This is a genomic window from Streptosporangium sp. NPDC020145 (genome assembly GCF_040631275.1).
In the GTDB taxonomy this organism is placed as follows: domain Bacteria; phylum Actinomycetota; class Actinomycetes; order Streptosporangiales; family Streptosporangiaceae; genus Streptosporangium.
This window is the reverse complement of the sequence record NZ_JBEXZT010000001.1, coordinates 514,905-630,247: the sequence shown is the minus strand read 5'-3', so window position 1 is coordinate 630,247 and position 115,343 is coordinate 514,905. Positions and strand designations below refer to the sequence as shown.

Annotated in this window: 84 protein-coding genes and 2 pseudogenes (2 of these 86 cut by a window edge); 23 read left to right on the top strand and 63 right to left on the bottom strand. The window is 72.1% G+C overall.

All coding sequences use genetic code 11. The features are described from left to right. A protein-coding gene (locus ABZ463_RS02500; protein WP_362772160.1) for an SIS domain-containing protein crosses the window boundary here: on the bottom strand, positions 1-18 show its 5' end (the start). 600 nt of this gene lie to the left of the window's left edge; 18 of the gene's 618 nt are visible here — the first part of the coding sequence; its start codon is at positions 16-18; its stop codon lies off the left edge, out of view. A gap of 180 nt (positions 19-198) precedes the next feature. Between ABZ463_RS02500 and ABZ463_RS02495 the strand changes: the two genes are divergently transcribed. The 3 genes from ABZ463_RS02495 to ABZ463_RS02485 all read left to right on the top strand — a co-directional run bounded on the left by ABZ463_RS02495 (position 199) and on the right by ABZ463_RS02485 (position 2,267). Then, on the top strand, positions 199-585 hold the full coding sequence (locus ABZ463_RS02495) for a hypothetical protein (protein ID WP_362772158.1): 387 nt from the start codon (positions 199-201) through the stop codon (positions 583-585). A 201-nt stretch (positions 586-786) separates the two neighbouring features. Further along, the gene (locus ABZ463_RS02490) at positions 787-1,626 is read left to right on the top strand and encodes a metallophosphoesterase (RefSeq protein WP_362772156.1); all 840 of its coding nucleotides are present in this window, start codon (positions 787-789) and stop codon (positions 1,624-1,626) included. Beyond that, entirely contained in the window at positions 1,623-2,267 is a 645-nt protein-coding gene (locus ABZ463_RS02485; RefSeq protein ID WP_362772154.1) for a 4'-phosphopantetheinyl transferase superfamily protein, read from the top strand. Before ABZ463_RS02490 ends, ABZ463_RS02485 begins: the two co-directional genes overlap by 4 nt. A 69-nt stretch (positions 2,268-2,336) precedes the next feature. On the opposite strand, the gene ABZ463_RS02480 is transcribed toward ABZ463_RS02485, so the two are convergent. The 9 genes from ABZ463_RS02480 to ABZ463_RS02440 form a co-directional block, all read right to left on the bottom strand. Then, positions 2,337-3,005 carry a response regulator gene (locus ABZ463_RS02480; protein ID WP_352012611.1) on the bottom strand — a complete coding sequence of 223 codons (669 nt, stop codon included), beginning with the start codon at positions 3,003-3,005 and terminating at the stop codon, positions 2,337-2,339. Further along, positions 3,002-5,542, bottom strand: a complete 2,541-nt coding sequence (locus tag ABZ463_RS02475) for a sensor histidine kinase KdpD (protein WP_362772152.1) — start codon at positions 5,540-5,542, stop codon at positions 3,002-3,004. Before ABZ463_RS02475 ends, ABZ463_RS02480 begins: the two co-directional genes overlap by 4 nt. 33 nt (positions 5,543-5,575) lie before the next feature. Further along, positions 5,576-6,424, bottom strand: coding sequence for a potassium-transporting ATPase subunit C (locus ABZ463_RS02470; RefSeq protein WP_362772150.1), 849 nt, complete (start codon positions 6,422-6,424; stop codon positions 5,576-5,578). Continuing rightward, positions 6,425-8,578 (bottom strand): potassium-transporting ATPase subunit KdpB, encoded by a 2,154-nt coding sequence (gene kdpB, locus ABZ463_RS02465; RefSeq protein ID WP_362772148.1) that lies wholly within the window; start codon positions 8,576-8,578, stop codon positions 6,425-6,427. A gap of 2 nt (positions 8,579-8,580) precedes the next feature. Beyond that, positions 8,581-10,242, bottom strand: coding sequence for a potassium-transporting ATPase subunit KdpA (kdpA, locus tag ABZ463_RS02460; protein ID WP_352012615.1), 1,662 nt, complete (start codon positions 10,240-10,242; stop codon positions 8,581-8,583). Then, positions 10,242-10,331, bottom strand: a complete 90-nt coding sequence (locus ABZ463_RS02455; protein ID WP_352012616.1) for a K(+)-transporting ATPase subunit F — start codon at positions 10,329-10,331, stop codon at positions 10,242-10,244. Before ABZ463_RS02455 ends, kdpA begins: the two co-directional genes overlap by 1 nt. Positions 10,332-10,544: 213 nt before the next feature. Further along, positions 10,545-11,255 carry a response regulator transcription factor gene (locus ABZ463_RS02450; protein WP_352012617.1) on the bottom strand — a complete coding sequence of 237 codons (711 nt, stop codon included), beginning with the start codon at positions 11,253-11,255 and terminating at the stop codon, positions 10,545-10,547. Beyond that, positions 11,252-12,364, bottom strand: a complete 1,113-nt coding sequence (locus ABZ463_RS02445) for a sensor histidine kinase (RefSeq protein ID WP_362772145.1) — start codon at positions 12,362-12,364, stop codon at positions 11,252-11,254. Before ABZ463_RS02445 ends, ABZ463_RS02450 begins: the two co-directional genes overlap by 4 nt. 10 nt (positions 12,365-12,374) lie before the next feature. Further along, the gene (locus ABZ463_RS02440) at positions 12,375-12,881 is read right to left on the bottom strand and encodes a hypothetical protein (protein WP_362772143.1); all 507 of its coding nucleotides are present in this window, start codon (positions 12,879-12,881) and stop codon (positions 12,375-12,377) included. A gap of 308 nt (positions 12,882-13,189) precedes the next feature. Here ABZ463_RS02440 and ABZ463_RS02435 point away from each other — a divergent pair, with 308 nt between their 5' ends. Both ABZ463_RS02435 and ABZ463_RS02430 read left to right on the top strand, forming a co-directional pair. Further along, complete coding sequence (locus tag ABZ463_RS02435) at positions 13,190-15,010, top strand: ABC transporter ATP-binding protein (protein WP_352012620.1); 1,821 nt, start codon at positions 13,190-13,192, stop codon at positions 15,008-15,010. After that, positions 15,007-16,890, top strand: coding sequence for an ABC transporter ATP-binding protein (locus tag ABZ463_RS02430; RefSeq protein ID WP_362772141.1), 1,884 nt, complete (start codon positions 15,007-15,009; stop codon positions 16,888-16,890). The genes ABZ463_RS02435 and ABZ463_RS02430 overlap by 4 nt, the downstream gene beginning before the upstream one ends. Positions 16,891-16,970: 80 nt before the next feature. On the opposite strand, the gene ABZ463_RS02425 is transcribed toward ABZ463_RS02430, so the two are convergent. The 3 genes from ABZ463_RS02425 to ABZ463_RS02415 all read right to left on the bottom strand — a co-directional run bounded on the left by ABZ463_RS02425 (position 16,971) and on the right by ABZ463_RS02415 (position 22,709). Further along, the gene (locus ABZ463_RS02425) at positions 16,971-20,444 is read right to left on the bottom strand and encodes a M28 family peptidase (protein WP_362772139.1); all 3,474 of its coding nucleotides are present in this window, start codon (positions 20,442-20,444) and stop codon (positions 16,971-16,973) included. A 710-nt stretch (positions 20,445-21,154) separates the two neighbouring features. Further along, positions 21,155-21,502 (bottom strand): hypothetical protein, encoded by a 348-nt coding sequence (locus tag ABZ463_RS02420; RefSeq protein ID WP_362772137.1) that lies wholly within the window; start codon positions 21,500-21,502, stop codon positions 21,155-21,157. Positions 21,503-21,746: 244 nt separating this feature from the next. Continuing rightward, positions 21,747-22,709 carry a LysR family transcriptional regulator gene (locus ABZ463_RS02415; RefSeq protein WP_352012624.1) on the bottom strand — a complete coding sequence of 321 codons (963 nt, stop codon included), beginning with the start codon at positions 22,707-22,709 and terminating at the stop codon, positions 21,747-21,749. 462 nt (positions 22,710-23,171) lie between these two features. On the opposite strand from ABZ463_RS02415, the gene ABZ463_RS02410 reads away from it, so the two are divergent. Both ABZ463_RS02410 and ABZ463_RS02405 read left to right on the top strand, forming a co-directional pair. Continuing rightward, the gene (locus ABZ463_RS02410) at positions 23,172-23,831 is read left to right on the top strand and encodes a restriction endonuclease (RefSeq protein ID WP_362772135.1); all 660 of its coding nucleotides are present in this window, start codon (positions 23,172-23,174) and stop codon (positions 23,829-23,831) included. Between the two features lie 177 nt (positions 23,832-24,008). After that, positions 24,009-24,635: a response regulator transcription factor gene (locus tag ABZ463_RS02405; protein WP_352012626.1), complete on the top strand. Its 627-nt coding sequence runs from the start codon at positions 24,009-24,011 to the stop codon at positions 24,633-24,635. Positions 24,636-24,983: 348 nt separating this feature from the next. On the opposite strand, the gene ABZ463_RS02400 is transcribed toward ABZ463_RS02405, so the two are convergent. After that, positions 24,984-26,330, bottom strand: coding sequence for an ATP-binding protein (locus ABZ463_RS02400; RefSeq protein ID WP_362772132.1), 1,347 nt, complete (start codon positions 26,328-26,330; stop codon positions 24,984-24,986). A gap of 207 nt (positions 26,331-26,537) precedes the next feature. Beyond that, positions 26,538-28,097 carry a 4-hydroxyphenylacetate 3-hydroxylase N-terminal domain-containing protein gene (locus ABZ463_RS02395; protein ID WP_362772130.1) on the bottom strand — a complete coding sequence of 520 codons (1,560 nt, stop codon included), beginning with the start codon at positions 28,095-28,097 and terminating at the stop codon, positions 26,538-26,540. A 592-nt stretch (positions 28,098-28,689) separates the two neighbouring features. Between ABZ463_RS02395 and ABZ463_RS02390 the strand changes: the two genes are divergently transcribed. Then, positions 28,690-29,100, top strand: a complete 411-nt coding sequence (locus tag ABZ463_RS02390) for an SgcJ/EcaC family oxidoreductase (RefSeq protein WP_352012629.1) — start codon at positions 28,690-28,692, stop codon at positions 29,098-29,100. 60 nt (positions 29,101-29,160) lie between these two features. Here the strand turns inward: ABZ463_RS02390 and ABZ463_RS02385 are convergent, their stop codons facing one another. The 6 genes from ABZ463_RS02385 to ABZ463_RS02360 all read right to left on the bottom strand — a co-directional run bounded on the left by ABZ463_RS02385 (position 29,161) and on the right by ABZ463_RS02360 (position 36,162). Then, positions 29,161-30,420 (bottom strand): dihydrolipoamide acetyltransferase family protein, encoded by a 1,260-nt coding sequence (locus ABZ463_RS02385; protein WP_362772128.1) that lies wholly within the window; start codon positions 30,418-30,420, stop codon positions 29,161-29,163. Further along, positions 30,417-31,394 (bottom strand): alpha-ketoacid dehydrogenase subunit beta, encoded by a 978-nt coding sequence (locus ABZ463_RS02380; RefSeq protein WP_362772126.1) that lies wholly within the window; start codon positions 31,392-31,394, stop codon positions 30,417-30,419. Before ABZ463_RS02380 ends, ABZ463_RS02385 begins: the two co-directional genes overlap by 4 nt. A gap of 27 nt (positions 31,395-31,421) precedes the next feature. Then, positions 31,422-32,471, bottom strand: a complete 1,050-nt coding sequence (gene pdhA, locus ABZ463_RS02375) for a pyruvate dehydrogenase (acetyl-transferring) E1 component subunit alpha (protein WP_362772218.1) — start codon at positions 32,469-32,471, stop codon at positions 31,422-31,424. Positions 32,472-32,711: 240 nt separating this feature from the next. Then, positions 32,712-32,927: an MbtH family protein gene (locus ABZ463_RS02370; RefSeq protein ID WP_352012632.1), complete on the bottom strand. Its 216-nt coding sequence runs from the start codon at positions 32,925-32,927 to the stop codon at positions 32,712-32,714. 60 nt (positions 32,928-32,987) lie between these two features. Then, positions 32,988-34,742, bottom strand: a complete 1,755-nt coding sequence (locus ABZ463_RS02365; protein WP_362772124.1) for a non-ribosomal peptide synthetase — start codon at positions 34,740-34,742, stop codon at positions 32,988-32,990. Positions 34,743-35,010: 268 nt separating this feature from the next. Continuing rightward, positions 35,011-36,162 (bottom strand): carotenoid oxygenase family protein, encoded by a 1,152-nt coding sequence (locus tag ABZ463_RS02360; RefSeq protein ID WP_362772122.1) that lies wholly within the window; start codon positions 36,160-36,162, stop codon positions 35,011-35,013. A gap of 84 nt (positions 36,163-36,246) precedes the next feature. Here ABZ463_RS02360 and ABZ463_RS02355 point away from each other — a divergent pair, with 84 nt between their 5' ends. Further along, positions 36,247-36,942: a TetR/AcrR family transcriptional regulator gene (locus tag ABZ463_RS02355; RefSeq protein WP_352012635.1), complete on the top strand. Its 696-nt coding sequence runs from the start codon at positions 36,247-36,249 to the stop codon at positions 36,940-36,942. 33 nt (positions 36,943-36,975) lie between these two features. Here ABZ463_RS02355 and ABZ463_RS02350 read toward each other — a convergent pair whose 3' ends face one another. Together ABZ463_RS02350 and ABZ463_RS02345 are read right to left on the bottom strand one after the other, a co-directional pair. Further along, positions 36,976-38,517, bottom strand: a complete 1,542-nt coding sequence (locus ABZ463_RS02350; protein ID WP_362772216.1) for an acyl-CoA carboxylase subunit beta — start codon at positions 38,515-38,517, stop codon at positions 36,976-36,978. A gap of 101 nt (positions 38,518-38,618) precedes the next feature. Beyond that, positions 38,619-39,728 carry an NAD-dependent epimerase/dehydratase family protein gene (locus ABZ463_RS02345; protein ID WP_362772120.1) on the bottom strand — a complete coding sequence of 370 codons (1,110 nt, stop codon included), beginning with the start codon at positions 39,726-39,728 and terminating at the stop codon, positions 38,619-38,621. Between the two features lie 254 nt (positions 39,729-39,982). Between ABZ463_RS02345 and ABZ463_RS02340 the strand changes: the two genes are divergently transcribed. Further along, complete coding sequence (locus ABZ463_RS02340) at positions 39,983-40,504, top strand: hypothetical protein (RefSeq protein WP_352012637.1); 522 nt, start codon at positions 39,983-39,985, stop codon at positions 40,502-40,504. A 94-nt stretch (positions 40,505-40,598) separates the two neighbouring features. On the opposite strand, the gene ABZ463_RS02335 is transcribed toward ABZ463_RS02340, so the two are convergent. The 3 genes from ABZ463_RS02335 to ABZ463_RS02325 are packed head-to-tail and all read right to left on the bottom strand — an operon-like array spanning position 40,599 to position 43,924. Next, positions 40,599-41,648 carry a carboxymuconolactone decarboxylase family protein gene (locus ABZ463_RS02335; RefSeq protein ID WP_362772118.1) on the bottom strand — a complete coding sequence of 350 codons (1,050 nt, stop codon included), beginning with the start codon at positions 41,646-41,648 and terminating at the stop codon, positions 40,599-40,601. 54 nt (positions 41,649-41,702) lie between these two features. Then, positions 41,703-43,358, bottom strand: coding sequence for a GMC family oxidoreductase (locus tag ABZ463_RS02330; RefSeq protein WP_352012639.1), 1,656 nt, complete (start codon positions 43,356-43,358; stop codon positions 41,703-41,705). Continuing rightward, entirely contained in the window at positions 43,355-43,924 is a 570-nt protein-coding gene (locus tag ABZ463_RS02325; RefSeq protein ID WP_352012640.1) for a DUF5987 family protein, read from the bottom strand. Before ABZ463_RS02325 ends, ABZ463_RS02330 begins: the two co-directional genes overlap by 4 nt. A 571-nt stretch (positions 43,925-44,495) precedes the next feature. Between ABZ463_RS02325 and ABZ463_RS02320 the strand changes: the two genes are divergently transcribed. Further along, positions 44,496-45,221: an AraC family transcriptional regulator gene (locus ABZ463_RS02320; protein WP_362772115.1), complete on the top strand. Its 726-nt coding sequence runs from the start codon at positions 44,496-44,498 to the stop codon at positions 45,219-45,221. An 84-nt stretch (positions 45,222-45,305) separates the two neighbouring features. Here ABZ463_RS02320 and ABZ463_RS02315 read toward each other — a convergent pair whose 3' ends face one another. The 10 genes from ABZ463_RS02315 to ABZ463_RS02270 form a co-directional block, all read right to left on the bottom strand. Further along, positions 45,306-46,712, bottom strand: a complete 1,407-nt coding sequence (locus ABZ463_RS02315; RefSeq protein ID WP_362772113.1) for a cytochrome P450 — start codon at positions 46,710-46,712, stop codon at positions 45,306-45,308. Beyond that, positions 46,709-47,287: a flavin reductase family protein gene (locus ABZ463_RS02310; protein WP_352012643.1), complete on the bottom strand. Its 579-nt coding sequence runs from the start codon at positions 47,285-47,287 to the stop codon at positions 46,709-46,711. Before ABZ463_RS02310 ends, ABZ463_RS02315 begins: the two co-directional genes overlap by 4 nt. A gap of 24 nt (positions 47,288-47,311) precedes the next feature. Beyond that, entirely contained in the window at positions 47,312-47,749 is a 438-nt protein-coding gene (locus tag ABZ463_RS02305; RefSeq protein WP_362772111.1) for an acyl-CoA thioesterase, read from the bottom strand. Then, complete coding sequence (locus ABZ463_RS02300; RefSeq protein WP_362772109.1) at positions 47,749-53,589, bottom strand: type I polyketide synthase; 5,841 nt, start codon at positions 53,587-53,589, stop codon at positions 47,749-47,751. Before ABZ463_RS02300 ends, ABZ463_RS02305 begins: the two co-directional genes overlap by 1 nt. Continuing rightward, a complete protein-coding gene (locus ABZ463_RS02295) occupies positions 53,586-54,569 on the bottom strand; it encodes an enediyne biosynthesis protein (protein WP_352012646.1) in 984 nt (327 codons plus the stop codon). The genes ABZ463_RS02300 and ABZ463_RS02295 overlap by 4 nt, the downstream gene beginning before the upstream one ends. Further along, a complete protein-coding gene (locus ABZ463_RS02290) occupies positions 54,566-56,533 on the bottom strand; it encodes a CRTAC1 family protein (RefSeq protein WP_362772107.1) in 1,968 nt (655 codons plus the stop codon). Before ABZ463_RS02290 ends, ABZ463_RS02295 begins: the two co-directional genes overlap by 4 nt. Before the next feature lie 3 nt (positions 56,534-56,536). After that, positions 56,537-57,559, bottom strand: coding sequence for a DUF1702 family protein (locus tag ABZ463_RS02285; protein ID WP_352012648.1), 1,023 nt, complete (start codon positions 57,557-57,559; stop codon positions 56,537-56,539). A gap of 178 nt (positions 57,560-57,737) precedes the next feature. Beyond that, a complete protein-coding gene (locus ABZ463_RS02280) occupies positions 57,738-58,718 on the bottom strand; it encodes a DUF1702 family protein (RefSeq protein ID WP_352012649.1) in 981 nt (326 codons plus the stop codon). Positions 58,719-58,905: 187 nt separating this feature from the next. Beyond that, the gene (locus ABZ463_RS02275) at positions 58,906-59,703 is read right to left on the bottom strand and encodes a TIGR03084 family metal-binding protein (RefSeq protein WP_362772104.1); all 798 of its coding nucleotides are present in this window, start codon (positions 59,701-59,703) and stop codon (positions 58,906-58,908) included. A gap of 149 nt (positions 59,704-59,852) precedes the next feature. After that, positions 59,853-63,824, bottom strand: coding sequence for a hypothetical protein (locus ABZ463_RS02270; RefSeq protein ID WP_362772102.1), 3,972 nt, complete (start codon positions 63,822-63,824; stop codon positions 59,853-59,855). 595 nt (positions 63,825-64,419) lie between these two features. On the opposite strand from ABZ463_RS02270, the pseudogene ABZ463_RS02265 reads away from it, so the two are divergent. Further along, positions 64,420-65,400, top strand: a pseudogene (locus ABZ463_RS02265) (RNA polymerase sigma factor); the annotation flags it as partial. Positions 65,401-65,412: 12 nt separating this feature from the next. Here the strand turns inward: ABZ463_RS02265 and ABZ463_RS02260 are convergent. The 8 genes from ABZ463_RS02260 to ABZ463_RS02225 all read right to left on the bottom strand — a co-directional run bounded on the left by ABZ463_RS02260 (position 65,413) and on the right by ABZ463_RS02225 (position 74,319). Then, positions 65,413-66,651 (bottom strand): cytochrome P450, encoded by a 1,239-nt coding sequence (locus tag ABZ463_RS02260; protein WP_362772100.1) that lies wholly within the window; start codon positions 66,649-66,651, stop codon positions 65,413-65,415. Between the two features lie 63 nt (positions 66,652-66,714). Continuing rightward, positions 66,715-68,109 carry an FAD-dependent oxidoreductase gene (locus tag ABZ463_RS02255; RefSeq protein ID WP_352012653.1) on the bottom strand — a complete coding sequence of 465 codons (1,395 nt, stop codon included), beginning with the start codon at positions 68,107-68,109 and terminating at the stop codon, positions 66,715-66,717. Next, the gene (locus ABZ463_RS02250) at positions 68,099-68,329 is read right to left on the bottom strand and encodes a ferredoxin (RefSeq protein WP_352012654.1); all 231 of its coding nucleotides are present in this window, start codon (positions 68,327-68,329) and stop codon (positions 68,099-68,101) included. Before ABZ463_RS02250 ends, ABZ463_RS02255 begins: the two co-directional genes overlap by 11 nt. Positions 68,330-68,495: 166 nt before the next feature. After that, a complete protein-coding gene (locus tag ABZ463_RS02245; RefSeq protein ID WP_362772097.1) occupies positions 68,496-69,617 on the bottom strand; it encodes a serine hydrolase domain-containing protein in 1,122 nt (373 codons plus the stop codon). After that, the gene (locus ABZ463_RS02240; protein ID WP_352012656.1) at positions 69,617-71,005 is read right to left on the bottom strand and encodes an amino acid permease; all 1,389 of its coding nucleotides are present in this window, start codon (positions 71,003-71,005) and stop codon (positions 69,617-69,619) included. The genes ABZ463_RS02245 and ABZ463_RS02240 overlap by 1 nt, the downstream gene beginning before the upstream one ends. Before the next feature lie 301 nt (positions 71,006-71,306). Then, positions 71,307-72,152, bottom strand: a complete 846-nt coding sequence (locus tag ABZ463_RS02235; protein ID WP_362772095.1) for an enoyl-CoA hydratase/isomerase family protein — start codon at positions 72,150-72,152, stop codon at positions 71,307-71,309. Continuing rightward, positions 72,149-73,663 carry an AMP-binding protein gene (locus tag ABZ463_RS02230; RefSeq protein WP_362772093.1) on the bottom strand — a complete coding sequence of 505 codons (1,515 nt, stop codon included), beginning with the start codon at positions 73,661-73,663 and terminating at the stop codon, positions 72,149-72,151. The genes ABZ463_RS02235 and ABZ463_RS02230 overlap by 4 nt, the downstream gene beginning before the upstream one ends. Continuing rightward, positions 73,660-74,319, bottom strand: coding sequence for a TetR/AcrR family transcriptional regulator (locus ABZ463_RS02225; protein WP_362772091.1), 660 nt, complete (start codon positions 74,317-74,319; stop codon positions 73,660-73,662). Before ABZ463_RS02225 ends, ABZ463_RS02230 begins: the two co-directional genes overlap by 4 nt. Positions 74,320-74,425: 106 nt before the next feature. On the opposite strand from ABZ463_RS02225, the pseudogene ABZ463_RS02220 reads away from it, so the two are divergent. Beyond that, positions 74,426-74,641 (top strand): annotated as a pseudogene (locus tag ABZ463_RS02220) (helix-turn-helix transcriptional regulator); the annotation flags it as partial. 55 nt (positions 74,642-74,696) lie between these two features. Here the strand turns inward: ABZ463_RS02220 and ABZ463_RS02215 are convergent. Continuing rightward, entirely contained in the window at positions 74,697-75,299 is a 603-nt protein-coding gene (locus ABZ463_RS02215) for a DUF4142 domain-containing protein (protein WP_362772089.1), read from the bottom strand. A 556-nt stretch (positions 75,300-75,855) separates the two neighbouring features. Here ABZ463_RS02215 and ABZ463_RS02210 point away from each other — a divergent pair. The 3 genes from ABZ463_RS02210 to ABZ463_RS02200 all read left to right on the top strand — a co-directional run bounded on the left by ABZ463_RS02210 (position 75,856) and on the right by ABZ463_RS02200 (position 78,768). Continuing rightward, positions 75,856-76,704 carry a protein phosphatase 2C domain-containing protein gene (locus tag ABZ463_RS02210; protein ID WP_362772087.1) on the top strand — a complete coding sequence of 283 codons (849 nt, stop codon included), beginning with the start codon at positions 75,856-75,858 and terminating at the stop codon, positions 76,702-76,704. A 105-nt stretch (positions 76,705-76,809) separates the two neighbouring features. Next, on the top strand, positions 76,810-77,871 hold the full coding sequence (locus tag ABZ463_RS02205) for an LLM class flavin-dependent oxidoreductase (RefSeq protein ID WP_362772085.1): 1,062 nt from the start codon (positions 76,810-76,812) through the stop codon (positions 77,869-77,871). A gap of 51 nt (positions 77,872-77,922) precedes the next feature. After that, entirely contained in the window at positions 77,923-78,768 is an 846-nt protein-coding gene (locus ABZ463_RS02200) for an MBL fold metallo-hydrolase (protein WP_362772083.1), read from the top strand. On the opposite strand, the gene ABZ463_RS02195 is transcribed toward ABZ463_RS02200, so the two are convergent. Next, complete coding sequence (locus tag ABZ463_RS02195) at positions 78,702-79,109, bottom strand: hypothetical protein (protein ID WP_362772081.1); 408 nt, start codon at positions 79,107-79,109, stop codon at positions 78,702-78,704. The genes ABZ463_RS02200 and ABZ463_RS02195 overlap by 67 nt on opposite strands. Before the next feature lie 197 nt (positions 79,110-79,306). On the opposite strand from ABZ463_RS02195, the gene ABZ463_RS02190 reads away from it, so the two are divergent. Further along, positions 79,307-80,737 carry an amino acid permease gene (locus tag ABZ463_RS02190; RefSeq protein WP_362772079.1) on the top strand — a complete coding sequence of 477 codons (1,431 nt, stop codon included), beginning with the start codon at positions 79,307-79,309 and terminating at the stop codon, positions 80,735-80,737. A gap of 5 nt (positions 80,738-80,742) precedes the next feature. Here ABZ463_RS02190 and ABZ463_RS02185 read toward each other — a convergent pair whose 3' ends face one another. The 10 genes from ABZ463_RS02185 to ABZ463_RS02140 all read right to left on the bottom strand — a co-directional run bounded on the left by ABZ463_RS02185 (position 80,743) and on the right by ABZ463_RS02140 (position 92,364). Beyond that, on the bottom strand, positions 80,743-82,587 hold the full coding sequence (locus ABZ463_RS02185; RefSeq protein WP_362772077.1) for an FUSC family protein: 1,845 nt from the start codon (positions 82,585-82,587) through the stop codon (positions 80,743-80,745). A gap of 59 nt (positions 82,588-82,646) precedes the next feature. Continuing rightward, entirely contained in the window at positions 82,647-84,749 is a 2,103-nt protein-coding gene (locus ABZ463_RS02180) for a xanthine dehydrogenase family protein molybdopterin-binding subunit (protein ID WP_362772075.1), read from the bottom strand. Then, on the bottom strand, positions 84,746-85,732 hold the full coding sequence (locus ABZ463_RS02175; protein WP_362772073.1) for a xanthine dehydrogenase family protein subunit M: 987 nt from the start codon (positions 85,730-85,732) through the stop codon (positions 84,746-84,748). Before ABZ463_RS02175 ends, ABZ463_RS02180 begins: the two co-directional genes overlap by 4 nt. After that, positions 85,729-86,238, bottom strand: coding sequence for a 2Fe-2S iron-sulfur cluster-binding protein (locus ABZ463_RS02170; protein WP_352012714.1), 510 nt, complete (start codon positions 86,236-86,238; stop codon positions 85,729-85,731). The genes ABZ463_RS02175 and ABZ463_RS02170 overlap by 4 nt, the downstream gene beginning before the upstream one ends. Positions 86,239-86,358: 120 nt before the next feature. Next, positions 86,359-87,492 carry a 4-carboxymuconolactone decarboxylase gene (pcaC, locus tag ABZ463_RS02165; RefSeq protein ID WP_362772071.1) on the bottom strand — a complete coding sequence of 378 codons (1,134 nt, stop codon included), beginning with the start codon at positions 87,490-87,492 and terminating at the stop codon, positions 86,359-86,361. Continuing rightward, a complete protein-coding gene (locus tag ABZ463_RS02160; RefSeq protein ID WP_362772069.1) occupies positions 87,489-88,811 on the bottom strand; it encodes a lyase family protein in 1,323 nt (440 codons plus the stop codon). The genes pcaC and ABZ463_RS02160 overlap by 4 nt, the downstream gene beginning before the upstream one ends. Beyond that, the gene (pcaG, locus tag ABZ463_RS02155; RefSeq protein WP_362772067.1) at positions 88,801-89,304 is read right to left on the bottom strand and encodes a protocatechuate 3,4-dioxygenase subunit alpha; all 504 of its coding nucleotides are present in this window, start codon (positions 89,302-89,304) and stop codon (positions 88,801-88,803) included. The genes ABZ463_RS02160 and pcaG overlap by 11 nt, the downstream gene beginning before the upstream one ends. Continuing rightward, on the bottom strand, positions 89,301-89,972 hold the full coding sequence (pcaH, locus tag ABZ463_RS02150; RefSeq protein ID WP_352012672.1) for a protocatechuate 3,4-dioxygenase subunit beta: 672 nt from the start codon (positions 89,970-89,972) through the stop codon (positions 89,301-89,303). The genes pcaG and pcaH overlap by 4 nt, the downstream gene beginning before the upstream one ends. Next, positions 89,969-91,156, bottom strand: a complete 1,188-nt coding sequence (locus ABZ463_RS02145) for a thiolase family protein (protein WP_362772065.1) — start codon at positions 91,154-91,156, stop codon at positions 89,969-89,971. Before ABZ463_RS02145 ends, pcaH begins: the two co-directional genes overlap by 4 nt. Continuing rightward, positions 91,153-92,364, bottom strand: a complete 1,212-nt coding sequence (locus ABZ463_RS02140; protein WP_362772063.1) for a 4-hydroxybenzoate 3-monooxygenase — start codon at positions 92,362-92,364, stop codon at positions 91,153-91,155. The genes ABZ463_RS02145 and ABZ463_RS02140 overlap by 4 nt, the downstream gene beginning before the upstream one ends. A 155-nt stretch (positions 92,365-92,519) precedes the next feature. On the opposite strand from ABZ463_RS02140, the gene ABZ463_RS02135 reads away from it, so the two are divergent. Further along, positions 92,520-93,251, top strand: a complete 732-nt coding sequence (locus ABZ463_RS02135; protein ID WP_352012675.1) for an IclR family transcriptional regulator — start codon at positions 92,520-92,522, stop codon at positions 93,249-93,251. A 26-nt stretch (positions 93,252-93,277) separates the two neighbouring features. Here ABZ463_RS02135 and ABZ463_RS02130 read toward each other — a convergent pair whose 3' ends face one another. After that, positions 93,278-95,503: a SpoIIE family protein phosphatase gene (locus tag ABZ463_RS02130; RefSeq protein ID WP_362772060.1), complete on the bottom strand. Its 2,226-nt coding sequence runs from the start codon at positions 95,501-95,503 to the stop codon at positions 93,278-93,280. A 367-nt stretch (positions 95,504-95,870) separates the two neighbouring features. Here ABZ463_RS02130 and ABZ463_RS02125 point away from each other — a divergent pair, with 367 nt between their 5' ends. After that, positions 95,871-97,163, top strand: coding sequence for a cytochrome P450 (locus ABZ463_RS02125; protein ID WP_362772058.1), 1,293 nt, complete (start codon positions 95,871-95,873; stop codon positions 97,161-97,163). On the opposite strand, the gene ABZ463_RS02120 is transcribed toward ABZ463_RS02125, so the two are convergent. The 6 genes from ABZ463_RS02120 to ABZ463_RS02095 form a co-directional block, all read right to left on the bottom strand. Continuing rightward, positions 97,153-98,976 (bottom strand): SelB C-terminal domain-containing protein, encoded by a 1,824-nt coding sequence (locus ABZ463_RS02120; protein ID WP_362772056.1) that lies wholly within the window; start codon positions 98,974-98,976, stop codon positions 97,153-97,155. The two genes, ABZ463_RS02125 and ABZ463_RS02120, sit on opposite strands and share 11 nt — an antisense overlap. Further along, the gene (gene selA / locus ABZ463_RS02115; protein ID WP_362772054.1) at positions 98,976-100,265 is read right to left on the bottom strand and encodes an L-seryl-tRNA(Sec) selenium transferase; all 1,290 of its coding nucleotides are present in this window, start codon (positions 100,263-100,265) and stop codon (positions 98,976-98,978) included. Before selA ends, ABZ463_RS02120 begins: the two co-directional genes overlap by 1 nt. 255 nt (positions 100,266-100,520) lie before the next feature. After that, positions 100,521-101,015 (bottom strand): hypothetical protein, encoded by a 495-nt coding sequence (locus ABZ463_RS02110; RefSeq protein WP_362772052.1) that lies wholly within the window; start codon positions 101,013-101,015, stop codon positions 100,521-100,523. 402 nt (positions 101,016-101,417) lie between these two features. Beyond that, complete coding sequence (locus ABZ463_RS02105; RefSeq protein WP_352012682.1) at positions 101,418-102,083, bottom strand: MarC family protein; 666 nt, start codon at positions 102,081-102,083, stop codon at positions 101,418-101,420. A gap of 28 nt (positions 102,084-102,111) precedes the next feature. Next, positions 102,112-103,389 (bottom strand): arginine deiminase, encoded by a 1,278-nt coding sequence (locus ABZ463_RS02100; RefSeq protein ID WP_352012683.1) that lies wholly within the window; start codon positions 103,387-103,389, stop codon positions 102,112-102,114. A 147-nt stretch (positions 103,390-103,536) separates the two neighbouring features. Then, positions 103,537-104,106, bottom strand: coding sequence for a TetR/AcrR family transcriptional regulator (locus ABZ463_RS02095; protein WP_362772049.1), 570 nt, complete (start codon positions 104,104-104,106; stop codon positions 103,537-103,539). A gap of 84 nt (positions 104,107-104,190) precedes the next feature. Here ABZ463_RS02095 and ABZ463_RS02090 point away from each other — a divergent pair, with 84 nt between their 5' ends. The 4 genes from ABZ463_RS02090 to ABZ463_RS02075 all read left to right on the top strand — a co-directional run. Continuing rightward, positions 104,191-104,589 carry a nuclear transport factor 2 family protein gene (locus ABZ463_RS02090; protein ID WP_352012685.1) on the top strand — a complete coding sequence of 133 codons (399 nt, stop codon included), beginning with the start codon at positions 104,191-104,193 and terminating at the stop codon, positions 104,587-104,589. Further along, on the top strand, positions 104,586-105,593 hold the full coding sequence (locus ABZ463_RS02085; RefSeq protein WP_362772046.1) for an NAD(P)-dependent alcohol dehydrogenase: 1,008 nt from the start codon (positions 104,586-104,588) through the stop codon (positions 105,591-105,593). The genes ABZ463_RS02090 and ABZ463_RS02085 overlap by 4 nt, the downstream gene beginning before the upstream one ends. 738 nt (positions 105,594-106,331) lie before the next feature. Next, on the top strand, positions 106,332-109,793 hold the full coding sequence (locus ABZ463_RS02080) for a LamG-like jellyroll fold domain-containing protein (protein WP_362772044.1): 3,462 nt from the start codon (positions 106,332-106,334) through the stop codon (positions 109,791-109,793). A 22-nt stretch (positions 109,794-109,815) separates the two neighbouring features. Beyond that, on the top strand, positions 109,816-115,343 hold the 5' portion of the coding sequence (locus ABZ463_RS02075) for a polymorphic toxin-type HINT domain-containing protein (RefSeq protein WP_362772042.1). The gene runs 1,360 nt beyond the window's last position; the window shows 5,528 of its 6,888 coding nt (coding positions 1-5,528); it begins with the start codon at positions 109,816-109,818; its stop codon lies off the right edge, out of view.

The window sequence follows — 115,343 nt, the reverse complement described above, 5'->3', positions numbered from 1 at the left end:
GGTCGATGTCACTGGCATGGGTGAACGCTCCGTTGTCCGCGGTAGTCGTCAGGCTACGACGCGTGTCCGAGACGCCGACACCTCCGGCGCTGCAAACCGGGGTAAAGGTCTGATCATGGGCATGCCGCCACCGGCCTCCCGCTCCCGAAGTCACACGTCGCAGATATACCCTATAAATCGGTAGGTAATATTGACATTATGGAGTCGGTCTGGTCGGGTGATGGCGTGGCGGGCGACAAGTCGGCGGTCCGGTGGAAGCGGGTCCGCACCGCGCGTGAGAGAACCACATGTGAGAGAACCGCGCACGGAGGACGGGCGCGGCCGCGGTCGGGCTCGCCCCACGAGGGGACGGGCCGGGGCATCGCCGCGAGACCCACGCCCGCGTGTACGGATCACGAGCACCTGACGGCCCTGGGCGAGGCCGCCGCGGCGGTCATGGAGTCGGCTCCGGGGGTCGCCGCCTGCTGGCTGCGGGCCGCGCTGAACACCTTTCCCCCGGAACAGCGCGGCGGCCGGGAGCACACCCGGCTGCTCGGCCTGCTGGAACGCGCCCTCACCCTCTCCGGGGACCGGCGCCCGCCCTGACCCGCCCGTGCCGTACGGCCGTGGCTCCCCGAACCCACCCTCTTGGTGATCGCGGGGGTTCCGGATATCTTCCTGGCATCGGGGCGGACGGGGACGGAGGCGGCGACGCCGTACGGCGCGGCCGCGTGGGCCCGCCCCGGCGGACGACCCCCGGGCCGCCGTGGCCCGGGAGACCTCTGAACCACCGAGGACGGTGCAAGCATGACCTCGCTGCTGGCCATCAGCGACCTGCACATCGGATACCAGGAGAACCGGAGGATCGTCGAGGGGCTGCGGCCGGACTCCCCCTCCGACTGGCTGCTGGTCGCCGGGGACGTATCCGAGGCGGTCGCCGACGTCGAGTGGGCACTGCGCCTGCTCTCCGAGCGCTTCGCGAAGGTCGTGTGGGCGCCGGGCAACCACGAGCTGTGGACCCATCCCAGCGACCCCGTCCAGCTGCGCGGCGAGGAACGCTACCGGCACCTGGTGAAGGTCTGCCGGAACCTGGGGGTGGTGACCCCCGAGGACCCCTACCCGGTGTGGGAGGGGCCCGGCGGGCCGGTGGCCGTCGCCCCGCTGTTCGTGCTCTACGACTACACCTTCCGGGTGCCCGGCGCGGCGACCGAGGAGGAGGCGCTGGCCCTGGCGTACGAGAAGGGGGTGGTGTGCACCGACGAGATGTTCCTGCACCCCGACCCGTACCCCTCCCGTGCCGCCTGGTGCCGGGCCAGGATCGCCGAGACCGAACGCAGGCTCGCCGGACGCCCCGAGGGCGTGCCCACCGTGCTCGTCAACCACTATCCGCTGGTCCGTGAGCCGACCAGGATCCTGCGGCACCAGGAGTTCGCGATCTGGTGCGGCACCGAGCTGACCGCCGACTGGCACCTGCGTTTCGACGCCGCCGCGGTCGTCTACGGCCATCTGCACATCCCCAGGACGACCTGGCACGACGGCGTGCGCTTCGAGGAGGTCTCCCTCGGCTATCCCCGTGAGTGGCGGCCCCGGCCGACCCCGCCCGGCAGGCCGCGCCTGATCCTGTCCTCCCCCGGGGCGGCCTCGTGATCGACAGGATTCTGCCGTCCTGGGTGGCGAGCGCCGAGGCCTTCGACGACCCGCCCGAGGCCACGCTGTTCCCCGAGGAGGAGGCCGTCATCGCCCGCGCGGTCGGCAAACGGCGGATCGAGTTCACCACCGCGCGCCACTGCGCCAGGCGGGCGCTGGCCGATCTCGGACTGCCGCCCGTGCCGATCCTGCCCGGCGAGCGCGGGGCACCCACGTGGCCCGGCGGGGTGACGGGCGCCATCACCCACTGCGCGGGCTACCGCGCCGCCGCCGTCTCTCTTGAGGCCCTGACCGTCGGCATCGACGCCGAGCCCCACGAGCCGCTCCCCGAGGACGTGCTCAGGGCCGTCTCCTCGGAGGGCGAACGCAAGGAGCTCGAACTGCTCGGCGGGGACGTGCACTGGGACCGGCTGCTGTTCAGCGCCAAGGAGAGCGTCTACAAGGCCTGGTACCCCCTGGCCCGGCGCTGGCTCGGCTTCGAGGAGGCCCACGTCACCTTCGACCCTTCGGGCGTCTTCAGCGCCCGCATCCTCGTCGAGGGCCCGCTGGTCGAGGGGCGCCCGCTGACGGGGTTCGACGGCCGGTGGCTGGTGTCCGGCGGCCTGCTGATGACGGCCATCGCACGCCCCCGCACGGCATGAGCCGCCTTTTCCTGATTTTTCAGGATTACGGTGCTGTCCCGTCGCCCGCCCTTCCAGGACGGGGTTCGTTCAGGGCTGGAAGCGGTAGCCCATGCCGGGTTCGGTGAGCAGGTGGACCGGGCGGGCCGGGTCGGGCTCCAGTTTCCTGCGGATCTGGGCCATGTACTGGCGCAGGTAGTGGGTCTCCCTGACGTAGGCGGCGCCCCAGACCTCGGTCAGCAGCTGGCGCTGGCTGATGAGTTTGCCCGGGTTGCGCAGCAGGATCTCCAGCAACTGCCACTCGGTCGGCGTCAGCCGTACCCCTCCGGAGATCGTCTTGCCCGCCAGGTCGACCACGTGCGCGCCGACCTCGACGCGGGCGAGTTCGGCCTCGTGGACGGTGGTCCTGCGCGTGACGGCCCTGATGCGGGCCAGCAGTTCGTCGATGTTGAACGGCTTGGTGACGTAGTCGTCGGCCCCGGCGTCCAGGGCCTCGACCTTGTCCTGGTTGCCCGCCCGTCCCGACAGCACGATGATCGGCACCTTGGTCCAGCCGCGCAGCCCGTGGATGACGTCGATCCCGTCGATGTCCGGCAGCCCGAGGTCCAGGACGACGAGGTCGGGGTGCCAGTCGGCGGCCTCGCGCAGGGCGGCGCCGCCGCCGTCGGCGACCGCGACCTCGAAGTGCCTGGCCAGGAGGTTGATGCGCAGCGCGCGCAGGATCTGCGGTTCGTCGTCGACGACGAGGACGCGGGTCATGTCCGCTCCTCGGGGGCGATGGGCAGCTTCAGGATCATGGTGAGGCCTCCCCCTGGTGTCTCCTCCGGCGTGAGCGTCCCGCCCATCGCCTCGGCCAGCCCTCTGGAGAGGGCGAGGCCGAGGCCGACACCGGTGTGGTTGTCGCGGTCGCCCAGACGCTGGAAGGGCATGAAGATCCGGTCGTGCGCCTCCCTCGGCACGCCGGGGCCCCGGTCGATGACGCGGACCTCGACGCTGTCGCCGTAGGAGCTGGCGGTGACCAGGACCTTGTGGTCTCCCGGGGTGTAACGCACCGCGTTGGACATCACGTTGACCAGGATCCGCTCGACCAGGGCCGGGTCGGCGACGACCTCGGGCAGGCCGGGCGGGATGTCGCCCTCGACACGCTCGCCGAGCGGCCCGAGGTCGTCGACGGAGCGCGGGACGACCTCCCCCACCGCGACGGGTTCGAGGGCCAGTCCGAGCACCCCCGCCTGCAGGCGGCTCATGTCGAGCAGGTTGGCGACCAGCCGGTCGAGCTTGACCAGCGACTCGTCCGCGGTGGCCAGCAGTTCCCGCCGGTCCGTCTCGCTCCAGTCGATCTCGGTGCTGCGCAGGCTGTCGACCGCGATCCTGGCCGAGGCCAGGGGGGTGCGCAGGTCGTGGCTGACGGCGGCGAGCAGCGCGGTGCGCATCCTGTCGGCCTCGGCCAGCGGCCCGGCCAGGTCCGCCTCACGCCGCAGCCGCTCCTGGCGCAGGGCGACGGCCGCCTCCGCGGCGAAGGCCTCCAGGACCCTGCGGTCGGCCGCGTCGAGCAGCCTGCCGCGCGCGGCGAGCACCAGGTCGCGGTCGATCACCACGTCGGTGTCGGCGGCGCCGGGGGTGGCGCAGGGCGGCCCTCCCGAGGTGGCCGCGATCCGCCACGCCGCGGGCTCGGAGCGGTCGTCGGGGGCGGGCTCGCCGGTGCGTTCGAGCAGCGTGACGGAGGTCAGCCCGAAGGTCTCGCGCAGCCGCGCCAGCAGGGAAGCCAGCGCCGCCTCCCCTCTGAGCACGTGTCCCGCCAGGGTGGACAGCACCTCGGCGTCCGCGCTCGCCCTGGCCGCCTCCCTGGTCCGTCTGGCGGCCAGGTCGACCACCGCGCTGACCATGACGGCGACCAGCACGTAGACGCTGAGCGCGAAGATGTTCTCCGGGTCGGCGATGGTGAACCGGTCGACCGGCGGGGTGAAGTAGTAGTTGAGCAGCATGAACCCGGCGACGGCCGCGGTGACCGCGGGCCACATCCCTCCGGCGAGGGCGACGCAGACCACCATGAGCAGGAATATCAGGATCGCGCTCGACAGCTTCAGGCCGTCCCTGAGCGGGGCGAGCAGCGCGGTGATCGCCGGGATGCCCAGCAGCGCCATGGCCCAGCCCGCGATCCTGCGTCCTCGGGTGAGCGCCGCCCTCGGCCGGTCGCGCCCGGCTCCTCTGCCCACCTCGCCGTGCGTGATCATGTGGACGTCGATGGAGCCGGACATGGCGGTGGTCGTGACCCCGACCCCCCGGGAGAAAAGCTGCGCGAAACGTCCCCTGCGGGAGGCGCCGAGCACGAGCTGGGTGGCGTTGACCCCGCCGGCGAAGTCGAGCAGCGCGCGCGGGACGCTGTCGCCGACCACCTGGTGGTAGGTGCCGCCCAGGCTCTCCACCAGGGCGCGCTGGCGGGCCAGGTGCGCCGGGTCGGTGCCGTTCAGCCCGTCGGAACGGGTGACGTGGACGGCCAGCAGATCGGCGCCCTTGGTCCTGGCGGCGATCCTGGCGGCCCGCCGTACCAGGGTGTCGCCCTCGGGGCCGCCGGTCAGCGCGACCACGACGCGTTCGCGCGCCTCCCAGGTCCCGGCGATGCCGTGTTCGGCGCGGTAGCGGTCGAGCTGGTCGTCGACCTTGCCCGCGACCCACAGCAGCGCCAGCTCCCGCAGCGCGGTGAGGTTGCCGACCCTGAAGTAGTTCGACAGGGCCGCGTCCACCTTCTCCGGAAGGTAGATGTTGCCGTGGGCCATCCTGCGGCGCAGCGCGTCCGGCGCCATGTCCACCAGCTGTACGGCGTCGGCCTGCCGTACCACCTCGTCGGGGACGGTCTCGCGCTGCGGAACGCCGGTGATCTCCTGGACGACGTCGTTGAGCGACTCCAGGTGCTGGATGTTGACGGTGGAGATGACGTCGATCCCCGCGTCCAGGATCTCCTCGACGTCCTGCCAGCGCTTGGCGTTGCGCGAGCCGGGCACGTTGGTGTGCGCCAGCTCGTCGATCAGCACCAGTTTCGGTTTGCGGGCGATGACGGCGTCCACGTCCAGCTCGGTGAAGCTCGCCCCCCGGTGGACCAGGGTCGCGCGGGGGACGGTCTCAAGGCCGTCGAGCAGCGCCGCGGTGCGGGGCCGGTCGTGGGTCTCGACGAGCCCCACGACCACGTCCGTGCCGCGTCCCAGGCGCCGGTGCCCCTCGTCGAGCATCGCGTAGGTCTTGCCGACGCCGGGGGCCGCGCCCAGGTAGATCCGCAGTTTCCCGCGCGCCCCGTTCATCGCCCGCTCATCTCCTCTCGCCTCTTCCTACGATCATCCCCTGTCGAGGGCGAGGTTGAGTTCCAGGACGTCGACCGCCGCCTCGCCCATGAAGCCCAGGGGCCTGCCGGTCGTGTGCTCCCTGATCAGTTCCCTGACCCGCGCCACGCCCAGGCCGCGTTCCCTGGCCACCCGGGGGGCCTGGAGTTCGGCGTAGGCCACGGAGATGTGCGGGTCGAGCCCTGAGCCGCTCGCGGTGACGGCGTCGGCGGGCACGACCGCGACCCCCGTGCCGCGGACCGGGACCGTACGGCCCGCCGACAGGTCCTCCCCCGGCTTGGCGCAGGTGACCCTGACGCCCTGGTAGGCGGTGAGGAACGGCGTGACGGGGCAGGCCTGGTTGGCGCTGACCACCCGCTGGGGGGTGCCGGTCGTGGGGAAGACCTTCAGCACCGCGCCGACCCCGTCCGGCGTGCAGTACGGCCTGGCGCCGCTGACGCCCTCCAGCTCCCCGACCGCCCTGGAGCGGGCGCAGACCCGCGTCAGCAGGGACGGCCTACCGGCGTCACCCGGTACGGGGAGGACGTCCAGGACGTCCTCGGGGCCCAGGTTGCTCGCACCGCTGGCCAGCGGGTCGTAGCCGTCGCCCGCCGCCGAGGGACGGCTCTGGAAGTACTTCCCGACGGGGGTTCCGTCCTTGCCGGTGAAGTTCTGGCCGATCAGCTCGCTGCCGACGTCCTTGCCGTCCTTCTGGACGGGGGATCCGTCGGCCTGGTGGCCGAACACGGCCTGGGCGACTCCGGTGACGAGAAGGGGGTAGGCCAGCCCGAGGAGCAGGGTGAGGACGAGCAGCGCGCGCAGCGCGGCGAGGTGACGGCTGAGCCAGCCGGGCAGGCGTTCCATTTAAGACATCCCTGGAAGGAACTGGATGAGCAGGTCGATGACTTTGATTCCGGCGAACGGCGCGACGACGCCGCCGAGGCCGTAGACGTACAGGTTGCGGCTGAGCAGCCTGGAGGCGCTGGCCGGGCGGTAGCGCACCCCGCGCAGGGCCAGCGGGATGAGCGCGACGATGACGATCGCGTTGAACACCACCGCCGACAGGATCGCCGACTGCGGGCCGGCCAGCCGCATGACGTTGAGCGCGTCCAGGCCCGGGTAGACGGCGGCGAACATCGCCGGGATGATCGCGAAGTACTTGGCGACGTCGTTGGCGATGGAGAAGGTGGTCAGCGCGCCCCGGGTGATGAGCAGCTGCTTGCCGATCTCCACGATCTCGATGAGCTTGGTGGGGTTGGAGTCCAGGTCGACCATGTTCCCGGCCTCCTTGGCGGCGGAGGTGCCGGTGTTCATGGCCACCCCGACGTCGGCCTGGGCGAGGGCGGGGGCGTCGTTGGTGCCGTCGCCGGTCATCGCGACCAGCCGCCCGCCCTGCTGTTCCTTGCGGATCAGCGCGAGTTTGTCCTCCGGGGTGGCCTCGGCCAGGAAGTCGTCGACCCCGGCCTCGTCGGCGATGGCCCTGGCGGTCAGCGGGTTGTCGCCGGTGATCATGACGGTGCGGATGCCCATCCTGCGCATCTCGTCGAACCGTTCGCGCATGCCCTGTTTGACGACGTCCTTGAGGTGGATCACGCCGAGCACCCTGGCGGTGCCACCGGGGCCGCCCGTGATCTCGCCGACGACCAGCGGGGTGCCTCCGGAGGCGGAGACGGCGTCCACGATCGCGCCGACCTCGCCGGTCGGGTGGCCGCCGTGGTCGCGCACCCACTTCATCACCGCGGTCGCCGCGCCCTTGCGGACCTGGCGGCCGTCCACCCCGACCCCGGACATGCGGGTCTGGGCGGTGAAGGGCACCCACTCGGCGTGGGCCAGCTCACCGGGGGCGCGTTCACGCAGGCCGTAGGCCTGTTTGGCGAACACGACGATGGAGCGGCCCTCCGGGGTCTCGTCGGCGAGGCTGGACAGCTGGGCCGCCTCGGCCAGTTCCTCGGCGGAGACGCCGGGCGCCGGGACGAACTCGGCGGCCTGCCGGTTGCCGAGCGTGATGGTGCCGGTCTTGTCCAGCAGCAGCGTGGAGACGTCCCCCGCGGCCTCGACCGCGCGGCCGCTCATGGCCAGCACGTTGCGCTGCACGAGCCGGTCCATGCCCGCGATGCCGATCGCCGACAGCAGGGCGCCGATCGTGGTGGGGATGAGGCAGACCAGCAGGGCCGCGAGCACGATCCCGCTGACGCCGTCGGCGGTCAGGGCGAGCGAGTCGGGGACCCCGGGGTTGACGGCCTTGGAGTAGATGGCCAGGGGCTGCATGGTGACGGTCGCGGTCAGGAAGATGACGGTCAGCGCGGCCAGCAGGATGTTGAGGGCGATCTCGTTGGGGGTCTTCTGCCGGTCGGCGCCCTCGACCAGGGCGATCATCCGGTCGATGAAGCTCTCCCCGGGCTTCTGGGTGATCCGTACGACGATCCGGTCGGAGAGGACCTTGGTGCCGCCGGTGACGGCGGAGCGGTCGCCGCCGGACTCGCGGATGACGGGCGCTGACTCGCCGGTGATGGCCGACTCGTCCACGCTGGCGATGCCCTCGACCACGTCACCGTCGCCGGGGATGATCTCCCCCGCCTCGACGACCACATGGTCGCCCTGCCGCAGTTCGGGCGCGCCGACCTGGTCGTAGGAGGGCTCCTCGGAGCCGGGCCGCCAGTCCCTGAGCCTGCGGGCGACGGTGTCGCGCTTGGCGGCGCGCAGTGTGGCGGCCTGCGCCTTGCCCCGGCCCTCGGCCACGGCCTCGGCGAGGTTGGCGAAGAGCACGGTCAGCCAGAGCCAGACCACGACGGCCCAGGCGAAGAACGAGGGGTCGAGGATCGCGAGGGCGGTGGTGAAGACCGCGCCGACCTCGACGACGAACATGACGGGGTTGCGCCACAGCGTGGCCGGGTTGAGCTTCGTGAACGCGGCGGGAAGGGAGGTGATCAGCTGGGCGGGGTCGAGCAGGCCGCCGCCGACCCGGCTCTCCTTGCGCGGGCTCCCCGGGGCCGGGGCCTGGAGCGTTGGGGTGGACACGTCTACCGGATTCCTTCTGCGAGCGGGCCGAGCGCCAGGGCGGGGAGGAAGGTCAGCGCGACCAGGACGACCGTCACGCCGACGACCATGCCGACGAACTGCGGCCGGTGGGTCGGCAGCGTGCCCGCCGAGACCGGAACCGGGTCCTGGCGGGCCAGGGAGCCGGCCAGGGCCAGCACGAACACGATCGGCAGGAACCGGCCGAACGCCATGCACAGCCCGAGCGCGGTGTCGTACCACGGCGTGCTGACGGTCAGGCCGCCGAAGGCCGAGCCGTTGTTGTTCGAGGCGCTGGTGAAGGCGTAGAGCACCTCCGACAGGCCGTGCGGCCCGCCGTTGAGCATGCTCGCGCGCTGTTCGGACGAGCCCATCGCCAGCGCGGTGCCGACGAGCACCAGGACGGGGGTGACCAGGAAGTACATCGAGGCGAGTTTGATCTCGCGGGCGCCGATCCGCTTGCCCAGGTACTCGGGGGTGCGGCCGACCATCAGCCCGGCGACGAACACCGTGATCACGGCCAGTACCAGCATGCCGTACAGACCGGAGCCGACGCCGCCGGGCGCGACCTCACCCAGCATCATGTTGACCATCGTGACCATGCCGCCGAGCGCGGTGTAGGAGTCGTGGAAGGAGTTGACGGCGCCGGTCGAGGTGAGCGTGGTGGCCGCGGCGAAGGTCGCGGAGTTCGCGACGCCGAAGCGCACCTCCTTGCCCTCGGTCGCGGCACCGACAGCCTGCGGGACGGTGCCGTTGTGGGCCAGTTCCAGGCCGGTCAGCACCGCGACGCTGACGACGGCGAGGGTGGCCATGATCGCGACGATCGCGTATCCCTGCCGCCGGTCGCCGACCAGGCGGCCGAAGGTGCGCGGCAGCGCGAACGGGATCAGCAGGATCGCGAAGATCTCCACCCAGTTCGTCCAGCCGGTGGCGTTCTCGAAGGGGTGGGAGGAGTTGGCGTTGTAGAAACCGCCGCCGTTGGTGCCGAGTTCCTTGATGATCTCCTGGCTGGCGACCGGGCCACCGGTGATCGCCTGGGTGCCGCCGGTCAGGGTGGTCACCTCGTACGGCGCGGCGAGGTTCTGCACCAGGCCGCCCGCGACCAGCACGAGCGCCCCGACGAAGGCGATCGGCAGCAGGATGCGGACCGAGCCGCGTACGAGATCGACCCAGAAGTTGCCCAGTTCCTCGCTCCGGCCGCGGGCGAAGCCGCGGACCAGGGCGATCGCCACGGCCATGCCGACCGCGGCCGAGACGAAGTTCTGCACCGCGAGCCCGGCCATCTGCACCAGGTGTCCCATGGTGGACTCGCCGGAGTAGGCCTGCCAGTTGGTGTTGGTGACGAAGCTGACCGCGGTGTTCCAGGCGACGTGGCCGGTGACCGGGGGCATGCCCAGGCTCAGCGGCAGCCGTTCCTGCAGGCGCTGCAGGCCGTACAGCAGCAGGACCGAGACCGCGGAGAAGGCGAGCACGGCGCGGGCGTAGGCGCTCCAGCGCTGCCCGGCCTCGGGGCGGACCCCGGCCAGCCGGTAGATCACCCGCTCGGCGGCCAGGTGCCCGGGGGCGGTGTAGACGCGGTACATGTAGTCGCCGAGCGGGCGGTGGACCACCGCGAGGGCGACGATCAGGGAGGCGATGAACACGATCCCCGACAGGGCCGGTGACATCAGAAGCGCTCCGGGAACAACAGGGCGGCGACCATGAGGGCCGCCAGCACGACGGCCACGACCAGGCCGATGGCGTTGACGGCGCTCACAGCCGTTCCACCGCCTTGACGACGAGCCCGAGGACCGCGAAGATCGCGATCGTCAGGGCGACGAAGATGACGTCGGCCATCCTCACTCCTTGTTGGCGCATACGTTCCCGGCCGCCGTTTGGCGGCCATGCGACAAGGAAATCGCGGGATTTATGGGTTTTTGCGCGCCTTGATGCGTTCCATACGCCTTCGCACCGTTTATTGACGCGTTCCCTACGCCCCGCCGGTCTCCGGCTCCGCCAGGCCGACGCGGTAGGCGTAGGTGACGGCGTGGACCCGGTCGCGCAGCCGGGCCTTGGCGAACAGGTTGTTGATGTGCGTCTTGACGGTGGCCTCGCCGATGAACAGGACGGCGGCGATCTCGGCGTTCGACAGTCCCCTGGCGATGAGGCGCAGCACCTCCGCCTCACGCGGGGTCAGCCCGTCGGGCAGCGGCCCCCGCCCCCGCCGCTCCTGCCGCTCCCGCTCCGCAGGCCGGGTACGGCCCGGCGGCGGGGACGGCTCCCCCATCACGGCGTTGAGCAGGCGGCGCTGCACGCCAGGGTCGAGCTGGGCGTCGCCGTTGACGACCGCCGCGACGGCCCTGCCGATCTCCTCCGCGCCCGCGCTCTTGGTGAGGAAGCCGCGCGCCCCGGCGCGCAGCGCGGCGAAGACCGACTCGTCGTCCGCGTAGGTGGTCAGCACCACGACCTGGGTCGCGGGGAAGGCGGCACGGATCTCCCGGGTCGCCTCGACCCCGTCCATCCTCGGCATCCGCAGGTCCATCAGCACCACGTCGGGGCGCAGTTCCGCGACCAGCCGCAGCGCCTCCAGCCCGTCCCCGGCCGAGCCGACCACCTCGACGTCCGGCAGCAGGCCGAGCAGCAGGACCAGCCCCTCGCGGACCACGGCCTGGTCGTCGGCCACCAGCACCCGGGCGCTCACGCGGGCACCCGCAGCCGGACCAGGAAGATCCCCTCCCGCTCCCCCGACTCCAGCGTCCCGCCGAGAAGCTCGGCCCGTTCCCGCATGCCCACGATCCCGTATCCTCCCCCGGGCGTCCCCGGGGAGTCCGCCAGGGGGTTGGTGACCTCCAGTTCGCACGAGCCGCCGTGGAAGCCGAGCCGTACGGTCGCCGGGGAGCCGGGCGCGTGCCGGCGCACGTTGGTGACCGCCTCCTGGGCGGTGCGGATCACCGCCAGCTCGGTCTCCGGTGGCAGCCGCCGCTGCCTGCCCGACGTCAGCAGGGCGCACTCCTGCCCGGTCGCGGCGTGGAACTCCTCGGCCAGCCTCCGCAGCGCCTCGGGCAGCGGCGGCTGGTTCTCCCGCAGCGCGGACACGGCCCTTCGTGCCTCCTCAAGCCCGTTCCTGGCCAGGTCACCGGCGCGCTCGACCCGCTCCAGGGCCTCTCCCGGCCGGTCGGCGCGCAGCAGCATCCTGGCCCCCTCCAGGTGCACGATCTGCGCCGACAGGCTGTGGGCGAGGATGTCGTGTATCTCCCTGGCGATACGGGCGCGCTCGGCGAGCACCGCCTCCCGCTCCTGCGCGCTCCTGGCGGCCCTGCGCTCCCTGATCGAGTAGGCGATCATGAAGACCATGCAGAGGCTGAAGGCCAGGCTGAGGTCCCGCTCCAGGGCGCCGGTCACCGCCCCGGCCACCAGCAGCCCGCCCAGCGCGAGCCCTCCGATCGGCAGCGAGCGGGCGAGGGGATACCTGACCGCGGCGGTCCCCACGCCGAAGAGCAGGACCGCGACGGCCGGTCCGTCGACGGCCACCGTCTCCAGCCAGAGCGCGAGCAGCACCGCCAGGCCGAGGGCCACGACCTTGACCGGCACCCCGAGGAGCGGCATGCGCGGCGAGGGCCCGGTCGCCGACGGCAGGATCGCCACGGCGAGGAACCCGGCGACGGCGAAGGCCAGGAGCGTGACCGCGAGCCTCTCCCCCGACAGGCCGAACCCGGCCCCGGCACCCGCCTGCGCGATCAGGAACAACACGATCACCCCGGCCCGCAGGACAACGGGGGCGATCGTGGTGTCCCTGAGTCGCGTCGTCACGCCACGGACGTTACCGATCCCGCCCGGCCGGCTGCGAGGCGGGCACCCACGCCGGTACGGCCTCGCCGAGCATCCGCCCCCTCCTGGCGACCAGGACGGCCTGGGCCGCGACGGTCAGGCCCGCGAAGACGAGGGCGGCGGCCGGCCGGTAGGTGAGGCCGAGCGCGCCGCCCGCGGCGAACAGGGCCAGGCGGGCGGCGAAGGAGACCACCCAGGCCGCCAGGGTCCATGCGGTGCCCCTGGCCCAGGCGACCCCGTCGGCCTCCCGCCACACCCGCACGGTCCAGGCGCGCAGGGCGCCGAAGGCGACGGCCATGACCGCCTCGACGGCGATCACGGCGACGCCGAGGACGGACGGGCTCTCCTCCAGGAGGCCGCCGCCGTACACCCCGGCCACCGTCAGGATGAGGCCGAAGACCAGCAGGCCGCGTCCCGCGGCGGGCCGGGTCCGCATCTGGCGGTAGACGACGAGGGCGAGGACGACGAGGGAGAAGACGGCGATCTGCAGCGAATCCATGTCACCGACGGTAGGGACGGTGGTCCCGGCGCGGATCGGAGCACGGGTGGAGACAGGAGAACTCCACCCGTGGGTGGAGACGCGGGTCGTGTGGCCCCGATGTCAGGGGAGGCCCACTTTCAGGACAGTTGTCGGCGTCTGAACCGTTGCGGACACTCTGATGGTCGCCGCACGCCGGACGGGGGGACCGATCCGGCGGGCGTTCACCGGGGCCCGTGACGCGGAAAACCGTTTGACGGGGGTTTTAGCCTTTACGGGCCCTTCTGCGAGGACAGTGCTGAACCCAGTAAGGAGTGTGCTGCCTGCTGATGCCCCCCGATACCGTCGCCTCAGCGCGAGAATCCGGTACCACCCGTTCCCCTCTCCCCCACCCCCGCCGCGCCAGGATCTCGTCACTGTGGCGGTTGCGGCCCTACCTCCGTCCCTACACGACCCGGCTGATCGTCATCTGGCTGGCCGCCCTGGCCGGGGTCGGGATCGGCATCGTCATCCCGCTGATCGGCAGGGAGGTCATCGACGGCCCCGTCGCCAGCGGTGAGACCGGCGCGCTGCTCCCGCTGTTCCTGCTCGCGCTGGCCCTCGGCGCGGGTGAGGCGCTGCTGGTCCTGCTGCGCAGGTGGATGCTCGGCGAGGCCGTCCTCGGCGTGGAGACCAGCATCCGCGACGACCTCTACGCCCACCTCCAGCGGCTGCCTATGGGCTTCCACGGCTCCTGGCAGTCCGGGCAGCTGTTGTCCCGCGCGACGACCGACCTGTCGGCGATCCGGCGCTTCCTCGGCTTCGGCATGCTCTTCCTCGTCCTGATCAGCGTCCAGATCGTGACGGTCACGGGCCTGCTGCTGAACATGTACTGGCCGCTCGGCCTGCTGGTCGCCGCCTCGGCGTTGCCGATCGCCCTCATCTCGCTGCGTTTCGAGCGGGGGTACGTCGACGCCTCACGCCGGGTCCAGGACCAGCAGGGCGACCTGGCCACCCTGGTCGAGGAGTCCGCGGCGGGCATCCGCACGATCAAGGCCTTCGGGCGGGGGCCGTACGTCGGCGGCGTCTTCGGCGACGCGGCGCTGAAGATCTACCGCACCGCGATGGAGAAGGTGGGCCTGTCCTCCCGCTTCTTCACCTTCCTTGAGGTCGTCCCCAACGTCACCCTCGCCGTGGTGCTGCTGACCGGTGCGCTCGCGGTCGGCACGGGAGCGCTGACCCTGGGCACGATGGTGGCCTTCACCACGCTGATGCTGCAGCTGGTGTGGCCCATCTCCGCGCTCGGCTTCATCCTGGTGATGGGCCAGGAGGCGATGACCGCGGCCGACCGGGTGATGGAGGTCCTGGACACCGAGCCCGCCATCGTCGGCGGCACGGACGCGGTCGAACGGCCCCGCGGGCACCTGCGCTTCGAGGGGGTCGGCTTCACCTTCCCCGGCGCGGACAGGCCGGTGCTGCGCGACGTCTGGCTGGACGTCCGTCCCGGGGAGACGGTGGCGGTCGTCGGCGCGACGGGGTCGGGCAAGACCACGCTGACCTCGCTGGTGCCCCGTCTGCACGACGTCACCGAGGGCCGGGTCACCCTCGACGGACACGACGTGCGGGACCTGTCCCTGACCGCGCTCCGCACCATGGTCGCCACCGCCTTCGAGGAGCCGACGCTGTTCTCGATGAGCGTCAGGGAGAACCTCACACTGGGACGGCACGACGCCACCGAGGAGGAGATGGCGGCGGCCGTCGAGATCGCCCAGGCCGGGTTCGTCCACGACCTGCCGTGGGGGCTGGAGACCAGGATCGGTGAGCAGGGCATGTCGCTGTCCGGTGGCCAGCGTCAGCGCCTGGCCCTGGCCCGCGCCGTGCTGGCCAGGCCGAAGGTCCTCGTCCTCGACGACACCCTCTCCGCCCTGGACGTCGAGACCGAGGCCCTGGTCGAGGAGGCGCTCAGGCGGGTGCTGCGGGACGCGACCGGGATCGTCGTCGCGCACCGCGCCTCGACGGTGCTGCTCGCCGACCGGGTCGCCCTGCTGCTCGACGGCACGATCACCCACGTCGGCCCGCACCACGAGCTGATGGCGACCGTTCCCGAGTACCGCGAGCTGCTGTCGGCGGCCCTCGACGAGCCGCTGGACGAACAGGAGGCGCTGCTGTGAGCGGGACCACGAAGGAGAACCAGAAGACGGAGACGACCGGCGAGAGCCCGGGCTGGCGGGGCGTCGCCGCGGAGAACCAGGACGAGCTGTCCGAGCGGGCCTCCTTCCTGCTGCGCGCCCGGTCGCGACGGCTGCTGGCCGAGCTGCTGCGGCCGTACCGGCGGGAGATCGCGGTGCTCGTCGCGGTCATCGTGGTCTGCAACGGGGCCTCGCTGGCCATCCCGTTCCTGGTCAAGGTGGGCATCGACTCGGGCATCCCGCCGATGACCTCGGGACAGGGACCGGGCACGCTCGTCACGGTGGTCATGGCGGTGCTGGTGGCCGCGGCGCTCCAGGCGGCGACCCGGCAGGTGTTCCTCAGGCGCTCCGGCCGTATCGGCCAGGACGTCCTGCTCGAACTGCGGCGGCGGGTCTTCGCCCACTTCCAGCGGCTTTCGCTGTCCTTCCACGAGGACTACACCTCCGGCCGGGTCGTCTCCCGGCTCACCTCCGACATCGACGCCATCTACGAGATGCTCGAATCCGGCTTCGACGGGCTCGTCACCGCGGTGCTGACACTGACCGGGACCGCCGTCCTGCTGCTCGTCCTCGACGTACGGCTCGGCCTGGTCGCCCTGCTCCCGCTGCCGGTGCTGCTGCTGTTCACCCGCTGGTTCCGGCGGCAGTCGAGCATCGCCTACCGCAGGACACGGGAGACGGTCGCGCTGCTGATCGTCCACTTCGTGGAGTCGATGGCCGGTGTCAGGGCGGTCCAGGCCTTCCGCAGGGAGCCGCGCAACCAGGAGATCTTCGGCCGGCTCAACGTCGACTACCGCGACGCCAACATCCAGGGCATGCGCCTGATCTCGATCTTCGCACCGGTCGTCAAACTGATCGGGAACGTCACGATCGCCGCGATCCTGCTCTACGGCGGGTGGCTGGCGCTCGGCGGCCACGTCACGGTCGGCGTGCTGGCCGCGTTCCTGCTCTACCTGCGTCAGTTCTACGAGCCGATGCAGGAGATCAGCCAGTTCTACAACGCCTTCCAGTCGGCGGGCGCGGCGCTGGAGAAGCTCTCCGGCGTGCTGGAGGAGAGACCCGACGTCGCCGAGCCGCGTGACCCCGTGCCGCTGGTACGGCCACGCGGTGGTGTCCGGTTCGAGGCGGTCGAGTTCTCCTACCTCGACGGGACCCCCGTACTGCCCAGGATGGACCTGACGATTCCCGCCGGGCAGAGTGTGGCGCTGGTCGGCACGACGGGGGCGGGCAAGACCACCCTGGCCAAGCTCGTGGCCAGGTTCTACGACCCGGTCGCCGGGCGTGTGCTGCTGGACGGGGTCGATCTGCGCGACCTGGACGACGAGACGCTGCGCGCGGCGGTGGTCCTGGTGACGCAGGAGAACTTCCTGTTCACCGGGTCGGTCGCGGACAACATCAGGTTCGGCAGGCCGGAGGCGTCCACGGCCGAGGTCGTCGAGGCCGCCAAGGCGGTCGGCGCCCACGGCTTCGTCTCCGCGCTCGCCGACGGCTACGACACCCAGGTCGGCAAGCACGGCGGACGGCTCTCCGCGGGACAGCGGCAACTCGTCGCCTTCGCCAGGGCCTTCCTCGCCGACCCGGCGGTGCTGATCCTCGACGAGGCGACCTCAAGTCTCGACGTACCGGGGGAACGGCTGGTGCAGCGGGCGATGCGCACGATCCTCGCCGACCGGACCGCCCTGATCATCGCGCACCGCCTCTCGACCGTCGAGATCGCCGACCGGGTCCTGGTCATGGAGGGCGGCGAGATCGTCGAGGACGGGCCGCCCGATCGGCTCGTCCGGGACGCGGGCCGGTTCGCGGACCTGCACCGGGCCTGGCGCGAGAGCGTCTCCGACCTGCCGGGCAGGCTTCCCGGATAACGGCGGGGGCGGTGGCCCGGACCCTCACAGGTCCGGGCCACCGCCGGGTGCTCGCTCTCCGGTTTCTTGGGGTGTTCCCGCTAGAAGGAGATGCTCCAGGAGTTGACCACTCCGGTGTCTCCCTGGAAGTAGTCGCCGACCATGAGCGACCAGGTGCCGTTGCCGAGCCCGGAGGGGTTGCTCACGGTGAAGGTGACCGGCCCGTCGTAGGGGGTGCAGGCCTCGTAGCCCTCGTACTTCAGCACCCGGGCGGACCCGTTCGGCTGGTACAGGGTGATGCGCACGTCCTGCGAGCAGGTGTGCTGGATGTCGGCCGTGACGGTGAACGTGCTTTCGGGTTCCCCGTCGAGGGCGACGTCGATGTCGGTGTAGTCCTGGTAGCCGTCGTTGATCTCGAAGGGCGTGTCGTTGGTGAAGGTGCGCCCGCCGCCGGTCCCGCCGACGGTGAGGGTGAAGACGGCCGAGCGGTTGGCGCTCGTCCCGTTGCCGTTGAGGCTGATGGAGTAGGTGCCCGCCGGGGTCGCGGACGAGGTGGTGATGCTGACCGAGGAGCTCTGCCCGCTGGTGATGGTCGCCGGGCTGAAGCTCACGTTCGCGCCGGAGGGCACGCCGCCGGCGTTGAGCGAGACCGACTGGGCGTTGCCCGAGGTGACCTGGGTGCTCAGCGTCGCCGAGGCCGATTCACCGGCCTGGACCGTGGCCGAGGACGGGCTGACCGAGACCGAGAAGTCGTCGGTCGGGGGCGGGGTGTCGCCGCCGACGGCGCCCTTCCAGACCGCGTACGCTGCGGCGTCGGCCGCCCGGTCGAGGATGGTGTCGTTGATGTTGCTGGTGGTGTCACAGGAGGAGTGGTAGCAGGAGTCGTACGCCCTGCCCGACGTACCTCCCCACTTGGTGGCCTGGGCCGAGGTCTTGATGTCGCTGGCACCCGCGGCCACACCGGAGGTGGCGATGCCCGCGTTGCGGAAGGAGGCGTCGTCGGAGCGGTTGGCGCCCTCGACGTTCTCCTCGGTCTGGACGCCGATCTTGGTGTAGAAGGCCTTGAGATCGGCCGCCGCGGCGGTGGCGATGTTGTTGATGAAGTAGCCGCCGTTGGGCGAGCCGACCATGTCGTAGTTGTAGTAGACCTTGATCTTGGAGCGCTCGGCCGAGCTGAGCGAGCCGACGTAGTACTTCGAGCCGAGCAGGCCCTGCTCCTCGTCGGTCCACCAGCCGAACCGCACGTGCTTGGTCATGGTGGGGTTCTTCGCGGCGAGGGTCAGCGCGACCTCAAGCAGGGTGGCGGAGCCCGAGCCGTTGTCGTTGATGCCGGGACCGGCGGAGACGCTGTCGAGGTGGGCGCCGGACATGACGACCTGGTTGGCGTCGCCGCCCGGCCAGTCCGCGATCAGGTTGGGACCCGCGCCGCCGCTGCAGCCGGAGGTGCAGCTCTGCCGGGTCACGGTGTAGCCCGCGGCGCGGAGCTTGTTCTCCACGTAGCTGACCGACTGGGTGTAGCCGGCGCCGGTCGAACGGCGGTTGCCGCCGTTGCTGCTGGCGATGCTCTGGAACTGCTGCAGGTGCGCCTTGACGTTGGCGAGGCTGATGTCCGGTGCCTCACCGCCGCCGGGCGGGCCGCCGCTGACCGTGAGCGAGTACGTCGCGGTCCTGTCGACGTCGGTGCCGTCCGCGGTGACCGTGATCGACGAGGTGCCGTTCGGCGTGTTCGACGAGGTCGTGACGCTCAGCGTCGAGCTCTGGCCCGCGGTGATGGTCGGCGGGCTGAAGGAGGCGCTCGCCCCCGAGGGCAGACCGGAGGCCCGCAGCGTGATGGACTGGGCGCTGCCCGCCGTCACCGTGGTGCCGACGGTCGAGGTCGCCTGCTGGCCCGCCTGGACGCTGCCCGAGGTGGGGTTGAGGGAGACCGAGAAGTCGTTCGGGTTCTGGATGGTGCAGGTGCCCTCACCGGAACCGGCGGAGACGTTGACCGCGCTCCAGGCCGCCCTGACCGCGTTCCACTCGACGCAGCTGTTGGGGAAGAGCTGCTTGGCCGCGGCGACCGTGGCGGCGCGCGCCTTGGCGTGGGTCCACGGCGAGGTCTTGTTGTTGAGCCCGGCCATGAAGATCTGGCCGGCCTTCTGGATGCCGATGCCGGTCAGGTTCGACGATCCGGAGCAGACCGGGCTGGTGGGCTTGCCACCGCCGGGGTTGGTGCCCTCAGCCAGCAGGTAGAACCAGTGGTTCTGCGGACCGGCCGCCGCGTGCACCTCGGTGTTCGGGATCGAGGAGCTGTAGCAGTCCGGGTCACCGTTGGTGCTCGGCTTGTACATGTAGCGGATCGGCCCCTGGCCGACCAGGTTGACCTCCTCGCCGACCTGGTAGTCCGCCGGGTCGTTGGGGTTGTTGGCGTAGCTTTCGAGCAGCGCGCCGAAGATGTCACCGGTCGACTCGTTCAGACCGCCGGCCTCGTTGCCGCTGCCGCCGTCCCCGGAGCCGGAGAACTGGAAGATGGCGTGGCCGAACTCGTGGCCGACGACGTCCATCGGGGTCGCCTGCTGGTTGTTCGACTGGTTGTGGCCGAAGTTGGTGTAGGACCCGTTCCAGTACGCGTTGACGTCGTTGAGCCCGACACGGATCGGGAAGGCGCTGCCCCGGCCGTTGAAGCCGTTGCGGCCCAGCCAGTCCCTGAGCATGTTCCACTCGGTCTGCGCCGCGTAGAGGGCGTCGACGCAGGCGGTCTCAAGGTTGGTGCCGGAGCCGTTGCCCCAGGAGTCGGTGCTCTTGGTGTAGGCCGAGCCGTTCTGGCCGCCACAGGCCAGGCCGCTGCGGGTGGTGTCACGCATGGTGTAGGAACCGGACGACCCCGAGGTCTGGATGGTGACCGGGTTGCCGTTGTAGAAGCTGTTGCCGGTGCCCGCGCGGACCTCGTCGTAGGAGTCCAGCACCGAGCCGGTCAGCGCGTCGACGAAGACGTGCAGCACGCTGGGCGCCTTCTCGGTGGCGCCCCTGACCACGACCTCCCAGGCCAGCTTCGGCTGGGTGCCCGCCGCGTGGACCAGCAGGGTCGGGGCGTCGGCGCTCTCCACCTTGGCGAGCTTGGCGCGGGCGGTGGCCGCCGCCGCCGAGGGCCTGACCCTGGGGGTGACCCCGACCTTGATCTCCGCCCGCTGGCCGGAGGCGACCTGGCCGAGCTGGTCACCCGCCCGGTCGGTGGTCACGATCACGTCGCCGCCGTAGACCGGCAGCCCTCGGTGGGTGCGGGCGTAGGTCAGGTACTGCAGGCCGTACGCGCCGTCGATGGTCTTGGCCAGGGTGAACTTGTCCTGTGCGCTCTTGCGCAGTGTCCCGGACTCCGCGGCCAGCGCCTTGCCCGCGTTCGCGATCGCACGCTCGCGGCCTCTGGCGTTGGGCGGGGTGAACGCCCTGTCGAGTTTCTGCGCCGCTCCCACGGGGGTGGGCTTCGCGTCCACCGCGGGCTTGGCCGCGTAGGCGCCGGGCGCGTTCGCGAACGTGGAAGCCGCCAGCGCCGCTGTCGCCAGTACGGCGACGGCACCTGTTCTGAGCTTGGATCTCACTCTGGATGACTCCTCTCACAAGTCCCCTGGGGGGAAAGGGACCAAGGAGCCGTGGCCGGCCAGGGCTGGACCAAAGGTGCCATTACTACGACATGTCAGGAACCCTCCAGCTGCCCATAGTCCGCCACTATGGGGTGATCAGGCGTTCATCTCTTGACAGGGGGCAGGCGCGTATTCACTGGTCAGCGGACACCCGTTACCCATCGGATGAGCGGCTGAAATCGTCGGTGTCATATGCCGGCCGACGGTCGCACGACCAGGCCGTTCTTGAGTGTCCGCAGGTCATTCCCCATCCCGCGAACATCAGGGGTGGCGCCAAAGACCTCCGGCACAACCGGAGTCAATGTCGTTGTCAGGCCCGGTCATCGCCCACGGGAGAACGACCGGGCCGGTCAGCGCCCCGAGGCCAATGGCCACACGAACCTCCGGGGGGTACGGCGGAGCGGCCGGGATGCGGAGAGACTGCGCCCCGCACCGTGGACACGCTGCGCTGACAACATTATTAAATAGGAAACCTTCCTGTGCAATGAATAACGGCGGCGCGTTTCGGACACACCTTTTCCGTCCGGGCCGACCACCGCAAAGACGGGCGCCGTTTCCCGGACCGGGTTTTCCCCGGGCCGTCCGGGCGGCCTCCACGGAAAGGTTCGCCCGGAGGAAAAGAGAAGAGGGCGGCGCCGCACGGTCGCGGGCCACCCTCTCGAATCCGGCTAACGACAGGTTTCGTATTCCAGCGCCGGAGCGTACATCCAGGCCAGGCGGCCACCGGCCAGGTAGACGGCACGTCTGCCATTGACCTGGTTGGGCTTCATCACATAGGAACTTGGCCCGGTAACGGGGGAATCATCCGCCTTCGGATCCTGATAGACCAGCTCGGCGCCCATGTAACTGACGTACACACTCGACCCGCCATGACCTGTGTTGACCTTGTAGATGTTGACGGTGCAGGGGGCCGCCTGGGCGGGAGTGGCCGATACGGTGGTCAATCCGCTCCCGAGAAGCGCCGCGACGGCGGCGGCCGTCGCGGCGCTTCGGAGCGATGAGCGATAGAGCTTCATTGATCCTCCGGAATCGTGTTCTGAGCCGCTGATCATTGCGGCGTTTCCACGATGTCAGAACATGAGCAGCAGCGGTCTAATCCCATGGTTTGTGGCCTCAAAAGCATCGGCCACATCCTTCTCGGCACGCTCATCCGGAAGATGAAAATCTTTCCCCTTGATATGATACGTCTTCACTTTTCCAATTTTTTCACTCGAACCAGATTTGCCGCATGAACCCCATCAAGACGACCGGCATGGGACACTACGGAAAACGCAGGGGCTGTCCGTGGCGTTCGAGCCAGGCCGCGTAGACGGGGACCTTCAGCGCCTCGCTCCAGTACCTGCGGATCGCACTGCTGATCAGGGAGACCACGTGCTCGGCCAGCGGACCGTGCCGGGTCCAGGCGATGATGTAGCGGAACAACATGGGGGTGCCCACCAGCGGGCGGACCACGATCCCCGGGTGCGGCTGGTAGATCGCCTGGAACATTCCCACACACCTGCCCGCTCTGATCAGGTCGTAGGCCAGGGCGGGGCTGACCGAGAAGTTCAGCCTGGGGGCGAAGCCGTGCTTCCTGCAGGCGTCCCAGAAGTGCTCCCTGTGGCCCACCTCCGCCTGCGGGGGCATCGCCCAGTCGTCGCCGGCCAGGTCGGCCAGGTCGATCTCCTCCTGCCGGGCCAGCGGATGGGACTCCGCGAGCCCGATGAAGATCGGTTCGATCACCGGGATCTCGTACACCACCCCGGGCGGCGGCGTCAGCTCGTAGCCCGGATAGTCACCCAGGACGGCCAGTTCCAGCCTGCCCGTCTCCATGAAGGAGTGCAGGGTGTCCATGCACTCCTCGGTACGGATGGTGAAGTCCACCCCGGGCACCAGGTCGTACATGCAGTTGCTGACGTATCCCGCCAGCGACATCGGCGCACAGCCGACCCGCACGAGAGGTTTCCCCGTACCCCGCTCGACGTAGTGGCGCGCATCCCGTTGCAGGGTGCCGAAGGCGTGCAACAGCGAACTCGACCGCTCCAGCATCCATCCGCCGAGCGCGGTCGGGCGGCTGCCCTCGTGGGCCCGTTCGAACAGCTGGCCGCCGAGCATGCGCTCTATGCGCTGCAGCTGACCGGCCAGCGCGGGCTGGGACAGTCCGAGGGAGGAGGCCGCCTTGGAGATACTGCCGTGCTCGGCGATCGCATGGATGACCCGAAGATGGCGCATTTCCATGTCCATGCGGCGATGATAGGGAGAAACCCTACCATTTTAAATCAAAATCCAATAGCGATTTCACAGGGTTCCAAGACTGTGCGCATCTTTCCGGGTCAAACGAGAGAGCGCTCCCCGGTCCGCCGCCGCCCCGCGCGCCCCGGCGCCCCCCACCGCGCGGTACGGCGGCACCGCCACCTCGCCCCCGGCGGGCCCCCGCCGGGCCGTACCGGGACCCGATCCGGGCGGCGCCCCTCGGGGCCACGGGGCGGCACCCAAATGAAGTTCGCGTTCTCTCCATAAGCCTTATATGGCGAACTATCCGCTCTTTTATGGTTTTTCCCTTTCGTACGGCCTCGCCAACGCGATCGGTCCCCGGGGGGACTTTCTTCCGCGAAAGGGGGAACTCTCCCTCCTCTCATGACCGTTTCTGTCGGAGACGTCGTTCACACTCACTGCTTCGACCCCCTGACGACGGGAGCTGACACGATGGCGGACCGGCGACCGGCCGGAAGAAGACGACCCTCGGGCGCGGGAAAGCGCGGGAAGGGAGGCGAGACCGGTCTCCTGCTCTGGCTCTTCGGCGCCGCGCTGGTGTTCCTGCTGCTCAGGGCGGCCCTGCCCTTCCTGCAGCGGAACTGGCCGTGGTTCGTGGCCGCCGCCGTCGCCGCGCTCGTCCTGGCCACGGCCTTCGCCGTGGCGCGCGCCAGAGTGACGGCCGAGCGGGAGCGCAGGTGGTTCCGGGAGAACTCCGAGCTGGAGCGGGTCGACCGGCTGACGGGGGCGGAGTTCGAGAGGCTCACCGCGGAACTGCTGCGCCGGGACGGCTTCCGTCATGTCAGGCTGCTCGGCGGCGCGGGCGACCGGGGCGTCGACCTGACCGCGATCGGCCCTGGGGGCCGCCCCTTCGCCTTCCAGTGCAAGCGCTACACCGGCAGCGTCGGCGCCCCCCAGGTCCGCGACTTCCTCGGCGCGCTGGCCCACGCCTTCGCCGGGCACACCGGCGTCCTGGTCACCTCCGGCCGCCTCACCCGCCCCGCCCTGACCGAGGCGAACCAGGGCGGGCTGATCCTCGTCGAGCGTGAGCGGCTGGCCGCCTGGCTCGGCGGCGAGGCCCTCCTGCCCGGCCGTACGGCTCGCGGGGGCTGAGCCCTCCCACCGGGGCGTGACTCAGGCGCTGTATGCCTTGGTATATGTCATATTTCTCACTTCGACCGGCGTAATGATCTATGTTAGTCAGGTCGAAAAGTAAGGACATAATGGGATTTTGACGCGTTCATATCACGGCGAGACCACCCCGTTTCCTCGGTGCCGGGAAGGGCAACCATGATCGCGGTTTCAGTGGTCGACGACGACCGGATGCTGCTCGACGGACTGACCGCCTGGTTCTCCGGAGTCCCCGACATACGCCTGGCGGGCACCGCCCGCACGGTCACAGAACTGCTCTCCAGAGGACACGCCCCCGCCGACGTGGTGATCCTCGACCTGCTCCTGGCCGACCGCTCCGACCCGATCGGCAACGTACGCAGGATCGTGGCCACGGGCAGCCGGGTGCTCGTGGTGAGCGTGATCACCTCACCGAGCATGGGCTCCCAGGTCGTCAGGGCCGGGGCCGGTGGATACCTCACCAAGGACCACGACCTGAGCGTGCTGACCTCCGCCGTCCGCGAGGTCGCCACCCGGGGAAGCACGCACTCCCCCGAACTGGCGCTCTGCTGGCTGTCCGACCGCGCCGCCGACCGTCCCGTGCTCTCCCCCCAGGAACGGGCCGTCCTGCTGGCCTACGCGTCGGGGATGACGCTGTCCGCGGCGGCCCGCAGCGCGGGAGTCCAGCCGGGAACCGCCAAGAACTACCTCGACCGGGTCAAGGAGAAGTACCGCAGAGCGGGCAGACCCGCCTACACCAAACTCGACCTCGCCACCCGGGTGAGGGAGGACGGCTGGTTGAGATAGCTGTGTCTCTTTGCTCCGCCTTCGGCGTCGCGGGTTGTGTCTCTTTGCTCCGCCTTCGGCGGCGCGGGCTTGGGCGCTTTCGAGTCGGTGCTTTCCCTCGTCACTCCGTCGCTGCGCTCCTGCGTTCCTCAGTCCAAGCACCGACGCGCCCAAGCCGAAACCCCTCACGCACGACACCGGGAAAGTACAAGGTCAAACCCCTCGCGCATGGCACCGGTACGGCGCTCTTCACTTCTGGCGTCGGAGGCAGCGGGGAAACTCCGTAAGGCGCCTCACAGGCGGGGGGATCCCTTGAGGGTCCTTCTGCGGGCCACTTGGTGGGGGGCACGACGGGGTCGTGACCGCGGGTCAGCCGTGTGCGCCGCGGTCGCTCTGACGACCGGCCCCTCCGGGCCCGGTGGGGGGCCGGGCTCCGTCTCGGTTGACGTGACCGTCGAGGACCGGCCCCGTCCCGCTCCCTGCCGGGTCACCGGGCCAGACCAGTTCGACGCAGGTGCCCTCGCCTTCGGCGGACAGGACGGTGACCTGACCGCCGACCTCCCGCATGCGGCCGGCGACGGAGGAGGCGAGCCCGAATCCCGGGGCTGTGGAGGCCGGGTCGAAGCCTCTCCCCCGGTCCACGACGCGCACGGTCACCCGACGGCCCCGGCCGTCCTCAGGAACGTTCCCGTGCGCGTCCTCGCCGATGACCGTCAGCCAGGCCTCCTTCGTCGCCGAGTGCAGGGCCACGTTGTTGAGCGCCTCCTGGGAGGCGTCCGCGAGAGCGGAGACGACGGCCGCGGGCACCCGCTCGGGCAGGCAGGCCGCGGCGTAGCGGACCCGCAGCCCGAGCCCGGAGGCCCTGGTGATCACCTTGGCCAGGCTGTCCTCCAGGCGGGCGGCCGTTCCGGTGCCCTCGCGCCCGATGAGCAGCCTGACGTACTCCGCGTCGGCGGCGCAGCGCAGCCGTACCTGCTCCTCCCTGTGGTCGAGACCGCCGCGGGCGATGGCCGTCAGGGTGGTGAGCACCGTGTCGTGCAGCCGCCGGTAGTGCGCCAGACGCTCGGCGGAACGCGCCTGGTCGGCGACGTGGCCCGTCTCTGTGGCCAGCCGCCGGTCGGCCAGGTCGTCCAGGCGGTTCGCCTGCGCCCGCAGGTAACGGTGGATGAAGCAGACGATGACCGCGAACCACAGGTAGGAGTTCAGGCGCACTGCGATGTCGATCGGCAACGGGTACCTGCTGCCGAGGTCGCCCGCGTGCGCCACCAGGTAGGCCAGCGCGGGCGGCAGCAGCGCCCACGCCCACGCGAGGGACTCCGCGACCGCCCCGGTCAACGCCCCCGTGGCCATGAGGGCCGACGACGACCAGTTCGCCGGGGCTCGGGAGTCACCGAGGCAGTTGGCGCCTACCGCCGGCAGGAGCCCGCAGGTCACCGCGACGTCCGCGGCCACCGCCCAGCGGGCGAACCAGCCCCGGCGCCGGGTGGTCACGACCAGCGCGGCGTTCCAGGCGACCGCGACGGCCAGCAGGACCACGTTCAGCGCGGCGCTCCGGTAGAGGCGGTCGGCGCTGAAGACTCCCGCGACGGCGGGCACCAGGTAGCTCGCGCGCTGCAGGACCAGCAGCATCACGACGAACCGGTTGACCCGATCCCGTCCCGGCCGGGCCGCGAGGTACTCGGAGTCACGCCAGCCAAGGGAGCATGAGCGCCGCACCCGTTCTCTCCACTCTCCCCGGCGCCGTTCCGGGGTCCGCCGACCGTCACACCCCCCGTCACACCCCCGTGTACTTCCCCGTCAGTCTTCACCGAAGACGCGGCCCGCGCCATGCGGAGGGCGTGGCCACCTCAGGCCGCGCCGCCCGCGGAACGGTGCGAACCCACGGTTGTCCCGGTCCGGGCGTGTCCGGACGGCGCGGCGGGGTCAGCCGTTGAGCAGGTCGTTCCTGGCGTGGCGCAGGTCGTCGAAGGAGGACAGGTCGGGGACGGTCCAGCCGTTCAGGTCGTACTCCCCGAGGCACCGCTCGACGAACGCCTTGTAGTCGTCGATCTGCCCCGACGCGCCCTGCCCGAGCAGCAGCTCGACGCGGGTGCTCTCGTGGTTGCCCGCGTAGTTGAGCTCGTACAGCTCGTGCCGGCCGCCGAACTCGGTGCCGACCGCGTCCCACAGCAGCTTCATGACCTTGACCCGCTCGACGGCGTCCACCCCGTTCGAGCCCCGGACGAATCTGTCCAGGTAGGGACGGATGTCCGGGTTCTTGAAGTCGTCGGCGCTGGAGTTGACGTAGATCAGCCCGCTGGCGACGTCCTTCAGCACGATCTCCCTGATCCTGGGGTAGCCGACCTGCATGAACCACCGGTAGGCCATGCCGTACTGGGGGTTGGGCAGCACCGCGCCGTTGCGCCACGGGACGGGGTTGCGCGCGGCGGCGTCCGACAGCGCCCAGAAGAGGTTCCGCCAGGCCAGGACCTCGCCCATCCTGCTCTGCACGCCCCGGAAGTCCCTGGTGCCGGTGATCTCAAGCGCCTTGGCCAGCAGGCCCGCGATGAACTCCAGTTTCACCGCCAGGCGGGTACAGCCGTGGAAGGTGAAGCGCTCGATGAAGCCGGAGTGCCCGGTGAACAGCTGGACCTTTCCCACGTCGCCGTAGACGAAGACGTTCTCCCAGGGGATGAGGACCTTGTCCAGCACCAGGATGGTGTCGTTCTCGTCGAGGCGCGAGGAGAGCGGGTAGTCGAAGGGACTGCCCATCACCGCCGCGGCGGCGGTGTAGGAGGGGCGGCAGATCAGCTTCATCCCCCGCGCGCCCATCGGCACCGTGGCCACCAGCGCGAACTCCCGTCTCTTGATCGGCAGTCCGTAGTGGGCGATGAAGTTGTAGTGGGTGAGCGCCGAGCCGGTGGCGACCACCTTGGCCCCGCTGACGACCAGGCCCGCGTCGGTCTCCCGCTCCACGTGGACGAAGACGTCGGCGACCTCGTCCGGCGGGCGGCTGCGGTCGACCGGGGGATGGACGATGGCGTGGTTCCAGTAGAGGACCTTCTCCTGCGACTCGGCGTACCACCGGCGCGCGTTGTCGGCGAAGGGCTCGTAGAAGTCGGCGTTCGCGCCGAGCGTGCCGAGGAAGGAGGCCTTGTAGTCGGGGCTGCGGCCCATCCAGCCGTAGCTCATGCGCGCCCACTCGGCGATGGCCCGCTGGTCGGCGACGAGGTCCTCGGCGCTGTGCGGCGTGGTGAAAAACCTGTGGGTGTATCCGCCGCTTCCCGTGTCGGTCGGCGCGGTGAGGACCTCGCGCCTGGCCGGGTCGTGCAGCGCGTCGTAGAGCCGCGCCGTCATCCGGATGGGGTTGCGGAAGGCCGGGTGGGTCGTGGGGTCCTTGACGCGTTCGCCGTACACGTAGATCTCACGGTCGTCGCGCAGGCTCTCGATGTACTCCTCACCGGTCAGCGGGCGGGTCACGGGGCCTGTCTGCTCGTCTCGCACCTCGACTCCTCGGGGAAGTTGTGGGCGGCGCCGCGGAACTCAATGGTGACACCCGGTGGTGGCGATGCCTTTCTCCCAGATTGCGCTGATCACCGCGGTTCTCCCGGACAGCGCAATCCGAGAGATGCGGGGTCCCGGGGCCGGGTGGGACGGTCGGAGGGTGAGCACACCGGAGGCGGTCGCCGCCATCGCCGGTGGATGACAGTGGATGACAGGGGCGTCCGGCTCCGGGCGGTTCCCGACCGTCTCATGGGGACCACCGTTCTCCCGCCTTCCGTGACCGTACGAGCGGCACGCCTCCCGGTTCTCATCCGCTAGTTCCCAGCTGGTTCCCAGGAGGAAATGGTGCTGACCGCCGACGTTCCCGCATCAGGACGGCCGACCGGCCGCGTGTCCGAGTCGCCCCCGGCCCGGCGGGAGGACCCGTCCTGTCCGCCGGGGGACGACAAGGAGACGGAGGGTGTGACCTGGACCCTGGCACGGAGGAGGGCGGCGCGTGCCCGCGCGTGCCCGTCCCCCGCCTGGGAGATTCCGGACGAGGCCGCCTGAGACTTCCCGACGACCATCGGACAGCCAGGAGAAAGGGAGAAACATGACAACGACCAGCCCCTCGGACGCTGACAGGGCCGCCGTGGCGGCCGTCCCCCAGCGCGTCGTCGACGCGTGGGCCGAACACGACGCGGAGGCCTTCGCCGGCGTCTTCACCGAGGACGGGAGCATGATCCTGCCCGGCCTCTACCGCAAGGGCCGTCAGGAGATCCACTCGTTCATGGCGGAGGCGTTCGAGGGCCCGTTCAAGGGCACCCAGGTGACCGGGCGCCCGATCGACATCAGGTTCCTCGGCGAGACGACCGGGGTGCTGATCACGCAGGGCGGCGTGCTGGCTCCGGGTGAGACCGAGGTCTCCCCGGAACGCGCCATCCGGGCCTCCTGGCTGGTCGTCAAGGAGGACGGCCAATGGCGGCTCGCCGCCTACCAGAACAGCCCCGTCAACCCGGCCTGACCCGCTCGCGCGGACGCCGCCCGGCCCCACGGCCGGGCGGCGTCCTCGTGCCGGGGCCGGTCAGGACCAGGCGAGCATCAGGAGCGGATCCTCCAGCATGGCGCCGATCTCGCGGAGCACCGTGGCGCCCAGTTCGCCGTCCACGATCCGGTGGTCGAACGACAGCGCCAGCGTGGCGACCCTGCGTACCGTGACCCGTCCCTCGTGTACCCAGGGCATGTCCCTGATCTGGCCGAGCGCGAGGATCGCCGACTCACCCGGCGGCAGGATCGGGGTTCCGGCGTCCACCCTGAAGACGCCCGTGTTGGTGATCGTGACGGTTCCCCCCGACAGGTCCCCGGGGGTGGTCCCGCCCGCCCGCGCGGTCTCGGTCAGCTCCGTCAGGGCGCGGGCCAGGGCGGGCAGCGACAGGTCGTCGGCTCCCTTGACGTTGGGGACGATCAGCCCGCGTTCCGTGGCGACGGCGACGCCGAGGTTCACCCGCCGCCAGAGCGCGATCTCCTGGGCGGCCTCGTCCCACGAGGAGTTGATCATCGGGTTGCGCCTGACCGCGATCACCAGCGCCCTGGCGACGGGCAGCAGCGGCGAGACCCTGGTCCCGGCGAAGTCGGCCAGCCCGCGCAGCCTCGTGACCAGCTCCGTCATCGCGGTGACGTCAACCTGCAGCCAGGTGGTCACGTGCGGGGCGGTGAACGCCGAGCGCACCATCGCCTCCGCCGTGCGCCTGCGCACCCCCCTGACCGGGATCCGCTCCTGCCCGCCGCCGGGCTCCGGGTCCGGTACGGCCGCCGCCCGCCGGACGTCCTCGTGGGTGACCGATCCTCCCGGGCCGGTCCTGGCGAGGGCGGCCAGGTCGACGCCGAGGTCCTTGGCCAGTCTGCGGACGGTCGGCTCGCCCGCGCCACCGTCTCCGCTCCCTCCGGGCCTTTCGGATCTCCCGGGCCTTTCAGGGGCGGTCCGCCTGCGCGGTCTGCGGCTCGTCGCGCCCGGCATGGCCCCGTACCCGACGAGCACGGGAACCCGCTCCTGCTCCCGAGAGGCGACGGGCGGGGCCACCCGGGGGGCGTCCCCGCCGACGGCCACGGTGATGAGCGCTGTGCCGACCTCGACCGTCGTGCCCTCCTCGACGAGGAGTTCCCCCACGACGCCCGCGAAGGGGCAGGGCAGCTCGACGACGGCCTTGGCCGTCTCGATCTCAAGGATGATCTGGTTGACCCGCACGGGCTCGCCGGGGCGCACGTGCCACCTGACGATCTCCGCCTCGACGAGCCCCTCACCGACGTCGGGGAGCGCGAACCGTCTCAGCTCACTCATGCTCACCAGGCCATGGTCCGGTCGACGGCGTCGAGGACGCGGTCGAGGTCGGGAAGGTAGTGCCGTTCGAGGCGCGAGGGCGGGTAGGGCGTGGAGAAGCCGCCGACCCGCAGCACCGGGGCCCGCAGGTCGTAGAAGCACCGTTCGGTGATCCTCGCCGCCAGCTCCGCGCCGTACCCGCTGAACACCGGGGCCTCGTGCACGACGACGCACCGGCCGGTCCTGCGCACCGAGGACAACACCGTCGCCTCGTCCAGGGGACTGAGCGAGCGGACGTCGACGACCTCGACGGAGCGGCTCCCGTCGGCCTGGGCGGCTTCGAGACAGGTCCGTACGGCCGGGCCGTAGGCCAGCAGCGTCACGTCCCGCCCCGGGCGGGCGACCACGGCCCGGCCGAGGGGCACCGCCCCCGACGGGTCGAGCTCGACCGGCGCCTTGTCCCAGTAGCGCCGTTTCGGCTCGAACAGGATCACCGGGTCGGGGCAGGAGATGGCCTGCTGGATCATCGTGTAGGCGTCGGAGGGGTTGGAGCAGGCGACCACGCGCAGGCCGCCGGTGTGGGTGAAGTACGCCTCGGGGGACTCGCTGTGGTGTTCGGCGGCGCCGATGCCGCCGCCGAACGGGATCCGGACGACGACGGGAAGTTCGAGTGTGCCGAGGGAACGCAACCGCATCTTGGCGAGCTGGGTGGTGATCTGGTTGAAGGCGGGGAACACGAAGCCGTCGAACTGGATCTCGCACACCGGGCGGTAGCCGCGCAGCGCGAGCCCGATGGCCGTGCCGACGATGCCCGACTCGGCCAGGGGCGTGTCGATGACCCTGCTCTCGCCGAAGTCCTTCTGCAGGCCGTCGGTCACCCGGAAGACACCGCCGAGCCTGCCGACGTCCTCCCCCATGACGAGGACCCTGGGGTCGCGTTCCATGGCCTTGCGCAGGCCCTCGTTCATCGCCCGGGACAAAGACAGGGTCTCAACGCCCACCGTCGTGCCTCCCTTCGCGTGTCTCCCTCATCGCGGCGTGTCCTCGAAGGAGGCGAGGTAGGCGGCGAAGGCGGCGCGCTCGTCCTCGACCAGCGGGTGCTCGGCCGCGTAGACGTTGTCCCACAGCTCGTCGAGGTCCGGATCGGGCAGTTCCCGGCACCGGGTGCGCAGGTCCGCCCCGATCCGTTCCGCCTCCGCCTCGACCTCGGCGAGGAAGGCCTCGTCCGCGGCGCCGCAGGCCAGCAGGTAGGTCCTGACCCGTTCGACGGGGTCCTTGAGCAGCCAGGCCTCGGTCTCGGCGCGCGGGCGGTAGCGGCCGGGGTCGTCCGTCGTCGTGTGGGCCCCCATCCGGTAGGTGAACGCCTCGACCAGCGTCGGCCCCTGCCCGCTGCGCGCGTTGTCCAGCGCCCTTGCGGTCACCGCCAGGCAGGCCAGCACGTCGTTGCCGTCCACCCTGACGCCGGGGAAGCCGAAGCCGTCCGCGCGCCGGTGCAGCGGGACGCGTGACTGCCGCTCGGTGGGTTCGGAGATCGCCCACTGGTTGTTCTGGCAGAAGAACACGATCGGCGCGTTCTGCACGGCCGCCCAGGCGAACGCCTCGTTGACGTCGCCCTCGCTGGTCGCGCCGTCGCCGAAGTAGGCGATCACCGCGTCCTCCGCGCCGTCGCGCTGGACGCCCATGGCGTAGCCGGTCGCGTGCAGGACCTGGCTGCCGATGACGATCGTCGGCAGGTGCAGGTTGTGCTCCCTGGGGTCCCACCCGGCGTGGTTGATCCCCCGGAAGGAGCCGAGTTCCCGCACCGGGTCGACGCCCCTGCACCAGGCGACGCCGTGCTCGCGGTAGCTGGGGAAGGCCATGTCCCCGGGATGCAGGGCGCGGGCCGAGCCGACCTGCGCCGCCTCCTGGCCGCGCAGCGAGGGCCAGACGGCCAGCTCTCCCTGCCTGGCCAGGGCCAGGGCCTCCTCGTCGAGTCTCCTGACGATCACCAGGTCCCGGTAGAGGCTCCTGACCTCCCGCGCGGTGAAGACGGCGTCGTAGTCCGGGTGCTCGACCCGCCTGCCGTCCGGGGTGAGCAGCCGGACGGGTTCCTGCGGGGGCGGCGGGGGCGGCGGGGGCGCTGTGACGGTCCCCGGGGGCGTACCGCGCGCGGCGTCGATGGTCACGTGCCACTCCTCGTGCGTTGCGGTGGTCGGGAACCGGCGCGCGGCCGGTTGCCGGTGGTGTCCGTGGGTGCGGGCCCCCGCATGTCCGCGGAACCCGCGAACGGCCGGTGAGGGACCCGTGCGGATCGCGGCGTACGGCCCCGGCCTGGGCGTTCAGCGCGGGGTGTCCAGGTGGGCGGCGAGGTCACGGGGCCGGGTGTCGGTCCAGTGCCGCCTGACGTGGCCGAGGCAGTCCTCACGCCCCGCGGGGCCGTGGGTGACGGCCCATCCCGCGGGCACGGCGGCGAAGACGGGCCACAGGGAGTGCTGGCCCTGTTCGTTGACCAGCACGAGGAAGGTTCCGTCCGGGTTCTCGAAGGGGTTGGCCATCTCGTTCTCCTTCTCCGTTACCGGGCTTCGGACGCGAGGGCTCGAAGAGCTGACAAGCCGTCAGGCGCCGCCGAACCGCGCCGCCAGGCCCGCGACCGTCGGGGTGTCGAACAGGGCGCTGATCGGCAGGTCCTCGCCCAGTTCCGCGTGGATGCGGCTGATGAGCCGCATCGCCAGCAGCGACTGGCCGTCGAGGTCGAAGAAGCTGTCGTCGACGCCGACCCGCGTCACGCCGAGCACCTCGGCGAACAGGGCGCACAGGGTCTCCTCAAGCCGGCCGCTCGGGGCGCGGTAGGCGGGCAGGCCCGTGAAGTCGGGCGCGGGCAGCGCCGCGCGGTCCAGTTTCCCGTTGGGGGTCAGCGGCAGGGTGTCGAGCACGACGAACGCGGCGGGCACCATGTAGTCCGGCAGCGCCCGCGCCGCGTGGGCGCGCAACGCCTCGACGTCGGCGCCACCGGGTCCGGGCACGACGTAGGCGGCCAGTCTTCTCTCTCCGTCCTCGGCCCGTCTGGCGACGACCGCGACGTGGGCGAGCCCGGGGTGTCTCGCCAGGACCGCCTCGATCTCGGCGGGTTCGACCCGGAAACCCCGGATCTTCACCTGGTCGCCCGCGCGGCCGACGAAGTCGAGCTGTCCCCTGGCGGTCAGCCGTACCAGGTCGCCGGTGCGGTACATCCGCTCGCCGGGTCCCGCGAACGGGTCGGCGACGAAGCTCTGCGCGGTCAGGTCGGCCCGGCCCGCGTAACCGCGCGCCAGGCGGGTGCCGCCCACGTACAGCTCGCCGACCGTGCCGGGCGGGACGGGGGTGAGGGCCTCGTCGAGGACGCGCAGCCGTACGTCGTCGAGCGGGCCGCCGACCGGTACGGCGCCCTCCTCGGTGTAGGGGGCGGTCATCGGGCCGTGGGTGACGAACAGCGCCGTCTCCGTGGCGCCGTACATGGCCCTGACCACCGTGTCCGGGCAGGCGTCGAGCACCCGCCGTACGGCCTCGGGCGCGATCACGTCCCCGCCGGTCAGCACCTCGCGCACCCCGGCCAGGCACTTGGGCGCCTCCTCGGCGAGCACCCGGAACAGCCCGGCCGTCAGGTGCAGACCGGTGATCGCCTCCTCGGTCACGAGCCTGCCCAGGGTGGCCACGCCGAGGACGCCGGGGGGCGCGACGACGATCCGGCCGCCGTTCAGCAGCGGCACCCACAGCTCGTAGGTGGAGACGCTGAAGGCGTGCGGCGCGACCATCAGCACCCGTTCGTGCCGCCCGCCCTCCCAGCAGGAGTCGAAGGCCAGCCCGAGGACGCCCCGGTGGGTGACGCCGACGCCCTTCGGCTCTCCCGTCGAGCCCGAGGTGTACATCTGGTAGGCGAGCTGGTCCGGGTGGGAGTCCACGCCCGGGTCGGCCGGGGACTCCCCCGCCGACTCACGGCCTCCGTCGACGACGACGAGCGGGCCGCCCTCCGGCAGGCCGCGCCCGAGGGTCGTCGCGTCGGCGAGCAGGATCGGCGCGCCCGCGTGGTCCATGATCCACTGGATGCGCTCCGGCGGGTGGGAGGTGTGCAGCGGCAGGTAGAACGCCCCGGTCTTGAGCACCGCCAGGATGGCGGCGACCATGTCGGCCGAACGCTCCATCAGCACCGCGACCGGCCTCTCCGGACGGGCTCCCCGTCCGAGCAGCAGGTGCGCGAGCCGGTTGGCCCGTTCGTCCAGCTCCCGGTAGGTCAGGCGGAGGTCGCCGAAGGAGACGGCCGTCGCGTCCGGGGTCAGCGCCGCCTGGGCGGCGAAGCGTCCCTGGACGGAACCCTGGGTGGAAGGGGAAGCCATCGCGTACTCCAATCCGTTCGTTCCGCCTGAGCCCGCCGTGCGGGCCGCCCGCGCGGGCGGGAACCGGGGGCCGGGGGCGGGGCGGATTCGCGGGCACGACGGGCACGGGCGGGCGCCGGCGGCCGGGGCCGTCACCCCCGCCGTGGACGGCCGCCGTCGCGTCCGGTCACGCAGTCAGCGTCACATCCGCCCGCTGTACAGCGCATCTCCCGGATTGCGATGCTCTCCAGCGCTCTCCGGCGCTCTCCGGTGCGGCTCTCCGCCGAGGTCAGGCGGGCAGCCAGGCGGCGCGGCCGTAGGCGGGCGGCGGGCAGGGGACGTGGACGACGGCGTACGGCCCGGCCGCCAGGTCGAGCGCGTCGAGCACCAGCAACCCGCCCTCTCGCCTGGCGTCGTCCCGGACGAAGACGAGGAGCCAGCCGTCGCCCTCAGCCGGCCCCCGGGGCACGAACACGGGGTCCCCGGCGCGCTTCCCCGCGCCGAGCCGGTGTTCCCGGAGGCCGCCGGTCCTCAGGTCGTACCGGACGAGCGCGGCGCCCTCCCGCGGGTCACGGGAGCCGAACACGTGGCGGTGCGCGCGCCCCGTCGCCCGTTCGTCGGCCAGGGCCGTCTCCACCCCCGGTGCCAGCTCCCGTTCCCCGACGGCGCCGGTGACCGGGTCGAGTGTCCAGCGCCACAGCCGCGGCGACCCCTGCGGGCCGGGGGCCCCGTCATAGGCCCGGGGGTGGCGCACGGCGTCGACCACGACCTTCCCGTCCTCCTCGTAGGCGTTCACCGCCCGGGAGACGTGGCAGGGGCCGATCTCGAACCAGCGCGGCTCCGGCGCCCCCTCGCGGGGCAGCAGGCCGACGCGCGCCCTCGCGCCCGGCCGCCAGGAGTACGGCGGGCGGGTCCCGGCCAGGGCGGCGGCGCGGTCGTGGAGGACCGGCGGGTCGAACACGACGACGTGGTGCCCGGTGAGGGCGGCGGCGCTCATGAGGGGCGCGCCGTCGAGGGCGAAGGGCCGGGCGTGGCGGACGGCGCCGCCGGAGTCGGCGACCAGGTGCTCGGCGTGTCCCAGCCCGGGGTAGGAGGCGACGGCGTGCCACCGGCCGGTGGCGGGGTCGCGGACGGGCCTGGCGAGCGAGAGGGGCCCGGGGACCCGGCCGCCGGGGTTCGCGGGCCGTACGGCGGGGGCCAGGGCGGGCACCGGCCCGAAGGGGCTCGCCGGAGGGACGGTCGTGCGGGCGCGGTGCCGGAAGGCCTCTCCCCCGCGCAGGCCGACGCCGGACAGGAGGGTCCTGCCGTCGCCGAGGGGATGCGGGAAGGCCTGCAGGAAGCACCCGTCGAGCCCCTCGGGAAGGGCTCCCTCGACGGGGAGCCGCAACGGTGACGGCACCCAGGTGGGGGCCGGGCCGGACGCGCGAGCTGGGGCGGCCATGAGGCGCCTCCTCCGGGCGGGGTCAGCAATACCATAACGGTGTTGTGCTTAGAAACATATCGGCGTTATGTAATACTTGTCAACATGAGTCCCCGCCGGGCAGACCCCAGGACACGTCCCGCACTGGTCGACATCGCCGCCCGGCTGCTCGCCGAGGAGGGACCGCAGGCCCTGTCGACCCGGCGGCTCGCCACCGAGGCCGACAGCTCGACGATGGCGGTCTACACCCACTTCGGGGGCATGAGCGGGCTGGTGCGGGAGATCGTGCACGAGGGGTTCGCCCGGCTGCAGCGCCATCTCACCCACGTGCGCCAGACCGGTGACCCGGTGGCCGACATGGCGCTGCTCGGCAGGGCCTACCGCCACAACGCGCTGGCCAACCCGCATCTGTACGCGGTGATGTTCGGCGGGGCGTCGCTGGCCGGCTTCTCCCTGACGGAGGAGGACCGCCAGCACGGGCGCTACACGCTGGGCAACGTCGTCAAGTGCGCCACCCGCTGCTTCGAGGCGGGCCGGTTCAGGGCGGAGGACGCCGAACTCGTCGCCCACCAGATGTGGAGCGCGATCCACGGGCTGGTCACCCTGGAGCTCGGCGGCTACCTCATCGCCCCCTACGACGCCGAGCGCTGCTTCGAGGCCCAGCTCACCGCCCTGATGGTCAGCTCGGGGGACGACCTGGACAGCGCGAGGAGATCGGTCGCCCTGTCCGGGGACCGGATGCGGGCCGAGGTCGAGGAGACCGGAGGTCAGGGCCTGTTCCGCGAGGCACCGCCTGCGTGACCGCGGCGGGCGTGAGGCTCCGCGGAACGGAACCTAGAGGGGGATGTTGCCGTGTTTGCGCTGCGGCGGCGTCTGGCGCTTGTTGCGCAGCATGGCCAGGGCGCGCGCGACCGCGGCGCGTGTCTCCGCCGGGTCGATCACGTCGTCGACCAGTCCCCGTTCCGCGGCGTAGTGCGGGTGCATGAGCCGCTCGGAGTACTCGGCGACGAGTTCGGCGGCCAGTTCGGCCGGGTCGGCCGCGGCGGCCAGCTCCTTGCGGAAGATGACGTTGACCGCTCCCTGCGCGCCCATCACGGCGATCTCGTTCGTCGGCCAGGCCAGGGAGAGGTCGCAGCCGATGGAGCGGGAGTCCATCACGATGTAGGCGCCGCCGTACGCCTTGCGCAGGATGACCTGGACGCGGGGCACGGTGGCCTCGCAGTAGGCGTACAGCAGTTTGGCGCCGTGCCTGATGATGCCCGCGTGCTCCTGGTCGGGGCCGGGCAGGAAGCCGGGGACGTCGACCAGTGTCACCAGCGGGATGCCGAAGGCATCGCAGAAGCGGACGAACCTCGCCGCCTTCTGTGACGCCGCGACGTCCAGGACCCCCGCGAGCACCATGGGCTGGTTGCCGACCAGGCCGACCACCTCGCCGTCGACGCGGGCCAGCGCGCACACCACGTTCGGCGCCCAGCCCTCCTGCAGTTCGAGGAACTCGCCGTCGTCGACCAGTTCGGCGACGACCGAGCGGATGTCGTACGGCCTGTTCGGCTCGACGGGCACGATCTCGGCGAACCCGGGCCGGTGGTCGGTCGTGGCCTGGCGCGGCGGCCCGGCGGGCGGCGGCTCCAGGTTGTTGCTCGGCAGCAGGGACAGCAGGTAGCGCACGTCCTCAAGCGCGCTCTCCTCGTCGTCGTGCACGAAGGTGGCCACCCCGGAGCGACCGCCGTGCACCTCGGCGCCGCCCAGTTCGTCGTGGGTGACCCGCCTGCCGCTGACCGCCTCGACGACGTCGGGGCCGGTCAGGTACATCCGCGCGGTCTCGCGGACCATGAAGGTGAAGTCGGCCAGGGCCGGGGAGTAGGCCGCTCCCCCGGCGCAGGGGCCGAGGATCACGCTGATCTGCGGGATCACGCCGGAGGCCTGGACGTTGCGGCGGAAGATGCCGCCGTAGCCGTCCAGGGACATCACCCCCTCCTGGATACGGGCGCCGCCGCTGTCGTTGAGCCCGATGAGGGGCGCTCCGGTGGCGATCGCCAGGTCCATCACCTTGTGGATCTTCGCCGCGTGCGCGTGGCCCAGTGAGCCGCCGAAGATCGTGAAGTCCTGGGCGTAGACGAAGACCCGGCGCCCGTCCACCGTGCCCGAGCCGGCGACCACCCCGTCGGTGTGCGGGCGCCGCTCACCCATCCCCAGGTCGTTCGCCTGGTGGCGGCGGTACATGTCGATCTCGGTGAAGGAGCCCTCGTCGAGCAGCAGGTCGAGCCGCTCCCGCGCCGTCCGTTTGCCCAGCGACCGCTGCCGCTCGACCGCGGCCCGGGAGCCCTCGGCGATCCGGCCGCGCAACCTGCCGTGCCGCTCACGCAGCAGGTCCATCGAGCGCGGCGGCTCGCCGGGCCCGTCCTCCCCTCGCGCGTCGGAGAGGGCGGGCACGTCTTTGACGTCGTCCCGCAGGCCGGTCCGCCTGCCTGCCGGGGTCACGACGCCCTCACCGGCGTCAGGTCCCCGCGCGCCGTGCCCGCCTGCCGGTCCGACAGCGACCCGTTGGCGTGCAGCCAGCGCACGGTCTCGCCGACCGTCTCGGCGACGGGACGCGGGACGACGCCGCCGGTGCTCGCCCCCTCCGCCACCCGTGTCGCGCAGGCGCACACGTAGACGGCGCCGTACTGCGCCGGGATGTGCCAGGGGCACACCCGCTGCGCGAGGTCGGCCAGCAGCCCGGCCGGGAGCATGGCGCGGGCGGGCAGGAAGAGCGTCGGCAGGCGGCGTCCGGTCACCTCGCGCAGCACCTCCACATAGCGCCGGGTCGTCAGGTAGTGGCCGGGCCCGAAGTGCCTGGCCGGGCCGCCGCCGTACGGCGTGAGCAGTTCGGCGTGCAGCGCGGCGGTGTCCCGCACGTCGCCGAGGGGCAGCCCGCCGAGCGGCCAGACCGGCATCAGGCCCCGCAGGACGTCACGGAGCCTGGCGGTCTGGTCGCCGAGCCTGGGGTCGTGCGGGCCGAGCAGGGCCGGCGGGTAGGTGATCACCACCGGGGCGCCCTCCCGCTGGTGGCCCCGGGCCACGGCCTCGGCCGCCGCCTTGCTCGCCATGTACGGCTCGCGGGGCCTGCCGACGGGGGTGTCCTCGCGGACGACCCCGCCGGGGGCGGGGAACAACGCCGCGACGCTGGAGACGTGGATGATCGGGTCGGCTCCCGCCGCGCGCGCGGCCCCGAGCACGACCTCGGCGCCCCGCTCGTTGGTCCGCCGCACACTCGCGCGCCGTCTGCTGTCGAAGGTGTAGACCGCCGCCGCGTGCAGCACGGCGTCCGCCCCCCGCACCGCCCGGCCGACCGCCTCGCCGTCGGTGACGTCTCCGGTCACCACCTCGACGGCGTCCCCGAAGGTGTCCGAGAAGGTGTCCTCGTCGGCGTTCCCGCCCGGCGCCGGGCCGGGCAGGAGAGGGGCCAGGGCGCGGGCGACCCCGGACGGTTCGCGGACGAGCAGGCGGACCCGGTGCCCCGCCCGCAGGAACGCCGCGACCGAATGGGCCCCGACGAATCCGGTGCCGCCTGTCACGCTCACCAGCATCAGAAATACCTCGCTCATGGCGGAATCACTGGGCGTTTCGCAGCAAGCGTGCACGAGTGAAGATCCCATTGTCTTCTCCCATTGTGCTTTCAGCGGACCGGCGTTATCGTCCGCGTAAGGCGAATTCGGCAATCCAGGAGAAGAAGCGGCCGATTCGGCACCGCTACGGTTGACGACGTTGTCGTCGCAACGTCAGAGAAATTGTTCGGCGCGAGAGCGGAGGTTTCCGCATGGCTTCTGAGGCGGCTTCGGCGGGTCGCTTTCCTGGAAGAATGGCAATTGTCAACGGACCCCGGCACAGGACCTGGCTGAACGTCTTCCTCGTGCTCGTCGTCGCCCACTGGGCAGAGCACGTGGCGCAGGCCGTGCAGATCTACGTCCTCGGCTGGCCGGTCCCGCAGGCGCGCGGCGTGCTCGGGCTGCCGTTCCCGTGGCTGGTGACCTCCGAGTGGATGCACTACGGCTACGCGTTGTTCATGCTCATCGGTCTCGTCATGCTCAGGAAGGGGTTCACCGGCCGTTCCCGCACCTGGTGGAACATCTCACTCGGCATCCAGGTCTGGCACCACTTCGAGCACCTGCTGCTGCTCCTGCAGGCGATGACCGGCAACCACCTGATGGGCAGGCCGGTTCCCACGAGTGTCCTGCAGGTCTTCTTTCCCCGGGTCGAGCTGCACCTGTTCTACAACGCCGTCGTCTTCGCCCCGATGGTGGTCGCGATGGTCCTGCACCGCCGTCCGAACGAATCCGAGCGGTCGGCCATGGCGTGTGGCTGCGCGACGGCGCGCACCTGAGGGCCCCCGGAAAAGGAAAGCTTTCTCGAATGTCCGGCCGCGGCGCGTTTCCCGTGCCGCGGCCGGGCGTTTTCCACCGGCCGGGGAAAGGGGTTCACGGACTTTCCCCGCGCGTCCAGCCGCCCACCGTCCTGGCCGCGGCCATGCTCGCCCACCCGGTCAGTTCGACCAGCTCCCGGTCTCCCGTCCCGCGGCTCTCCCTGAAGGCGTCCACGTCGGCCTCGCCGACCCGGTAGGAGGCGAAGGCCGTCAGCAGGGCCAGCCGCCCGGCGGGGCGGTCCTCGGCGGCCAGGTCCGCGACCGCCTCCTCCGCCCACGCCCCGCCGAGCCCGGGGTGGCCGCCGTCCCAGGCCGCCAGCCTGGCCGTCAGCAGGTCACGGACGGGGCCCGGCACCGAACGGCGGCCCGCCGCCTCGATCGCCGAGGCCGCGCGGGCGAAGGCGCCCGCGACGCCCGGCGCGCCCGCCGCCCAGGACAGGTCGCCGGGCAGCGGGGCCATGGGCAGCAGGTCGAGCGAGCCGCCCGGCTCGACGCCCCCACCGGTCGGCCGCATGAGCCGGCCCAGCGTCCGCATGAGGGTGCCGCGTGCCATCCCCGGTGTCCGCGGCGGCAGCGGCGTCTCGTCGAGGAACACGTTGACCATGCGGTTGAGGTAGTGGAAGGTGACCGCGACCCCGACGAGGACCCCGACGGGCTCGGCGGCCTGTTCCCCGGGGAACGGCGTCGCCCGCCCGCGCGTCCCGCTCGCCCTGGCCCACTCCTCGACCGGCGCGAGATCACGCCGCGCGCCGCCCTCCGGGGGGACCAGGCCGCCCAGGGCGGCGCCGTGCACGCCCGCGCAGTAGGGGCAGGCGTTGCCGAGCGAGACGCCGGTCGCGACCGCCTCCCTGACCGCCCGGCCCGGTCCGCCGCCGGTCAGCAGCGTCTCCCGCAGCATCATCCAGCAGGCGGCCAGGATCTCCGGGGCGGGCGAGTGCAGGGCGACCGGCGGCGCCAGCATGCCGAACTCCCGTTCCGAGCGCGTGTACACCTCGGCGACCAGGCCCCGCGCCCGCGCGGGCGGCACCGGGCGGACGTGCCTGACCTGGCGGAGCGAGCCGCGCAGCGGTTTCCTGAGGACCCGCCGCAGGAGTGTCGTTTCCATCGCGCGCTCCCTGAGGTCGGCCGGGCGCGGGCTCACCCGCCCGCGCCCGGGGGGCTACTTGTGCGTCAGGCTGGGCACGAACGGCAGCGCGGCGCGCCTGCCGCTCGTGGCGCCGTCCGGGGAGGGGGCGCCGTAGGTGACCTCGACGCCGCGCTGCCTGGCGGCCCGCACGATGCCCGGGACGGCGCGTTCGGCCAGCGCCGCGATGGTCATCGCCGGGTTGACCGTCAGCGCCCCCGGCACGGCCGAGCCGTCGGTGACGAAGATGCCCGGGTGCCCGCGCAGTTCGTGGCGGTCGTCGAGCGCCGAGGTGCTGGGGTCGTCGCCGATGCGGCAGGAGGCCAGCGGGTGCACGGTGTAGGCGCCGACCACGTCGTTGGTCCACGGCATCACCCTGGACAGCCCGTCGCGCTCCAGGATGTCGCGGACCTCGGCGTCGGCCAGTTCCCAGCCGCGCAGCGTGTTGGCGGTCGGGCGGTACTGGATGGGGCCGCGCCCGAGCATCTGCTGTGAGATCCGTACGGCGTTGCCCGTCGGCGGAGGCGGTCCGAAGACGCCCTCGTTGTCGTCCTCGCTCATCGTGAAGACGGTCAGCCACGACTGCCAGCGCCGTACGATCTCCTTCTTCTCCGCGCCGAACCAGGTCGGGCCGGTGGCGTCGGGCACCTGGGCGAGGATGGTGCCGAAGCCGGGCGGGAAGTAGAGCTGCTCCAGCGAGTAGCGGGAGTACTCGGGCAGCGTGCCGTCCAGGCGGTCCCAGCTCGCCACGCACGGCCCCTTGCCGATCTGGGAGGCCGCGTAGGCCGGGCCGTCTCCGCGGGACAGCCCGAGCAGGTCACGGACCCTGTCCTCGTTGAGGATCGCGGTGTTGAGCCGCTCGCCGTTGCCGGAGAAGTACCTGCCGACCGCGTACGGCATGGCCCCCAGGTCCGGCGCGGAGCGCTGCAGGATCACCGGGGTCGCCCCGGCGCCCGCGGCCAGGATCACGATCTTGGCGTCGATCGTCCCGCTCCCGGTGTGCACCCGGTAGTCCTCGTCGTCGACGATGTCGTAGTGCACCCGGTAGCCGCCGTCGTCGTTCCTGGTCAGGCGCTGCACCTCGTGCATGGGCCGTACCTGGGCGCCGTGCGCCACCGCGGCGGGCAGGTAGTTGAACAGCAGCGACCGTTTGGCGTCGAAGCGGCACCCGGCCATCATCCAGTTGCAGTTGGTGCACCTCTCGCCGTCGATGGCGACCGGCACCGGGTTGGCCGTGCGCCCCGCGTGCGCGCACGCCGCCGCGAACAGGCCGCCCGAGTAGGTGACCGCGTCCCAGTCCTGCCTGGTCACGGGCAGTGCCTCGGCCACCCGGTCGTACCAGGGCTCCAGGGTGTCGCGGGTGACGGCCTTGGGCCACATCCTGCGGCCGATGGCCCCCCTGCGGTCGAAGACGAAGCGGGGGGCGCGGGGCATGGCGGCGAAGTACACGACGCTGCCGCCGCCGACGCAGTTGCCGCCGAGCAGGCTCATGCCGTCGCCGACCACGAAGTCGAAGATCCGCGTGTAGCTCGATCCGAGTTTGAAGTCGTGGTCGAAGTCCTCGCCCTGCAGCCAGGGACCGCGTTCGAGCACCACGACCCGCGCGCCGCCCGCCGCGAGGTGGTAGGCCGTGATCGCGCCGCCGAAGCCGCTGCCGACCACGAGGACGTCCGTCGTCTCGGTCACGGTCATGCGGGGCTCCCCGTTGAGGTCGTCGCCGGGTGGAGGCGGGCCAGTTCGCGGCCGTAGGAGTAGACGGGGAAGCGCCACAGGCCGTCCTCCTGCGGCCCGGAGAAGCCCATCGCCGTCAGCCCCGGGTGACCGGCGGCCAGGGCGTCGAGGGTGTGCATGTGGGCCGCGGTGTCGAAGGCCATGTTGCTGAACAGCGCGACGCTGACCCACACCTCCCGCTCCGGGTGACCGGGGGAGGTCAGTATCCCGACCAGGGCGGTCCGATGCGGGAACGGCAGGGCCACGAACGGCGGCAGCGCCGCGGTCAGGTCGATCCCGTTCTGGTCCGCGTAGGCCCGCGCGTGCTCGTTGAGCAGCCGGGCGAGGTCACCGAGCGCGGGCGCCAGCCCGGCCGCGGGGGTTTCGAGCAGTTCGACGGCGCCCGCGGCGACCGCGCCCCCGCCCGCCGCCGCCCCCGCGACCGCCTCGTCGCCGGGTGAGCGCTTCTCACCGGGGACGATCGTGTCCGCGAAGGCCTCCAGCGTCATGGTCCTGGCCTGTTCTTCGTCTGGGATACCCGGTTGCACCGGCGTTTCCTCCTGTCGGCGAGGGGGTGCGGCGTGGGGGCCGGAAGCCGGCGCGTCGGCCGAACCCTCGTTTCACGGACCGGCCCGGCAGCGGGCACGGGACGTCGAGGCCCTGGCCCGGCACGGCGGGATCTGCGACCAATTGGAACTCACATATCGAATTCAGTTCCGGTCTGATCCATCGTCCGAGCGGCACCCCGTCCGACGCATCTTCTGAATTGCCGTCCTGTCAAGCCTCATTCTTCAGGGTTTTCTGTGGCGCACTAACACCCAATTAACGCCGCTCACAACCTAGAGTAGCAGCTCAGACACGGTGAGCACGCTTCACTAGCACAGTTGACAGCAGTCAGATGTTGATTTAGAAATATTGATGCCGATCTTTTTTATTAGTCGTTCGACTGGCACATACAAGCCCCGGAAGGGGCGAATGAATATGGGAGTCGAACTCTCCGAGACGACCAGCCGACTACAGGCCGACCTTTCCCGTCATTCATATTGATGAATATTCAACACACGGAGAGGAATGATGGAGGAAGTTCTTGAGAAAGCTGTGAGACGAGTTATCGAGACCATGCGTGAGCATCTCGGCGACGAGCTCACCATCGATGACATGGCCCGCACCGCCATGTTCAGCAAATTTCACTTCTCCCGGGTCTTCAGACAGGTAACCGGTATCTCACCTGGGCGTTTCCTGTCGGCGTTGCGGCTGCAGGAGGCCAAACGGCTGCTCCTGTCGACCTCGCTGAGCGTCGCCGACATCAGCATCCAGGTCGGCTACTCAAGCGTCGGCACCTTCAGTTCCCGTTTCAAGAGCTGCGTCGGTCTCGCGCCGACCACCTACCGGCAGCACGGCGGTTTCGCCCCGCTGATCCTCACCAGCGGCAGGAACGACGGTGAGGAGACCCGGCTGACGACCGTCCAGGGCAAGATCTGGGCTCCGACCACGGGTCAGTGCGGCCTCATCTTCGTCGGGCTTTTCCCCACCTGCATCCCACAGGGGCCGCCGGTCCGCTGCACGGTGCTGCGCAGGCCCGGCCCCTACGTGCTTGAGAGGGTGCCCCAGGGCACCTGGCATCTGCTGGCCCACTCCGTCGCCCCGGGAAATGAGAAGATCATCAGCAGTCTGGGCAGGGACCCGTCACTCTACGTCGGGAGCTACGGACCGATCACGGTGCGGCGCGACGTCGTGGTCAAGCCCGCCGACGTACAGCTGCGGCCGATGGGAACCCTCGACCCCCCGGTGCTGCTCGCCCTGCTCGACGTGCGCCTGGTGGCGCTCAACTCGGTGGCGAGCTGACCTCCCGCGCCCATCGGAAACGGCCGCAGCCATGAAGGCCTGCGGCCGTCGCCGTCCCGGGAACCTCCCGCCCAGAAAACCCCCTCACCCGGCCGGGCGCACCGTCATCGGGAGCCCTCCGCGCATCCTGAGCGAGAGCATGGGCTCGGCGACCACCCGGTGGCCGGGAACCCCGGTCAGGCGCAGCTCCCTGGCGACCATCGCGACCACGAAGACCGCCTCCATCATGCCCAGGCTGTTGCCGACGCAGAAGCGGGGACCGGCGCCGAAGGGAATGTAGGCGTACCTCGGCCGGGAGGCGGCTCCCTCGGGGGCGAACCGTTCCGGGTCGAAGCGCTCAGGGTCCCTCCAGAACCCCGGATGCCGGTGCAGCGTGTAGGGGCAGATCAGCACGTCCGCCCCGGCCGGCACGTGGTAGGCGCCGACCAGGTCGTCCCGCTGCGCGCTGCGCGTCAGGATCCACACCGGCGGGTAGAGCCGCATGGCCTCCTCGACCACCATCGTGGTGTACCTCAGCCGGTGCAGGTCCTCGTAGCCGGGCAGCCGGTCACCGAGCACCTCGACCGCCTCGGCGTGCAGCCCGTCCCACACCCCGGGATTGCGGTCCACCAGATGGAAGGTCCACCCCAGGGTGCTGGCCGTCGTCTCGTGCCCGGCGAGCATCAGGGTGATCAGCTCGTCCCTCATCCGCCTGCCGCCGACCCGGGGATCGGCCTCCTGCCCGGTCGAGACGATCAGCCGGGACAGCACGTCGTCCCCCTCGGCCGCGCCGCGCGCCGAACGTTCGGCCACCAGGCGGTCGACGACCCGCTGCAACTGCTCACGCGCCCGGCGGAAGCGCAGCTGCCTGGGCAGCGGAAGCCATGTCGGCACCGCGCCGAGCGTGACCATCTCGAACATCGCCTGGTCCTGCACGGCCTCGAAGGAGTGCGCGACCGAGCCGAAGGCGCCCAGGTCGGCGTCCAGCAGGGTACGGCCGAGCACCCCGAGCGTCAGGGCGGTCACCTCCCCCAGCACGTCGACCGGCTCGCCCTCCCGGTGCGCCCGCAGCCTGCCGACCAGTCCCGCCGCCTCCTCCGCGACGGCACCCGCCTGCTGGGCGATCCGCCGGTGCTGGAAGGCGGGCTGGATCATCCTGCGCTGTTTGCGCCACAGCTCGCCCTCGCTGGTCAGCAGCCCGTCCCCGAGGGCACGGCGCGCCTGGACCAGTCCGATCCCCTTGTGGTAGCCGGCGCTGTTGTCGGCCAGCACGTGCTTGGCGTGGTCGGGGTGGTTGAAGAAGTAGAGCGTCTTCGGCCCGAGGGAGATCCGGACCGCGTCGCCGTACCGCTCGGCGGCCGACGTCATCAGCGAGAGCCGGTCACGGGCCAGTTTCAGGAACAGGCCCATCGCGGCTCTGCGCGGCGGTCCGGGCGGTCTCAGCCGGCCGGGCGCCGGGGACGACGCCCCGCCGCCCGGCACGGCCGCGGCGCCTCCTCCGGTGGGGTTCAAGCTGTCACCTCGCTTCGATCTGGGATGATCCGGCGGAACCTGCCGTGGAAGAACAGCAGGCCGTCCCGGTCGTCCTGCTGTTCCATGGAGAGCACCCGCCCGACGAAGATCGAGTGGTCGCCTCCGTCGTAGGCGCGCCACAGCTCGCACTCGAAGCGCGCGAGTGTGCCCGCGAGCAGCGGGGCGCCGGTGAGCGGCCCGGGAAGCCAGTCGACGGTGTCGAACTGGGCGGCTCCCAGGGGCCGCCACCGGTTGGAGAAGTGCCTGGCCAGGGGCTCCTGGCCGGCGGCCAGGACGGAGACCCCGAAGGTCCCCTCCGCGGCGAGGCAGCCGTGCATGATCGCGCCGCGGTCGACGCAGACCAGCACGAGCGGCGGGTCGAGCGAGACCGAGGTGAAGGAGTTGGCCGTCATGGCGTGCGGACCGCCGCCGCCGACGGTCACCACGGTGACGCCGGTGGCGAACATCCCGAACGCCCTGCGCATCGCCTTGGGGTCCGCCACGGCGCTCGTCCCGGTTTCCGGCTCCGGTCCGGCGGAACCCGTCTCGTGGGACGGCTCAGGATTGACGCTCATACTGATCTCCCCGGTTGGCCGTTCCTAGGACAGGTATGGTTCGAGCGCGCGGGTCAGCGGCTCGGGGACCCTGGCCGGGACGGTCCGGCTGTTCGGGCCGCGCATGCACGCGACCCGCTGCCTGCCCCTGGCGACCAGCGTCTCCCCGCATGGGGCCTCTCCCGGGTCGAGCCGGACGTAGTCGAAGCCGAACTCGATCTGGGTCTGGGCGAGGTCCACCAGGCGCATCCTGATGGACAGCTCGTCGAAGGCCGTGATCTCGGCGAAGAACTCGCAGTCCACCCGCAGCGTGAACAGCTTCAGGTCCTCCTGCAGTTCGCCGAGCACGTCGGGGGCGTGGAGCTTGAGGAACATCTCCCGGCAGCGCCCCTGCCAGCGCAGGTAGTTGACGTAGTAGACGTTGCCGACGAGGTTGGTCTCCTCGAAGCCGACCGTGTGCAGGTACTCGAAGTAGTTGCCCATCACCGCCGCCCCTCGGTGAGGATCGCGAAGACCACCGGCTCCACGGCGTCTCGCAGCGTCGTCACCAGCGTCGCGACCCGCAGGCCGCCGGAGGCGAGGACCGTCCACGCGTCCCGCCGCTCCGAGGTCCAGGTGAGCGGCGCCCCAGGGGGCAGGCCCGCCTTGCGCAGGCACTCGGCGGCGGCCCACACGCGTGTCGCCGCGGCGTCCAGGCTGCCGCCCAGCTCCATCGCGACCAGCTCGGCGAGCCCGAAGTGCGGGCCGAGCAGTCCCCGCCAGTCCTCGACCGTCCGTTCCCGCACGGCCTCGACGTCGCAGCCGGTCGTGCCGACGGCCACGACGCACAGGGTCAGCCCGGCGCCGTGGGAGGCCGAGACCGTCCTGCCGCCGTCCACCTCGGGCCGCCCGTCGGGGCGGTGGCGGACCTCGACGGGACGCCCGAGGGCGCGCCCGGCCGCCACGGTGGTCATGGCCCTGCGCTCCGCCGTGCTCCCGGTCCGTTCCGGCAGGTGGGGCAGGTCGGGCAGGCTCCGCAGGTCGGGGCCGGGCCCAGGGTCAGGCTCGGCGGGGCCGGGTTCGACGACGACGGCGACGGCGGCCCCGGTCAGGTCCTCGACCGTACGCTCCAGGTAGGGGCCGAGCAGCGGCGCGACCCACGGCCCCCGCCCGTCCCCCTTACGTACGGCCCGCAGCCGCAGCCCGTCCCAGCGCTCGACGACCCGGCCCGCGCCGTCCCGCACGGCGATGTCGTAGACGTAGGTGTCGCCGTCGCGCAGCCGTTCGGTCGCGCAGTAGCGCAGCCCGCCCGCCTCGGTCAGCGCGGCGCCGCCCGGCTGGAGGCGTTCGATCCCCGAGGGCAGCAGCGTCGCGTCCGGCACGCAGACCTGGTTGCCGTGCATCAGCGCGTCGCGTACGCCGGGGTCGCCGAGCAGCAGCTCACCGGAGAGGAACCCGGCGAACCAGCCGGTGTCCCCGTCCGCCGCCACGTCGGCGTCGACGTGCCTGGCCGCGGCCCTGTGGTAGCGGCGCAGCCGCTGGAAACGCCCGCCCTGGAACAGGATCTCGCCGTACAGGTCGGCCGCCGGGTCGAGCGGTACCGGGGGCAGCCCCTCGGTGACCTGCTCCGGCGGCCCGTCCTGGGCCGCCTCCCCGTCGAAGCGCAGCCGCGCCCTGAAGTGGTCGGCGTCGAAGCCGGTCTCCGCGCTGCGCACGGCGACCTCGACGGTCTCGTCCCCGGTGACGGCGGCGGCGATCCTGATCGTCGTCGTGCCGTCCGGCGGCACCACGATGGGCCGCAGGAACTCGGCCTGCTCGATCGTCGGCGGCCGCTCCCGGGCCGTGCCGAGGGTCGCCACGGCCACCTGGGTCATCGCCTCCATGCCGAAGACCGCGGGGAAGAGCAGGTTGCCGTCGAGGTGGTGGTCGGCGAGGTAGAGGTCGGTGCCCGCGTTCAGCTCGGTCTCGACGACCAGTTCGACGCCGTGGTAGCGGACCAGCGGCCTGCCGACGAAGCGCAGCAGCGGCAGCGGGGGCAGGTCGTGGCGGACGGTGCCGACGCCCTCGGTGCGCCCGCTGACCACCACGACGGTGGGCGTCTCGGGGTCGGCCAGCAGCCTGCGCATGATCCTTACCCCCTGGTCGGGGGTGATCGGGGTGACGCCGTCCCGGGACAGCGTCTCGACGACGTCGAGCCGCTCCCCCATGCCGACACCCGACCAGACCGACCACTCGACGCACAGGGCACGGCAGCCGGGGTGGTCGCGGGCGACCTCCTCGGTGAGGCAGGCCAGCCACTCGTTCGCGGTGGCGTAGTGCCCCTCCCCGCGCAGTCCCGCCCGGCCGATGATGCTGCCGAACGTCACCAGCAGGCGCAGCGAGCCGGGATCGACCGCGTCGAGCACCGCCCGCAGCCCGTCAACCTTGGGGGCGAGGGTGCGGTGGAAGGCCGCCATGTCCAGGCCGGTGATCGCGCCCGGCTCGTTGCGTCCCGCGCCGTGCAGCACCGCGGTGACCGGCCCGGTCTCCGCCGTCGCCTCCGCCACGGCCGCGCGCAGCCCGTCCGCGTCGGTGACGTCGGCCCTGGCGTACCTGACGGTCACCCCGGTGTCGGACATCCGCCGCAGGTTGGCCGCGAGTTCCTCGTCCCGCTCCGGGTCGGAGCGTCCGACGACGACGAGGGCGGCGCCGCTGTCGGAGGCCAGGGCGAGCGCGCACTCGGCGGTGATGCCCTTGCCGCCTCCGGTCACCAGCAGCACGTCCGTACCGTCCAGCGGCTGGACGACCCGGGTGGGCCGTACGGGCATGGCGCGCAGGGTCGGCACCCGGCGTGTGCCCTCCTCGTCGTAGTGGGCCTCCGCGTAGCGCGTGGTCGCCGCGACCTCGCCGACGACCCAGCCGACGGCCTGTCCGGTCACCGGCACGTGCGCGACGGTCGTGCGCAGGTGGGGCGCCTCAAGGAAGAGCGTCCTGGCCAGTCCGGCGGCGCCTCTGCCGTGCTGTACCAGGACGAACCGGGTCCCCGGCTCGGCCGCCAGGGCCGCCTGGGCACCGAGCAGGGCCTGCTCCAGGTCCTGCCGCGCGCACTCGGGCGGCAGGCAGACCAGGACTCCCCGGCCGACGCCCGCCCCTTCGAGCTCCCGGCGCAGCGTCTCGGCGAAGGGGTGCTCCCCCGCCGTGTACAGCGTCCAGCGGCCGTTGTCCTCCCGTACGCGTGCGGCGGGCGGCGGCACCTCGTCGAGGTCCACGGCGAACGACCTGGCCCAGGCGGCGGCGCCGGCGACCGTCGCCGCCGTCTCCTGGCCCTGTCCTGTCTCGGCGAGCGTGCCCAGGGCGTCGGCCAGCTCCATCACGGTCGCCGTGGCGAAGTTGGTCGGCGCCTGCGCCGAGGACAGGCCCATCCGCCGGGCCGCCTGGTTGACGATCTGCCCGACCGTGATGGAGCTCAGGTGCAGGTCGTCGAGCAGGTGGCTGTCGGCACGCACCATGTCCATGGGCAGCTCGGCGCGCTCCGCGGCCAGCCTCCGCAGCATGTCCAGGGCGCTCTCCTCCTCGCCGCCCTCCTGCGGCGGCAGCGGGGCCCGCGGGGTCTCCCGCCGCTCCGCGGGCCGTACGGCGGAGCTCAGCCGTACCTCGGGGGCCCGCTCGCAGGGGCTCTCGAAGAACGACAGCGGCGCGCCGAGCCGCAGCGGCCTGACCAGCCTGCCGTGGAAGAGCGCCTCGTGCGCGACCGGGGCTCCGGCGACGTAGGCGGCGGCGACCACCCGCAGCAGCCCGGCCGACGACTCCTCGTCGGTGTCCAGCGCGACCGCGGGCACGTCGGTCACCGCGGCGGCCAGCCCGCTGAGCACCCGTCCGGGGCCGACCTCGACGAACAGGTCGATGTCCTTGGCCGCCAGTTCCACCGCCTGGGCGAACAGCACGGGGTCGGTGACCTGCCTGCGCAGCAGCGCCGGGATGTCGGTCTCCGGCGTCAGCGCCTCCCCGGTGACCGTGGAGACGACGCGCGCCCCGACCCGGTCGAACTCCTCCCCTGCCAGCCGTTCGCCCAGTTCCCGCGCGGCGGGCGCGACGAGCGGCGAGTGGAAGGCGTGCGACACCCGCAGAGGGGTCCACTGCAGCCCCTCCGCGAGGGCCCTGCGCCCGGCCTCCCGTACGGCGTCGGCCGGCCCGGCCACGACGGTCTGCCGAGGGCCGTTGTATCCGGCGATCACGACGGGCAGGTCCCCGGTCAGGGCGGTGACCGCGTCCGGGGAGGCGGCGATGCCCGCCATGGTCCCCGAGGCGGCGTGCTCGGACATGGCCCTGCCCCTGGCCGCGGCGACCCGCAGCAGGGTCTCCTCGTCCATCGCCCCCGCCCAGTGCAGCGCGGACAGCTCGCCCAGGCTGTGGCCGACGGCGACGTCCGCCTCGACGCCGAGGACGGCCAGGGCGCGCAGGCCCGCGACGGAGCCGGTGACGATGCGCGGCTGGGCCACCTCGGTCGCGACCATGTCGCCGCCCGAGGGCAGGTCCGCCCTGAGGTAGACCTCCTCGACCTCGGCGAAGCGCCTGCGCAGGGCACCGCCGCTGGTGCCCCTGCCCGAACCCTGCCCGGGGAAGAGGTAGCCGATCCTGCCCGGCCCGCTCACGTGGCCGAGGAAGCCCCTGCCGTCGGCGGAGAACAGCGGGATCTCCCCCGCGTCGAGGGCCGCGAGCACCCGGCGCAGCCCGCGTTCGGCGTCCTCGGGCGAGGAGACGACGACGGCCGCCCGGTACGGCAGGCCGCGCAGCTCACGCTGGAGCGTGGCGGCCAGGTCGCCCAGCTCCGCGTACGACAGGGCGGGCACGAAGTCCGCCAGCTCGGCCAGGCGTTCGCGCAACTCGGGCGGTGAGGCGCCGTCGAGCATCAGCAGTTCGGCGTCCTGGGCCGAGGAGGCGAGCGCCCTGGTCCTGCCGTCGAACCTGGCCTGCCTGCGCGGGCCGGGCTTCTCAAGGACCACGTGGGTGTTGATGCCGCCGAAGCCCATGGCGGTCACGCCCGCGCGCACCGGCGTCCCGCCGGGCCACGGCTCCGCCTTGCGCAGCACCCGCAGCCGCGCCGTCTCCTGCGTCAGCACCGGGTGCGGGTCGACGCAGCCCGTGGTCGGCGGCAGCACCTGGTGGTGCACCGCCAGGGTGGCCTTGATGAGCCCGGCGACCCCGGCCGCGGCCTTGGTGTGCCCGATCATCCCCTTGATCGAGCTGATCGCCGCACGCGGGCCGTCGGCGTGGGAGAGGGCCTGGGTCAGGGCCGTGAGCTCGGTCCTGTCGCCGACCTCGGTGCCGGTGCCGTGCCCCTCGAACATGGCGACGGTCTCGATGCCGAAGCCCGCCCGTTCGTAGGCGCGGCGCAGCGCCAGCCGGTACCCGCTGACCTCGGGCCTGGTGATGCCGCCCCTTCCGTCCGAGGAGACGCCCCACCCGGCGACGGTCGCGTAGATCCGTCTTCCGGCCTCGACGGCGTCCCGCTCGCGCATCAGCACGACCATCCCGCAGCCCTCGCCGGGCCAGAAGCCGTTCGACCCGCGGTCGTAGAGCCGCATCTCCCCCCTGGCCAGGGCGCCGGTCTTGGCGAAGCCCACGATCTCGAACGGGTCGATGGACAGGTCGACCCCGCCCGCGACGGCCACGTCGAGGTCGCCGTCGGCCAGGGCCCTGGCGGCGGTGACCACCGACAGCAGTGAGGAGGAGCAGGCGCCGTCCACGGTGTAGCCGCCGCCCTTGAGGTCGAAGTGGTTGCAGATGCGCCCGGCGATCGTGTTGGAGAGCCCGCCCGCCAGGGTGTCCTCGTCGGGGACGGGGAAGGGGCTCTTGTAGGCGGCCTCCAGGTCGTCGAGGAAACCGGCGAGCCGTTCGTCGTCCCAGTCCCGCTCCTTGAGCGCCGCCGCGACGGTGCGCCGCACGTACGGCCAGCGCAGCCGCATCAGGTTGGCCCTGGCGAACTCCCCGGTGAGGGTGTTGCCGACGATGACGCCGGTGCGTTCCCTGGCCAGTCCCTCCGCGCCGGGGAAGCCCGCGTCGGCCAGGGCGAGCGCGGCCGTGTCGAGCGCCAGCCAGTGGGTGAGGTCGGTCGAGCGGTAGGTGCTTCCGGCGATCTTGTAACCGATCCGGTCGAAGGCGTAGCCCTCGATGACGGCCGCGTTGCGCGCGTAGAAGCGGTCGGGGGCGGCCGGGTCGGCGTCCCAGTAGTCCTCAAGCCGCATGCGCGTGTCGGGCAGCCTGCGGAACGCCCGCCGTCCGGCCAGGACGTTCTCCCACAGTTCCCTCGGCGAGGCGGCGTCGGGATAGCGGCACGCCATGCCGACGATCGCGATCCTGCTCATACCGAGGCGACCTCCTTGCCGGTGCTCGCCAGGCCGTCCTGGGCGCGCGCGGTCAGGCGCGCCAGGGTCTCGCGCTGCTCGCGCCCCTTGTCCACGAAGTGGAGCGACCACAGGAAGACCCCGCGGACGAGGCAGACGGCCGCGGTGGCGAAGAAGATGCCGTAGGGGATGTGCACGGCCGTGAGGAGGCCGTACGTCAGGGCGACTCCGCCGCCGAAGAGCATCTGCGCCGCGGGTCTCGACGGGCTCGTCCCCGGGTCGGTGACCATGTAGTTGGTGAAGAGGATGAAGGCGACGCCGGTCATCATGCCCAGCGCCCCGGAGATCGAGGTGCCGAAGAACAGGCCGCGCAGGACCGCCTGCACGGCGAAGCCGCCGACCCAGGCGGCGATCAGCCACATCCGCCCGGTGAGCTTGCCGTTGATCATGCTGCCGCCGAGGATGATGATCGCGGGAATGAGCCAGTCGATCCAGGTGTCGACGTTCTCCGTGAAGTGGTACGGCGGCGCGATGCTGGCCCAGGGCAGGATCAGCAGGATGACGGCGATGCCGAAGTTCGACGGGTTCATGAAGTGGCGCATCTTCCCGCGGACCGGTGCCCGCAGCACCCACTTGGCGCCGACCGCGACGACCACCCCGAAGATCATCACCAGGATCTGGTCGTTGACGTAGATGAGCATGTTCATGGCCAGGCTGGTGATGTGCGCCGGGTAGAGGAACTCCACCAGGCCGCGCGGGCCGTTGCCCGTGTAGCGCGGCGCCCGTCCCTCGGCCCTGGCCGAGACGAACTCGAGCGCGATCTCCACCACGTAGCCGGTCGCCACGGCGACGAAGGGCCACAGCCACGGCTGCTCGAACCCGAGGAGGATGTAGCCGACGGTGTTGAAGACCGTGATGGATATCGCGAAGTTGCGCAGTGCGATGGTGACCTTGGGGTCGTGGCGCGGGGGGTTGTGCGTCCTGTCAGACATCTCGGTCATCTCTCCTTGGCCTGGCCGCCGAGTTCGAGGCGGTGCCTGCCCGGCGTCAGCTGAAGATCCTGGTCGTGTACCTGTCCGGCCCGGTCGCGCCAGCGCAGGTTGACCCGCACGGGACCGGTGACGTTCCTGCCGAGCCCGATGTGCACCTCGCTGCTGCGCTTGCCCGAGTGCCCGCTGCCGCCGTCCACCCTGCCGAGGAGCCTGCGCCCGTCCGGTGTCGTCACCGTGACCTGCGCGCCGGTCACCGGCGAGCCGGGGGCGGGCAGCGCGCCGGGAACCGGGGTGGCCTCGCGGGTCAGCCGCAGTTCGAGGAAGGCCCCGGGTGAGGGGCTCTGGTTGCGGTAGAAGACGGGCTCGCCCCACTGCCTGGCGACCGCGAAGTCGAGCCTGCCGTCGCCGTCGGCGTCACCGGTCGCGACCCCCCGCGTCGGCACCGGTACGGCCAGCCCGAGTTCCCTGGCCACGTCGACGTAGGTGCCGTCGGGACACCTGACGAAGAAGTGCAGCGTCTGGGTTCCCGCGACGTCGTCGCCCGCGCGCACGTTCGGCCACCAGTAGGGGTTCTGCAGCAGCTGGTCGTTGGCCGTGGCCAGTTCCTGCAGCTGCGGCCAGCGGTCGACCTCGCCCTTCACGAACCCGGTGGCCTGGACGATGCTGAGGTCCCCGCCGTTGTCGAAGTCGTCGATCTTGACGTCCCAGCCCCAGCCCGACCAGGCGGTGCGCGCCTGGGCGCTGCGGTCGGTCCACGGCGCCTCGCCCCGGCTGAGCCTCTCGCGCAGGGCGGCCTTGTCGCCGGAGGCGGACATGAACTGGAAGTTGCTCTCCTCGATGCCGAAGGAGGTGGTGATGTTGCTGACGAACATGTCGTAGACGCCGTCGCCGTTGAGGTCGCCGAAGTCGAGGCCCATGCCCTTGAAGGAGTCGTGGCCGATCGTCTTGGACTTGGGGATCAGCGGCGAGCGCACCCCCTCGACGAGCGAGAGCCTGATGTGGCCGGGCGTCGAGCGGTTGTAGAACATCCGGTCGGGGCCGAAGTCGTTGGCGAGGTACAGCTCGGGCAGCTGGTCGCCGTCGAGGTCGGTGGCGGCGGCGGCGAGCTCCCACCCCTTGGAGGCCGTCTCGGGCAGGACGTCGTCGAGCCGCTGGTAGGTGACCGAGGGGTCGGCTCCGGTGACCGAGCCGGTCCAGCGGAAGAAGAAGTCGTCCCCGCCGTTGTGCGCGTCGGACATGGAGTGGTTCATGCGCACCAGGCCGGTGCCGCGGGAGTCGAGCACCGCGCTCTGCGGGAAGTAGTTGCCGATGAAGACGTCGTCGTGTCCGTCGCCGTCGAAGTCCGCCACGGTCGCGGCGTTGGTGTTCCACTGCGGGCCGCTGTAGAGGCCGCCGGTGGCGTTGGGGCCGGGCACCAGCTCGACCGGCCGGTAGGCGCCGGGGCCGAGCCTGGTGGCGCCCGGCCTGGCGAGGTAGAGGATCGGCGTACGGCCCCACATGTAGACGAGCAGGTCGAGGCGGCCGTCCTCGTTGAAGTCGCCGGGGACGCACCCCATGGGGGCGATGTGGTCGTTCATGGGCAGCGTGCCGGGGTCGAGCGCGAAGGGCGCGTACCTGTCGGTCTTCCCGCCGGGGACGGGGGTGACCACGGTCTGGTCGATGCGCGGGTCGACCAGGCACAGGTCGTTGGACAGGCCGTCCCCGTCGAGGTCGTTCATCGCGATCGCCGCCCCGACCGAGGAGATCCACGCGTCGATGTGCGTGTAGTCGGGGTGCACCCCGCGGATCTCCTGCTGCCGGAAGCCTCCGGGCAGGGCGATGGACATCGGGGCGAAGGAGTACCTGCTCGCCATGCGGGCCGTGTCCGCGGCCGAGGGCGTGGGAATGCGGGCCACCACGAACGCGCTCACGATCAGCACGAGCGCGAGGACTCCGGGGAGCTGCCTGCGCAGCCAGCCCGCTGTCGCTGTCACGTCCTAACACCTCCCAAGGGATGCGAACTCGTCGGCGATGCGCCGCCGCCACACCTCGTAGGCGGGCACCTCGCCCTGGACGGGCCCGTCGGGACGGGCCTTCTCACTGATCCGCGCCGCCTGTTCCGGGGTCATGTCGCAGAAGACCCGGGTGGCCAGGAGCGTGTGCGGCACCACGAGGCCGGCCCGTTGCCTGGCCTCGGCCGCGAACGCGCAGCCCTGGGCGATCTGCGGGCGGTATCGGCCCGCGCGCTCCCAGAAGGCCAGCAGTTCCCCCTCCTCCGCGCCGCCCGCGTAGCTGGCGGCCAGCCCGGCGCCCGCGTACAGGTCGGCCCTGCGTTCCTCGGGGAATCCGTCGATCATCGTGGCGACGAGTTCCACGTCCGTCCCGCCGACGAACCACATGGCCCGTCCCACGCCCTGGTCGATGGCGTGCCCGGCGTACCAGCGGAAGCGGTCGGCCGTCCAGGGGAAGTCGGGATCGCGGAAACGGGCGTGGACGTAGCGGCCGGTGTGGAAGTAGGCCTGGTGGAAGCCGTACCCGTCGAGGACGAGCCAGCGCAGCAGCGGATCGTAGGCCGAGACGTCGGGCCACAGGAAACGCGGCAGTCTGGCCATCGCCCAGCCGACCCCGACGTAGACCATGTAGAGGTGGTCGTCACCGCGCCCGGCGAGGAGGTCTCCCGTTCTGCGGCCCCCGGTGAACGGCAGGGCGTCCAGTACGGCGGAGCCCATGCCCGCGCCCTCGTAGGCGAAGCCGCGGAAACGGGTGGGAATCGTCTCAAGCCGCTGTTCCGCCTCACGGGCCGAGCGTGAACCGGCCACGTGCGCGTAACCGGCCAGAAACGATTCACCAATCGTTTCCAGCAATTCCCTCGCCTGTGGGCTTTTCTCATTGAAACCGCGCGTCCCGAGTTTCGTGGCCGAGACGCCCGGGGTCAGAATTCGGCGCCTCAGCGCCCTCAACGCATTGGCCACTTGCCGCCTCACGCCCCTTATTCCGGATAGATTCGTCTCCTCGCCCATCTGACGACAAATCTACACAGGCACCTTGACCGACTGTCTACTTCAAACGTGCTCACGGAAACGCAAAGGAAGCCTTCCTGCAATCGGGCGCATGATTAACGGCGACGACAGCGGATGGTCCCGCGCCATCAATTCACAAAAAGGCCGCAACAATTACGCGGAAATGCGGCGTCCGCCGTCAGCCCGTCCGCAGGGACAGGTGGGCGCGCACCTTCCCGCGCCACAGCTCGTAGGCGGGCAGCCCGCCGGAGCCCCGCTCGACGGCCGAGTCGTCCGCGAGCGCGACCGCGGCCTCCGCGGTCAGGTCCGCCAGGGCCCGGACCGCCGTCTCGGTGTGCGGCGGCACGAACCCCGCGTAGTGGCGGGCCTTGGCCGCGAAGACCGCGCCCTGGGCCAGCTCCGCCCCGTGCCCGGCGGCCTCCTCGCGCAGCGCGGCCAGATCCTCCGCCTCCGCCCCGCCCGCGAACGCCGCCGCCAGCCCGACGCCGCTCCACAGGTCGGCCCTCCGGTGTTCCGCGAAGCGCCCGACCGTGGCCGCGACGTCGCCGGGACGGCCTCCGTGGACGAACCACAGCGCCCGGCCGACCCCCTGGTCCGCCGCCCTCGGGAAGTAGTCCGGCATGCCCTCCCACGGGTAGGGCGCGGCCACGCGCTGCCGGCCGACCCAGCGCGCGGTGTCGAAGTAGGCGCGGTCGAAGCCGTACCCGTCGACGGCCAGCCAGCTCATCGTCGGGTGGTACGGCAGGCCCGTCAGGTCGGGAACCGCCCTGCTCCACAGCACCCTCGGCAGCCGGGCGAGCGCGAACCCGATGCCGATGTAGGTCAGGAAGAGGTGCGGCCTGCCGGGGCCGAGCAGGAGGTCGCGGGTGCGGGTGCCACGGCCGCCGCCCATCGCGTCGAGGACGGCGCAGGCCATCGTCGCGCCCTCGTAGGCGAAGCCGCGCAGTTCCCGGTCGACCATCGCGAGCCTGCGCTCGACCTCCCACTGGTCCCGCGCGTTGACGCCCCACTCGAACCCGCACACCACCGCCTGGGGGATCGCCTCCAGGCGCCGGGTCGCCTCGGAGGGGACGACCTGGAAGCCGCGCCCCGCGAAGGTCACCTCGGCCAGGGAGGGCGCGAGCAGCAGGCTGCGCAGCGATCCGAAGACGGTGGGCATGGGACCTCCCTGCTCGGGTGACCCTTTCATGCTCCCTTCCCGCGGGTCGTGACGCATCTCTTGGATTGCGCCACCCCGGCGGACGGATCACGTCATCCGCCTCACGCGTGCGCGGCCCGGGGCGCGCCCGTCGTGGGCGCGCCCCGGGCCGCGCGGGGTCGTCGTGGAGGTCGTCGCGGGTTTTCCGTCAGCGGGTGGCGAACTGTCCCGGGGCACGGCCCTGGCCTGCGGGCCCCCGGTAGGCCTGGGCGATGTCCAGCCACCGGTCGGCCTCCGCCCCCGAGGCGGTGAGCGCGAGGTCGGCACGGTGCCTGCGCCTGACCACGAGCAGGCAGAAGTCGTGGGCCGGGCCGACGACCCGCTGCCCGGCGTCCTGGGGCCCGAAGGCCCACGACTCGCCGGAGGGCGCGGTCAGCTCGAAGCGGAACTCCTCACCCGGCGGCGTCAGGCCCCGCGCCTGGTAGCCGAAGTCCCTGGTCAGGGTGGCGAACCAGGCCAGGTGCCTGATCCGGTCCGTCGGCTCCCGCCGTACCCCGAGCGCGTCGGCGATGTCCTGGCCGTGCCCGAAGAGTTCCATGTATCCGGCGCAGCCGAGCACGGCGGGCGGAAGCGGCCTGACCAGCCACGGCACGACCTGGTTCTCCGGCACCGCGGCGAGCGCCGCGAGCGAGGCCGCGCGTCCCGCCCGCCAGCGGGCCAGCAGTTTCTCCGGCGGGTCGTCCAGATAGTCCGCGAGGGCGGCGTTCACCGCCCCGTCGAAGTCCTTGCCCGCCCGCGCGGCCAGCGCCCCGAACGTCTCGGGGTCGGAGGCCGCCAGTTCGGCCAGGCGGAAGATGAAGGTGAGGTGCGCGATCTGGTGTCTGATCGTCCATCCGGGCGCGGGGGTGGGAAGCGCCCACCCGTCGGCGTCGAGGCCTTCGACCATGCGGTCGACTTCCTCGCCCTCCGCGGCCAGGTCGGAGATCACGTCCTGCAACTGGGTCACGAGCCTGTCCTCTCGCAGGGAAACTCGCAGGGAACCTCCAGGGAAGGAGGTCTGCCGAACACCTCACCGCGGCGGCGCGTTCTGCCCCAGCATGCATCGGTGCGAACCGGCTGTCTTCTCCCTGTGTGCTGTCCGTGGTCACCGGGTGGTCACCGGCAGGGTGGCTCGTACGGCATGTCGGGGAAGTGGTGGCCCCACTCGGCGCGGGTGATCCTGGGGTGCGCGACGGCGCACACCAGGGCGGCGGCACGCTCGGAGTCGATCTCCCACAGCCGCACCGTGCGGTCCCGGCCCGCGGTGGCCAGGGTGTGCCCGTCCGGGCTGAACGCCAGCGCGTGGATCCCCTCGGTGTGGCCGCCGAGGGTGGCCAGTTCCACGGGCAGGCGCGGGTCGGTCGTGTCCCACAACCGCACCGTGCGGTCGGCTCCGGCTGTGGCCAGGATGTGGCCCCGGGGGGCGAACGCCACGGCGTAGACGGTGTCGGTGTGCGGGGTCAGCGTGGACAGGGGCCGCGCGTTCCCCGGGCGGGAGACGTCCCACAGCCTGGCGGTGCGGTCGAAGCCGGAGCCGGCCAGCACCTTCCCGTCCGGGGAGAACGCCACCGCGCTCACCCCGTCGGTGTGACCCGTCAGCGTCGCCACCGGCTCCGGCCGGACCGGACGGGAGACGTCCCACAACCGCACCGTACGGTCCCAGCCGCCGGTGGCCAGCGCCTTCCCGTCCGGGGAGAAGACCACCGCGCTCACCCCGTCGGTGTGACCCGTCAGTGTCGCCACCGGCTCCGGCCGGACCGGACGGGAGACGTCCCACAACCGCACCGTACGGTCCCAGCCGCCGGTGGCCAGCGCCTTCCCGCCCGGGGAGAAGACCACCGCGCTCACCCCGTCGGTGTGACCCGTCAGCGTCGCCACCGGCTCCGGCCGGACCGGACGGGAGACGTCCCACAACCGCACCTCGCGGTCGGGTCCCGCCGTGGCCAGGAGACGGCCGTCGGGCGAGAAGGCCACCGCGTTGACGTCGCCGGCGAAGTCCGTGAGCGTCGCCAGGGCCTTCGGACGGAGCAGGTCGGTGACCTCCCACAGGCGCACCGTGCGGTCGCGGCCCGCCGTGGCCAGGACACGGCCACCGGGGGCGAAGGCGAGCCCGCACACCGGGCCGCGGTGCGCGGTCAGCTCGCTCAGCGCCCTGGGCCTGAAGGGGTCGGCGACGTCCCACAGCCACGCCGTACGGTCCGATCCCCCGCTGGCCAGGGCACGCCGGTCGGGGCTGAAGGCGACGGAGCAGACCGTGTCGCGGTGCGCGGCGAGTACGGGACCCGGCAGGTCCCACACCCAGACGGTGTGGTCGTCGCTGGCACTGGCCAGGCTCCTGCCGCCGGGGGCGAAGGCCACCGAGACGACCGCCCCGGCCTGGCCCGACAGCACGGCGGGCTCCTCGGCGCCGGAGTCGGACACGTCCCACATCCGCACCGTGCGGTCCGTGCTCGCGCCGGCCAGGTCGCGTCCTCCCGGGCTGAAGGCCACCGAGCGCACGCCGTCGGTGTGGCCGCGCAGGACACGCCTCTCCCGGACCTTCCCGGGGTCGCCGGTGTCCCACAGCCGGACGGTGCGGTCCTGGCTCGCGCTGGCCAGCGAGCGGCCGTCCGGGCTGAACGCCACCGCGTTCACGGTGCCGGTGTGCCCGGTCAGGACCGCCGCCCGGGCAGGGGCCCGCGGCCGGGTGAGATCCCACAGCCGCACCGTGCGGTCCTGCCCGGCGCTGGCGAGGGTACGGCCTCGCGGGTCGAAGGCGACCGAGACGACGGCGTCGTCGTGCCCGGTCACGCGGGCCAGCGGTCTGGGGCGTGCGGGGTCGGCGACGTCCCACAGGCGCACCGTGCGGTCGGTTCCCGCGCTGGCGAGCACCCGTCCGTCGGGGCTGAACGCCACCGCGTTCACATCGCCGGTGTGCCCGGTGAGGACGACCGGCGCCGCGGCGCGGCGAGGGCCGCCGAGGTCCCACAACCGCACCGTACGGTCCTGCCCGGCGCTGGCCAGCGTGCGCCCGTCCGGGCTGAAGGCGAGCGCGCCGACGCCGCCGGTGTGCCCCGTCAGGACCGCGAGCGCCGCCGGGCGGTGGGGGTCGGTCAGGTCCCACAACCGCACGGTGCGGTCGCGGCTCGCACTGGCCAGCGTGTGCCCGCCGGGGCTGAAGGCGACCGCGCCGACGTTGTCGGTGTGCCCGGTCAGGCGGGTGGCGTAGGGGGTGGCGAAGGCGCTCAGCAGGGTCCCCCTGGCCTGCTCCGTCGGCACCAGCCGGTAGGCGGCGAGCCCGATCTGGGCGGCCAGGGCGGGGTTGGTCGCGCGCAGCGCGGCGGCCTCGCCCGCGGCCTTCTGGGAGACGGCGATGTTGCGCTGGCGGGTGGCCGTGCCGTTGGCGTCGGCGGCGTAGACGACGGCGGTGACGGCCAGCAGGAGCAGCGCGGTGAGCGCGGCGACGAGCTGGCGCAGGCGGCGGGTGTGCCGCCTGCCCGCGTCGAGCTCGGCGGCCCGCGCGGCCAGGCTGGCGTCGAGGAAGGCGCGCTCCCTGCCGGTGAGCACGGCGTCTCCCGTCTCGGCCCAGCTCTGCGCCTGGGCGAGCCCGACCCCCCGGTAGAGGGCTCCCGGGTCGTGGCCGAGCGACTCCCAGGTGCCGGTCGCCTCGGTGAGCCTGCGGTGGACGCGCAGCCCCTCACGGTCCTCGGCCAGCCAGCCGCGCAGCCGGGGCCATGCGCCCAGCAGTGCCTCGTGGGAGATCTCCACGGTTTCGCGGTCGAGGGTGATGAGGCGCGCGGCCGCCAGGCGTTCCAGGACGACCGGGGTGTCGGGGTCGTCCTGGTCGAGCTCACGGCGGAAGACGGGCCGCTTGGTGTCCTCGGTGCCCTCGCCGAGGGCGGTCAGCCGCAGGAACAGGCTCTTGACCAGCCGCTGCCTCCGGGGGCCGAAGGCGGCGTAGAGCGACTCGGCCGTCTGCGCGAGCGCGCCGTGCAGGCCGCCCGCCGCCTGGAAGCCCGCCAGGGTCAGCGTGTTCCCCCTGCGTCTGCGCCAGGTCTCCAGCAGGGCGTGCGAGAGCGAGGGCAGCGTTCCCGCCTGCCCGTTCGCCTGGGCCACGACGGCGGTCAGCAGCGCGGTCTCGACCGTGCAGCCCGCGCGGACCGCGGGCTGCACGACGGCGCGGCGCAACTCGTCGGTGGTCATGGGTCCAACGGCGAGCTGCGCGTCGGCGAAGGCCTCGACCAGGTCCGGGTGGCGGGTGCAGTGGGCGTAGAAGTCGGCGCGCACCCCGAGCACGACCCGGCAGCGGCTGTCGCCCGCGCCGGCCGCGGTGACCAGCGCCGCGAGGAAACGGCCGCGCTCCGTCTCGTCGTCGCAGAGGGTGAAGACCTCCTCGAACTGGTCGACGACCAGCAGCAGCTCGGCCTGTTCCGGCCGGCCGGCCAGGGCCCGACGGACGATCCGGTGCAGGCCGCGCGGGCCGGCCGCCAGTTCTTCGCACAGCCCGCCCGGGGTGTCCCCGGTGAGCCGGGCGAGCTGGAGCGCGCACTCCTCCAGGGGGCGCGGACCCGGGGTGAACAGCACCACGGGGCCCTGTCCGCCCTCGGCCCTCCTGCGCGGCACCAGCCCGGCCCGCAGCAGCGAGGACTTCCCCGCGCCCGAGGTGCCGAAGAGCGCGACCAGTCTCCGCCGCGCCAGACGGGTCCGTAACTCCTCGACGAGCCGCTCGCGGCCGAAGAACCGGTCGGCGTCCTCACTGCGGAAGGCCGCCAGGCCGACGTACGGCGGTTCCTGCCCGGCCGCCCGTTCCCCTGTCCCCCGCGGGCCGCTCCCCGAGAGTTCCGCGGCCACCTCGTGCCAGCGCCGCTCCCACTCGGTGCCGTCGCCCCCGCAGGCGCCGACGTAGGCCAGGGTCACCGCCAGGCTCGGCAGTCTCCTGCCCGCCGCCGCGCCGGACAGCGTCGCCACCGAGTAGTGCGCCCTGCGTGCCAGCAGCCGGTACGGCGGGCCACCCGCCTTCTCCCTCAGCTCGCGCAGTTCGGCCGCGAACCGCAGCAGCGCGCTGTCTCCCTCGTCCAGTGGTCGCTCGCCACGCGGCAGCGCCCCCACCTCCTCGGTCCGGTCCCCCGGTGCCCGCGCGAGGTGACGCCGGGAGACAGCCGGAGGCGGCCGTCCGAGCCTCCGGCGGGCCCTTCGGCACCGGGAACTCGCCCGGCGATTGTTGCACACGCCCCAACAGGCCGGAAGCCGGTTCTCCTCGCGTCTCCGGCGAGATCATCATCCATCACGACAAGCGCTTTCACGGCATGGCGGCCCGCCGTACCCCTCGTTGCGGGTCATCTTCCGGTCGCCGGCCGAGAACGTTGACGACCTGGACCCGCCGCGCCGCGTCGCGGGTGTTTCCGGGTCGTTCCCCACCGCGTTCCAGGAACGCCGACGAGGAAGGGAGCGAAAATCACGCGTCCGATGAGGGATCTCCTGTCCCGAGGGGCCGGAACCGTCACAGTGACCACCGTTGTGCCCGCCGCCGTGTCCTTCTCGGTGGCGTGCGGCCGCCGTACCGCGCGCCCCACCGGCCCCGGATGTCCCGCGCCACGCCGCCCCTGAGTGGCCGCAGCACACCCGTGCAGGACGTACGTTGAAATGCACAGGTGTTTGCCCTGCCGGCTCCATGAAGGATGTGATCGCCGTGACGGCCTCCGCTGAGGAAAACGTGCTGATCTTGGCCGACGACGATGACGAGACGCCCGACGCCCTGGTGACGGTCGCGGGTGCGAGTGTGGACCCGGTCAAGGACTACCTCCGGCAGATCGGCAAGGTTCCCCTGCTCAACGCCGAGCAGGAGGTCGAGCTGGCCAAGCGCATCGAGGCCGGCCTGTTCGCCGAGGAGCAGCTGGAGGTCGAGGGCGACCGGCTGCCGGTCGACGTGCGCGCCGAGCTGGAGTGGATCGCCGAGGACGGCCGTCACGCCAAGGACCACCTTCTTGAGGCCAACCTGCGTCTGGTGGTCTCGCTGGCCAAGCGCTACACCGGCCGGGGCATGCTCTTCCTGGACCTGATCCAGGAGGGCAACCTGGGCCTGATCCGCGCGGTGGAGAAGTTCGACTACACCAAGGGGTTCAAGTTCTCCACCTACGCCACGTGGTGGATCAAGCAGGCGATCACCCGGGCGATGGCCGACCAGGCGCGGACGATCCGCATCCCGGTCCACATGGTCGAGGTGATCAACAAGCTGGCCCGGGTGCACCGGCAGATGATGTCCGACCTGGGCCGTGAGCCGACCTCGGAGGAGCTGGCCCGCGAGCTGGAGATGACCCCGGAGAAGGTCGTCGAGGTCCAGCGGTACGGGCGTGAGCCGATCTCCCTGCACAGCCCGCTCGGCACGGAGGGCGACAGCGAGTTCGGCGACCTCATCGAGGACTCCGAGGCGATCACCCCCGACGAGGCGGTGGCGTTCGGGCTGCTGCAGGAGCAGCTGCACGCCGTCCTCGACACCCTGTCCGAGCGTGAGGCCGGGGTGATGGCCCTGCGGTTCGGGCTGACCGACGGCCAGCCGAAGACGCTGGACGAGATCGGCAAGGTCTACGGGGTCACCCGGGAGCGTATCCGCCAGATCGAGTCCAAGACCATGTCCAAGCTGCGTCACCCGTCCAGGTCCCAGGCGCTGCGCGACTACCTGAGCTGACGGCCGTCCGGCCTACCCCGTCAGGCCGTCGAAGGCGACCCTGAGGTGGCGGGGGCCGCGCAGGACCGGATTCCGCCGGTAGGGCGGCGGGTCTTCGGCGAGCCCGGGGTCGCTGAGCCTGCGGGCCAGCTGGGTCAGCGCGATCTGCGCCTCAAGGCGGGCCAGCGGCGCGCCGAAGCAGTAGTGGACTCCACTGCCGAAGCCGAAGTGCTGGTTGTCCGCCCGTTCCGGGTCGAACCTGTCGGGCTCGTCGAAACGCCTGGGGTCGCGGCTTCCCGAGGCCAGTACGAGCCAGATCGGCGCCCCCTTCGGGATGACGGTCCCGGCGACCTCGATGTCGGCCAGGGCGGTGCGCTGCGGCAGGAACTGCACCGGCGGCTCGAAGCGCAGCAGCTCCTCGACCAGCGGTACGGCCAGCTCCGGCTCCTTGCTGAGCCTGGCCAGGGCCTCGGGGTGGCGCAGCAGGGTGAGCATCCCGTTGGTGATGAGGTTGACGGTGGTCTCGTGGCCCGCGATGAACAGCAGGACGGCCGTTGTGATCATCTCGATCGGTGTCAGGCGTCCCTGCGGGTCCTGCGCGGTGACCATGGCCGACAGCAGGTCGTCGCCGGGTGTACGGCGGTGCTCCTCGGCGAGCCCGGCGAGATAGCGGCCCAGCTCGACCCGGGCCTGCTGGGCGGTGAGCTGCCGCTGCGCGGGGTCCTCGGACGAACTCGGGTCGATGCCCGCGACGATCCTCTCCGCCCAGACGTGGAAACGCGCCTCGTCCTCGTGGGGCACACCGAGGAGCCTGCAGATCACCATCACGGGGAAGGGGTAGGCGAAGTCGTCGACCAGGTCCGCCTCCCGCCTGTCCCCCAGGTCGTCGATCAGGCCGGTGACCATCCGGCTGAGATCCCCGCGCATGTCGTGGATGCGCCGGGGGGTGTGCGGAGGCCCGAACGGCCGCATCGCCAGCCGCCGCAGCCGGTCGTGCTCGGGCGGGTCAAGCCTGATGAAGCTGGGCGGCAGGCCCGTGTCCTCCTCGGCGTCGGGCGGCAGGCCGCCCGCCGCGCCCGGCAGCCGGTTACGGATGTCGGAGCTGATCCTCGGGTCGTGCAGCAGGCTGAGGATCTCCCAGTAGGTGCTGACCGCGTACACCCCGTCGTCCTGCCGTGAGACCGGTGTCCTGCGGAGTTCGGCGTACAGCGGGTAGGGGTCGGCGCGGTTGGCGTAGTCGGTGATCTGCCGCAGCAGGGTGCCCTGCGTCATGGCTGCTTCCTCACGGTCCTCACGGTCCTCACGATCCTCGGGCGTCGTCTGGCGCGTCGCCGGTCAGGCGCGGGCCGGGGTGAACTGGAGTCTGCGCTCGCTGGGCGCGTATCCGCTCAGCGTCACGGTCGGGCCGTGGCTCGGCAGGGAGGGGTCGGGGAAGTCGGCGGGGATCGGCCGGATGCCCCCGGCGCGCCTGTCCACGTTGGGGAAGTCGGGCGGGAAGGGCGCCGCCGACTCGATCAGCCTGCGGTAGAAGTCGATCCATCTGGCCTGGTCGAAGGCGACCGCGGCGATGACGCGCCCCTGGAAGCCGTACGTCACGACGAAGCGGTCCTCCTCCAGGGCACCCTGCGTGACGACGATCTCCTCCCCCATGGGCGGGACGCCGATGGACTTGATGTTGACCCCGAACTGGGCGGACCAGAAGGCCGGGACCCACAGGTAGGGGCGGCGGTCGAGCCCTGAGTTGATCATGTTGTGGGCGGCGATCTCGGCCTGCTCGACCGCGTTGCCCCAGTGTTCGAGCGAGAGGAACTGGTAGCCGAAGAGCGGGTGGGGGGACCTGGCGACGTCCCCGGCGACGAAGACGTCGTCGGTGACGATGCCGTGGACGTCGAAGGCGCGGCATCCCGCGTCGCAGGCGACGCCCCTCGGCCCGGCGGCCAGCCCCGATCCGGCGAGCCACTCGGTGTTGCGTATCGCGCCGAGCCCGACCACCGCGACGTCGGCGTCGATCGCGCTCCCGTCGGAAAGGTGGGCGCGCCTGAGCCGTCCCGCGGCGTCGCCCTCCAGGGCGGTCACCGTGACGCCGCAGCGCAGGTCCACGCCGTGCTCACGCTGCAGCCGCGCCGCGACCGCGCCCACGACGCCGCCGAGCGCCCCGACGAGGGGGGCGGGGCCGCGCTCGGCGACCGTGACCTCAAGGCCCCTCTCCCGGCAGGCGGAGGCGATCTCCGAGCCGGTGAACCCGGCTCCGACGACCAGCACCCGGCGGGGGCCCGCCGCCAGATGCCGGTTGAGCCCGGCGGCGTCGTCGGCGGTGCGCAGGACGAACACCCCGTCGAGGGCGGCCTCCGTCTCCTTGAACCACGGCCTGGCGCGGGTGCCGGTCGCGATGAGCAGGCGGTCGTACTCGATCTCGTCGCCGTCGGCGAGGCTGACCCGCCGTTCGGCCAGGTTGAGCCCGGTCGCGGCCACGCCGAGCCGCCAGCGGACGTCGAGGTCGCGGGCGCGCGGCAGTGTGGTCGCCTCCGCCGCCGTCCTGCCCAGCAGGACCTGCTTGGACAGGGGCGGCCTGTCGTACGGCTCGCGCGGCTCGTCGCCGATCACGGTCAGCGATCCGGTGAAGCCTCCGGCGCGCAGCGCCTCGGCTCCGTGCAGCCCCGCGAGGGAGGCTCCGACGACGACCACCCGGCCCCGCCGTCTGAGCTCCCGTGCGGCCGTCTCAGCCGACATCGGTCAGCGCTCCCCCTGGCCGTCGCGCGGTGTCCCACTCGACGGTGATGGCCTGCACCGGGCAGGCCGCCGCGGCCCGCAGGACCTGTTCGCGCCGCTCCTCGCCGGGGCCCGGGTCGTACATCAGGGCCTCCTCGCCGTGCATGGAGAAGACGTCCGGCGCCAGGAAGGCGCACTGGGCGTAGCCCTCACAACGGTTGAGATCGACGACAATCCTCACGGAACCCCCCGGCCCCTTCGGCCGTCCCCGTGGCGGGAACGGCCCTTGGGTGATGTCCAGACTAGGGCGGTGACCTGGGAGGACAAGGTCGGCGATTACCGTGTTACGACCCTTTTGCGGGACCTTTGCCGCTTCCCAGGGGGATAGTGGGACTTCATCCTGGTCGTCATCCGCAGCCGGGAACGGACCTGCCGAGGGCCGTGGCATAGGCGTCGCGCAACAGCGCCGCCAGCGCCCCCTCGTCCTGCGCCTGGTTGACGGTCGCCACGACCGAGATCCGCCGCGCGGGCGCGTAGGCCGCGACGGCGCCCCAGGCTCCGGGGTGGAACCACAGGACCTCGTCGCCGGATGTCAGGCGCTGGATGCCGAGGCCGTAGGTGCCCTTGCTCTGCGGCGTCGCGGTCAGCATGGCCCGCAGTGTCGCCGGGTCGCGGAAGACCCCGCCCTCGAACAGGGCGCGGAAGAAGGTGGTCAGGTCGGCCGCGGTGGAGACCAGGCCGCCTCCGGCGAAGGTGTCGAAGGTCGGGTTCCAGTTCCTGGTGTCCACGGAGCCGAGGTAGGGGTGCGAGAGCGGCGCCCCGCGATGCCGTTCCCAGTGTTCGAGGTAGGTCCCGCGCAGCCCGAGCGGGTCGAGGAGCAGCGTGCGGTAGGCGCGGTGCAGGGGCAGGCCGCTGACCTTCTCGATGACGTACCCGGCCAGGATGTAGCCGGTGTCGGAGTAGTGGTAGCCCCTGCCCGGCCTGAAGTACGGCCTGCCGTGGGCGAGAGCCCAGTCGACCAGCCGTTCCGGTGTCCACGTCCTGCGGGGATGGGCGGCGACCTCGGCGATCCACCTCTCGTCGGCGGCGTAGTCGTACAGGCCCGCGGTGTGGTCGAGCAGCTCGCGCACGGTGATCCGCGCGCCGTAGGAACGGCCGCCGAGCACGTGCACCCGCCCGACCAGGGAAGGGTCGAGATATTTGCTGATCGGGTCGTCGAGGCGTAGCTTGCCCTGTTCTGCGAGCTTGAGCACGGTCGCAGCGGTGAAGGTCTTGGTGACGCTGGCCGCGCGGAAGGCGTCCGTCGGCCGCAGGTCCCTGCCGCCGAGCCGGAAGGCGCCGGCGGCGCCGGTGTAGGCGACCCCGGGGCCCCGGACGTCAAGGATGACCCCGGGGACCGGTGGCCTGGCCGCCCTGCCGACGAGGCAGGCGAACCCGGCCTCGGCGGCGGCCACGGGACCCGCGGTGAGGAGCAGGAACAGCGCGGTGAGAACGGCGACCACGGCCGAGGTTCTGCCGGGCGGACGCATCAGGGGACCTCCAGTGGATCGGTGACCGGCGGGACCGTACGGCCCAGCCGGGTCCTGACCGTGTACGCCAGCAGCGTCACGGCCAGGATGACGCCGACGCCGAGCACGACGGGCCCGACGCCGGGAGAGACGGAGACGGCCAGCAGGGCCGCGCCGAGCAGGACGAGCACCGTCCAGCTCAGCCAGGGGTGGCCCCACATGCGCACCTGCAGCGTCCCCGGGTCGGTGCGGGCGCGCAGCCGTAGCTGGCTCACCGCGATGAACAGGTAGAGGACCAGCGTGAGCAGGCCGGAGGCGTTCAGCAGGAAGGCGAAGATCTCATCAGGGCTGACCAGGCCCGCGACGGCCACGACCACCAGCGCGAGACCGCTTCCCGCCAGGATCGCCGGGGCGGGCACCCCCGAGGGCCGCACCCTGGCCAGTACGGCGGGCGCGTCCCCGCGCTCGGCCAGGGACATCAGCATGCGCGAGGAGCCGTAGATCCCCGCGTTCAGGATCGACAGCACGGCGACCAGGACGACCGCGGTCATCAGGCCGCTCGCGCCGGGGACGCCGAAGGCCTCGATGGCGGTGGCGAAGGGGCTGTCCTCCCCGTTGGCCGGGACACGGTTCCACGGCACGACCGCGACGATCAGCAGGATCGAGCCGACGTAGAAGACCAGCACCCGCCACACCACCCTGACGGTCGCCCGCGCGACCTCCCTGGCGGGTTCTGCGGACTCCGCGGCGGCGATCGTGACGATCTCCGCGCCGAAGTAGGAGAAGACCACCGTCACCAGCGCGGCCAGCACCGCCGCCCAGCCGTTCGGGGCGAACCCGCCGTGCTCGGTCAGCGCGGACAGGCCCGGCCCGCCGTGCGGCCACAGCCCGGTGAGGTACAGCGCGCCGACGGCCAGGAAGGCGACGACCACGACGACCTTGACCGAGGCCAGCCAGAACTCGGTCTCGCCGAACACCCGCACCGAGACCAGGTTCGCCACGGTGAGGACGGCCAGCAGCGCCGGGGCGCCCAGCCACACCGGCAGGCCGGGGACGATGCCGGAGGCCAGCCTGGCGCCCGCGACGGACTCGAAGGCGATCACCGCGACCGCGAAGTACCAGTAGCCCCAGCCGACGAGGAATCCCGCCCAGCGGCCCAGGGCCAGCTCCGCGTAGCGGGAGAAGGACCCGGTGGTCGGGTGCGCCGCGGCCATCTCGCCGAGCATCCGCATCACCAGGACGACGATCACGCCGCCCACGGCGTAGGCGACGACCGAGGCGGGACCCGCCATGGCGATCACCGAGCCGCTGCTGACGAACAGGCCGGCGCCGATGACGCCGCCTATGCCGATCATTGTCATGTGCCGCCGCCGCAGTCCGCGGCGGAGCGCTGTCTCACCTTGCGCCATCGAGGCTCCTTGGTTTCGTGGCCCCCGAGCGGGTTTTTCCGGCGTCACGGGTCCGGGCGCGCGGTCACGCCAGGGCCGCCTGCGGCCACGGTCGGCGGGCAGGCGAGGTGCGAAGGGACGGGGGATCTCCCGGAACGGTCTGCGGGCTTCACGGCTGTTCCGGGAACGGCGCGGCCGGTTCGGGGTTCCTCCGCGCCGGCGCGGCCGTTCCGGGTGAGCATGGCCGGTCCGGGCCGGCGCGGTCGTGCCGGAGTGACACGGCCGTTCCAGAGCGGGTGTGGTGGAAGGGGCGGCGGCCGGTTCAGTCGCCGTGGAACTCGGGGCCGCGCCCGTCACCGAAGGCGTGCAGCCCCTCGGCGAGGTCGGCGCTGCGCAGGCAGGCCAGGCAGCCCTCGACCTCCAGGGCGAGCACACCCTCCAGGTCGAGTTCCCAGGTCCTGCGCAGGTGCCGCCTGATCAGGCCGACCGGCACAGGGGCGGCCGACCCGATGGTCTCGGCCAGCGCGACGGCGGTGGCGAGCAGGTCCTCCCCGGGCACGACCCGGCTGACCAGGCCCGCGCCGAGCGCCTCGGCGGCGCCGATCCGCTCTCCCGACAGCAGCAGGTCGGCCGCCCTGCCGTGCCCGACCAGGCGGGGCAGGAAGTACAGCACGCCGTTGGTCGGGTAGAGGCCGCGGCGCACCTCCATGAAGGCGAACTCGGCCTCCTCCGCCGCGATCCGCAGGTCGCTCGCTATCGCCAGCTCCGCGCCCACGCCGACCGCGATGCCGTTCACCGCGGAGATGACGGTCTTCGGGAAGGCGACCAGGCGCCTGGTGACGTCCTGGAAGTCCTCGACGGTCGCGGCCAGGTCCCGCGACGCCGTACGGCTCAGGCGTTCGCGTGTCTCGGTGAGGTCGACGCCCGAGGAGAAGGCGCGTCCGCGCCCGGTCAGGACGACCGCGCGCACCGTCTCGTCCCGCTCCGCCTCGTCCAGGGCCGCGCCGAGCTCGGCGAACGTGCGGTCCCTGAAGGCGTTCAGCACCTCGGGGCGGTCGAAGGTGACCACCAGGGCCGCGCCGTGGCGGGCCGTGAGGATGTCTTTGACGGCGTCTCCGACGGTGTCCTCGGCCGTGTCCTCCGCGGTGTTTTCGGCGGTGTCGCTCACACGGCCTCCCCGAGCGCGTCGTACTCGTTCTCCCTGCCTGAGGGCAGCAGGTGTTTGGCGATCCGTTCTGACGGGGTCATGGGGAACTCCTCGACGTACTCCACGAAACGCGGCACCTTGAAACCGGCCAGGCGCCCTCGGACGAACTCCACCAGTTCCCCTGGTGGCACGGGGGTCGCGACCTGGACGAACGCCTTGACCTCCTCGCCCCGCAGGTCGTCCGGGACCGCGACGACCGCCGCGGCCCGGACGGCGGGGTGCCGGGCGAGGACCGCCTCGACCTCGGCGGCGGCGACGTTCTCACCGCCGCGGCGGATCATGTCCTTGCGCCTGCCCACGAGGTGGATGTAACCGCGTTCGTCCCTGCGGCCGAGGTCGCCGGTGTACAGCCTGCCGTCGCGGATGCGTTCCGCGGTGGCCTCGGGGTCGTTCCAGTAGCCGAGCATCATCGGGCTGCCGGTGACGACGATCTCACCGTCGATGATCTCGACCTGTTTGCCGGGTACGGGAACCCCCGCGGCCCCGCTGCCGACACAGGCGTCGTCACCCGCCGGGACCGCCAGGTCGACGCCGGTCTCGGTCATGCCGTACGCCTCCCGCCAGGGCGCCCCCCAGCGCCGTTCGAACGCGGCGTGCAGGTCGGCGACGATGCCCGAGCACAGGACGAGCCTGACCCGGTGCGCGTGGTCCAGCGGGTCCTCCGGCTGCCGGTACAGGTAGACCGGCATGGTGCCGAGCAGGTAGAAGAACGTGGCGCCCTCCTCACGCGCGGAGCGCCAGAACGTCGAGGCGGAGAACCTCGGCAGGATCACCAGCGGGATGCCCTTCATCAGGCACAGCACGGTGTTCCACTGCGGGTCCATGTAGGAGAAGGGCTGGGCGGTCAGGTCGACGTCGTCCTCACCGGCCCCGACGATGCCCGCCGCCAGCTCCGCCAGGCGCAGCCAGTAGCCGTGGGTGAGCATGCACCCCTTGGGGAACCCCGTCGTGCCCGAGGTGTACTGGAGGTTCGCCAGGTCCTCGGGGCCGACCTGCGGAGGTTCGAGGTACGGCGAGGCGGCGTCGGCCTCCGCTCCCGCGTCGAAGGCGCCGGGGACCTGTTGCCCGAAGGGCCCCGCGCCGGCCGGGTCGAGCAGCCCGACCTGCCCGACCCGGGTGCCGAGCAGCGCCCGCGCGGCCTGTGCCGTACCGGCGAGGGCGAGCACGGCGCCCGAGTCGGCGATCACGTGGGCGAGGTCGTCGCTCCGGTAGCCTGCGTTGACCGGGACGGTGACCGCGCCGAGCTTGCCCACGGCCAGCCAGGCGACGGGGAAGCCGACGCCGTTGGGCAGCATGACGGCCACCCGGTCGCCGCGGCGCACCCCGTGGGCCCGCAGCACGGCCGCCAGCCGGTTGGTCCGCTCCTCGACCTGCGCGACGGTGGTGGTGACGCCGCCGAAGCGGAACAGCGGCCGTCGCCCGTCGGTCGCGGCCCGCCTCCTGAGCAGGTCGCCGAGGCTGGTGGCGCTCACCGGGCCTCCCCGGGGGCGCTCGCGCGGGTGGCCAGGTCGAACATGTCGGCCAGCTCGGCGGCGCACCCGGCGAGGTCCACGGCCGCCTCGTCGAAGACCCACTGCAGCATGACGCCGTCGATGGCGCCCTGAACGGTCGAGGCGAGCGTGCGGGGGGTGAAGTCCCGGAAGTCGCCGTCCTGCTGTCCCCTGCGCAGGATCCCCTCGATGTGCCTGCGGCAGGGGTCGTAGGCGGTGGCGTTGAAGGCGCGTTTCGCCTCCACCGTCCCGAAACTTCCCCAGATGTCGACCATGGCGACGAAGTTCTCGCGATGGTCGGCCATGAAGGCGAAGCTCGCCTCGATGTAGGCGCGGAGCCTGGCCGGGCCGCCGGTCTCCCGCTCGACCCTGGACCTGATGAACCGGTTCGACTCCGCCAGCAGGGAGGTGACGATCTCCTCGATCAGCTCGTCCCTGCCGTCGAAGTGGTAGGAGATCACGCTCTTGCTGATCCCCACCTCGTCGGCGATCCGGGCCAGCGACGCCTGGGCGAGCCCCGCGCTGGCGATCGTCGTGATCGCGCCGCCCACGATCTGACGCCTGCGCGTCTCCTCGATGAACGTGGACTTCTTCCTGCCCGGTGTTTTCCGGCCATCCGGCGTAATTTTCGACCGCATGGCCTACATTTAGGCCGTACGGCCGCAAACCCGCAAGGGGCCTGCGCCAACTCTCCGGTTTTCCCTACCTCCAGGAAGACGGTGTGCCATGGATGACCTTCCCCCGCTCCGCCCCCGCGAGAGGGAGGTGCTCGCGCTGATGGCGCAGGGCTGCTCGAACGCCGAGGTCGCGGCGCGGCTGCACCTGTCGGCCGCGGCCGTGGAGAAACACGTCTCCGGTGTGTTCACCAAGCTGGGCCTGCCGCCGACCGCGAGCGGGAACCGCCGCGTCCTGGCGGTCCTGCGTTATCTGGGTCATCAGGGCCTTTCCGGAAACCCCTGACCCGGCCGGAGCCGGGTCAGGGGTGTCTCCGTACCGCACCGTCTCCCAGGCGGGCCTATTCGTGCGGGAGGATGCTGCCGGTCGGGGTGCTCCGCGGCGCGGGGGACCCGCCCCCACCGCCACCGCCGCCGTTGCCGCCCCCGCCGCCGCCGTTGCCCCTGGCCTGCTGCAACATCTCCAGGTGGGCCTGCACGACGGGCTTGGCCTCCGAGGCGACCTTCTTGACCGCGGCGGAGGAGCCGTCCCTCAGCTCGGTGTTGATGACCGTGAGGGTCTGGCGGTGCCCGGCGATCTGCGCCCTGATCCAGGCGTTGTTGAAGGCCGCGCCGTTCAGGTTCGACAGCTTGTCGAGTGTGGCGCGCTGCTTGGGCGCGGGCTGTTCGGGAAGCGTGACGCCCGCCCGTTGCGCCTCCCGTTTGACGGCCGCGTCCAGTTTGAGGTGGTCGGCCACGATCTTCTTGGCGATGTTCTGCACGGCCTGGTTGCTCGACTTCCTCTCGGCGAGCCTGCCCGCCTCGATCTCGGTCAGGTTCGACCGGTGGGCCTGAGCCAGGAAGGTCTTGTCCTGTTCGTTGAGGCTGGGCTGGGCGAGGACTCTGGTGGCACCGCCACCGAGTACGACGGCCACGGTGGCCAGCAGCACGATGATCCTTCTCATCATTGAAACCCCCGCGGATCACTCCTTAGGAATATTTAGGACCTCCTCCCCATATGCACCGATATTCACCGAGATATCAGCATTAATCAGCAAATGAAGTCCAAAGTTCCGCGGAGGACCCCGGCGAGCCGAGCCGTACGGATCGCACGGGCGAGTGCCCCGCTGAGCGGGCCGTCCGGTCTCGGCCCGGTCGTTCCCACCGCCGGGCACGGGCCGTACGGCGGGCGCCCCCGGCCATGTCACAGTGGTGATTGTTTTTGGGCCTGCGGTAAACCCCCGCACACCCTGCCACGTCGGTTTGACATGCGCACCAAAAGCCGGATTAGCAAGTCCAATTCCCGATATCAAATGATTTGCCAGGGTTTAGGGTAATTTCGGGATTCCCGGCCGGGAGCTCCAACGACCGAGAGGACGCCGGCCCTTCGTGACGGAGCCCGCACGGGCCGTCCGCCCCGACCGGCGTGCGATCGATCGTCCCGACCAGACCAGATCAGGAGGGTTCCCCTCCCATGCCCGCGGACGCGGTCTGACATCGGATCGAACAGAAAGCACGGATGTGAAGCGACTCCAGGCGAAGCCACGATTCGTCCCCGCAGGAAGGGTCCTCGACCCGCTCGTCATCGGCGGGCGGCCGATGGCGCGTCCCGTCACCGGGGCGGTCCCCGACGCGATCGGGAAACGACCGGACAGTGAGCTCGACGGCGCCGACCTGCCGGAGCTGTCCGTCAGGGCGGCCTCCGTCAGAGGGGAGGCCAACCGCCGCGACGGGGCTCCCCGCAGGGACGCGATGGGGCTGTGGCAGATCGACGGCTCCCGGCTGCTCGCGTGCGCCGCGGGAGGACTCGCGGACGCGGAACTGTCCCACGTCGGCGCGGCCGAGGCCTGCGCCTCCGCCCGCCGCAACCTGCTCGGCCTGCTGCGGCACGCCGAGGACGGCGCCCCGGTGGAGGACTTCTTCGCCGCCGTCACCCGTGACCTCGCCGAGCGGGCCGAGCGGACCGGCGTTCCCGCCGCCGCCCTGCGCACCACCCTGCTGGCCGCGATCATCGACACCGCCGAGCACCGCGTCCACGTGGCGCGGATCGGCGACGGCACGGCGTCGCTCCTGCGCGAGGGGCACTGGTCCCCGGTCCTGCCCGCCGGGGACGGCGCACGGACGCCGGACGCGCTCCCCGGGGACGGCCCTTCCGGGACCGCGATGGCCGATCTCCTGCGGGACGACATGCTGCTGCTGTGCACCGGCGGCCTGGCCAGGCCGATGGGCGAGGAGGAGGTCAGCGAGCAGGTCTCCGCCTGGTGGTCGCAGCCCTCGGTGCCGTCCCTCCCCGAGTTCTTCTGGCAGCTCAGCTTCCGGGACGAGTCCCACGAGGACGACCGCACCGCCGTCTGCGCCTGGAGACGCTGAGTCCCGTCCCCGGTGCCCCCGGTCCGGCGGGGGCACCGGCCTCGGGCGGAAGGACGATCCCGGGCAACCGGAAATACCCTCCGGTTCGTTGGGGTTGCCACTGTCATGGCTGAAGACATCATCCGAGGTGTGGCCCGGGGGGCCGCCGAGGTCCCGCTCTCGATCCTGGAGCTGGCGGTCGTCGGGTCGGGAGTGAGCCCGACCAGGGCGTTGCGGGCGAGCACCGAGCTGGCCAGGAGAGCCGAGGAGTGGGGATACCACCGCATCTGGGTGGCCGAGCACCACGGCATGCCCTCGGTCGCCAGTTCCTCCCCCGCCGTGCTGATCGCCCATCTCGCCGCGGCGACACGGACCATCCGGCTGGGTTCCGGCGGCGTGATGCTGCCCAACCACGCCCCGCTGGTCGTCGCCGAGCAGTTCGGCACCCTGCACGCGCTGCATCCCGGCCGCATCGACCTCGGGCTCGGCAGGGCGCCGGGCACCGACCAGGCGACCGCTCGGGCGCTGCGCAGGAACGGCCCGGACGCCGACGACTTCCCCGAGCAGCTGGCCGAGCTGACCGCCTTCCTCGACGGCTCCTTCCCCGAGGGGCACCCGCTGCGCAAGGTCGTCGCCACCCCCAGGACTCCGGAGTCGGGGCGCCCGCCGATCTGGCTGCTCGGATCGAGCGGCTTCAGCGCCCAGCTCGCGGGCATCCTCGGCCTGCCGTTCGCCTTCGCCCACCACTTCAGCGCGGCCAACACCCTGCCCGCCCTTGAGCTCTACCGTTCCGCCTTCCAGCCCTCCGCGGTGCTGGAGCGGCCGTACGCGATGATCGGGGTCTCCGCCGTCGCCGCGGAGACCTCGGAGCGGGCGCTGAGCCTGGCGCTGCCCGGCGCGCTGTCCATGCTCAGGCTGCGCAGAGGGGCTCCCCAGCCGGTGCCGACGCCCGAGGAGGCGCGGGATCACCCCTACACCCCGGCCGAGCGGGTCTTCGTCGAGGACTACCTGTCCAACGTGGTCCTGGGCGACCCCGGGGAGGTCAGGGAGGGCCTGAACGCGCTGCGCAAGCGCACCGAGGCCGACGAGTTGATGATCACCACGATGGTGCACGACCCCGAGGACAGGATCCGCTCCTACGAAATTCTCGCCCAGGCCTACGACCTGCCCCGCGGACCCGTCGGCTAGCGTCGGCTCAGGAAGTCTTCGGGGAACCGTACGGCTCACGAGGGAGTCACCGTGAACGACCTGCCGATCTGTGTGACCTGTGGTGTTCAGTACGCCACTCTCAGGGAGAACTGCCCGATCTGTGAGGACGAGCGGCAGTACGTCGGCTGGCAGGGGCAGCGCTGGACGTCGCTGGCCGAGCTGAGCGCGGCCGGCCACAGGGCCGTGGTCGCCGAGGAGGGGCCCGGCGTCGTCGGCCTGGGCACCGACCCGGCGACCGCGATCGGCCAGCGCGCGCTGCTGGTGCGCTCCGCCGGGGGCAACGTGCTGTGGGACATGGTCACCCACTTCGACGAGGAGGTCGTCCGGCAGGTCCGCGAACTGGGCGGGATCAAGGCCATCGCGATCAGCCATCCGCACTTCTACGGCTCGATGGTCGAGTGGGCGCACGCCTTCGACGCGCCGGTCTACATCCACGCCAAGGACCGCGCGTGGGTGGCCCGCCCGGACGAGTCGGTCGTGTTCTGGGAGGGCGAGACCCTGGAGATCGGCGACGACCTGACCCTGGTCAACGCGGGCGTGCACTTCGAGGGCGGCCAGGTGCTGCACCGGCGCGAGGGGGCGCACGGCCCGGCGGCGCTGTTCTCCGGCGACATCCTCCAGGTGGTCTCCGACCGGCGCTGGGTCTCGTTCATGTACAGCTACCCGAATCTCATCCCCGAGCGCCCGAGGACGGTCCGCCGCGCCCTGTCGCTGCTTGAGCCCTACGACTTCGAGCGGGTCTACGGCGGCTGGTGGAAGCGGGTCGTGCGCACCGACGGGGCGCGGGCCGTGCGGCGCTCGGCCGAGCGCTACCTGCGGTTCGCCCTCGACGACGCCCCCGGCGATGCCTCAGCCGACACCCCCGAGGGCGGCTGAGGCTCCTCAGGGTCGTCGACGTCGAGCTCGGGGTGCTCCTCGGGCCAGTCGGCGGGCTCGATCAGACGGCGTACGGCGTCGCCGTCGAAGATCGAGGACAGGACGCCGGCCACCCCCTCCCCCAGTGGCCGCAACGCCTCGACCACGGCCTGGGCGCGGGCGCCCGCCTCCTGCAGCAGCCCCTCGACCAGGGGTGGCAGGGGTGGTGTGGGCAGCGTGAGCCGCGGTCTCGGCGCGGGTTTCTCCGGTGGCGCCCAGCGCATGGAGTCCTCGCTCATGGCGAGCCACTCGTCGACGACTCCGTCGATGGCGTCGAGCACATGATCGGGATCGCTCGGCATGGCGTCTCCCCCCGTGTCCGGGATTCGATACCTCGACGCTACCCTGCAAAAACCCCTCCTACCAGCCAATACTCCCCAATCTGACAGAACACCTCTCATGGAGTAAGCATCACGAAAAAGGGGTAAGACCCGGACGTGGCGGGCCAGATCGGGTCGTCCGCCGCAGTCGTCGTGAGTCGTCGTGCGAGGGGAGCGCCATGGCCAGACTGCGGACGGGAACCGGCCTTCTGCGCCGCAAGCCCATCGAGCACATCGAGGAACCCGAGGGTGGGAGAACCGAACAGCTCACCCGCGTGCTGGGACTCTGGCAGCTCACCGCCATCGGAGTCGGCGGCATCATCGGCGCGGGCATCTTCACCCTGGCGGGCGCCGTCGCCAACGGCATCGCCGGACCGGCCGTCGTCGTCTCCTTCCTCATCGCCGGAATCGCCAGCGCGGCGGCGGCCTTCTCCTACGCCGAGTTCGCCGGGCTGATCCCCAAGGCCGGATCGGCCTACACCTACGGCTACGCGGTGCTCGGCGAGATCGCGGGCTGGTTCATCGGCTGGGACCTGCTGCTTGAGTACACCGCGATCGTCGCGGTCGTCGCCATCGGCATCTCGGGCTACTTCTCCTTCCTGCTCGGCGACCTGGGCGTGAACCTGCCCTCGTGGATGCTCGGCGCGCCGGGGACGGGCGCGGGGCACCGGGTCGACCTGTTCGCCGCCCTGCTGTGCCTGCTGATCGCCTACCTGCTGAACCTCGGCATGCGCAACGCGGCCAGGTTCGAGATGGCGGTCGTCGGCCTGAAGGTCGCCGTGGTGCTGCTGGTCATCGTGGTCGGCCTCTTCCACATCAACACCTCGAACTACACCCCCTTCTTCCCCTACGGCATCGGCGGCGCGTTCACCGGCGCGGCCACGGTGTTCTTCGCCGTCTTCGGCTACGACGCCATGAGCACGGCCGCCGAGGAGTCCAAGGACGCCCAGCGCCACATGCCCAAGGCGATCATCTACTCGCTGGGCGTCTCGATGGTGCTGTACGTGCTGGCCTGCCTGGTGCTGACGGGCATGCAGCACTACACCGAGATCGACAAGGAGAGCGGGTTCTCCACGGCGTTCAAGGCGGTCGGCCTGCGGGGCCTGGCCGACGTGATCGCGGTCGGCGCGATCGTCGGCATCCTGACCGTCATGTTCACCTTCATGCTCGGCGTCAGCCGCGTGTGGTTCTCGATGAGCCGTGACGGGCTGCTGCCCAGGTGGTTCGCCAAGACGCACCCCACCCGGCACGTGCCGACCCGGGTGACGTGGATCGTCGGCGTCATCTCCGCGCTCATCGCCGGGTTCCTGCCCATCGTCGAGGCGGCCGAGCTGACCAACATCGGCATCCTGCTGGCCTTCGTCGTGGTGTGCGCCTCGGTGATCGTCCTGCGCTACCGGCGGCCCGACCTGCCCAGGACCTTCCGCTGCCCGGGGATGCCCGTCGTCCCGGCGATCGGCATCCTCTTCTCACTCTGGCTGATCACCTTCCTGCAGTGGCAGACGTGGGTCCGCTTCGCGGTGTGGTTCGTGATCGGCCTGGTCGTGTACTTCGCCTACTCCTACCGGCACTCCGCCCTGGCCGCCGAGGAGCGCGCCGGGGAGGGCTAGCCGGGTCAGCAGGTGTGGTGCCCGGAGACGGTGTCGCCCAGGCCGCGCACCGCGGCGTTCACCCGTTCCAGCGCGTCCTCCCGCGCGAGTTCCGGCCGTCCCGGCGGGGTGCCCGCGCGCACGTCCCGCGCGATCCCCTCAAGTGAGGCGACCGCCGCCCCGACCGCCCCGGCCGACGGCCGCGGGGCGCCGTGCTCGGTCCTGGCGACGGTCGCGGCGGTCGCGTCGGCCACCCGTTCGAGGGCGGTCATCGCGGGCATCCACGTGGTGACGCGCCTGCTGACCACGGCCGGTTCCGTCATCGCCCGCTGGAAGACGGTGCGCAGGTCGGCCAGGGCGTCGTAGACGCGGTGGCGCAGCGCCGCCCTGCCGGTGTGCCCGGGGTCGAAGGCGTGCCGGAGATAGTCGGCGGTCGCCGAGACCGCGTCGGCGAACCTCGGCCCGACCGGCGCCTCCCAGCTCGCGGGCCACGGCAGGTATCCCAGCAGCAGGACGATCAGGCACCCGGCCAGCGTGTCGACCAGCCGGATCTCGGCCAGCCTCGGCCCGCCACGGGTCAGCAGGTCGACCAGCAACAGCACCAGCGGCGCCTGGAAGGCCGACATCAGCCCCCAGTTGCGCTGCATGCCGTACGGCAGGAGCGCGGCGAAGACCGCGACCGGGACCAGGAGCGCGGGGCCGTACGGCACGGCGACGAGCACGACGGTGCCGATCACCGTGCCGGCGAGAGTGCCGAGGGCTCGCTGCACGGCGCGGGCGAAGACCGAGCCGAAGTCGGGTTTGAGCACCAGCGCGACGGTCAGCGTCGTCCAGTAGGACCGTTCGACCAGGTGCAGTTCGCTCAACGCGCTCGCGACCCCCACGCACAGCGCGAGCCTGACGGTGTAGACACGGGTCAGACGGCCCGACCACACCCGTTCCCAGGCCTGTCTGAGGCGCTCGCCCCGGTCCCGCCACTCGTACGGCGGGCCGTCGGCGGGCGGGTCCCCGCCGTACAGCAGTTCGACGGCCCCTCCGAGGGCCGAGCCGAGGGCGCGGGTCGCGGGCGAGTCCGGCCCCTCCCGCGGTGTCCTCGCCGGAAGCGGCCCTCCGGCGAGCGCGTCCGCGACGCCGTCGACGGCCGCCTTCGTGCCCTCCGGCGGGTCGCGTCCCTCAAGGTCGAGGGAGATCAAGGCGTTGCGGACCAGCGAGGCCTGGTTCAGCAGGGCGACCGCGCGGGTGCTCCACGGGTCGGTCCCCGCCGACGCGGAACGGGCGCCGAACACGGTGTCGTAGGCGTTCCTGAGGGCGGTGTCGAAGGCGACGACGGCACCGGCGTCACGCCCGGCGGCCAGGGCGCCGAGCGCCCGGTAGGCCGCGATCACCGCCGCCTCCTCCGGCGCCCTCGGGTGCAGCGGCCAGTCGGCCAGCGCGAGCGCCAGCGCCCACGCCGAGCCGAGCAGGAACAGCAGCGTGCCCGCCCCCGGCGGTCCCAGCGGGACGCCGGTGCCGAGTACGGTCATCACGAGGAGCTGGAGCCCGGCGCTCGACCCGGCGGCGCCGGTGGTGCTGACCAGCGCGGACAGCACCGCGACCGCGACGGTGACCAGCACCGCCCACCAGCCGGTCTCCCTGGCCGCGGCCCCGACCAGGAAGCCCGCCGCGCCGCCGAGCGCGGTGGCGCCCATCCTGACGACCCTGGCCCGGTAGGAGCCGCCCTGGTCGGCCAGGGCGGTGCCCATGGCCCCCATGGCGGGCAGCAGCCCCAGGGCGATGCGCCCCACGGCGAGTCCCGCCAGCAGCGGGGCGACCACGGCCAGCGCCGTGCGCAGCATCGGCCACGGGCGGGGCGCCGCGGGCCTGATCCGCACCGTCTCGACGAGCCAGCCGGGCGCCGCGTCCGCGAGCCTGCCCGCGGTGTGCCTGAAGATCAGCGCACGAGCCTGTCGATGCGGATCGGCAGGTCGCGGACGCGGACCCCGGTCGCGTGGTGGACGGCGTTGGCCACGGCGGCGGCGGTGCCGACGATGCCGATCTCGCCGATGCCCTTGGTCCCCATCGGGTTGAGGTGCGGGTCGTCCTCCTCGATCCAGACGGCCTCGACGTCGCGGACGTCGGCGCAGGCGGCCACGTGGTACTGGGCGAGGTCGTGGTTGAGGTAGTCGCCGAACTCACGGTCCATGACGCTCTCCTCCAACAGCGCCATCGACATGCCCATGGTCATGCCGCCGACGAACTGCGAACGGGCGGTCTTGGGGTTGACGATCCGGCCCGCGGCGAACACCCCGAGCAGCCGCAGCACCCGTGTCTCCCCCGTCGCGGGGTCCACCCCGACCTCGGCGAACTGGGCACCGAAGGCGTGCTGGGCGAAACGCCGTTCCCCTCCGATCTCCCGCGCGGTGTCGGCGGAGACCTCGACGCCGTCCGGGGGCACCTGGCCGTCCCGCTCCCGCAGCGCCGCGGTGAGCGCCTCGCAGGCCCTGACCACGGCCGTGCCCCAGGAGGCGGTGCCCATCGAGCCGCCCGCGAGTGAGGCGTCGGGCAGCGCGCTGTCGCCGATCTCCACGCGGACCAGGCCGGGCGGGACGCCCAGCGTGTCGGCGGCGATCTGGGTCAGCGCGGTCCTGGCGCCGGTGCCGATGTCCATCGCGGCGATCCGGACGGTGAACGTGCCGTCGGCCAGGGCCGTCGCGCTCGCCTTCGAGGGGCGGCGGTAGACCGGGTAGGTGGAGGCCGCGACGCCGGTGCCGACCAGCAGGCCGTCCCTGAGCCTGACGCCGGGGGCCGGGTCGCGGTCCGCCCAGCCGAACCTGCGCGCCCCCTCATGCATGCAGGCGACCAGGTTGCGGGAGCTGAAGGGCAAGCCGCTCTCCGGGTCGGTCTCCGGCTCGTTGCGGACGCGCAGTTCGATCGGGTCGATCCCGCAGGCGAAGGCCAGTTCGTCCAGCGCCGACTCCAGGGCGAACATGCCGGGCGCCTCGCCTGGGGCACGCATCCAGGAGGGCGTGGGCACATCCAGCCTGACCAGCCGGTGGGTGGTGCGCCGGTTGGGGGCGGCGTACATCATCCGGGTGGGTGTGGCCGTCTGCTCGGCGAACTCCCTGATCCGTGAGCTCTGCTCGAACACGTCGTGGACGATCACCCCGAGGTGTCCCCGGGCGTCGGCGCCGAGCCGTATCCGCTGGATGGTCGGGGTGCGGTAGCCGATCACCGAGAACATCTGGCTGCGGGTCACCGCGAGTTTGACGGGCCGCCCGGCGTGTTTGGCGGCCAGCGCGGCGAGCACGACCGGCGACAGCGGCGTGCCCTTCGACCCGAAACCGCCTCCCACGTGCGGGGAGACGACCCGGACGTTGCCCGGCGGCAGCCCGAACAGCGGCGCGACGATGTCACGGACCGAGGTCGCCCCCTGGGTCGAGTCGTAGAGGGTCAGCCCGTCGCCGTCCCACACGGCGACGGTGGCGTGCGGCTCCATCGGGTTGTTGTGCTCGGCGGGGGTCGAGTAGACCTCGTCCACCACCACCTCGGCCGCGGCGAGGGCGGCGTCCGGGTCTCCCTGCTCGGTGTCGGCGGGGTAGACCGGGTTGACCCGTTCCGGACGGTACATACCGGGGTGGTCGGCGCGCAGTTCGACGTCGTGCTCCTCGACGTCGTAGTCCACCCGCAGCAGCCTGGCCGCCTCGACGGCGTTCTCCAGCGTCTCGGCGACCACGACCGCGACGTACTGGCCCCGGTAGGCGACCCGGCGCGACTGGAGCACCGAGAGCTCGGCGTTCTCCGCGGGGGCCAGCCTGGGGGCGTTGCCGTACCAGATGGCGGCGATCACGCCGGGAAGCTTGAGGGCGGCGTCGGCGTCGACCGCGCGGACCTCTCCCCTGGCGATGCCCGCCTGCACGGGCGCGGCGTAGACCAGGTCGTCCGGAGCGTACTCGTAGGCGTACTTCGCCCGGCCCGTCACCTTCTCCAGACCCTCGACCCGGTCGAGGGCCGAACCGACGGAGGAGGCGGCACCGGGGCCCGCGAGGGTGGTCATGACGCCTCCGCGAGGTCGACGAGGGTGCGGACGAGCACGTTGCGGGCCAGAGGGACCTTGAACGCGTTGCCGGGCAGCGGCCGTGCGGCGGCCAATTCGGCCTCCGCGGCCCTGGTGAACTCGGCCTCCGTCGCAGCCGCGCCGCGCAGCGCGGCCTCGGCCGTCTCGGCCCGCCAGGGCGCGTGGGCGACGCCGCCGAACGCGATCCGGCAGTCGCGCACCGTCCCGTCGGCCACGTCGAGGACGGCGGCGACGGAGACGACCGCGAAGGCGAACGACGCCCTGTCCCTGACCTTGCGGTAGCGCGAGCGGCCGGGGAACGGCAGCGGCGACACCTCGACGGCGGTTATCAGCTCGCCCTGGCCGAGCACGGTGTCGCGTTCCGGCTCCTCCCCCGGCAGCCGGTGCAGTCCGGGCATCGGCACGGTCCGCGGCCCCTCGGCGCCCTCGACGTGCACGATCGCGCCGAGCGCGGCCAGCGCGACGGCCATGTCCGAGGGGTGGGTGGCCACGCAGTCGTCCGAGTGACCGAGGATCGCCAGGTTGCGGTGCTCTCCCGCCCTGGCCGGGCAGCCGGTGCCGGGCAGGCGTTTGTTGCAGGGTTTGGTGACGTCCTGGAAGTAGGGGCAGCGGGTGCGCTGCATCAGGTTGCCGCCGACGGTCGCCATGTTGCGGATCTGGCCGGAGGCCCCGGCGAGCACCGCCTGGGACAGCAGGGGGTGGCGGCGCCGTACCAGGGGGTCGGCGGCCAGGTCGCTGTTGCGCACGCCCGCGCCGATCAGCAGGGCGCCGTCCCCGGTCTCCTCGATCGTGCCGGAGGCGATCCCGCTGACGTCGACCAGGACGTCGGGGACGGCGACACCGAGCCGCATCAGGTCGACCAGGTTCGTGCCGCCCGCGAGGTACATGGTGTCCGGCCTGCCGGCGGCCGTGGCGACCGCGCTCGGGGCGTCCGGGGCCCTCAGATAGGAGAAGGGCCTCATCCCGCCACCTCCCCGATGGCCGCGACGATGTTGACGTAGGCGCCGCAGCGGCACAGGTTGCCGCTCATGCGCTCGCGGATCTCCTCCTCGTCGAGGTTCACGCCGGAGCCGGTGCCGTCGTCGCGGGTGACCGCGCTCGGCCATCCGGCCGCCGCCTCGGCCAGCACGCCGACCGCGGAGCAGAGCTGGCCCGGGGTGCAGTAGCCGCACTGGAAGGCGTCGTGTTCGACGAACGCCGTCTGCAGCGGGTGGAGCCCGTCGCCGTCCGCCAGCCCCTCCACGGTCACGACCCGCCTGCCGTCCAGGGTCACGGTCAGTGTCAGGCAGGACTTCACCCTCCTGCCGTCGAGCAGTACGGTGCACGCCCCGCACTGCCCGTGGTCGCAGCCCTTCTTCGCGCCGGTCAGCCCGAGCCGCTCGCGGAGCGTGTCCAGGAGTGTCTCCCTGGTGTCCACGGTGATCGGGTGCCGCTCCCGGTTGACCGAGAGCACGAGGTCCGCCGTGATCGGGGAGGGCGCCGGTGCCGGTCCTTCTGATCCCGTGATGTGCGTTTCGCCGTTCACGGGCGCTCTCCTACCCACTCATCCGGTTCCTTACCTCCCGGACGCGTCACGCGCAGGGCCAGGTCAGAGCACCCCGACCTCGTCCAGGGTCCGCTGCGCCACGGCGAAGGCGGCGTTGGCCGCGGGCACCCCGCAGTAGACGGCGCTCTGCAGCAGCACCTCCTTGATCTCGTCGGGGGTCAGCCCGTTGCGCAGGGCCGCGCGGACGTGCATGGCCAGTTCCTCCAGGTGGCCCCCGGCGACGAGGGCGGTCAGGGTGACGCAGCTGCGGGTACGGCGGTCCAGCCCGGGACGGTTCCAGATCCCGTCCCAGGCGTAGCGGGTGATGAACTCCTGGAAGTCACGGGTGAAGCCGGTGGTCGCGGCCTCGGCGCGGTCGACGTGCGCGTCCCCGAGCACCCGCCGCCTGGTCCTGGCCCCCTCGGCGGCGCGTTCGCCGCCGAGGTGGCGGACGATCGCCGCGGTGACCTCCTCCGGCCGTTCGACGCCCGCCAGGTGGGAGGCGCCTGGCACGACCGTGAGCAGCGCGCCGGGGATGCCGGCGGCGAGGGTGAGGGCGTGCGCCAGGGGCGTCGCCGGGTCGTCCGCGCCCGCGACGACCAGGGTCGGCGCGGCGACCGCGCCCAGCTCACCGGTGAGGTCGTAGTCCGCCAGCGCCTCGCAGCAGGCGGCGTAGGAGCCCACGTCCACCCCGTACGGCATCCGCCGCACCTCGGTGACGGCCTCAATGACAGCATCCGAGCCGGTTTCCGGGGCGCTGAACCAGCGGGCGGGCAGCACGTCGGCCAGCGGTTTCATGCCGTCCCGCCGTACGGCGTGCGCCCGCTCGTGCCACGGTCCGGGCTCGCCGAAGCGGGCGGAGCTGCAGCACAGCACCAGGTGGCTGACCCGCTCGGGGGCCGTGACGGCGACGGTCGCGGCGACGGCGCCGCCGAGGGAGATGCCGCCGACCGCGAACCTGTCGGCCTTCTCCTGGGTGGCCAGGGCGAGCACGGCGTCGGCGAGCAGGCCGACGGTGACCTCGCTCACGGGCGCCGAGCCGCCGTGACCCGGCAGGTCGTAGCGGAGCACCCGCCAGGAGGCGGTCAGCGCCTCCATCTGCGGGTCCCACACGTGCAGGGTGGTGCCCAGCGAGGGGCCGAGCACCAGCAGCGGCGCCCAGGCGGGCCCGTCGACGCGGTGGCTGAGGATCGTCAAGACTGCTCCCGGTAGGCGGTCAGAACTCGGTCGATGAGGGGTTGCGCCGCCCCGAGGTAGCCCGCGGGGTCGAACGCCTCCTCGGGGACCTCCCCCGCGAGCGTCCGCCTGAGTGGGCCCTCCTGCGCCGCCGCCCGGTCGAGCCGGTCCCTGCCGAGCAGGGCGGCCAGGCGTTCGGAGACGACGCGGTCGCCGGTGAGGTCCAGGTTGGCGCGCATCCGCTCAGGGAAGACCCGCAGCCCGGCGAGCAGTTCCGCGGTGGTCGCGGCGGCGCCGCCGGTCAGCCGCAGGCACTCGCGCGTCGCGTGCCACTCGGCCTGCCAGGCGCCCGCGGCCCGCTCGTGCTCGGCCAGCTGCGCCGAGGCCAGGAGCTGGCCGTACACCGGGATCTGCAGGGCCGCGGAGCGCACGAGCACCGCCAGCGCGGGGTTGCGTTTGTGCGGCATCGCCGAGGAGCCCCCCGTGGAGGACTCGGCGACCTCGCCGACCTCCGTCTGGGCGAGCATGATCACGTCGAGGGCCGTCTTGCCGAGGGCGCCGGAGGTCTGGGTGAGGGCCGCGCCCAGTTCCGCGACCGGTGACCGTTCCGCGTGCCAGGGCACCGGCGGCGCGGCCAGCCCGAGTTCCTCGGCGAACAGCGCGGGCAGCGCCGGGTCGCCGCCGAGCGCGGCCAGGGTGCCCGCGGCCCCGCCGAGCTGGGCGGGCGTGCGCAGGTCCCGCAGCCGTGCCCGTGCGGCGAGCAGGCCGGACAGCCATCCCGCCGCCTTCAGGCCGAAGGTCGTCGGCACGGCGTGCTGGCCGAGTGTCCTGGCCGCCGTCAGCGTGTGGCGGTGGGTCTCGGCGAGCCCGGCGAGGGTGGCCATGGCCCGGTCGAGGTCGGCGCCGATGATCCCGATCGTGTCCCGGCAGACGAGCATGGCGGCGCTGTCGAGGATGTCCTGGCTGGTGGCGCCGTGGTGGACGTACCGCGCAGCCCCGGTGGCTGCCCCGGTGGCCGTCTCCGCGACGGCCCGCCGCAGGTCGGCGACCAGCGGCACGACGGGGTTGGCCGACTGTCTGCCCCGCAGGGCGAGGTCCGCGGGGTCCGGGGTGAGCGCGCCCGCGACCCGGCCGATCACCGCCGCCGCCTCGGGCGGCACCGTGCCCGCGCGGGCCTGGGCGCGGGCCAGCGCCGCCTCCGCCGTCAGCATGGCGCGCAGCCACGCGCGGTCCGAGGTGGCCGCCTCGGCCGCCGTGCCCGCCCTGACCGGGCTCAGCAGGCCGGTGTCCTGCTCGGAGCCCGAAGCGGGGCCGGAACTCAAGGAAGGGTCAGAACTCAAGGAAGACCGTCTCCCCTTCCCCTTGGAGCCTCACGTCGAAACGGTAGCCCCCCTCCCCGTCGGGCTCGGCGATCAGGGTGGCCCTGCGCGAGGGGTCGAGCGCGTCGAGCAGCGGGTCGGGGCCGTCCTGGAGGTAGACGCGGGTGGCGACGGAGCGCAGCAGCCCCCTGGCGAAGACCAGCATCGCCAGGTACGGCCCGGCGGGCCTGGCGGTGCGGAACCGGTAGGACCCGTCGGCGTCCGTCGGGCAGCGCCCGAAGCCGGAGACGCCCTCACCCGCGCGGTCCAGCGCCCTTCTGGTGCCCGTCTCGCCGAGCCACAGTTCGAGCATGGCGTCGGGCACGGGCTCGCCCGCCCCGTCGAGCACCCGCCCGGTGACGGTGATCGCCCCGGGGTGCCCCTCCGCGACCAGGTCGGGCCCCTGGGGGTAGGGCAGCGCGTAGCCGAAGAACGGCCCCACGGTCTGCGACGGGGTCGGTGGCACGGCGCTCACTGCTCCTCCGTCGGGGTGCGGCCCAGGACGATGTCGAACCGGTAGCCGAGCGCCCACTCGGGTTCGGTGACGTCCAGGTCGAAGTGGGCGACGAGCCGCTCGCGGGCGGCCGGGTCGGGGATGGACCGCATGATCGGGTCGTAGGGGAACAGCGGGTCGCCGGGGAAGTACATCTGGGTGACCAGGCGCTGGGTGAACGCGGTGCCGAAGACGGAGAAGTGGATGTGCGCGGGCCGCCAGGCGTTGTGGTGGTTGCGCCACGGGTAGGCGCCCGGCTTGATCGAGACGAACCGGTAGCGGCCCTGCTCGTCGGTCATGCACCGCCCCGCGCCGGTGAAGTTGGGGTCGAGCGGCGCGGGGTGCTGGTCGCGCCGGTGCGCGTAGCGCCCGGCGGCGTTGGCCTGCCAGACCTCCAGCAGGGTGCCGGGGACGGGCCTGCCGGCCGAGTCGAGGATCCGGCCGGTGACGATGATCCGCTCACCGATCGGCTCGCCCGCGTGGTGGCGGGTCAGGTCGGCGTCCAGTTCTCCGATCTCGTCGTGCCCGAAGACCGGGCCGGTCAGCTCGACGGCGTCCGGGTCGGCGCGGAAGGCGACCGGTGGCCTGGACGGCGCCCGCAGCACGCTGCTGCGGTAGTCCGGGCTCAGATAGGGAGGGTGGTGGGTCATGACCCTTCTGTTCCTTCCAGGACGAGCGCGAGTCCCTGTCCGACGCCGATGCAGAGCGTGGCCACGCCGTACCCGCCGGTCCTGGAGAGACGGTGGGCCAGGGTGCCCGCGAGCCTGGCTCCCGAGCAGCCGAGCGGGTGGCCGATCGCGATGGCGCCGCCCGCGGGGTTGACGAGTTCCGGGTCGAGGCCGGGCCATTCGGCCATGCAGGCCAGGACCTGGGCGGCGAAGGCCTCGTTGAGCTCCACGGTCGCCAGGTCGCCCAGGGAGAGTTTCGCCCTGTCCAGCGCCTTGGCGACCGCGTGCACCGGGCCGATGCCGAAGCTGACCGGGTCGACGCCCGCCACACCGGTCGAGACCACCCTGGCCAGGGGGCGCAGGCCGTGCTCGGCCAGCCCCTCGGCGTCGGTGACCAGCAGGGCCGCCGCCCCGTCGTTGAGCGGGGAGGAGTTGCCCGCGGTGATGGTGCCCTCCGCGGTGAAGGCGGGCCTGAGCCTGGCCAGCCCCTGCGGGGAGGTGTCGGGGCGGATGGACTCGTCGGCGGTCAGGTCGCTGCCCTCGACGAGCGCGGTCTCCGCCTCCAGCGCCCCCGTCCGCCACGCCCGGTCCGCCAGCCGGTGGCTGCGCGCGGCGTACTCGTCCTGGGCCTCACGGGTGACGCCGTAGCGGGCGGCGAGCGTCTCGGTGGCCTCGCCGAGGGAGACCGTCCAGCGGTCCGGCATCCTGGGGTTGACCAGCCGCCAGCCGAGCGTGGTCGAGTGGAGCTGTTCGTGGCCGCGCGGGTAGGCCCGTTCCGGTTTGGGCAGCACCCAGGGGGCGCGGCTCATGGACTCGACGCCGCCCGCCACGACGAGGGAGGCGTCGCCGACGGCGACCGCCCTGGCGGCCTGGATCACCGCCTCCAGGCCCGAGGCGCACAGCCGGTTGACCGTGGCGCCGGGCACCGTGACGGGCAGCCCGGCCAGCAGCGCCGCCATCCGGCCCACGTTGCGGTTGTCCTCGCCCGCCCCGTTGGCCGCACCGAGGACGACGTCGTCGATCCTGGCGGGGTCAAGGCCCGGGGAACGGTCGAGCAGCGCCCTGACGACCCCGGCGGCCAGGTCGTCGGGACGGACCGAGGCGAGGGCCCCGCCGTACCGGCCGATCGGGGTGCGGACGGCGTCCGCGATGTAGACGTCCTTCACAGTGTTCGTGCTCCTGTCGTTTCCGGGAGGTCACGCTCGTACGGCAGGCCGACGTAGTTCTCCGCCAGCGTGGTCGCCGCGGCTTCGGAGGAGGTCACGTAGTCCAGGTGGGAGATCTGCAGCCGCCGCCCGTAGGCGTCGTCGGTGTCGAAGGTGTGCAGCAGCGTCGTCATCCACCAGGAGAAGTGCTGCGCCCGCCAGACCCGCCTCAGGCAGGTCTCCGAGTAGGCGTCGAGCAGGTCGTCCGAGCCGGTGGCGTACCGGTGCGCCAGCGCCTCGGTCAGCACCCGCACGTCGGCGACCGCGAGGTTGAGGCCCTTGGCGCCGGTCGGGGGGACGATGTGCGCGGCGTCGCCCGCCAGGAACAGGTTGCCGTGGCGCATGGGCTCGGCCACGAAGCTCCGCATGGGCGTCACGCCCTTCTCCAGGATCTCCCCGGTGGTCAGGGTGAAGCCGGGCACCGTCTCAAGACGGGCGCGCAGTTCGGCCCAGATCCGCTCGTCCGGCCAGTCCGCGATGTCCTCCCCCGCGGGGACCTGCAGGTAGAAGCGGCTGATCTCGGGGGTTCGCATGCTGTGCAGGGCGAAGCCGCGCTCGTTCCAGGCGTAGATCAGCTCCTCGGCGGACGGCACGGCCCTGGCCAGGACGCCGAGCCAGGCGAAGGGGTAGTCCCGTTCGTAGACGGTGAGCTCCCCTTCGGGGACACTCGCCCGGGACACGCCGTGGAAGCCGTCACAGCCCGCGATCACCTCGCAGTCGAGCCGCCCCCCGTCGAAGGTCAGGTAGGGGGCGTCGGTCCCGGCGTCGTGCACGGCCACGTCGCCGACCTCGAAGCGGATGTCGCCGCCCGCGGCGAGACGGGCGGCGATGAGGTCCTTGACGACCTCCTGCTGGCCGTACACGGTGATGGCGCGGCCGGGGACCAGCCGTTCGAAGGCCACCCGGTGGCCCGCGCCGCCGTAGCGCAGCTCGATGCCGTGGTGGACGAGGCCCTCCCTGACGAGGCGGTCACCGACCCCGGCGGCGACGAGGGTGTCGACCGTCCCCTGTTCGAGCACCCCGGCCCTGACCCGCCGTTCGACGTGGTCGCGGCTGCGGCGTTCCAGCACCACCGAGTCGATGCCGCGCAGGTGCAGCAGGTGGGACAGGAGCAGCCCGGCGGGCCCCGCTCCGATGATCCCGACCTGTGTCCGCTGGGGATGGGTCATGGGGAGAGCATCGTGGACCCGGCGCGGAAAACCGAGCCCCGCCTTCCACTGGACGGAAGACAGGGGGGAGGATTGTCCTTGGGGGCGCCTTCCGTCCGGGCGCCCCGGGACAGGGGGACGTGATGGCCGGGGGGTCGCGGGAGCCGGGACGTTCGGTGACGTCGAAGGTCCTGGCGATCCTGGGCGCCTTCGACACCGGCCATCCCCATCTCAGCCTCTCGGAGGTCTCCCGGCGCAGCGGGGTACCGCTGGCGACCGCGCACCGCCTCGTGGGCGAGCTGGTCGCCTGGCAGGCGCTGAGCCGTACGGCAGACGGCCGCCTGCGGATCGGGCTGCGGCTGTGGGAGCTCGGCCAGCTCGCGCCGGGCAGGCTGCAGGAGGTCGCCCATCCGTGGCTGCAGGAGCTCTACGCCGACACCGGTGAGAACGTGCACCTGGCCGTGCGGGACGGCCTTGAGGTGCTCTACGTCGACAAACTGCACGGCAGGCGGGCCGTGCGGCTGGTCTCCAGGACGGGAGGCCGGCTGCCGATGCATCCGACGGGGGTCGGCAAGGCCCTGCTGGCCCACGAACCCGAGTGGTTCCAGGCCGCCTATCTGGGGCGTGAGCTCGAACGGCCGACTCCGCGCACGATCGTCGAGCCGGGACGGCTGGCCCGGGAACTGGCCACGGTGCGCGCCCAGGGGTACGCGCTGACGTTCGAGGAGATGAGCCTGGGCTCCTGCTCCGCGGCGGCGCCGGTGCTCGTCGACGGCCACGCGGTCGCCGCCGTCGGGATCGTCCTGTCCTCCCGGCGGGCCAGAGGACTGCAACGCCTGGTCGAGCCGCTGCTCAGGGTGACCGCGGGGATCGCCCGCTCCTACTCCGGGATCCCCCCGCAGGACTGAACCCCGCGCGCGCCACGGCGAGACGGTCACCCCAGGACCACCCTGGTCCCGCCGGGGGTCCCGCCCGGGTACGGCCCGGCGGCCAGGCGCAGCAGCAGGAGCGCGATGTCGTCGCTGCGGTGGCTGGTCTGCTGGGCGTGCCTGATCAGGGTGCTCGCCACCTCCTCCAGGGGGCGTTCCCCGACGCGTTCGAGTTCGACGGCCAGGTCGGCGAGCGCCTCGTCGATGTCGACGCCGGGGGTCTCGACCAGGCCGTCGGTGTAGAGGGCCAGCGTCGAGCCCGGCTCCAGCGGGATCTCGGTGTGCGGGTAGTCAACGGAGTGGTCGATGCCCAGCAGCAGCCCGCCGGGGACCTCGACCACCTGTACCCGGCCGTCCGGCAGGCGCATCAGCGGCTGGGGGTGCCCGGCGCGGGCCAGGCAGGCCAGGTTCCGGCGCAGGTCGAGCCGCAGGTAGACGCAGCTGGCGAACAGGCCTGGGTCCAGGTCGACCAGGAGGTGGTTGGTGCGGGCCAGGACCTCGCCGGGGTCGGCGCCCGCGGTGGCGTAGGCGCGAACCGCCGTGCGCACCTGCCCCATGAGGGCCGCCGCGGTGACGTTGTGCCCCTGGACGTCGCCGACGACGGCGGCGACGGTGTCGTCGGCGAGGCCGATGACGTCGTAGAAGTCGCCTCCGATGTCCATGTCCTCGGTGCCGGGCAGGTAGCGGGCCGCGGCGCTCAGCCGGGGCAGCCGGGGAAGGGCGTGCGGGAGCAGACTCTGCTGCAGGGCGTGGGCGAGTTCCAGCTTGGCGTCGTAGAGGCGGGCCCGTTCGAGGGCCTGGGCGATCAGGCCGCCGAGCGCGGTCAGCAGGGCGCGTTCCTCGACGGTGAAACGGTGGTTCCTGGCGAAGGCGAGCACGCAGGTGCCGACGGACCGTCCCGAGGCGATCAGCGGCAGGAACGCCCAGGAGGCCATGCCGTCGTCCACGGCGACCTCCGGGCCGTAGACCTCGTCCAGCTCCTCCTGGGAGCCGAAGAAGCTGGGCACCCCGGTGACCATGGTCCGCACGCTCGGGGTCGGCGAGGTCAGCGGGAGGCCGTCGTAGTGCTCCCTGAGGTGGGGCGGGTAGCCGCGGTCGCCGACGACGCTCATCCTGCCGTCCTCGGCGACCATCAGCGCCATCCCGTCACCGCCGAAGGCGGGCATGAGCCGGTTGGCGACCAGGTCGACCACGTCCTGCACGCTGGCGGCCTTGGTGAGCGTGCTGGCCAGATGGAGGATGTGGTAGAGGGCGCCGACCCTGGTCGGGAGGGTCAGGCCGGCCTCGGCGACGGGGCCCGGCGAGCCGGTCTCCAGGGGCTGGACGGGCATGTCCGCCGCCCCGACCATGGCCGGGGAGATGCGCATGGTCACCCCGTTGAGCGCCGGGTAGAGCTCGAAGGACAGCCAGCGGTCGGGCGGGCGCAGCGCGACGAACGAGGCGGCCTGCTGGCTGATCATGGCCGCGCGGTAGCGGTCCTCGTAGACGGGGTCGTTCAGCCAGGGCACCCGGGTCCACGGGTGGGAGCCGAGCAGCCGGGCCGGGAGCATGCCGAGCAGCGCGGCGGCCCGAGGGGTGACGAAGGTGACGCGGCCTCCCGCGTCGAGCCCGCAGATGCCCTCGGGCAGACGGTCGGCGACCGCCGCGATCACCTCGGCGGGCTGCATGCTGGGGGCGGGCAGCACGCGCGGTTCCAGGCCGGGACGCAGCCTGCGGCCCTGCCTGTCGGCCTCCTCAAGCCCCCGCGCCATCTCCGCGGCGGCGCGCAGAAGGCGTTCGCGCTCGTCCTCGGACAGCTCGCACGAGTGCGTGCCCGCCCACAGGGCGAACATCCCCCCGTAGACGGTGCCATGGACGGCGCCGGAGACGGTCGCGGCGCCGAGCAGCGGCACCGCGGCGAGGGAGAACTCGTACGGCATGACCAGCGCCGCCCCCGGGTAGACGCGGGCCATCTCCTTCTCGTCGCCGACCCACACCAGCCGCCGGTGGCGGATCGCGTCGGTGACCGGCATGGGCATGGCCATGCTCATCCGCTCCCAGGGGCGGATGAAGTCGCGGGGCGCCCCCTTCATCACCGCGAGTTCCAGCACGTCGGCGTCCGGCGCCAGCAGGTAGACCGCGCCCAGGTGGGCTCCCACGCTCTCCAGGGCCTTGACCAGGTCGTCGGCGAGCGCGTCGAGGCCGCTCCGCGGGGAACGGCCTTCGAGGAAGGTGGGGTACTCGGGCACCATCAGCGCCTCATCTCCGGCGACCGGCCCGCGGACGGCCGCGCTCCCGGGCCGTGCCCGCCGTCACGTGCCGGTCCGCCCGCCCTTGGCGGACGGACGGGAGGGAAAGCCGCGCCATCCAATAACACGCCTTAATCCGCATATATGGACGATACTCCCCTTGACCAGGGGGTTTGGAGAGGCGCATTCCCAAGCTTGCCCCTGCCCGCTGATTTTGCGGCCCGCCGACGACGTCCTGACGCCGCGACGAACCTCCGGCGACACGCCATTCCAAAGAATGGAACGCGTTTACCGGATATGGCGCGGTTCACATGGTCCACATGGCCATACCTACAGATATGGTCAAAAAAGAATCATGGTACGAAAAATCATGAAGATCGCACTATCCATCGCCCCGCCGTACGGCGAGGCGTCCGACAGCGGTTCCGCCGCCGAACCCAGGGGGTGCCCTCCGTCCATGGACGAACCCGTCAACGACCACACCGGCCCCGACGACCTGCCGAGGCTGCCCTTCGACCGGCAGGACCCGCTCGACGTCCCGGCGGCGTACCGCGCGTTGCAGGCCGATGAGCCGGTGGCCCGGGTGCGCACCGCGACCGGCGACGTCGCCTGGCTGGTCTCCGGCTACGAGGAGGCCAGGCAGGCCTTCGCCGACCGGAGACTCGGCCGTTCCGCGCCCGACCCCGACCGGGCGGCCAGGATCTCCAACTCGGTGATCCTCGGCGGCCCGATCGGCGACATCGAGACCGAGAAGACCCAGCACGAGCGGATGCGCAGGCTGCTCACCCCCGCCTTCTCCGCCCGGAGGATGGCCGCCCTGGCCCCCCACGTCCAGGAGCTGGTGGACGGCCTGCTCGACCGGATGGCCGAGGGGCCGCGCCCGGCCGACCTGCGGCAGGTGCTCTCCCTGCCGCTGCCCGTACTCGTGATCTGCGAGCTGCTCGGCGTGCCGTACGGCGACCGCGAGCACTTCAGGGCACTGGCCGAGACGATGACGGACCTGACGGACCGGGAGCGCTCGGCCGCCGCCCTGACCGAGCTCGGCGAGTACACCAGGAAGATCATCGGCGCCAAGCGGGAGAACCCGGCCGGTGACGTGTTCTCCGACCTCGCGACCATGGACGCGCCCGACGAGGAGATCGCCACGCTCGCCGCCGGGCTGCTGTTCGCCGGACACGAGACGACCGTCAACCGGATCGACTACGGCGTACTGCTGCTGCTGGCCAACCCCGGGCAGCGGGACGCCCTGATCGCCGACCCCTCACTGGTGAACACGGCCGTCGAGGAGATCCTGCGGGTGGCCGCGCCGGGCAACCACGGCATGCCCCGCTACGCGCACGAGGACGTGACCGTCGGAGGGGTCACGATCAGGCGCGGCGAGGCGGTGGTCATCAGCACGACGGCGGCCAACCGTGACGCGCGGGTCTTCGCCGACCCCGACCGCTTCGACGTCTCCCGGGACACCGACGACCCGCACCTGGCCTTCGGCTACGCCGCCCGCTACTGCATAGGGGCGAGCCTGGCCAGGATCGAGCTGCGCGCGGTCTTCGGCACGCTGTTCCAGCGCTTCCCCGCACTGGCGCTCGCCGTGCCCGCCGAGGAGCTCGTCACGCGGGAGAACTCGCTCACCGGCGGCTTCGAAGGCATCCCCGTCACCTGGTAGCGGTCACCGGGCAACGGCGGTTGACCCCGTCGAGCCGTTCGGTGAGGCCGCCGCGGTCGAGGTGTTCGAGCAGGGGCACCGCGACCCGGCGGCTGGTGTCCAGGGCCTGCCTGGCCTGGCTGACCGTGAAGGGCTGGGGCAGGCGGGCCAGCAACCGCGCCGCCGCCGTGTCGGCGCCGGGCAGCAGCACGATCCCCTCGGCGATCCGCAGCAGCATCCCCGCCCGTACGGCCGCCGCCAGCTCCCTGGGGCCCAGCCCCAGCTCCGCCAGGCGGCCCGCCTCGGGCGCGAGGAACGGCCTGGCGGACAGTTCGGCGCGCAGCCGGGAGACCGCGCGGGCGACCGGCTCCGGCAGGCCCGGGGGCGGCCCGCTCACGATCCGCCCGCCCGTGACGGCCAGCGGCGGCCGTACCAGGGCGGCGACCAGCCTCCGGTCGGGCAGGCCGAGCGCGTTCCTGGCCGCCTCGACCGGCATCCCCGGCTCAAGCGGACGCCCGGTCGCGTGCCGTGCCACCGTCTCCGCCAGCCGTTCGCCCAGCCACGACCAGTGGGCGGGGTCGGCGTACCAGTCTCCGCACACGGGCTCGCCCTCCGGGACGCACCCCATGGCCAGCAGGTCCGCCCCGCGCAGCAGCCGGTGTGTGCGCAGCAGCTCCCCCGCACCGGGCACCGTCCCCGCCCGCCCCGTGCCCGCCTGCCCTGCGCCCGCCAGTTCGGCCGCCCGCAGGCGCGCGGCGCCCCTGCGGCGCAGCGCGGGCGGGCGCACGTCGAGCACGCTCGCCCCGGCGAGCACCCGTACCTCGGCCCCCTCCCCCCCGACGCCCTGCCCCGTGGCCCTGCCCGGGTCGCGCAACAGCAGCACGTCCCCCACGTGCAACGGCAGCGGCCCGGCCAGGCGCAGCCGTACGAGACCGTCGCCGAGCGGTCTGACCGCGCACACCACGGCCGCCGAGCCGATGTGCGCGGTCAGCCTGCCCGGCAGGACGCTCTCCTCGCCCGTGCCCCCCACCGGCGAGAGCCGTACGTCGGCCAGGTCGGTCATGGTCCACGCGCCGGGGGTGAACAGCGCCCGGCCCCGCTCCGGGGCGCCGCCGCGCAGGTTGACCGCGACCCTGGCCACACCGGTCACCGAGGTCACCGGCTCCTTCAGGCACTCCAGCGCCCGCACCCGGGCGAGGCCGCCGCCCAGCGCCAGCTCGTCCCCGACGGTCACCCGGCCCGCGGGCAGCGTCCCGGTCACGACCGTGCCGCTGCCGCGCACGCTGAAGACCCGGTCGATCCACAGCCGCACCGGCGCCTCGGGGTCGGGCGCGGGCAGCCGGGAGACCAGCCGGTCGAGTGCCTGCCTCAACGCGCCGAGCCCCTGCCCCGTGTGCCCGCTCACCGTCAGCGCCTCGACCCCGGTCAGGCCCGCCGCCGCGAGTCTGGCCCCGGCCTCCTCCACCACCGGTGCGGCGTCGGCCAGGTCGGCGCGGGTCACCGCGAGCAGGCCGTGCCGTACGCCGAGGGCCTCAAGCGCGACGAGGTGCTCCTGCGACTGCGGCATCCAGCCCTCGTCGGCGGCGACCACGAACATCACCGCCGGAACCGGCCCGACCCCCGCCAGCATCGTGCCGAGGAAGCGCTCGTGCCCCGGGACGTCCACGAAGGCCAGGCGTTCCCCGGAGGGCAGCGTCGTCCAGGCGTATCCCAGCTCGATCGTCAGCCCCCTGCGCCGTTCCTCGGCCAGCCGGTCGGGCTCCATCCCGGTGAGGGCGCGCACCAGAGTGGACTTGCCGTGGTCCACGTGGCCCGCCGTGGCGACGACCTGCATCAGCCGACCGCCCCGAGGACCGCGCGGGCCACGTCGCCGTCCCGCTCCCCGGGGACGGCCCTGAGGTCGAGCAGCAGCCGCCCCGCCTCGATCCGCCCGACGACGGGCGGCTCACCGGTCCGCAACGGTACGGCCAGCCACTCGGGCAGGCTCACCGCGGCGCTCGGCAGCCTCACGCCGGGGGCGCCTCCCCCGCCGACGGTGGCCAGGCTCGGCACGGCGACGGCGTCGATCCCGGCCCCCGACAGCTTCTCGGCGAGCACCCGGGCACGGGCGCTCAGCGTGGCCGGGTCCGCGCGCAGCGCCCCGAGCACCGGGGGCTCGGGGCCGCGCAGCGTCGCCTCAAGGGCGGCGAGCGTCGTCTTGCCGACCCGCAACGCGCGGGCCAGCGGGTGCCGCCGGCAGCGTTCGACCAGGTCGGGGCGGCCGATCAGCAGACCGGCCTGCGGCCCGCCGAGCAGCTTGTCGGCGCTCGCGGTGACCAGGCCCGCCCCGGCGGCGAGCGCGCTCGCCGCGTCCGGCTCCTGCGGCAGCAGCCGTTCCCCGGTGAGCAGCCCGGAGCCGATGTCGGCCACGACGGGCACCCCCAGGCGGGTCAGCTCCCCCACCCCGACGGAGCCGGTGAAGCCCTCGACGCGGAAGTTCGACGGGTGCACCTTGAGCACGAAGCCCGTCTCCCGCCCCACGGCCCGCTCGTAGTCGGCGTAGACGGTGCGGTTGGTCGTGCCCACCTCACGCAGCCTCGCACCGGTCGAGACGAGCAGGTCGGGGATGCGGAAGCCGTCCCCGATCTCCACCAGCTCACCCCTGCTGATCACGATCTCCCGGCCCGCCGCCAGCGCGGTCGCCGCCAGCACCAGGGCCGCGGCGTTGTTGTTGACCACGTGCGCGTCCCGCGCGCCGGGCACCGCGGCGACGAGCGTGTCCAGGGCGCCCCGTCCCCTGCGGGCCCTGGCCCCGCTCGCCAGGTCGAACTCCACGTCGGTGTATCCGGCGGCGGCCGTCGCCGCCTCGGCCGCGGCCCGGGACAGCGGCGCCCTGCCGAGGTTGGTGTGGACGATCACACCGGTCATGTTGAGCACGGGCCGCAGGCTCGCCGCGTACGGCGGAAGCCCCTCCACGGCCGCGTCCGCGACCCGCTCCGGCTCGATCCCGCCCTGCCGGGCCCGTGACTGCGCCCGGACGACCGCCTCCTTGACGACCGTTCTTCCCAGCCGGCCCTCGGCCGCGACGAGCCGGGGGTCGGCGAGCACGGCGTCGGTACGCGGCACACGCCGACGTTGGTCCATCTCCCGACCATAGGTCGCGAACATACCGAAGCCGAAGCCGACGGGCCGTTGAGTCCGCTTTGGGACGGTGAACGTTTCACCACGACATACAGGTTTCGCCTTCTACGAAACCATCAGAAAATGCCGTCCCTTTTGACGTTGTTCACTTTCCTGCGGGATATCGGCGGCGAACGGCCCGTTCCGATGGGGCGAATCCGGAGTCCTGCCGGGAACGTCCCTCCCCGGCCCGCGGGCGTCCTCCGGGGCGGCCCCTCGTCAGGGCAGGACCAGCTCCCGCACCTTGACCGCGACCAGCGCGCCGGTGTACTCGACCCGGACCGGGATCCTGTCCTTCAGCAGTTTCCGCAGGTGGGCCGAGGAACACTTCCTGGTGCCGTAGGCGCTCCTGTCGGAGGTGTCGTACGGATAACCGGCCGAGGGCCTGCCGCACGTCCTGTTCACCTGGCGGAAGTCCAGCCTCCCGGTGTAACGGATCGTGAGAGGGGCTCCGGCCTTCCTGCCCAGTTCCCACGCGAGCAGGCCGCTCTCCCCCACCTGGCCGCGGACGGCCCTGCGCGGGGTGATCGAGAAGGCCGAGTTCCCCGACCGTACGGCCCAGCCGTACACGACCCTGTTCCCGGCGTGCCCGGCGTTCCCCGCCTCCGGCGCGGCGACCTGGGCCGCCCGGGTCGTGAGCTGGGCGGTGGCGGGCGGGACCACGGTGAACAGGACGGCGAGGCCGGTGGCCGCGCCGAGCAAGACCGATCTCATCTCTCTCCTCGTCATGATCCCGGCACCCGGCCGTCGAGCCGGACGCCGGAGGGCTGTCCTTGGGACCTACGGGTGCTCACGCGTGAAAGGCGCCGGGAGCCCCGGAGGCCGGTGAACCCACGCATCGTCTGACAGACCCCGCCCCGGAAAAGTTCCGAACACCGATGAATCGTGTTTTTTCGGGCGTCGTTTTCCCCTGACGACGACGGCCCGCATCCCGCGTGACGGGCCCGGCCGCCGTTCCGCCAAGCATGTCCGCGTGGGCACGCGACGATCGATCCAGCCTGCCGGAGACCCGCGGTACAGCCCGCGCCACCGTCCGGCTCCGCCCCGAGGTGATCCACCGCGGCACCCGACCGGCCACCGTGGCGTACGGCGACGGCTCACCGCGCCCCTGGACGGTCAGCGGCCGAGGCGGGCGGTGACGAGGTCGGTGAAGCCGTTGGCGAGCAGGATGACGGCGATCGCGGTCAGCAGGATGCCCGCCACCCGGTCCAGGAGCATCGCCCCCTTGAGCGAGATGCGCCGCTGGACGTGCCCCGACAGGTAGAGCGTCAGCCCGGTGACCGCGGCGAAGCACAGTGCGGCGACCGACAGGGCGAGCTTGTCCCGCACGGTCGAGGCCTCCGCCGAGGCCGCGACGCCGAAGGCGAAGGTGGTGCCGCCCACGGTCAGCGGGAAGCTGAGCGGGGTGAAGAGGATCGACTTGGGGTCCGGCGGGGGCTCGGGCGAGGGCGCGATCTCCGGCCTCTCCTGTTCCTGGAGCCTTTCCAGCTCCTCGACGGCTCCGGCCTTCCCGCGCATCAGCGGGATGGCGGCGTACGCCAGGGCGATGCCTCCGGTGGCGGTCAGCGCGGCGGTGCTGATGCCCAGCAGCTTGAGCAGCGGCTCCCCGACCCACAGGGCCGCCAGGACGAACACGGCGACGTTGAGGGCCAGCCCGGCCGCCAGCCGGTTGACCTGGCCGCCGCCGTACGGCCGGACGATCGGCAGGTAGGACGCCAGGGCCGCGACCGGGCTGTAGAGGCCGAACAGCGCCAGGAACAACACCAGTGCCGGATGCGTCATCGCGGTCCTTCCCGAGAGGCTCTCGTGGTCAGACCGGGTCGCGCAGGATCGGGCAGGTCATGCAGTGCCCGCCTCCCCTGCCCTTGCCCAGCTCGAACCCCTCGATCTCGATCACCTCGACGCCGTGCTCACGCAGCTTGCGGTTGGTGAACTCGTTCTTGTGGTACCCGACCACGACCCCGGGCTCCAGGGCGACGAAGTTGCTGCCGCTGTCCCACTGCTCCCTGGCCCGCTGGTAGTCGTCGCCCCCGGTGGGGATGATGTCCAGTTTGCCGATCCCGAGGGCGTCCTCGAACGCGGCGGCCAGGCCCGGCTCGCGGTGGACCCGTACGGCGGTGCCCCGTCTGTCGGCGGGCCGCAGCGAGTGGACCTCGGCGTTCTCGACGACCGGCGGGTATCCGGTCGCCTTGTCGACGTCGAGCAGCGTGAAGACCGTGTCCAGGTGCATGTAGGAGCGGCTCGGCGGGATCTTGACCGCCAGCACCCGGGTCGCGGCCCCGGCGGTGAACAGCTCCTTCGCCAGGTGCTCGACCATGACGGGGCTGGTGCGTTCGCTGACGCCGACGGCGACGACGCCGTTGCCGATGGGCATCATGTCGCCGCCCTCCATGCAGGCGTGCCCGAAGTCCTCCTCGTCGAAGCGGCCGTCGTCGCCCATCGGGGGGTACCAGTAGGCGAAGCCGTCGTCGGCGAACATCGGATGGAAGTGGTAGACGATGCTCTGGTTGATCGTCTCAAGCCGCCGGGCGTGGTAGTAGAGCGGGTTGAGTGAGACGCCGCCGTACAGCCAGGCCGAGGGGTCGCGCTGGTAGAGGGAGTTGGGCAGCGGCGGCAGGATGAACGCCCCCCGCTCGGCCATCGCGGCGACCAGGGAGCGCGCGTCGAAGCCCTCACGCCCGGCCTGCACGGCGGCGGCGAACTCCTCCTTGGTCAGCCCGCCGATCAGGTGTTCGGCGAGTCTGGCCCCGCTCCACGAGGCGAGTTCCGAGCGGACCTCGTCGACGAGGGACGGCCCGACGGTCAGGTGGGTGACCGTGCGCTCGACCGCGTGCCGTTTCGCCTCGGGGGCGGCTTCGAGCGCCTCGGCGAGCAGTTCCTGGTGGTAGAACACCTCGATGCCCCGCCCGCGCATCATCCCGACGAACGCGTCGTGTTCGATCTGGGCGCGGCCGACCCAGAGCACGTCGTCGTAGAGCAGCTCGTCCTTGTTGACCGGGGTCAGCCGTTTCAGGCTCAGGTCGGGCCGGTGCACGATCACCTGCCGCAGCGTGCCGACCTCGGAGTGGACCCCGTACCTCGTGCTCACCGTGTCCCCCTGTCGCTGCCGGTCGCCGTCGGCAACTGCCGGTCGCCGTCGAAGTGGCCGTTCGCGCCACGGCGAACTCACGGGGGACAAACCACAACATCTCCCATCGTTCCCCTGCTTCCCCCAGGGCAACCACAGGGGACCGGGTCAGTTCCCGGCGTCGAGGACGTAACCGGCCAGCTCACGCGCGGAGGCCGCGGGGCCCGTTCCCGGCCTGGTCGCCCCCGCCGCGAGAACACCGTCCACGAGCAGGAGAAGCTGGCCGGCGGCGTGCTCGGGCCGACGGTGTCCCAGCCTGACCAGTTCGTCCTCGAACAACCCGCGCACCCGTTCGCGGTAGTCGCGGGTCACGGCGTGGGCGGGATGACCGGGGTCGGCCAGCGCGAGGTCGGCGGCCAGGTAACGGCACCCCCGGAAGTCCGGCCTGCCGACGATCTCGGCGAGCCGGTCGAAGACGGCCAGCAGCCGGGCGCGGGGATCCTCCCCCGCCGCCCGCATCGTCCGCCGGTAGTCCTCCTCGTCCTCGGCGGTGGTGCGCCGCAGCACCTCGGCGATCAGCCCGTCCTTGCCGCCAAAGTGCTCATACAGCGAGCGGCGCGCCACGTTCGCGGCCTTCAGCAGGGCGTCGACGCCCACCCCGACCCCCTGGGTGTAGGTCAGCTCCCCGGCCGCCTCCAGGAGACGTTCGCGGGGGCCGGGTCCGGTTCGTGTCGTCATGGGGACAGCATTCCACCGGTTGACGAGTAGAACAACCGGTCGATATAAACCTGTAGACCGAACGTTCTATCTCAAGGAGTCACATTGTCAGTCCGGACCACGGCCGAGGTCGTCGACCGCTTCAACCAGGCGTTCGTCGAGCACGCCCCCGCGATCCTCGACGACCTGATCGCCGACGACTGTGTGATGGAGGCGATCCAACCGGCCCCCGACGGCGAACGCGTCGAGGGAGGCGAGGCGTGCCTGGCGTTCTGGCGGGCGCTCGCCGAGGACCGCGCCACGCAGTTCAGCCCCGAGGACGTCACGGTCGCGGGGGACCGCGCGACGATCCGCTGGCGTTACCGGTACGGCGACGGCCCCGCCGACTCGGTTCGCGGCGTCAACCTCATGCGGATCCGCGACGGGCGGATCGTCGAGGCCCTTGGCTACGGCAAGACCGGTGCCCCGGTGCCCCTGGCGACCGACGGCGAGGTCCCGGCGTGACGATCCGCAGCTACCACCTCGACAGCGGCGCCGGGCTCGCGAGCCTGAAGGTCAGGGAGCACCCGGACCCGGTCCCCGGACCCGGGCAGGTCGCGGTCGCCGTACGCGCGACGTCGCTGAGCTTCCGCGAGCTGATGATCCTGCACGGTGACTACGTGCTGCCGGTGAAGCCGGACGTGATCCCGCTGTCCGACGGGGCGGGAGACGTCGTGGCGGTCGGCGCGGGGGTCGATCCCCGGCGGGTCGGCGAACGCGTCATGGCCACGTTGTTCCCCAGCTGGCAGGACGGCCCGTTCGGCCTGGAGCACCTGCCGCAGCGCGGCGGCTCCCTGGACGGCATGCTCACCGAGGTCGCCCTGGTCGAGGAGGAGTCCCTGGTACCGATCCCCCGTCACCTGTCCTACGAGGAGGCCGCGACGCTCCCCTGCGCCGCGGTCACCGCGTGGAACGCCCTGACCGGCATGGGCGGACCGCACCCCGGTCAGACGGTGGTGACGCAGGGCTCCGGCGGAATCTCGCTGTTCGCCCTGCAGTTCGCCAAGGCGCTCGGTGCCCGGGTGATCGCCACGACCAGCGGCCCGGAGAAGGCGGCCCACCTGCTCGATCTCGGTGCGGACGAGGTCGTTGACTACCGGGCCGTCCCCGACTGGCCCGCCGGGGTCCGCGAGCTGACCGGCGGCCGGGGCGCCGAGCACGTCGTCGACGTCACCGGTCAGCTGGAGCGGTCGCTCAGGGCGGCGGCCATGGCGGGGCAGGTGGCCTGTGTGGGCTTCGTCTCCGGCACCGCCGCCCCGGTCGACCCACGCCTGCTGTTCGCCTCCGGCGCCACCGTGCGTCCCGTCGCGGTCGGCAGCCGGGCCCAGTTCCTCGCCATGAACGAGGTCATCGAGGCCAACGGCCTCCGCCCGCTCATCGACAGCGTCTTCCCCTTCGGCAAGGCCCACGACGCCTACCGCCACTACGCCTCGGGCAGGGCCTTCGGCAAGGTCGTCATCACCGTCTGACCTCGGTCCGTCCGGGATGACGAGCTTCCTCCGTCTCGCCGACGTCGTCTCGGACACCGCCCGCCCCGCCACCGGTCGAAACGCCCGGCGGCCGGCACCGCGGAAATCGACCGCACCGCGATCTCCTCACTCGATTGCGCTCCATGACAATGATTGTGCGCTTATCGACAATGAGCGCGGGCCTCACCTCTCGTAAGATGCCCGTGAATCGAGCTTCAGAAGGCGGTGACAAGGCCGAAAAATTGATTACGTCCAATCCGGAACGGCGACGCCCGGATATCGGTTCCCATGACTTCACGGAATCCCGCTCCAAAACCTCGGAATCGACCGGCCGAGGTCCGGTGAACACTGGACGGACCCCGGTACCCGCGCATCCGGGAAAGAGGAGGGAGGGAAACCCGGCGAGACACCCTGGCGACCGATGTGACCTGGGAGAACATCCCATTCCAGATATTTTCCCGGCGGGCGAGGCCTCCGTCGCGTTTCGCCTTCCCGGTGGCGCCCCGAGCGGCCCAGCTGAAATTCGAGAGGATTCAACCCATCGGCGGTCGCGGAGGCGGACGATGAGGCCGTACGGCGACGCCTTCTTCGGCCCGCGGGCCGGATCTCCAGCCGGTCGCCGGCGCCGTGAAACGGCACCGGTTCGGACTATCGGTGTTCTTGTTCCGTGATGTGCGTGCGACGGAACAGGCGAACACTCCGTGAAAACGTGGTTACGCAGATTTTGTGGAGGCCTGGGTGCGGTTTTTCCCCCGCGGAGCGGTCATCGCCATGGTCATGGCGCTGCCGGCCGGTGCATTCGTGACCTTCGGCGCCCCGGCGACCGGAAGCACCGCGGCGTCGGCCCTGAAGGCGCCGACAGCGCCTACGGAACAGGCGGCCTCGCAGCAGGCGCGGCACGACAAGGAGCGGGTCGAGGTCTCGGCCCTGCGCACGGAGAACCGCCAGGTGTTCGCCAACCCCGACGGATCGTTCACCTCGGAGACCGCGGCGCTGCCCGAACGGGTACGGCGGGGCGGCGGCTGGGCCGACGTCGACACGACTCTCGTCCTCGCCCAGGACGGGAGCGTGCGAACCGTGGCGACGCCGCTGGACCTGACCTTCTCCGGCGGCGGGACGGCCCCACTGGCCGTCATCGGCGAGGGCGGGCGCTCGGTGGCGATGACCTGGCCCGCGAGCCTGCCGAAACCGGTACTGGAAGGGGACACCGCGACCTACGCCGAGGTGATGCCCGGCGTGGACCTGAAGGTGACCGCGTCGGTGCTCGGCTTCTCCGAGGTGCTCGTGGTCAAGACCAGGCAGGCCGCCGCCAACCCCGCGCTGAACCGGCTGGCCTTCGGCACGCGCGCGACCGGGCTGACGGTGCGTAAGACCGAGACCGGTGGCCTGAGCGCCGTCACCGGGACGGGAGCCGAGGTGTTCCACGCCCCGGCCCCGCGCATGTGGGACTCCTCGGGAACCGAGACGGGGCTTCAGGCCGGGCCACGGCGTGCGAGCAGGCAGGCTCTCATGGGTGTCGAGGTGGCCGGGGACCGTGTCGCGATCACCCCGGACAGGGCCCTGCTGACCTCCCCCGACACGACCTATCCGGTCTACCTCGACCCGCAGTGGTCGGGCTCCAAGCTGGCCTGGACGTATGTCGACAAGGCCTATCCCTCCCAGAAGTACTGGAACTCCAGCCACATGCCGGAGGCCGGTAACTACGGCAGCGGGCTCAAACGGTCGTTCTTCCGGATGGACTCCGACAACGTCAACGGCAAGCACATCCTCAAGGCCACCTTCCGCATCACGCAGGTCAAGTCTTGGGGCTGCACCTCCAGCCCGCAGGCCGTACAGCTCTGGCGCACCGACGGCATCTCCACCTCGACGACCTGGAGCCGCCAGCCGGGCTGGAGCGACCACCTGGGCAGCGTCGCCTCCGACGCCGGTTACAGCTCCTCCTGCCCGGACAAGGGCATCGAGTTCGACGTGACCCGCGCGATCGTCATGGCCGCCAAGTCCGGCTGGGTGAACACGACGTTCGGGCTGAAGGACTCCAACGACACCAGCAGCGGCGTATGGGGGTGGAAGGGCTTCAGCGGCGCGCCGAAGCTCGTCATCGACTACAACACCCCGCCCGCGGCGCCCTCGGGCATCGGCACCTATCCGGCGACACCCTGCGTCGTCGGGGTCTCCCGGCCGTCGGTCAACGCCGGTGACGCGGCGAACCCGCTCCAGCTGAAGGCCAAGATCTACGACCCCGACAAGGCCGGCGACGGCGTGCGGGCCGAGTTCGTCATGCACCACTACAACACGGCCACCGGCCAGTGGGACGACATCACCTCGACCCTGCCCGACGGAGGCAAGACCGCCTACAAGTACACCACCTCGGCGACCGACCACTCGGTGAAGCTGACCGGGCTCGTCACCGGGCAGAGTTACTCCTACAAGGTGAAGGCCTACGACGGCACCGACTTCAGCGCGTGGAGCAAGTGGTGTGAGTTCACGGTGGACACCGTCGACCCCGCCACCCTGCCCAAGGTGACCTCCCTCGACTACCCGGCCGACACCCCCGACGCCTGGCAGGGCAGCGTGGGCTGGGCGGGCGCCTTCACCCTGTCCCCCGGCGACGGCGAGACCGACGTGACGGCCTTCCGGTGGGCGCTCGACGACCCCGCCCTGGCCACGGCCGCCACCCAGGTGGCGATCCCCGCCGGGCAGACCTCGGTGAACGTACGGCTGGCTCCCCGGCACGACTGGCTGAACGCCCTGTACGTCTATCCCGTGGACCGGGCGGGCAACGTCGGCAAGACCCCGGCCGTCTACGGCTTCTACGTCAACGCCGGGTTCGGCCCCGAGGGGCACTGGCGGCTGGACGAGACCTCGGGGACCACGGCGGCCGACTCCGGGGCGACGACACACCCCCTGACGCTGACCGGGGGCGCCACCTGGGTTGGCGCCCGGGTGGGCGGCGGAATCCGGCTGGACGGCAGCACCGGATACGGCAGCACGACCGGCCCGGTGGTGCACACCGACAGGAGCATGAGCGTGTCCGCCTGGGTGCTGCTGGCCGACAAGGGCAGGAACTCCACGGTGATCAGCCAGGTGGGCGACCTCGCCTCGGGCTTCCAGCTCTACTACTCCTCCGGTTACAAACGCTGGATCTTCAACAAGCACAGCGCCGACAGCGGGGCCGCGGCCATCGAACGGGCGGTCAGCGACGCCGAGCCGACAACGGGCATCTGGACGCACCTGGCCGGGGTGTACGACGCACCGCACCGCCAGCTGCGGCTGTACGTCAACGGCGTTCTCCAGTCCGCGCCCGCCTCCTTCCCCTACCCGCCCTGGGACGCGACCGGCCCGCTGCAGCTGGGACGCGTGCAGTGGAACGGCGCGCTCAGCGAGAACTTCGCCGGCGACATCGACGACGTGAAGATCTGGAAGCGGGAGTTGTCCGACGATCCGCGCACGGTCAACGACCCCGGCCTCGGCAACGAGATCGCCGCCATGGCCAAACAGCCGCCCGTCCAGCGCGGCTGGTGGAAGTTCGAGGAGGGCACGGACACCACCGCGGCCAACTCGACCGACAGCCGCTGGCCCGCGACGCTCGGCGGTGGCGCCACCTGGTCCGAGGACGGCTTCGACGGCGGCGGCGCGCTCAGCCTCAACGGCACCACCGCCTACGCGGCCACCCCGTCCGCGCCGCTCAGGACCGACCACAGCTACGCGGTGACGGCGTGGGTGCGCCTGGCGGGCGACGACACCTGCGTGCTTCCCGGCCGGGTGATGACCGTCCTGAGTCAGGACGGCGCCAGGAACAGCGGTTTCTACCTCGGCTACCGGGTCTTCACCGAGAGCGGCGTCAAGGTTCCCCGCTGGTCGTTCGCGACGATCAACGGCGACACCGACACCTCGGTTCTGACCTACGCCAGGTCGGCCGAGCCCGTCGACTGCTCGGCGTTCACCACCTGGACACATCTGGCCGGGGTGTACGACGAGCCCGCCGGGGAGATCCGGCTCTACGTCAACGGCCAGCTCGCCGACCAGCGCCCCGTCGCCGGCGGCTGGGCGGCGGGCGCCCTGCAGATCGGCCGGGCCAAGTACCGGGGCGCGCCCGTCGACTTCCTCGGCGGTGAGGTGGACGACGTCCGCGCCTACACCGGCACCCTGACCGACCGCCAGGTCATCGACATCGCGTCGAACCTCCCCATCGGCGACTAGCCGGCACCCCCTGGAGGAAAGCGTGTTCGGTTCAAGGCGAGGCCTGATTCCGGTCGCCGGAATCCTGGCGGTCGTACTGCAGGCCGCGTTGATCGGCCCGGCCCCGGCCCCGGCTCAGGCGAGCGGCGGCGACCCGGGGTGGCACAGGGCCCAGGAGCAGCACGCCGTACGGGGCCATGAGGTCAGGGCACGCGGGCCCGTGACGGACCCGGGGGCCCGCTACGACCTCAAGGAGCCGCCCGCGGTGTCCTGGCCCAGCCCTGGCACGGCGGTGGTCGAGCTCCCGGCCCTGGCGGACGGTACGGCCAAGGCCGCGCCCACCCTGGCGCGGGCCGGACGGTCGCCGATCCGGCTGGGACCGGCCGTCCCCGTACCCGGCGGGGACGGCAGGGCCCTGGCCGGGGGCGGCCCGCCCACCGTCCGGGTACGGGTGCTGGACGCGCGCGCCGCGGACAGGTCGCGGATCGACGGGCTCGGCGTCCAGCTGACGCCCGGGACCACGCCGTCCGCCCCGGTGCGGGTACCGGTCGAGGTGGACTACTCGGGCTTCCGGTACGCCTTCGGCGGCGACTGGGCCTCCCGGCTACGGCTGGTCCAGCTGCCTCCCTGCGCGGCCACCACCCCCGACCTGCCGTCGTGCCAGACCCGGAAACCGCTGCCCACCCGCAACGACGTCAGGACCGGCCGGCTGTCCGCCGACGTCGGCTTCGCCACCGGCGCCACCGTGACGCTGGCGGCCGAGGCGGCGCCCTCGGGGCCCGCGGGCACCTACGAGGCCACCTCGCTGTCGCCGTCGGCGACCTGGAGCGTCAGCAACCAGAGCGGCGCGTTCTCCTGGTCCTATCCGCTGCGCCTGCCACCGACCCCCGGCGGGCCGACGCCCAACATCGGGTTCGTCTACTCCTCGGGAGGCATCGACGGCCGGACGGTCGCCTCCAACAACCAGACCTCCTGGATCGGCGAGGGCTTCGACTACTGGCCCGGCTTCGTCGAGCGCAGGTACAAGCAGTGCGCCGACGACGACGTGAAGCCCAGACGCAACGACCAGTGCTGGGGCAACCACAACGCCACCCTCTCCCTGAACGGCCAGGCCACCGAACTGGTCCTGGACGACGCGACCGGCACCTGGCAGCCCAAGGAGGACGACGGCTCCAAGGTCGAGAGGCTCACCGGCGCGGACAACGGTGACGAGGGCGGCACCGGCGACGACGGCGAGTACTGGCGGGTCACCACCCCCGACGGCACGCAGTACTACTTCGGCCGTGACCACCTGCCCGGCTGGGCGAGCGGCAGGGCGGAGACCGAGTCGACATGGACGGTTCCGGTGTTCGGCGACGACGACGGGGAGCCGTGCCACAAGGCCTCCTTCTCCGACTCCTGGTGCCGGCAGGCGTGGCGGTGGAACCTCGACTACGTCGTGGACCCGCACGGCACGGTCAGCACCTTCTGGTACGGCCGGGAGACCAACCACTACCGCCGTGACGTCACCACCCTGACCAACGGCGTCCCGAACGGCGCCCCGACCGTCTACGACCGGGGCGGCTACCTCAAGCGGATCGACTACGGGCAGCGCTCCGACGCGATCTTCACCTCCTCGGCCCCGGCCAGGGTCGTCTTCGACGTCGCGGAGCGGTGCGTCGCGACGTCGAGCTTCGACTGCGCGGAGAGCAAGCTCACCAAGGACAACGCCAAGCACTGGCCGGACGTCCCCTACGACCAGAACTGCGACTCCGGCGACAAGTGCCTCGACCAGTACTCGCCGACCTTCTGGACACGTAAGCGGCTCGCCGCCGTCACCGCGCAGGTGCTGTCCGGCGGCTCGTACAGGGACGTCGACAGCTGGGCCCTCGACCAGGAGATGCGCGCCCCGGGCGACGGAACGGCCGCCGCGCTGTGGCTGGCCGGGATCCGGCACACCGGGAAGGTCGGCGGGACGGCGTCCCTGCCGCAGGTGAGGTTCGCGGGGGTTCAGCGACCCAACCGGGTCGACGCCCTGGAGGGCCGGCCTCCGCTCACCAAGTGGCGGATCTCCGCGATCGACAACGAGACCGGTGGCGCCCTGTCCATCACCTACTCGGACGAGGACTGCCGAGCGGGCGACACCCCCGAACCGGACTCCAACACCCGCCGCTGCTATCCGCAGTACTGGTCTCCCGAGGGCGCCACCTCACCCAAGCTCGACTGGTTCCACAAGTACGTGGTCACCCAGGTCCAGCAGATCGACCGCACCGGTGGCTCTCCGGACGTGCTGGAGACCTACGAGTACCTGGGCGGCGGCGCCTGGCACCACGATGACGACGACGGACTGACCAAGGAGAAGTACAAGACCTGGTCCCAGTGGCGCGGCTACGGCAAGGTGCGCGTGCTGCGCGGAGCCCCCGGTGAACAGCGTTCCAAGGCCGAGTTCACCTACTTCCGCGGGATGGACGGCGACGAACTGTCCGGTGGCGGCACCCGCCACGTCAAGGTCACCGACTCCGAGGGCACGGCCGTCACCGACGCCGAACCCCTGCAGGGCCAGGTCCGCGAGGAGATTCACCACGACGGCCCCTCCGGCGCCGCCATGACGGGCGCGATCAACGGCTACTGGGTCAGACAGACCGCCAAACGGGTCCGGTCCTGGGGAACCACCACGGCGAACATGGTGCGCGGCGACAGCGAACGTTCCCGTACCGCGCTGGCCTCCGGCGGGTGGCGGCGCACGACGACCGACACCGAGTACAACGCCGACGGCCTGCCCGTCCAGGTCGACGACCTCGGCGACGACGCCGCCGGTGACGACGACCAGTGCGTCCGCACGACCTACGCCCGCGACGCCGCCCGGTGGCTGGTCTCCTACGCCGTCAGGGTGGAGACGGTGACCAAGGCGTGCGCCGTCACCCCCGAGCGTCCCGGCGACGTGGTCTCCGACGTCCGCAAGTACTACGACGGCAAGGCCTTCGGCGAGGCGCCGTCCAGGGGTGACGTCACCAAGACCGAGAAGCTCGGCTCGTGGGACGGCGGCCCGCGGTACGCCACCGTGGGCTCGACCACCTACGACGTCTACGGCCGTCCGCTGGTGGTCACCGACGCCAACGGCACCACGACCAGGACGGCCTACACCCCGGCCACCGGGCCGGTCACGGCCAAGCAGGAGACCAACGCGCTCGGCCACGTCACCAGGACCGAGGTCGAACCCGCCTGGGGACTTCCCGTCGCGACCACCGACGCCAACGGCAGACGTGCCGAACTGACCTACGATCCGCTGGGCAGGCTGACCGGGGTGTGGCTGCCCGGCCACGCCAGGGCGACGTACGCCTCGACGCCGAACATGAGGTTCGGCTACCAGATCCGCACCGACGGGCCGACCACCGTCTCGACCTCGACGCTGCGCGACGACGGAACCACCTACACCACCGGTTACGCGCTCTACGACGGCCTGTTACGCGCGCGGCAGACCCAGCAGCCCGCCCCCGGCGGCGGACGGCTGATCAACGACACGCTGTACGACACACGCGGCCTGGTCTACAAGACCAACGACGACTACTACACCGAGGGCGATCCCGGCGGCACGCTGTGGGTCCCGGCCAGCGACGACGACGTCCCCGGCCAGAACGTCACGGTCTACAACGGCATGGAGTGGCCGACCGCGCGGATCTTCCGCAAACGCGGCACCGAGCAGTGGCGCACCACCACGACCTACGGCGGCGACCGGACCAGCGTCGACCCGCCGCCGGGCTCGACCCCGGTCACCACGATCGTCAACGCGCAGGGTGAGACGGTCGAGGTCCGGCAGTACAGGGGTGACTCCCCGACCGGCGACTACGACGCCACGAAGTACACCTACACACGTGCCGGGCAGCCCGCCACCATCACCGACACGGCGGGCAACGCCTGGGGCTACCACTACGACCTGCGGGGCAGGCTGGTCCAGGTCGACGACCCCGACAAGGGCACCGCGAAGCTCGCCTACGACGACAGGTCCGACTGGCTCAAAACGGTCACCGACGCGCGCGGCAAGAGCCTGTTCTTCACCTACGACGCGCTGGGCCGTAAGACCGCCGAGTACGAGGGGACGTCCGCGAGCGGCGTCAAGCTCGCCGAGTGGACGTTCGACAGACTCGCCGACGGCACCGAGGCGAAGGGCCAGCCGGTCTCCTCGACCCGCTATGTCAGCAACGCCGCCACCGGGGCGACGGACGCCTACACCAGCGCCGTGACCGGCTACGACACCGCCTACCGGGTCACCGGGGCCCAGACCGTCGTCCCCGCCGCCGAGGGCGGGCTGGCCGGCACGTACAGGACCACCACCGACTACAACTCCGACGGCACCGTCCACCGCGTCGTACTGCCCGCAGCCGGAGGCCTGCTCGGCGAGACGATGCTGTTCGGCTACGACGACCTCGGCAACCCGACCACGATGCGGGGCCTGACCCCCTACGTCACCTCGACGACCTACTCCAAGCTCGGCCAGGTCCTCGACATGACGCTGAGCACGGGCCTGAAGCGGCTCAAGCGGACCAACTTCTACGAGGAGGGCACCAACCGGCTCACCCGCTCCCTCTACGAGCGCGAGACCGCCCCGATCTCCGTCACGGACACCAACTACACCTACGACCCCTCGGGCAACGTCACCAGGATCGCGGACACACCGTCCGGCCGGCAGGCCGACATCCAGTGCTTCCGGCAGGACCACCTGCAACGCCTGACCGAGGCGTGGACGCCGACCGGTGACTGCGCCGCCGACCCCTCCCCGAGTGTCCTGGGCGGGCCGTCGCCGTACTGGCAGTCCTTCACCTACGACCCGGTGGGCAACCGGACCAAGGAGGTCGACCACCGGACGGCGGGCGACGTCACCAAGACCTACACCTACGCCGGGCCGGGCAGGCCCCAGCCGCACACGCTGACCTCCGTCGAGTACCGGGGCGGCACCCGTGACGGCCAGATCGACACCTACGCCTACGACAAGGCGGGCAACACCACCGAACGCGGCTCGGGCCGCCTGCTGGAGTGGGACGTCGAGGGCCACCTGGCCAGGTCGACCGACCCCTCCGGCGTCAGCACCTACGTCTACGACGCCAACGGCGAACGGCTCATCCGCCGTGACCCGACGTCGGCCACGCTGTACGTCGCCGGCATGGAGATCCGGCTCGACACCGCCACCGGAGCCAAGAGCGCCACCCGCTACTACACCTACGCGGGCAAGACCATCGCCACCCGTACCAGCAGGGGTGTGACCTGGCTCGGCGCGGACCACCACGACAGCGCCGACGTCTCGGTCGACGACACGGAGACCCAGGCGACGAGCCGCCGCCGCTTCACCCCCTTCGGGCAGCAACGCGGCACCCCGCCGCCGTTCTGGCCGGGCCAGCGGGGCTACGTCGGCGGCGTCGTCGACGAGGCCACGGCCCTGACCCACCTCGGCGCCCGCGAGTACGACGCGGAGACAGGCCGGTTCATCTCGGTCGACCCGGTCTTCGACGTCTCGGACCCGCAGAGCTGGAACGGCTACGCCTACGCCGACAACAACCCGGTCACCGGCTCCGACCCCACGGGCCTGATGTACGACGG

Coding starts and splice junctions, on each gene's coding strand:
- ABZ463_RS02295 (WP_352012646.1), bottom strand. CDS start 54,569: ATGACCGAGATGTCTGACAGGACGCACAACCCCCCGCGCCACGACCCC.
- ABZ463_RS02305 (WP_362772111.1), bottom strand. CDS start 47,749: ATGGGCAACTACTTCGAGTACCTGCACACGGTCGGCTTCGAGGAGACC.
- pcaH (WP_352012672.1), bottom strand. CDS start 89,972: ATGACCCACCACCCTCCCTATCTGAGCCCGGACTACCGCAGCAGCGTG.
- ABZ463_RS02300 (WP_362772109.1), bottom strand. CDS start 53,589: ATGAGCAGGATCGCGATCGTCGGCATGGCGTGCCGCTATCCCGACGCC.
- ABZ463_RS02195 (WP_362772081.1), bottom strand. CDS start 79,109: ATGCCGAGCGATCCCGATCATGTGCTCGACGCCATCGACGGAGTCGTC.
- ABZ463_RS02405 (WP_352012626.1), top strand. CDS start 24,009: ATGATCGCGGTTTCAGTGGTCGACGACGACCGGATGCTGCTCGACGGA.
- ABZ463_RS02215 (WP_362772089.1), bottom strand. CDS start 75,299: ATGAGAAGGATCATCGTGCTGCTGGCCACCGTGGCCGTCGTACTCGGT.
- ABZ463_RS02120 (WP_362772056.1), bottom strand. CDS start 98,976: ATGCAGGTCGTCGCCACGGCGGGCCACGTGGACCACGGCAAGTCCACT.
- ABZ463_RS02320 (WP_362772115.1), top strand. CDS start 44,496: ATGCGTGAGCATCTCGGCGACGAGCTCACCATCGATGACATGGCCCGC.
- ABZ463_RS02480 (WP_352012611.1), bottom strand. CDS start 3,005: ATGACCCGCGTCCTCGTCGTCGACGACGAACCGCAGATCCTGCGCGCG.
- ABZ463_RS02180 (WP_362772075.1), bottom strand. CDS start 84,749: ATGACCACCCTCGCGGGCCCCGGTGCCGCCTCCTCCGTCGGTTCGGCC.
- ABZ463_RS02470 (WP_362772150.1), bottom strand. CDS start 6,424: ATGGAACGCCTGCCCGGCTGGCTCAGCCGTCACCTCGCCGCGCTGCGC.
- ABZ463_RS02190 (WP_362772079.1), top strand. CDS start 79,307: ATGGCCAGACTGCGGACGGGAACCGGCCTTCTGCGCCGCAAGCCCATC.
- ABZ463_RS02420 (WP_362772137.1), bottom strand. CDS start 21,502: ATGAAGCTCTATCGCTCATCGCTCCGAAGCGCCGCGACGGCCGCCGCC.
- ABZ463_RS02410 (WP_362772135.1), top strand. CDS start 23,172: ATGGCGGACCGGCGACCGGCCGGAAGAAGACGACCCTCGGGCGCGGGA.
- ABZ463_RS02355 (WP_352012635.1), top strand. CDS start 36,247: ATGAGTCCCCGCCGGGCAGACCCCAGGACACGTCCCGCACTGGTCGAC.
- ABZ463_RS02110 (WP_362772052.1), bottom strand. CDS start 101,015: ATGAGATCGGTCTTGCTCGGCGCGGCCACCGGCCTCGCCGTCCTGTTC.
- ABZ463_RS02095 (WP_362772049.1), bottom strand. CDS start 104,106: ATGACGACACGAACCGGACCCGGCCCCCGCGAACGTCTCCTGGAGGCG.
- ABZ463_RS02130 (WP_362772060.1), bottom strand. CDS start 95,503: ATGGTGCCCGAGTACCCCACCTTCCTCGAAGGCCGTTCCCCGCGGAGC.
- ABZ463_RS02310 (WP_352012643.1), bottom strand. CDS start 47,287: ATGAGCGTCAATCCTGAGCCGTCCCACGAGACGGGTTCCGCCGGACCG.
- ABZ463_RS02350 (WP_362772216.1), bottom strand. CDS start 38,517: ATGGACCTGCTGCGTGAGCGGCACGGCAGGTTGCGCGGCCGGATCGCC.
- ABZ463_RS02335 (WP_362772118.1), bottom strand. CDS start 41,648: ATGGAAACGACACTCCTGCGGCGGGTCCTCAGGAAACCGCTGCGCGGC.
- selA (WP_362772054.1), bottom strand. CDS start 100,265: ATGGACCAACGTCGGCGTGTGCCGCGTACCGACGCCGTGCTCGCCGAC.
- ABZ463_RS02245 (WP_362772097.1), bottom strand. CDS start 69,617: ATGCGTCCGCCCGGCAGAACCTCGGCCGTGGTCGCCGTTCTCACCGCG.
- ABZ463_RS02370 (WP_352012632.1), bottom strand. CDS start 32,927: ATGGCCAACCCCTTCGAGAACCCGGACGGAACCTTCCTCGTGCTGGTC.
- ABZ463_RS02365 (WP_362772124.1), bottom strand. CDS start 34,742: ATGGCTTCCCCTTCCACCCAGGGTTCCGTCCAGGGACGCTTCGCCGCC.
- ABZ463_RS02360 (WP_362772122.1), bottom strand. CDS start 36,162: ATGGCCGCCCCAGCTCGCGCGTCCGGCCCGGCCCCCACCTGGGTGCCG.
- kdpA (WP_352012615.1), bottom strand. CDS start 10,242: ATGTCACCGGCCCTGTCGGGGATCGTGTTCATCGCCTCCCTGATCGTC.
- ABZ463_RS02340 (WP_352012637.1), top strand. CDS start 39,983: ATGGCAATTGTCAACGGACCCCGGCACAGGACCTGGCTGAACGTCTTC.
- ABZ463_RS02280 (WP_352012649.1), bottom strand. CDS start 58,718: ATGCCCACCGTCTTCGGATCGCTGCGCAGCCTGCTGCTCGCGCCCTCC.
- ABZ463_RS02140 (WP_362772063.1), bottom strand. CDS start 92,364: ATGACCCATCCCCAGCGGACACAGGTCGGGATCATCGGAGCGGGGCCC.
- ABZ463_RS02105 (WP_352012682.1), bottom strand. CDS start 102,083: ATGACGCATCCGGCACTGGTGTTGTTCCTGGCGCTGTTCGGCCTCTAC.
- ABZ463_RS02495 (WP_362772158.1), top strand. CDS start 199: ATGGAGTCGGTCTGGTCGGGTGATGGCGTGGCGGGCGACAAGTCGGCG.
- ABZ463_RS02175 (WP_362772073.1), bottom strand. CDS start 85,732: ATGAGGCCCTTCTCCTATCTGAGGGCCCCGGACGCCCCGAGCGCGGTC.
- ABZ463_RS02285 (WP_352012648.1), bottom strand. CDS start 57,559: ATGGGCGAGGAGACGAATCTATCCGGAATAAGGGGCGTGAGGCGGCAA.
- ABZ463_RS02440 (WP_362772143.1), bottom strand. CDS start 12,881: ATGGATTCGCTGCAGATCGCCGTCTTCTCCCTCGTCGTCCTCGCCCTC.
- ABZ463_RS02125 (WP_362772058.1), top strand. CDS start 95,871: ATGAAGATCGCACTATCCATCGCCCCGCCGTACGGCGAGGCGTCCGAC.
- ABZ463_RS02345 (WP_362772120.1), bottom strand. CDS start 39,728: ATGAGCGAGGTATTTCTGATGCTGGTGAGCGTGACAGGCGGCACCGGA.
- ABZ463_RS02255 (WP_352012653.1), bottom strand. CDS start 68,109: ATGTCGGCTGAGACGGCCGCACGGGAGCTCAGACGGCGGGGCCGGGTG.
- ABZ463_RS02260 (WP_362772100.1), bottom strand. CDS start 66,651: ATGACGCAGGGCACCCTGCTGCGGCAGATCACCGACTACGCCAACCGC.
- ABZ463_RS02390 (WP_352012629.1), top strand. CDS start 28,690: ATGACAACGACCAGCCCCTCGGACGCTGACAGGGCCGCCGTGGCGGCC.
- ABZ463_RS02435 (WP_352012620.1), top strand. CDS start 13,190: ATGCCCCCCGATACCGTCGCCTCAGCGCGAGAATCCGGTACCACCCGT.
- ABZ463_RS02205 (WP_362772085.1), top strand. CDS start 76,810: ATGGCTGAAGACATCATCCGAGGTGTGGCCCGGGGGGCCGCCGAGGTC.
- ABZ463_RS02475 (WP_362772152.1), bottom strand. CDS start 5,542: ATGAACGGGGCGCGCGGGAAACTGCGGATCTACCTGGGCGCGGCCCCC.
- ABZ463_RS02225 (WP_362772091.1), bottom strand. CDS start 74,319: ATGCGGTCGAAAATTACGCCGGATGGCCGGAAAACACCGGGCAGGAAG.
- ABZ463_RS02330 (WP_352012639.1), bottom strand. CDS start 43,358: ATGACCGTGACCGAGACGACGGACGTCCTCGTGGTCGGCAGCGGCTTC.
- ABZ463_RS02490 (WP_362772156.1), top strand. CDS start 787: ATGACCTCGCTGCTGGCCATCAGCGACCTGCACATCGGATACCAGGAG.
- ABZ463_RS02415 (WP_352012624.1), bottom strand. CDS start 22,709: ATGGACATGGAAATGCGCCATCTTCGGGTCATCCATGCGATCGCCGAG.
- ABZ463_RS02240 (WP_352012656.1), bottom strand. CDS start 71,005: ATGGCGCAAGGTGAGACAGCGCTCCGCCGCGGACTGCGGCGGCGGCAC.